Source organism: Burkholderia sp. PAMC 26561, from assembly GCF_001557535.2.
Taxonomy (GTDB): Bacteria; Pseudomonadota; Gammaproteobacteria; order Burkholderiales; family Burkholderiaceae; genus Caballeronia.
In genome coordinates, this window is sequence record NZ_CP014306.1 from 914,307 (window position 1) to 1,027,015 (window position 112,709).

Below are 112,709 nucleotides of genomic sequence, written 5' to 3' on the forward strand. Positions count from 1 at the left end.
ATGTCCATAGGCCGCCGATGCGTCGGCCTGCCACGAGACAATTTCAGGTGTTTCATAAGGATGATTCGACTCTATGAACCGCGCGAGTTCATCGCCGCGCGCCAGACTCGTCTTGAAGAGCATCTGAAGCTCGTCAGCCGCCTCGACCTTCCCGTTCCACCGATACCGCGACTTGACCATGCCCAGCTCGGTCACACAGGCTGCGAGCCGTGCGTCAATAACCTGTTGCGCCAGCACCGATGCGGCGTCACTGTCAGGTAGCGTCGTAAGAACGAGGACGACGGGCGTGTTCACGAAAAGCTCCAATGCAGTCGATATGGACGCAATCGTAGCACTGCAAGCCAACGGCCAACATTCAGCCGATCGGCCTGGCGGTGTGGCGCCCGAAAGCAGATCCACCGAGCGTAAAAAAAGCCAAGCAAGGCTTGGCTTTTTTGTCCAACAACCGCTCAAAAGCTTATTCGGCTTCTTGAACGTCGTCAGCTTCAGCGAGTTCCGGACGATCCATCAGCATGACCAGCGCCATCGGCGCGTTGTCGCCTTGACGGAAGCCGAACTTCAGGATGCTCAGGTAGCCACCCGGACGCGTTTCGTAACGCGGGCCGAGTACGTCGAACAGCTTTGCGACGGAATCACGATCGCGCAGGCGGTTGAACGCCAGACGACGATTTGCCAGCGACGGCTTCTTGCCGAGCGTGATCAGAGGCTCAACGACTTTACGGAGTTCTTTGGCTTTCGGCAGCGTCGTCTTGATGACTTCGTGCTCGATCAGCGAGTTCGACATATTACGGAGCATAGCCAGACGGTGGCTGCTCGTGCGGTTCAGTTTCCGCAAACCATGTTTATGGCGCATTTTGAATTTTCCAGATTAATCAAGTTTAGATCCAGCTCTTCTATTACGTCTCTTGAGCGCCTTTTTAGGCAGCTCACGAGCGCACGGGCCGGTCGTAGAAAAAGCAAGATGCGGATTTTAAAGGAAAATCCGCATCTTTGCCAGTCAAGCGTGCAGCTTGTACTTACTTGTCGAGACCAGCCGGCGGCCAGTTTTCGAGCTTCATACCCAGCGTCAAACCACGCGATGCCAAGACTTCCTTGATCTCGTTCAGCGACTTGCGACCGAGGTTAGGCGTCTTCAGCAATTCGTTTTCCGTGCGTTGGATCAAATCGCCGATGTAATAGATGTTCTCAGCCTTCAGGCAGTTCGCCGAACGAACCGTGAGTTCGAGATCATCGACCGGACGCAGCAGGATCGGATCGATCTGCGGCGCACGCGACGGTGCTTCTGCCGCTGCTTCCGTGCCTTCCAGAGCCGCGAACACCGACAACTGGTCAACCAGGATACGGGCTGACTGACGAATCGCTTCCTCGGGCGAAATCACGCCGTTGGTTTCGATGTTCATCACGAGCTTGTCGAGGTCGGTACGTTGCTCGACACGAGCGCTTTCAACAGCGTAGCTCACGCGCAGAACCGGCGAGAACGACGCGTCCAGCACGATGCGGCCAATAATCTTCGCCGAATCTTCGCCGTAGCGACGCACATTGCCCGGGACATAGCCGCGGCCCTTTTCAATCTTGATCTGAACGTCGAGCTTGCCGCCCTTCGAAAGATGCGCAATCACGTGACCCGGATTGATGACTTCGCAATCGTGAGCGAGTTCGATATCCCCGGCCGTAACAACACCTTCGCCGTCCTTGCGCAACGTAACCGTGACTTCGTCGCGGTTATGCAGCTTGAAAACGACGCCCTTCAAATTCAGCAGCAGGTTGACCACATCTTCTTGCACGCCGTCGAGCGTAGAATACTCATGCACGACGCCTGCAATCGTCACTTCGGTCGGCGCATAACCAATCATCGACGACAACAGCACGCGCCGAAGCGCGTTACCCAAGGTGTGACCATAGCCCCGTTCGAACGGCTCCATGACCACTTTCGCGTGGCTATCGCCAAGCGATTCGACTGCAATAATCTTGGGCTTCAACAAACTGGTTTGCATAGGTTTTCCTTTTCAATACCCTCGGCTCGTTACGCCGATAAGGCTGACCGGTGACAACCCGAAAATAAACAGCCGAGGCAACCCCTTGCCTTCCGCAATCAGGGTGCCCCGGCCGCTAATCCGATTAACGCGAATACAATTCGACGATCAGGCTTTCGTTGATATCGCCAGCAATGTCAGCGCGATCCGGCATGGCTTTGAACGTGCCTTCGAACTTCTTGGCATCGACCGTCACCCAGCTCGGCATTCCGCCTTGCTCAGCCAGGTTCAGCGCTTCCAGAATACGGACTTGCTTCTTCGACTGTTCGCGAACAGCAACCACGTCGCCTGCCTTAACTTGCATCGACGGAATGTTGTTCACTACACCGTTTACCGTGATCGACTTGTGGCCGACCAGCTGACGCGCTTCAGCGCGCGTTGAGCCAAAGCCCATGCGGTAGACGACGTTGTCCAGACGCGACTCGAGCAATTGCAGCAAGTTTTCGCCCGTCGGGCCCTTGCGGCGATCAGCTTCAGCGAAATAACGGCGGAATTGACGTTCAAGTACGCCGTAGATGCGCTTGACCTTTTGCTTTTCGCGCAACTGCGTACCGTAGTCAGACGTACGAGCGCCCGACGTACGACCATGCTGACCCGGCTTGCTGTCGAGCTTGCACTTGTCGGCGAGCGAACGGCGTGCGCTCTTCAGGAAAAGATCAGTACCTTCACGGCGGGACAACTTTGCTTTAGGACCGGTATAACGTGCCACTTTGCATCCTTAATAATTGATCACGCGAAATACGTTCGCGCTAGTTCGAACTCGATGGATCGAACGGTGGGCTTAGTCAGTATTCTTAACGCAGATTTCATAACGCAAGCAACCTGTCGACGCGCGAGCGTCAACAGGTCAAAGCGTTACGCGACGCCTTAGATACGACGACGCTTCGGCGGACGGCAACCGTTGTGCGGAACCGGTGTCACGTCGGAGATTGCGGTGATCTTGATGCCAAGACCATGCAGCGCACGCACCGCCGATTCACGGCCAGGACCGGGGCCCTTGATCCGCACTTCGAGGTTCTTCACGCCGTATTCCATCGCCACGCGGCCAGCCGATTCGGCTGCGACCTGAGCTGCAAACGGGGTCGATTTACGCGATCCCTTGAAGCCCTGGCCACCCGACGTAGCCCAGGCGAGTGCATTGCCCTGGCGATCGGTGATCGTGATGATGGTGTTGTTGAACGACGCGTGAACGTGAACTACGCCCTCGGCGACGTTCTTCTTGACCTTCTTGCGAACGCGTTGCGCCGCGGAGTTGTTCGAAGCCTTAGCCATTACGTTTTCCTGTAACTATATTCCGCTTACTTCTTCAGCGATTGCGCTGCACGACGCGGACCCTTGCGGGTACGGGCATTCGTACGTGTGCGCTGTCCACGCATGGGCAAGCCCTTGCGATGGCGAACGCCACGGTAGCAGCCCAAGTCCATCAGGCGCTTGATATTCATCGTCACTTCGCGACGCAGGTCGCCTTCTACGATGAACTTACCCACTTCTTCTCGCAGCTTTTCGAGGTCTGCGTCAGTGAGGTCTTTGACCTTCTTCGAAAACTCCACACCAGACGAGACGCAAATGTTGCGTGCGCGCGTGCGGCCTACACCGAAAATTGCCGTGAGGCCGATTTCAGTATGCTGGTGATTCGGGATGTTAACCCCTGCGATACGAGCCATTGTTTTTCCTCAAACAAAAAGCGCAAGCAAAAGCGCGGCGTTCAGCCTTGACGCTGTTTGTGGCGCGGATCAGAGCTGCAAATCACGCGCACAACGCCCTTGCGCTTGATGATCTTGCAATTGCGGCAAATGCGCTTAACCGATGCCATCACTTTCATGATATTACCCTTTTTTCAAATCACTTCGCCCGTAACACGATCCGTGTACGAGACAGATCGTAAGGGGTCAACTCAACCGTTACCTTGTCGCCCGGATCTGTATCCAGTGACGGCAGAGCTATCCTTCAACTCGTGCCGCCCCTGACCACGGTCCTTATCAGCGCATCGGGACGTTGCTGCCTTTGAAGTTCGCCTTCTTGAGCAGCGATTCATACTGTTGCGACATGACGTAAGACTGAACCTGCGCCATGAAATCCATCGTGACCACCACAATGATCAGCAGTGATGTTCCACCGAAGTAAAACGGTACGTTCCAACGCAGCACCAGGAACTCTGGCAGCAAGCAAACGAACACGATGTAGATCGCACCAGCCAGCGTCAAACGCGTCAGGATCCGATCGATATACCGCGCCGTCTGGTCGCCCGGACGAATCCCGGGAACGAATGCACCACTCTTCTTCAGGTTGTCGGCCGTTTCTCTGCTGTTGAACACCAGCGCGGTGTAGAAGAAGCAGAAGAAAACGATCGCCATCGCGTACAGCAACACGTACACCGGCTGGCCAGGCTTGAGCGCCTCGGCAACGTTGTGCAGCGTGTTCGCGAACCAGCCGGTCCGCGTACCTGAACTGAACCAGTTCAGGATAGTTGCCGGGAAGAGGATGATCGACGACGCGAAGATCGGCGGAATCACACCCGACATGTTCAACTTCAGCGGCAAATGCGAAGACTGACCGCCGTAAATCTTGTTTCCGACCTGACGCTTTGCGTAGTTCACCAGGATCTTGCGCTGGCCGCGTTCGATGAAAACCACCACGAACGTAACCGCCGCAATCAGCACGACGATGATGATCGCCGAGATGATACTCATGGAGCCAGTGCGAACCAGCTCAAAGAGACCACCGATTGCGTTCGGGAAACCCGCCGCAATACCGCCGAAAATGATGATCGAGATGCCGTTGCCCAGTCCGCGTTCCGTGATCTGCTCACCCAGCCACATCAGGAACATCGTGCCGGTCACCAACGTCACTACCGTCGTCAACCGGAACACCATGCCAGGATCGATAACGAGCCCAGCCTGATTTTCCAGCGCCACCGCAATACCAAACGCCTGGAACGTAGCCAGCACAACAGTGAAATAACGCGTGTACTGCGTGATCTTCCGTTGTCCTGCCTGCCCTTCTTTCTTCAGCGCTTCCATTTGCGGCGAAACGATCGAGAGCAGCTGCATGATGATCGACGCCGAGATGTACGGCATGATCCCAAGCGCGAAGATCGTGAACCTGGACAGTGCGCCACCCGAGAACATGTTGAACATGCCAAGGATGCCGCCTGACTGACTCTGGAAAAGCTTCGCCAGCTGATCCGGGTCGATACCCGGCACCGGAATATGCGCACCGATACGATAGACGATCAGCGCCAGCAGCAAGAACATTGCACGCCGACGCAAATCGCCGAACTTCGCAGCGCTTCGACCGGATTTTGCGAGACTCGGGCTATTAGCCAAGAACCTTCTCCGATGCTTTCGCTAACAACGACAACACGCGCACGTTACTCAGCGAACGAGCCGCCAGCGGCTTCGATCGCAGCACGAGCACCCTTCGTAGCGGTGAGGCCCTTAACCGTGATCTTGCGCGTCAGTTCGCCCGTCTTGATGATCTTTGCGCTCGTAATGAGCACGCCGAGCAGACCGGCTTGCTTCAAAGCCAACAAATCGACTTCGTCGACCGGCAGCTTCTCGATATCCGACAGGCGCACTTCACCAACGAACTCACGCGTCAGCGAGCTAAAGCCACGCTTCGGCAGACGACGTTGCAAAGGCATCTGGCCGCCTTCGAAGCCGACTTTATGAAAGCCGCCCGAACGCGATTTCTGACCCTTGTGACCACGACCTGCAGTCTTGCCGAGGCCGGAACCGATACCGCGACCGACGCGACGCTTTGCGTGCTTCGCGCCTTCTGCCGGCTTGAGGTTATTCAAATCCATATTCAACTCCTTGATCCCTGGTCAGCCGCTTAGCTGAGGACTTTGACAAGGTACGAGACCTTGTTGATCATCCCGCGCACTGCCGGCGTGTCCTGCAGTTCGCTGACCGAGTTGAGTCGGCGCAGGCCCAGACCACGCACCGTTGCACGATGCGTTTCGCGGGTCCCAATCAGGCTCTTCACGAGCTGAACCTTGACAGTTTTTTCAGACATGGTGACCACCTGGCTTAGCCCAAAATATCTTCGACGGACTTGCCGCGCTTCGCCGCGATGTCACCCGGCGTCGACTGCTTGCGCAGGCCGTCGAGTGTTGCACGAACGAGGTTGTACGGATTCGTCGAACCGTGGCTCTTCGCCACAACGTTTTGAACGCCCATCACGTCGAACACTGCGCGCATCGGGCCGCCGGCGATAACACCCGTACCGTCCTTGGCCGGAGCCAGGAGAACAGCGGATGCGCCATGCTTACCGTGCACTTCGTGTTGCAGCGTACCGTTCTTCAACGGCACCTTGAACATGTTGCGGCGTGCTTGTTCCATTGCCTTTTGAACAGCAACCGGAACTTCCTTCGCTTTGCCCTTGCCCATGCCGATGCGGCCATCGCCATCGCCAACCACGGTCAGTGCGGCAAAACCGAGAATCCGGCCGCCCTTCACAACCTTGGTCACGCGATTGACCGCGATCATTTTTTCACGGAGGCCGTCGTCGCGTTCTTCAGCCTTCACATTCGCTTGCATCTTTGCCATGACGAATTCTTCCCTTAGAACTTGAGTCCGGCTTCGCGTGCCGCATCAGCCAGCGCTTTCACGCGGCCGTGGTAACGGAAACCTGAACGGTCGAAGGCGACGGATTCGACGCCGGCAGCCTTGGCTTTTTCAGCAATACGCTTACCGACAGCGATCGCAGCGTTGACGTTGCCGCCCTTACCGGTCTTGTCGGCCAGTTCGGCACGCACTTCAGCTTCGAGCGTCGACGCGCTTGCCAGCACCTTGGTGCCGCATGCCGAGAACACTTGCGCATAGATATGCGTGTTCGTGCGATGCACAGCCAGACGTGCGACCTGCAGCTCAGCGATCTTGACGCGCGTCTGTTTAGCGCGGCGCAGGCGAGATTGAGTCTTATCCATGATTGCGCACCCTTACTTCTTCTTCGTTTCTTTGAGGATGACGACTTCGCCGAAGTAGCGCACGCCCTTGCCCTTGTAGGGCTCCGGCGGACGGTAACCGCGAACTTCCGCAGCGACCTGGCCAACTTTCTGCTTGTCGATCCCCTTGATCACGATTTCGGTTTGCGTCGGGGTTTCAACCTTGATGCCTTCCGGCATCGCGTGCACCACGGGGTGCGAGAAACCCAGCGACAGATTCAGCTTGTCGCCCTGCGCCTGCGCGCGATAACCAACGCCAACCAGCGTCAGCTTGCGCTCGAAACCCTTCGTAACGCCATTCACCATGTTCGCCACGAGGGCGCGCATCGTGCCCGACATCGCATTCGCTTCACGGCTTTCATCAGCCGGGGCGAAGTTGAGCGTGCCGTTGTCGTTTGCTACCGTAACAAGCGGGTTGGCCGCTTGCGTAATCGTACCCAGCGGGCCCTTCACGGTGATTGCTTCGCCGCTGAAGGCCACTTCCGCGCCTTGCGGCAGCGTAATCGGGCTTTTACCTACTCGAGACATGTTTCTTCTCCTTTTCGGCTTAAGCGACGTAGCAGAGGACTTCGCCGCCGACGCCGGTCTGGCGCGCCTTGCGGTCGGTCATCACACCCTGGGGCGTCGACACGATTGCAACGCCGAGACCGTTCATCACAACCGGAATGTCGTTACGACCGCGATACACACGCAGACCAGGCTTCGAGACGCGTTCAATGCGCTCGATAACCGGACGGCCGGCGTAGTACTTCAACGCGATATTCAATTCCGACTTCGCACCTTCAGACTTCACTGCGAAATCGTCGATATAACCTTCGTCCTTCAAAACCTGCGCAATCGCAACCTTGACTTTCGACGAGGGCATTGTCACCGACACTTTCTCAACCATCTGCGCATTGCGGATGCGAGTCAGCATATCGGCGATAGGATCACTCATGCTCATTTACGTATCTCCTATTACCAGCTCGCCTTGGTCAGGCCAGGGATTTCGCCGCGGAAAGCGATTTCGCGAATCTTGCTGCGTGCCAATCCGAATTTGCGGAACGTACCACGCGGACGACCCGTGATCGCGCAGCGGTTACGCTTGCGAGTGGGGTTCGAGTTGCGGGGCAGTTGCTGCAGTTCGAGACGAGCGGCATAACGCTCTTCGTCCGACTTGCTCGCGTCATCGATGACCGCCTTCAGCGCAGTACGCTTGGGAGCGTACTTTGCAGCAAGGCGTGCACGCTTCTTTTCACGTTCGATCAGTGCCAGTTTAGCCACGGTAACCTCAGTTTCTGAACGGGAACTTGAAGCTGGCGAGCAGTGCCTTCGCTTCATCGTCAGTCTTCGCGGTCGTCGTGATGCTGATGTTCAGCCCACGAAGCGCGTCGATCTTGTCGTAATCGATCTCGGGGAAAATGATCTGCTCTTTCACACCGATGTTGTAGTTGCCGCGACCGTCGAACGCACGACCCGATACACCGCGGAAGTCACGAACCCGGGGGAGCGCAACCGTCACGAAACGATCGAGAAATTCGTACATGGCCTGGCCGCGCAGCGTAACCATCGCGCCGATCGGGTAGCCCTGACGAATCTTGAAGCCAGCGATTGCCTTGCGTGCCTTCGTGATAACCGGCTTCTGGCCAGCAATCTTCGTCAGGTCGCCAACGGCGTTTTCGATGATCTTCTTGTCGGCGACGGCTTCGCCAAGACCCATGTTCAGGGTGATCTTGGTGATGCGCGGCACTTCCATGATGGACTTGTAGCCGAACTTCTCAACGAGGCCGGGTACAACCTTCTCTTTATAAAATTCTTGCAGACGTGCCATTTTTTACTCCGCGTCAGACGCTAAGCGTGGCACCGGTCGACTTCAAGAAGCGAACCTTCTTGTCGCCTTCGACCTTGATGCCCACACGTGACGCCTTGCCATTCGCGTCGACCAATGCGACGTTCGAAATATGCAGCGGCATCGTCTTGGCTTCTACGCCGCCCGTCGTACCCTTCATCGGGTTCGGCTTGACATGCTTCTTGACGAGATTGATACCCTCGACCGTCACACGTTCTTCGCCAACGGACAGCACGACGCCGCGCTTGCCTTTATCTTTGCCAGCGGTAACGATAACTTCGTCACCTTTGCGAATCTTATTCATCGCGACTCCTTACAGCACTTCCGGCGCGAGCGAAACGATCTTCATAAATCGTTCACTACGCAATTCACGCGTAACCGGTCCGAAAATACGCGTACCGATAGGCTCGAGCTTGGCATTCAAAAGTACGGCGGCATTACCGTCGAACTTGATCAGCGAGCCGTCCTGGCGGCGCACGCCCTTGGCCGTACGAACGACCACGGCGTTGTAGATTTCGCCCTTCTTCACGCGTCCGCGCGGCGTTGCTTCCTTGACGGTCACCTTGATGATGTCGCCAATGCTAGCGTAACGACGCTTCGAGCCGCCGAGCACCTTGATGCACATCACTTCACGTGCACCCGTGTTGTCGGCAACTTCAAGCCGAGTTTCGGTCTGAATCATGGTTTATCTTTCCCAACTTAATCCAGTTACGCCACCATGGCGCACCCGGTCAGTCTTGGTCCCGTCAGCCTGGTGGCTGCTTGGGTTAGAACAGGCAGCGAGGGCAGACGAAACCCGCCATCGCAATCCGGTGAATCTGTCAGCACAAGCTTGGCGCCTGCACCGGCTTCCCCCACCAACTTCGCCCGCGATGGGGCTCCCACAAAGAGGGAAGACCGAAATTATAACGCATAATTTCGGTCTGGCAAGCGAAAGTTACTGCGACACTTCTTTGTTGCGGTTTTGCTGCTTAGATGACGCGTGCTGCTTCCAGCAATTTCGACACAACCCAGGCTTTCGTCTTGGAAATCGGACGGGTCTCCTGGATTTCAACGAGATCACCTTCGTTGTACGTGTTCGCGTCGTCGTGAGCGTGGTACTTCTTCGACCGCACGACGTACTTGCCGTAGATCGGGTGCTTTACGCGATGCTCGACCAGCACGGTGACCGTCTTTTCCATCTTGTTGCTGACGACCTTGCCGACCAGCGTCCGCTTGAGCGAGGTTTTTACGCTATCGTTCATTTCTGGTTCGCCTTCTCAGTCAGGACGGTCCGCACACGAGCGATATCGCGACGAACCTTCTTCAATTGACTGTTGTTGGTCAATTGCTGGGTCGCGAGTTGCATGCGCAGGCCGAATTGCGCCTTCAGCAGGTCCGTCAGCTCTTGATTGAGAGCGGCCTGGTCTTTCTGGTGAAGTTCGGAAGCCTTCATCATTGCTCCTTAGGCGCCGAGCTGGCGTGAAACGAAGTACGTCTTCAGCGGCAGCTTTGCTGCAGCCAGACGGAACGCTTCACGTGCCAACTCTTCAGTAACACCGTCCATTTCATACAACATCTTGCCCGGTTGAATCTCTGCGACGTAGTACTCAGGGTTACCTTTACCGTTACCCATCCGTACTTCAGCCGGCTTTTGCGAAATCGGCTTGTCCGGGAAAATGCGGATCCAGATACGGCCGCCACGTTTAATGTGACGCGTCATTGCACGACGCGCCGCTTCGATTTGGCGCGCGGTCAAACGGCCGCGACCGATAGCTTTCAGACCATATTCACCGAACGACACTGCGTTGCCGCGCGTCGCCTTGCCGGTGTTACGACCCTTCTGCTCTTTGCGATACTTTCTGCGTTTCGGTTGCAGCATCGTTATTCTCCAGTCTTCCCGTCGCCGCCGGCACCGCCAGCACGACGGGGAGCGCCTGCGCCACGGCGCGCACCTGCGTTTGCCGGACCACCACCTTCACCGTCACGACGCGGACGGCGATCGCCACCCGGACGTGCGTTGCGGCGCGGACGCTTGTCTTCGGCTACTTCTTCGACCACCGGTGCGTCATTGCGGCCCAGCGTGTCGCCCTTGTAGACCCACACCTTGACGCCGATGATGCCGTAGGTCGTCTTCGCTTCCGAAGTTGCGTAGTCGATATCTGCGCGCAGCGTGTGAAGCGGAACGCGACCTTCGCGATACCACTCCGTACGAGCGATTTCGATACCGTTAAGACGGCCTGCGCTCATGATCTTGATGCCCTGGGCACCCAGACGCATGGCGTTTTGCATCGCACGCTTCATCGCGCGGCGGAACATGATCCGGCGCTCGAGTTGTTGCGTGATCGAATCAGCGATCAACTGTGCGTCGGTTTCCGGCTTGCGGATTTCTTCGATGTTGACGTGGACCGGAACACCCATGCGGCGTTGCAGTTCCGACTTCAACAGTTCGATATCCTCACCCTTCTTGCCGATCACAACGCCCGGACGCGAGCTGTAAATCGTGATACGTGCGTTCTTCGCCGGACGCTCGATGACCACCCGACCAACCGAAGCGTTCTTCAGCTTCTTCTTCAGGTATTCACGAACACCGATGTCTTCCTGCAGCATCGACGCGAAATTGGTGTTGTTCGCGTACCAACGCGACGCCCAATTTCGGCTGACAGCCAGACGGAAGCCTGTCGGATGAATTTTTTGTCCCATCGTATGGCTCCTTAATTCCCGACCGTCACAGTGATGTGACAGGATTGCTTCTCGATGCGGTTACCACGGCCTTTTGCGCGCGCGGTAAAACGCTTCAGGGAAGCGGCCTTGTCGACCATGATGCTCGTTACCTTGAGCTCGTCGATGTCGGCGCCTTCGTTGTGTTCCGCATTCGCGATCGCAGACAACACGACCTTCTTGACAATACCCGCCGCCTTCTTCGGCGAGAACGTCAGAACGTTCAGCGCCTTGTCGACCGGCAAACCACGGATCTGGTCAGCCACAAGACGCGTTTTCTGCGCCGAGATGCGGGCACCGCGATGAATAGCTTTTACTTCCATCTTGATAGCCCCTTATTTCTTGGCCTTCTTGTCGGCTGCATGACCCTTGAACGTACGGGTCAATGCGAACTCGCCAAGTTTGTGGCCGACCATGTTTTCCGAAACATAAACCGGGACGTGTTGACGGCCGTTATGAACGGCGATCGTCAGACCGATGAAGTCCGGCAGGATCGTCGAACGACGCGACCAGGTCTTGATCGGTTTCTTGTCACGCGCAGCTGCGGCAGCCTCAACCTTCTTCAGCAAATGAGCGTCGCAGAACGGACCTTTTTTAACAGAACGTGCCATTGCTTACTCCTTAGCGCTTGTGACGGCGCTGAACGATCATCGTCGTCGTGCGCTTGTTGCTGCGGGTGCGATAGCCCTTAGCCGGGGTTCCCCACGGGCTGACCGGATCGCGACCTGCTGCCGTCTTACCTTCACCACCACCGTGCGGGTGATCGACCGGGTTCATTGCAACGCCACGCACCGTCGGGCGGATACCGCGCCAGCGGTTAGCACCGGCCTTACCGATTTGACGGAGGCTGTGCTCTTCGTTGCCAACTTCACCAATCGTCGCGCGGCACTCGATGTGCACACGGCGAATTTCACCCGAACGCAGGCGAACCTGAGCGTACGTGCCTTCACGAGCCAGCAGCATTGCCGACGTACCAGCCGAACGCGCCATTTGCGCACCCTTGCCCGGCAGCATCTCGATGCAGTGAATCGTCGTACCGACCGGAATGTTGCGGATCGGCAGGGTGTTACCCGAGCGGATCGGCGCTTCCGAACCAGACATCAACGATTGACCCACCGTCGCACCCTTCGGAGCGATGATGTACTTGCGCTCGCCGTCTGCGTACAGAACCAGCGCGATGTTCGCGCTACGGTTCGGATCGTACTCAAGACGTTCGATCTTTGCCGGAATTCCGTCCTTGTTGCGACGGAAATCGACCATACGGTAGTGTTGCTTGTGACCGCCACCCTTGTGACGCGTCGTGATGCGACCGGAGTTGTTCCGGCCGGCGGTCACGGACTGTGCGTCGAGCAGCGCTGCATGCGGCTTGCCCTTGTACAGGTCCTTGTTGACCACCTTGACCATCGCGCGGCGACCCGGCGAAGTCGGCTTAACTTTTACGATTGCCATGATTACTTGGCCTCCGCTTCAAAGTTGATTTCCTGGCCGGGCTTCAGGCAGACATACGCCTTCTTCACGTCTTTGCGCTTGCCCATGAAGCGGCTAAAGCGCTTGGCTTTACCCTTCGTGACCAGCACGTTGACGGAATTGACTTCTACCTTGAACAGCAGCTCGACAGCAGCCTTCACTTCCTGCTTCGTGGCATCGGGCGCGACTTCGAACACAACTTGCTCGTTCTTGTCGGCCACCAGCGTCGCCTTTTCGGAGATCACCGGCGCGAGCAGGACCTGCATCAAACGATGATCGTTCTTGCGAATCTCGCTCATGACAGCAACTCCTCGATCTGGGCGACCGCAGCCTTCGTAATCAGGATCTTCTTGAAGTAGATCAACGAGAGCGGGTCGGCGTAACGCGGCTCGACAACGGCCACGTGGGCCAGATTGCGCGACGCGAGGTACAGGTTTTCGTCGACCGTGTCAGTGATGACCAGAACCGATTCCAGACCCATTGCCTTGAATTTTTCGGCCAGCAGCTTGGTCTTCGGCGCTTCGAGCGTGAGCTCGTCGACTACCGAGATACGGCCTTCACGGGCCAGCTGCGAGAAGATCGAGCAGAGACCTGCGCGATGCATCTTCTTGTTGACCTTGTGCGAAAAGTTCTCTTCCGGCGAATTCGGGAAGATACGGCCACCGCCGCGCCACAACGGGCTCGACGACATACCGGCACGAGCGCGGCCCGTACCCTTTTGGCGCCACGGCTTCTTGGTCGTGTGCTTGACTTGCTCACGATCCTTCTGCGCGCGGTTACCGCTACGTGCGTTGGCTTGATAGGCCGTGACGACCTGATGGATCAGCGCTTCGTTGTAATCGCGACCGAACACGACGTCCGATGCGTTCACACCCGTGCCTTCCTGACCATTGGCGTTCAGGAGCTTAAGTTCCATTATTTCGCTCCTTTCACAGCGCGCGTCTTGACTGCCGGCGTCACGAAAACCTTGCCGCCCTTGGCGCCAGGAACGGCGCCGCGAACCAGCAACAGATTGCGGTCAGCGTCAATGCGAGCGATCACGAGGTTTTGCACCGTAACCGTTTCGTCGCCCATGTGACCCGTCATGCGCTTACCCGGGAAAACACGACCCGGATCCTGCGCCATACCGATCGAACCAGGGACGTTGTGCGAACGCGAGTTACCGTGCGATGCGCGACCCGAAGCAAAGTTGTGACGCTTGATGGTACCGGCGTAGCCCTTACCGATCGACACGCCTTGCACGTCGACTTTCTGACCCACTTCGAAAATGTCCGTACCGATCACGGTACCGTTCGACAACTCGGCAGCCTTTGTGGAATCGATTTGGAATTCTTTGAGGACTTCACCAGCTTGTACGCCGGCTTTGGCAAGGTGACCTGCCAGCGGCTTCGTCACGCGCGATGCGCGGCGAGTACCGAATGCAACTTGAACGGCGATGTAACCATCCGTTTCTACAGACTTGATCTGCGTCACTCGGTTGTCCGACACGTCCAGTACGGTGACGGGAATCGAATCCCCTTCAGGCGTAAAGATACGGGTCATGCCAACCTTGCGACCTACGAGTCCAAGGCTCATCGTTTTCTCCATTCCCAACTGCGATTGGTCGGGGCTGATTTACAAAATGCCGGTCAATTCATGAGAATCGCACCGACTTTTTTGCGCAAATGCGCGAAAAGCCTTGGAGTATAACAAGGCTTTTCGTTTTCCGCAAGCAATCAAAGACTTAGCGCCACTCCTCGCGAGAGCGGCGCGGTGAAACTTATTGCAACTTGATTTCGACGTCGACGCCAGCCGGCAGGTCGAGCTTCATCAACGCGTCAACGGTCTTGTCCGTCGGGTCGACGATGTCCATCAGGCGCTGGTGCGTACGGATTTCAAGCTGATCGCGCGACGCCTTGTTGACGTGCGGCGAACGCAAAATGTCAAAACGCTGGATACGGGTCGGCAGCGGCACCGGGCCACGTACGATTGCGCCAGTCCGCTTGGCCGTATCGACAATTTCAGCTGCCGATTGATCGATCAGACGATAGTCGAAAGCCTTGAGGCGAATGCGGATTTTCTGGTTTGCCATGACAATTCCTTGAAAAGAGCGAGACGGTGTTGCACCGTCGATTTGGTAAAAGAGCAAGGAGCCGAGCACGCGTAAGGCACGTGCGCCCGGCCCCGGGCACGACTGCTAACTACAGCTTTTGAAGCAAGCTCAGGATTTTACTCGAGAACCTTGGCCACGACACCGGCGCCGACGGTACGACCGCCTTCACGGATAGCGAAGCGCAGACCTTCTTCCATGGCAATCGGAGCGATCAGCTTCACCGTGATCGACACGTTGTCGCCCGGCATGACCATTTCCTTGTCCTTCGGCAACTCGATCGAACCCGTCACGTCCGTGGTACGGAAGTAGAACTGCGGACGATAGTTGTTGAAGAACGGCGTGTGACGACCGCCTTCGTCCTTGCTCAGCACATACACTTCGGCCGTGAAGTGCGTGTGCGGCGTGATCGAACCCGGCTTGGCCAGCACTTGACCACGTTCCACGTCTTCACGCTTCGTGCCGCGCAACAGAATACCCACGTTGTCGCCCGCTTGACCTTGGTCCAGCAGCTTGCGGAACATTTCCACGCCCGTGCACGTCGTCTTCACCGTCGGCTTGATACCGATGATTTCGATTTCTTCGCCTACCTTCACGATACCGCGCTCGATACGACCCGTCACCACCGTGCCGCGACCCGAGATCGAGAACACGTCTTCCACCGGCATCAGGAACGTACCGTCAATTGCACGCTCCGGCGTCGGGATGTACGTGTCCAGCGCATCAGCCAGGTTCAAAATCGCCACTTCGCCCAGCTCGCCCGTGTCGCCTTCCAGCGCCAGCTTGGCCGAACCCTTGATGATCGGCGTGTCGTCGCCCGGGAAATCGTACTTCGACAGAAGCTCACGCACTTCCATTTCGACGAGTTCCAGCAACTCGGCGTCGTCCACCATGTCGCACTTGTTCAGGAACACGATGATGTACGGCACGCCAACCTGGCGAGCCAACAGGATGTGCTCACGCGTTTGCGGCATCGGGCCGTCTGCAGCCGAACACACCAGGATTGCGCCGTCCATCTGCGCTGCACCCGTAATCATGTTCTTCACATAGTCGGCGTGACCCGGGCAGTCAACGTGCGCATAGTGGCGCGCAGCCGTTTCGTACTCGACGTGTGCCGTGTTGATCGTGATACCACGTGCCTTCTCTTCCGGCGCCGCGTCGATCTGGTCATACGCCTTCGCTTCGCCGCCGAACTTCTTCGACAACACCGTTGCGATTGCTGCCGTCAGCGTGGTCTTGCCGTGGTCGACGTGACCAATCGTGCCTACGTTGACGTGCGGCTTGGTCCGTTCGAATTTACCTTTTGCCATGATTACCTTCTTTCAAATTTGTTAATCGGTTAAAGACTTTTGGCCTGCCGAATTACTTGGATTTAGCGTTGATGATCGCTTCGGAGACGTTACGCGGCGCTTCCGAATAATGCTTGAATTCCATCGTGTACGTAGCGCGACCTTGCGTCGCCGAACGCAGCGACGTCGAGTAGCCGAACATTTCCGACAGCGGGACTTCAGCGCGTACGATCTTGCCGCCGCCAATCATGTCTTCCATACCCTGGACGATACCGCGACGGCTCGACAGGTCGCCCATCACGTTGCCCATGTAGTCTTCCGGCGTTTCGACTTCCACGGCCATCATCGGCTCGAGGATAACCGGGTTTGCACGGCGCATTGCTTCCTTGAACGCCATCGAACCTGCCATGCGGAATGCATTTTCGTTCGAGTCAACGTCGTGGTACGAACCGAAGGTCAGGTGAACCTTCACGTCGACCACCGGGAAGCCAGCCAGCACGCCTGCTTTCAGCGTTTCCTGGATACCCTTGTCCACAGCCGGGATGTACTCGCGCGGAATCACACCGCCCTTGATCTCGTCCAGGAACTCATAGCCCTTGCCTTGCTCGTTCGGCTCAAGCGTAATGACAGCGTGGCCGTACTGACCGCGACCGCCCGACTGCTTGACGAACTTGCCGTCAACGTCTTCTGCCTTGCCGCGGATGGTTTCGCGATACGCAACTTGCGGCTTGCCGACGGTTGCTTCAACACCGAATTCACGCCGCATGCGGTCAACCAGAATTTCCAGGTGCAGCTCGCCCATACCCGAAATGATGGTCTGGCCCGACTCTTCGTCGGTTTGAACGCGGAACGACGGATCTTCCTGAGCCAGGCGGTTGAGCGCGAGGCCCATCTTTTCCTGGTCAGGCTTGGTCTTCGGTTCCACAGCCTGCGAAATCACCGGCTCCGGGAAAATCATGCGCTCGAGAACGATCGGATGCGCCGGATCGCACAGCGTATCGCCAGTGGTCGCGTCTTTCAAGCCAACCGCAGCAGCGATGTCGCCTGCATGCACTTCCTTGATTTCTTCGCGCTGGTTTGCGTGCATCAGCAGAATACGGCCAAGACGTTCCTTCTTGTCCTTGGTCGCGTTCAGCAGCGTGTCGCCCGACTTGGTCGTACCCGAATACACGCGGAAGAAGATCAACTGGCCGACAAACGGGTCGGTCATGATCTTGAACGCGAGTGCCGAGAACTTTTCGTCGTCAGCGGCGCGACGTTCAGCACGCTCACCATCTTCAAGTTCGCCCAGAACCGGCGGAATGTCGATCGGCGAAGGCAGGAAGTCGAGCACAGCGTCCAACATGCGCTGCACGCCCTTGTTCTTGAACGCGGTGCCGCACAACATAGGCTGGATTTCACAAGCAATCGTACGGTCGCGAAGACCCTTCACGATTTCCTCTTCGGACAGTTCGCCCGTTTCGAGGTACTTGTTCATCATTTCTTCGTTCGACTCAGCGGCGGCTTCGACCATCTTTTCGCGCCATTCGTCACACGTATCCTTGAGCTCTGCCGGGATTTCTTCGTACGAGAACTTGGTGCCCTGGGACGCTTCGTCCCAAATGATCGCCTTCATCTTGATCAGGTCAACAACGCCCGTGAACGTGTCTTCCGCGCCGATAGGCACGACGACCGGAACCGGGTTTGCCTTCAGACGCAGCTTGAGCTGGTCGTAGACCTTGAAGAAGTTCGCGCCGGTACGGTCCATCTTGTTGATGAACGCGAGACGGGGAACCTTGTACTTGTTGGCCTGGCGCCACACGGTTTCCGACTGGGGCTGAACGCCGCCCACAGCGCAATAAACCATGCACGCACCGTCGAGCACGCGCATGGAACGTTCAACTTCAATAGTGAAGTCGACGTGTCCCGGGGTGTCGATGATGTTGATGCGGTGCTCGGGGCGGTCGCCGGCCATGCCTTTCCAGAAGGCCGTCGTTGCTGCCGACGTAATGGTGATGCCGCGCTCCTGCTCCTGCTCCATCCAGTCCATCGTTGCTGCGCCGTCGTGAACTTCACCGATCTTGTGATTCACGCCTGTGTAAAACAGAATGCGTTCGGTCGTCGTCGTCTTGCCAGCATCGATGTGAGCGCTAATACCGATATTGCGGTAGCGCTCGATAGGTGTCTTGCGAGCCACTTTGAATCCTTAATTGGGTCGACGCAGCCGGCACATGCCGGTTACGCCCTAACACAAACGGGCGAGGCGCTTGGTAAGCGCACCCGCCCGGAGGTTTTCCGTTCGTCCCAGGTCGGGAGGCCTGAATTTCAGCCTTAGAAGCGGAAGTGCGAGAACGCCTTGTTGGCTTCTGCCATCCGGTGAACTTCGTCGCGCTTCTTCATCGCGCCGCCACGGCCTTCCGCGGCTTCCGAAAGCTCACCTGCGAGACGCAGGGCCATCGACTTCTCGCTGCGCTTTTTCGCAGCTTCGCGCAACCAACGCATCGCCAATGCCATACGACGCGACGGACGCACTTCCACTGGAACTTGATAGTTCGCACCACCAACGCGGCGGCTTTTCACTTCCACAACCGGCTTCACGTTGTTGAGCGCACCCGTGAACACCTCCAGCGGGTCCTTGCCACCCTTGGTCTGGATCTGTTCAAAAGCACCATAAACGATACGCTCGGCAACCGACTTCTTGCCCGACAGCATGATCACGTTCATGAACTTGGCTACATCTACGTTGCCGAATTTCGGATCCGGCAAAATGTCCCGCTTGGGGACTTCGCGACGACGCGGCATGATTCTTCCTTTGATTTTTCAGTTGGAGCCACTTCGGCTCCACGGTCACCAACTAACCCGATCTATCTATCGACTAACCAGCTTGGCCGGGTGACCACTTACTCGACAGCACCGGCACATCCGGCACCACCGCTTGAACGCCCTGTTACAGGCAACCTGTACTGCTCAACCGGCAAAAAACTTACTTGCCAGCCTTGGCGCGCTTCGCACCGTACTTCGAGCGAGCTTGCTTACGATCCTTGACGCCCTGGGTATCCAGCGAGCCGCGAACCATGTGGTAACGCACACCCGGCAAGTCTTTCACGCGGCCGCCGCGAATCAGCACTACCGAGTGTTCCTGCAGGTTGTGGCCTTCACCACCGATGTACGAAATGACTTCAAAACCGTTCGTCAGACGAACTTTTGCAACTTTACGAAGTGCCGAGTTCGGCTTCTTCGGCGTCGTCGTGTACACGCGAGTGCACACGCCGCGACGCTGCGGGCAGTCCTGCAAAGCCGGCGACTTGCTCTTCACTGTTTCTGAAGCGCGGCCTTTGCGAACCAATTGATTGATGGTTGGCATTGTCTATTCCTAAATTGATCAAAATCGGCGCTCCCGTTTCGGGCAAAGCAAAACGGACTGCGCGCCGAGCACTCCGGCTCCTGGTTTATGCGTGCGAGGAAATCCTCGTTAGCAGATCCAAGAACGAGAACCTAGCATCATAGTCTGAAATTCGTAATGCGGTCAATAGCTTGGGGGGCGGCAGGAGTAGCCGGCGCGCAAAAAGCTAGTCAGCGCCGACTACTTCGAGCAATTCGTCGCCAAACCGATCGAGCTTGCGCGCCCCGATACCGGGAATCTGCCGCAAATCCTCAATGGAATCCGGCTCGTTGCGCGCGATCTCCGCCAGCGTTGCGTCATGAAAAATGACATATGCCGGCACGCCGTCGCTTTTCGCCATGCTCGCGCGCCAGGCGCGCAGCCGCTCCCAACGAGCCTTGATGCGCGGCGACATGCCGGCGGTCGGATCGGCGCGCTCGCCCGTCCGGCTGGAAGACTGGCGGGTGCGCGTCGGCTTTACATATTTGCGCAGCGTAACGTTCTGCTCGCCCTTCAACACGGCTTTACTCGCCTCGGTGAGGACGAGGGCGCCGAAACCATCGTGGTCTACGGCGAGGTAGCCAAACGCGACCAACTGACGAAAAACAGCGCGCCATTCCTGTTCTGATAGCGCGGCGCCGAGTCCGAACGTAGAGAGTTTTTCGTGACCGCGCTGGAGCAACTTCTCCGAACGGCTGCCACGCAGGATATCGATCAGATGTCCTGCGCCAAAGTGAAACCCACTAGCCTTGTACGCCCGATACACACAGGACAGGGCCATCTGCGCCTCGCGCGTCGCGTTCCACGATTCGGGCGGCTCGAGGCACGTATCGCAGTTTCCGCAAGGCTGGCTGGCTTCGCCGAAATAGCCGAGCAAGCGCACGCGCCGGCATGACGCCGCTTCGCACAGTCCTAGCAGCGCGTCGAGCTTGCCGCCCTGCACGCGCTTGTGGGTATCGTCGGCGTCTGATTCGTCGATCATCTTGCGCTGCTGGACAACATCGCCAAGACCGTAGGCCATCCACGCATTCGCCGGCATGCCGTCGCGGCCAGCACGGCCGGTTTCCTGGTAATAGCCCTCCACGCTCTTTGGCAAATCCAGATGCGCGACGAAACGCACATCAGGTTTGTCGATACCCATGCCAAAAGCAATCGTCGCGCACATCACGATGCCTTCTTCGCGCTTGAACATTTCCTGGTGTCGCTGACGTGTTTCGTACTCCATGCCCGCGTGGTAAGGCAGCGCTCGTACGCCCTGGCTTTTCAGCCAGTCCGCGGTTTCTTCCACCTTTCGCCGCGACAGACAGTAGATCACGCCGGCGTCCGTGGTTTTGTCGGGATTGGTGTGCTCCGCGCGGATGAAATCGAGCAGCTGCGCACGCGCGTTGTCCTTCTCCACGATGCGGTATCGGATGTTCGGCCGGTCGAAGCTCGAGACGAAAATCCTTGCGTCATCCAGAGCGAGTCGATGCACGATTTCATCGCGCGTAATGGCGTCGGCAGTGGCCGTCAGTGCAATCCGGGGCACCGATGGAAAGCGCTCGTGCAGCACCGACAACTGAATGTATTCAGGGCGAAAATCGTGGCCCCATTGCGACACGCAATGCGCTTCGTCGATGGCAAACAAACCGATGCGCACGCTCTCGATCAATTCGAGAAAACGTGGCGTCATCAAACGTTCCGGCGCGACGTATAGCAGGTCGATCTCGCCGTTACGCAGGGCGCGCTCAGTAGCCGCGGCTTCAGCGCCGGTCAGCGTGGAGTTCAGGCAAGCAGCGCGCACGCCGACTTCGCTGAGAGCGGCAACCTGATCCTGCATCAACGCGATCAGCGGTGACACGACAATCCCCGCGCCGAATCCCGCCTCGCGCCTCAACAAAGCGGGTATCTGGTAACACAACGACTTCCCGCCGCCGGTTGGCATGAGCACGAGCGAATCCCCGCCGGCAGCCACATGCTCGACGATATCGCCTTGCTGCCCCCGGAATGCGGGATAGCCAAATACTTCCTTGAGAATTTCGAGCGAACGGGACATTGGGAAGACGGAATGCGTCGGAAGCGTGAGTAACCCGATTTTACCAACGCAGAGCGTGCTTAAACGGGCATCGGCTCAACGTTAGCCATTCGATAGAGCAAAAAAAAGCCGCCCGGTAAAAACCGGGCGGCTTCTTGTGCTAGCAGATCAGTCGTTGAAAATCAGGCCTGTTGCGGCCCGACCTCCAAAACTTATTCCGCCGGATGCTGCTGTTCAGCAGGTACAACCGGTGCTGCTTCGGGCGTACCGAACTCGAACGATTCTTCCGCTGCGATCTGGTCGAAACGTTGACGATCCGACAGCTCGCGGCTCTTGCGTGCCTTGTGGAACGCGAGACCCGTACCGGCCGGAATCAGACGGCCGACGATCACGTTTTCCTTCAGACCGCGCAGATCGTCGCGCTTGCCCATGATTGCGGCTTCGGTCAGCACGCGCGTCGTTTCCTGGAAGGAAGCGGCCGAGATGAACGAATCGGTCGAGAGCGATGCCTTCGTAATACCCAGCAGCACGTTCTCGTAGGTCGCGGGGATCTTGCCTTCCGCGGCCATCCGGTCGTTCTCGTCCAGCATGTCCGAACGCTCGACTTGTTCGCCCATGATGAAACGCGTATCGCCGTTGTCGACGATCTGCACACGACGCAACATCTGACGCACGATCACTTCGATGTGCTTGTCGTTGATCTTCACGCCCTGCAGACGGTACACGTCCTGCACTTCGTCCACGATGTAACGCGCCAGCGCCTCGATACCCTGCAAACGCAAGATGTCGTGCGGATCCGCCGGGCCGTCGACGATCATTTCGCCCTTGTTGACGACCTGACCATCATGCACCAGCACCTGCTTTTCCTTCGTGATCAGGAACTCATGCTGTTCCCCTTCCACGTCGGTAATGACGAGACGCTGCTTGCCCTTCGTGTCCTTACCGAACGACGTCGTACCCGTGACTTCCGCCAGAATGCCGGCGTCCTTCGGCGAGCGCGCTTCGAACAACTCGGCCACGCGCGGCAGACCACCGGTAATGTCACGCGTCTTCTGCGCTTCAACCGGGATACGTGCCAGCACTTCACCGACCTGCACTTGCTGACCATCCTTCACGGTGATCAGTGCGCCAACCTGGAAGCCGATCTGCACCGAATGCTCGGTGTTCGGGATCTTGACTTCTTCGCCTTGTGCATCGAGCAGCTTCACTTGCGGACGAACACTCTTCGACGCCTGCGAACCACGACGCTTCACGTCGATCACGACGAGCGTTGAAAGCCCCGTCACATCGTCGATCTGCTTGGCTACCGTCACGCCTTCTTCGACGTTTTCGAACTTCACCGTACCGCCCCACTCGGTGATGATCGGACGGGTCAACGGATCCCATTGAGCCAGTTGTGCACCGGCCTTGATCTGGACGCCGTCGAGTTGCAGCAGCGTTGCGCCGTACGGGATTTTGTGACGTTCACGCTCACGACCGAGGTCGTCGGCAATGATCGCCTCGCCCGAACGCGAGATGACGATCTGCTCGCCCTTCGCATTCGTGACGTAACGCATTGTTGCCGTGAAACGCACCGTACCGTTCGACTTCGCTTCCACCGACGAAGCGATCGCCGCACGCGACGCCGCGCCACCGATGTGGAACGTACGCATGGTCAACTGCGTGCCCGGCTCACCGATCGACTGCGCAGCGATCACACCAACCGCTTCGCCGACGTTCACGCGCGAGCCACGACCCAGGTCGCGGCCGTAGCACGAAGCGCACAGGCCGTAACGCGTTTCGCAGGTCAACGGTGTGCGCACGCGCACTTCGTCGATACCCAGGCGTTCGATTTCGTCGACCGCATCTTCGTCCAGCAACGAACCCGATTCAAACAGCGTTTCCTGCGTTTCCGGGTTGACGACGTCAGCCACCGCCACGCGACCCAGAATCCGGTCACGCAAGGCTTCGACGACTTCACCACCTTCAACCAGCGCCTTCATGGCCACGCCGTTCGTCGTGCCGCAATCGTCTTCGACCACGACCAGATCCTGCGTCACGTCAACGAGACGACGCGTCAGGTAACCCGAGTTCGCCGTCTTCAACGCCGTATCGGCCAGGCCTTTACGTGCACCGTGCGTCGAGATGAAGTACTGCAACACGTTCAGGCCTTCACGGAAGTTCGCCGTGATAGGCGTCTCGATGATCGAGCCGTCCGGCTTCGCCATCAGGCCACGCATACCGGCCAGCTGACGAATCTGAACTGCCGATCCACGCGCGCCCGAATCGGCCATCATGTAGATCGAGTTGAACGATTCCTGCTTCGTTTGATTACCGTCGCGGTCGACCACGGGTTCCGTAGCCAACTGCTCCATCATCGCCTTGCCGACCGCTTCCGACGTTGCCGACCAGATGTCGACCACGTTGTTGTAGCGCTCTTGCGAGGTGACGAGACCCGACATGTACTGACGGTCGTATTCCTTCACCTTCTTGGCTGCATCGCCGACGATCTGTTCTTTTTGCGGCGGCACGAGCATGTCGTCGACGCAAATCGAAATACCGGCGCGCGTAGCCAGACGGAAACCCATCTGCATCAACTGGTCGGCGAAGATCACCGTTTCGCGCAGACCGCACTTGCGGAATGCCGTGTTGATCAGGCGCGAAATTTCCTTCTTCTTCAGCGGACGGTTCAGCACCGAGAACGGCAGTCCTGGCGGCAGGATCTCCGACAGGATGGAACGGCCAACGGTGGTTGCGTACAGCGTGATCTTCGGCACGAACTTCGGTGCGCCTTCGCTTTGGTCCGGGTTGTGAATGTTTTCCGTAATCCGGACATTCACCCGCGACGCCAGCTCGACTTCCTTGTTTTCGTACGCGCGAATCGCTTCCGACACGCCGGTGAACGTCATGCCTTCGCCCTTGCCATTCACCGCTTCACGCGATGCGTAGTAAAGACCCAGCACGATATCCTGCGACGGCACGATCGACGGATCGCCGTTGGCCGGGAACAGGACGTTGTTCGACGCCAGCATCAGCGTGCGCGCTTCCATCTGCGCTTCCAGCGACAGCGGCACGTGAACGGCCATCTGGTCACCGTCGAAGTCGGCGTTGAACGCCGCGCAAACGAGCGGATGCAACTGGATAGCTTTGCCTTCGATCAGCACCGGCTCGAAAGCCTGAATGCCGAGACGGTGAAGCGTAGGCGCACGGTTCAGCATGACCGGATGTTCACGAATGACTTCTTCGAGAATGTCCCACACCACGGCTGTCTGGTTCTCGACTTCCTTCTTCGCGGCCTTGATGGTGGTAGCAACACCCATCACTTCCAGCTTGTTGAAGATGAAAGGCTTGAACAGTTCGAGCGCCATCAGCTTCGGCAATCCGCACTGATGCAGCTTGAGCGTCGGACCCACCACGATCACCGAACGGCCCGAATAGTCAACGCGCTTACCGAGCAAGTTCTGACGGAAACGACCGCCCTTACCCTTGATCATGTCAGCGAGCGACTTCAGCGGACGCTTGTTCGCGCCGGTCATTGCCTTACCGCGACGACCATTGTCGAGCAGTGAATCGACGGCTTCCTGCAGCATCCGCTTTTCGTTGCGGACGATGATCTCAGGCGCCTTCAATTCGAGCAGACGCTTCAACCGGTTGTTACGGTTGATCACGCGGCGATACAAGTCGTTCAGGTCCGACGTAGCGAAACGGCCGCCGTCGAGCGGCACGAGCGGACGCAGTTCCGGCGGCAGCACCGGCAGCACTTCCAGCACCATCCAGTCCGGCTTGATGCCCGAACGCTGGAATGCCTCGAGCACTTTCAGGCGCTTCGCGTACTTCTTGATCTTCGCTTCCGAACCCGTGTTCTTGAGTTCGGTGCGCAGCACTTCGACCTGTTCGTCGATGTTGATTGCGCGCAGCAGTTCACGCACGCCTTCCGCGCCCATCTCGGCACGGAATTCGTCGCCGTATTCTTCAACCTTGTTGTAGTAATCCTCTTCCGTCATGATCTGCCGCGCTTTCAGCGGCGTCATGCCCGGTTCGATCACCACGTACGCTTCGAAATACAGCACGCGTTCGATATCGCGCAGCGTCATGTCGAGCACCATGCCCAGACGCGACGGCAACGATTTCAAGAACCAGATGTGCGCAACCGGCGAGGCCAGTTCAATGTGGCCCATCCGTTCGCGACGCACCTTGGCGAGCGTCACTTCGACGCCGCACTTTTCGCAGATCACGCCACGGTGCTTCAGGCGCTTGTACTTGCCGCACAGGCACTCGTAGTCCTTGATCGGGCCAAAAATCTTGGCGCAGAACAGACCATCGCGTTCCGGCTTGAAGGTCCGGTAGTTGATGGTTTCAGGCTTCTTCACTTCGCCGAAGGACCACGAGCGAATCTTGTCCGGCGAGGCCAGACCGATCTTGATCGCGTCGAATACTTCAGGTTGTTGGACTTGCTTGAATAGATCGAGCAGAGCTTTCATTGCGTCTCTCCAGTAGTCCGATTAGTTCCGGTCCAGGTCGATGTCGATACCGAGCGACCGGATTTCCTTCACCAACACATTGAACGACTCAGGCATGCCGGCATCGATCACGTGGTCACCCTTGACCAGGTTCTCATACACCTTGGTACGACCCGCCACGTCATCCGACTTCACAGTCAGCATTTCTTGCAGCACGTACGAAGCGCCATATGCTTCGAGCGCCCACACTTCCATCTCACCGAAACGCTGGCCGCCGAACTGCGCCTTACCACCCAGCGGCTGCTGCGTGACGAGCGAGTACGGTCCGGTCGAACGGGCGTGCATCTTGTCGTCGACCAGGTGATGCAGTTTCAGGTAGTGCATGTAGCCCACCGTGACCGTCCGTTCGAACGGTTCACCCGTGCGGCCGTCGCTCAACTGCACCTGATTCTTCGACTTCGTCATGCCGAGCTGCTTCGCGATGTCGTCCGGGAACGCCAGATCCAGCGCACGTTCCATTTCGCCTTCCGTCGCGCCGTCGAACACCGGCGTTGCAAAAGGAACGCCTTCGCGCAGGTTCTTCGCCAATTCGACGATTTCGTCGTCGGTGAAGTTTTCCAGCTCTTCCTGGCGGCCCGACTCGTTGTAGATCTTCGTCAGGAACGCACGCAGTTCTTCGATCTTGGTCTGACGCTGCAGCATTTCACCGATACGCCATCCCAGACCCTTCGCGGCCCAGCCCAGATGCACTTCGAGAATCTGACCCACGTTCATCCGTGAAGGCACGCCCAGCGGGTTCAGCACGACGTCGGCCGGACGGCCATCGGCCATGTACGGCATGTCTTCGATCGGCACGATCTTCGACACCACACCCTTGTTACCGTGACGGCCGGCCATCTTGTCGCCCGGTTGCAGACGACGCTTGACAGCCAGGTACACCTTGACCATTTTCAGCACGCCCGGCGGCAGTTCGTCGCCTTGCGTCAGCTTCTTGCGCTTCTCTTCGAACGCCAGGTCGAACTGGTGACGTTTTTGTTCGATGGAATCCTTGATGGCTTCCAGTTGCGCAGCAGCTTCTTCGTCGGCCAGACGGATGTCGAACCAGTGGTAGTGATCGAGATCTTCCAGGTACGGCAGGTCGATCGCCGTGCCCTTCGCCAGCTTCTTCGGGCCGCCGTTTGCGATTTTGCCGTTGAGCATACGGGCGAGACGCGAGAAAGCGTCGCCTTCCACAATGCGCAACTGGTCGTTCAAGTCCAGGCGATAACGCTTCAGTTCGTCATCGATGATCTGTTGTGCACGCTTGTCACGCGTAATGCCTTCGCGCGTGAACACTTGCACGTCGATCACCGTTCCGCTCATGCCAGACGGCACGCGCAGCGACGTATCCTTCACGTCCGACGCCTTCTCACCGAAGATTGCGCGCAGCAGCTTTTCTTCCGGCGTCAGTTGGGTCTCGCCCTTCGGCGTGACCTTGCCGACCAGCACGTCGCCCGCTTCGACTTCAGCGCCGATGTACACAATGCCCGACTCATCGAGACGACCGAGTTGCACTTCAGCCAGGTTCGAGATGTCGCGCGTGATTTCTTCCGGTCCGAGCTTCGTGTCGCGTGCAACCACATTCAGTTCTTCGATGTGGATCGACGTGTAACGGTCTTCGGCAACGACCTTCTCCGAGATCAGGATCGAATCTTCGAAGTTGTAGCCGTTCCACGGCATGAACGCGACGAGCATGTTCTGGCCAAGCGCGAGCTCGCCCAGATCGGTCGATGCACCGTCAGCCACCACGTCGCCACGGCCAACCTTGTCGCCAACCTTTACGATCGGACGCTGGTTGATGTTCGTGTTCTGGTTCGAACGCGTGTACTTGATCAGGTTGTAGATGTCGACACCGACTTCGCCGGCAACTGCTTCGTCATCGTTCACGCGGATCACGATACGGCCGGCATCGACGTAATCCACGAGACCGCCGCGGAACGCCTGAACGGTCGTACCCGAGTCGACCGCCACCGTACGTTCGATACCCGTACCGACCACGGCCTTTTCAGGACGCAGGCAAGGAACCGCCTGCCGTTGCATGTTCGAGCCCATCAATGCGCGGTTCGCGTCATCGTGTTCAAGGAACGGAATCAGCGAAGCAGCCACCGACACGATCTGCGACGGCGCCACGTCCATGTACTGGATGCGGTCTGGCGTGACCATCAGCGTTTCGCCCGCTTCACGCGACGAAACCAGCTCGTCGGTCAGCGTGCCGCCTTCGCCCAGCGACGCGTTCGCCTGAGCGATCACGTAACGGCCTTCTTCGATTGCCGAGAGGTAATCGATCTGATCGGTCACCTTGCCGTCCACCACTTTCCGATACGGCGTCTCGAGGAAACCGTATTCGTTCAAGTGCGCGTACAGCGCGAGCGAGTTGATCAGGCCGATGTTCGGACCTTCCGGCGTTTCGATCGGGCACACGCGGCCGTAGTGAGTCGGGTGCACGTCGCGAACTTCAAAGCCTGCGCGTTCACGCGTCAAACCGCCCGGTCCAAGAGCCGATACACGGCGCTTGTGGGTAATTTCCGACAACGGGTTCGTCTGGTCCATAAACTGCGACAACTGCGACGAACCGAAGAACTCGCGAATGGCGGACGAGATCGGCTTCGAGTTGATCAGGTCGTGCGGCATCAGGTTTTCGCTTTCAGCCTGACCCAGACGTTCCTTCACAGCCCGCTCCACGCGCACGAGGCCCGCACGGAACTGGTTCTCAGCCAATTCACCGACGCAACGCACACGGCGATTGCCCAGGTGATCGATGTCATCGACTTCGCCCTTGCCGTTACGCAGCTCGACCAAAATCTTGATGGTCGCGAGGATGTCCTCATCCTGCAGCGTCATCGGGCCAACGATTTCGTCACGGCCCACGCGGCGATTGAACTTCATACGACCTACCTTCGACAGGTCGTACGCGTCTTCGCTATAGAACAGCCGGTTGAACAGCGCTTCGACGGCTTCTTCGGTCGGCGGTTCGCCCGGGCGCATCATGCGATAAATCGCAATACGCGCAGCCATGCGGTCGGCCGTTTCGTCGATACGCAGCGTCGACGAGATATACGGACCCTGATCCAGATCGTTCGTGTAGAGCGTCTGGATGTCCTTGACCTTCGACTCGCGCAGCTTTTCGAGAACGGTTTCGGTGATTTCGTCGTTTGCGTTCGCGATCACTTCGCCCGTCTCGCCGTCCACGACGTTCTTCGCCAGCACGCGGCCGAGCAAATAGTCTTCCGGCACCGAGATGAACTTCGTCTTTGCGGCTTCGAGGTCGCGAATGTGCTTGGCGTTGATCCGCTTGTCCTTCTGGACAATGACGTTGCCTTCGCGATCCTGGATGTCGAAACGCGCGACTTCGCCGCGCAGACGCTCCGGCACGAATTCCATTTGCGCGCCTTCGCCCATCAGCGCGAAGTTATCGAATACGAAGAAGTTCGCGAGGATCTGTTCCGGCGTCAGGCCGATAGCCTTCAGCAGGATCGTCACCGGCATTTTCCGGCGGCGGTCGACGCGGAAATACAGCACGTCCTTCGGGTCGAATTCGAAGTCGAGCCACGAACCACGGTAAGGGATGATACGAGCCGAGAACAGCAGCTTGCCCGAGCTGTGCGTCTTGCCCTTGTCGTGCTCGAAGAACACACCAGGCGAACGATGCAACTGGGACACGATCACGCGTTCCGTGCCGTTGATGACGAACGAACCGGTCGGCGTCATGAGCGGCATTTCGCCCATGTAGACTTCTTGCTCCTTCACTTCCTTGACGACCGGCTTGCTCGGCGATTCCTTGTCGAGCAGCACCAGGCGCACCTTGGCGCGCAAGGCGGAGCAGTACGTCAAACCACGCTGCTGACATTCCTTGATGTTGAATGCCGGCGGCGAGAGCATGTAGCTTACGAACTCGAGACGCGCAAACCCGTTGTGCGAAACGATTGGGAACACCGACGAAAACGCTGCTTGCAACCCTTCCGCTTTGCGCTGTGTTGCGCTGGTGGTCTCTTGCAGAAAGGTGCTGAATGATTCAAGCTGGGTAGCCAGCAGAAAGGGAACCTGGTGAACGATGGGGCGTTTCGCGAAACTCTTGCGAATACGCTTCTTCTCGGTGAAGGAATATTGCATACGATCTCCGAATCACTACGGGCGTTGCCGAGGCGGGATACCTCGATGACACGACCCGGTGTTCACCGACTGAGACTCGCCATACGTCCCGGGGAGGGACGACGAGCCTAGAAGCTTGGTGGTTGGCCGCTACCAACCGCTGGCTGACGGCAGCGGATGCCTATGTTTCCCGCTACCCGACCAAACTTGCCTTCTGCAGTCGCTTCAGAAGACAAAGAAAAGAATCGGCAAACCTTCCCAACCGATGATTTTCTTTGGCATCTACGTGGTCATAGTTACTGAAACCAACGACTTGAAACCTAGTCCCTACAAAGCAGAAAAAGGCCGGCGGTCATAGACCGCCAGCCTTAGCAAAGCGCAGCCGAACTTACTTGATTTCAGCCTTCGCGCCTGCTTCTTCCAGCTTCTTCTTCGCTTCTTCAGCAGCAGCCTTCGGTACCGATTCCTTAACAGGCTTCGGTGCACCGTCAACCAGGTCCTTCGCTTCCTTCAGGCCAAGACCCGTCAGTTCGCGAACAGCCTTAATCACCGACACCTTGTTCGCGCCGATTTCGACCAGGTTTACCGTGAACTCGGTTTGCTCTTCAGCAACTGCAGCGGCACCAGCAGGGCCAGCAACAGCTACGGCAGCAGCCGACACGCCAAACTTCTCTTCGAACGCCTTGACCAGCTCGTTCAGTTCCAGAACCGACATCGAGCTTACTGCTTCGAGGATGTCATCTTTTGCGATTGCCATTTGAAATACTCCTAAATTGAATTCGGATACAGCCAGCGATCTTGTAAGCCTAACCAGGCAACCAAGCGCGGTACGTTAAGCAGCAGCTTCCGGTTGCGCTTCAGCCGGAGCTTCTGCGCCGCCACCCTTCTTTTCGGCAAGCGCGGCCAAAGCGCGCGCGAAGCCGGCAACAGGAGCTTGCATGACGTACAACAACTTGGAGAGCAGTTCTTCGCGGCTCGGGATGTTGGCGAGTGCTTGCACAGCCGCCTTGTCCATCACGTTGCCTTCGTAGGAACCGGCCTTGATGATCAACTTGTCATTGGTTTTGCCGAAGTCGTGAACGACCTTGGCAGCAGCAATTGCATCTTCAGAGATGCCGTAGATCAGAGGACCGGTCATCTGCTCGGCCAGCGGAGCGAACGGCGTACCTTCCACGGCGCGACGCGCCAACGTGTTTTTCAACACGCGGAGATACACTTGTTGCTCGCGAGCCTTTGCGCGCAGCTTGGTCAGATCGCCAACCGCAATTCCACGATACTCAGCGAGCACCATCGTCTGAGCCTTCGCGACTTGCGCGGCGACTTCAGCGACAACTGCCTGCTTGTCTTCTTTGTTCAGTGGCACGGTTAAACCTCCAGATTCGATGCGCCAACTTAGCGCATCGCGTTCAACAACGGCGTCCGACCTGTCAGGAGTATTTCGACCGGCTAGTGCGTATCTCACGACACGCGACAACCGACTTCAACCACACCAAAACTGTTCCGGGTTCGCCATCTGCGTTGGCTTACATTAAGGTCACGCCTGATTGCTGCGCTTCCGCCAACGGTCTTTGACAACCGGTTGCCCGCCAGACCGCAGCTTGCAACCGCCCAAAGCCCTTAACACCGGTTCACGAATCAACGTGAACCGCTGCATGATTCTTTACTGCGAGAGCGTTGCGTGATCGACACGCACGCCGACACCCATGGTGCTCGACAATGCGATCTTGCGCAGATACACGCCCTTGCTGGTCGCCGGCTTGGCCTTTTGCAGAGCGTCCACCAGTGCCGACAAATTCTGACGCAACGACGCCGGCTCAAACGATGCACGGCCGATGGTTGCGTGGATGATCCCGCCTTTGTCAACGCGGAACTGAACCTGACCAGCCTTGGCGTTGCGAACTGCCTGGGCAACGTCAGCCGTTACCGTGCCGACCTTCGGGTTCGGCATCAGGCCGCGCGGGCCGAGGATCTGACCGAGCGTACCGACAACGCGCATCGTGTCCGGCGAAGCGATCACGACGTCGAAATTAAGGTTACCGGCCTTGACCTGTTCTGCCAGGTCTTCCATGCCGACCACTTCTGCACCAGCCGCACGAGCTTGCTCAGCCTTTTCGCCTTGCGCAAACACAGCAACGCGAACCGACTTGCCGGTACCGGCAGGCAACACGACGGAACCGCGAACCACCTGATCCGACTTCTTCGCATCGATGCCGAGTTGCACAGCCACGTCGATGGATTCATCGAACTTGGCGCTTGCGCACTCTTTTACAATCGACAGAGCGTCGTCGACCGGGTACAGCTTCATGCGGTCTACCTTGGTAGCCAGCGCTTGGAGACGCTTGGAAAGCTTAGCCATTTAAACGCCCTCCACGGTGATGCCCATCGAACGGGCGCTGCCTGCGATCGTACGAACCGCTGCATCCAGGTCTGCTGCCGTAAGGTCAGGCATCTTGGTCTTTGCGATTTCTTCAGCTTGCGCGCGCGTGATATTGCCGACCTTGTCGACGTGCGGCTTCGGCGAACCCTTCTGGATGGCCGCAGCCTTCTTGATCAGAACGGTAGCCGGCGGCGTCTTCATGATGAACGTGAAGCTCTTGTCCGCGAATGCCGTAATGACCACCGGCACGGGCAGACCCGGCTCCATCGCTTGAGTCTGCGCGTTGAACGCCTTGCAGAACTCCATGATGTTCAGGCCGCGCTGGCCCAGTGCCGGACCAACCGGCGGTGACGGATTGGCTTTACCTGCAGGAATCTGCAGTTTGATAAAGCCGATGATTTTCTTTGCCATGTTGAAAACCTCTGCAGAACGCGTTAGCGTTCGGTGAGTGATAACGCGCGTTCGCCAAAATGGCTACTGACGCTCCTCAACAGTCATATGCGGACTGTAAGCGCGAACCGCGCTACGAAGTTCACACTTCGAGCGCGGCGAACAACGGGTACTTGTTAAACCTTTTCTACCTGACCAAACTCAAGCTCTACCGGCGTTGAACGTCCGAAAATCGTCACCGATACGCGAACCCGCGACTTTTCGTAGTTCACTTCTTCGACGTTGCCGTTGAAGTCCGTGAACGGGCCTTCCTTGACCCGCACCATCTCGCCTACTTCAAACAGGGTCTTCGGGCGCGGCTTCTCCACGCCTTCCTGCATCTGCGACATGATCTTTTCCACTTCACGCGGAGAGATCGGGCTCGGGCGATTGCGCGCCCCGCCAACGAAACCTGTCACCTTGGCCGTGTTCTTTACCAAGTGCCACGTCTCGTCCGTCATTTCCATCTCGACGAGCACATAGCCCGGAAAGAAACGACGCTCAGTCACAGACTTGTGACCGCCCTTCACTTCCACGACTTCTTCGGTCGGGACGAGGATTTGACCAAACTGATCCTGCATGCCGGCGCGGTCGATACGCTCTTGAAGCGCACGTTGCACGCTCTTCTCCATGCCGGAGTAGGCGTGCACGACGTACCAACGTTTTCCGCCTGGTGATGCCTGTGCTTCGCTCATATCATCTCCAACCCAGAATTACCGAGAATATCACCCACTCGATCGACTTATCGCTAAGCCACAAGAAGATTGCCATGACAAGCACAAATGCAAAGACCACCAATGTGGTTTGCGTGGCTTCCTTACGCGTCGGCCACACCACCTTGCGGACTTCTTTGTACGAATCTTTGGCAAAGGCGATAAAACCTTTTCCCGGTGCGGAGAGAAGACCGACCGCGACACCCGCGATCAAGCCGACAGCCAGCGCGGCGCCGCGAACGTACCACTCCTGGCCACTGAGCCAGAAGAAACCTACGAACCCGGCCAAGACCAACAATACGCCCGCGGTCAACATCAACTTGTCGCCGGAAGTATTTACAGTTTCGACGGAAGGATTCGCCATAACACCTTAAACAGCGCCCGGAGACGCAAGATTGTGGCAGGGGCAGAGGGAATCGAACCCCCAACCTTCGGTTTTGGAGACCGACGCTCTGCCAGTTGAGCTATACCCCTAAACCAGTTGGGGTCAGCAATTTCGCTAACCCCGAAAACTACAGACTATCGAGCAATTTCTGGCGTTGCTCGACTTACTCGAGAACCTTGGCCACGACACCGGCGCCGACGGTACGACCGCCTTCACGGATAGCGAAGCGCAGACCTTCTTCCATGGCGATCGGAGCGATCAGCTTCACCGTGATCGACACGTTGTCGCCCGGCATGACCATTTCCTTGTCCTTCGGCAACTCGATCGAACCCGTCACGTCCGTGGTACGGAAGTAGAACTGCGGACGATAGTTGTTGAAGAACGGCGTGTGACGACCGCCTTCGTCCTTGCTCAGCACATACACTTCGGCCGTGAAGTGCGTGTGCGGCGTGATCGAACCCGGCTTGGCCAGCACTTGACCACGTTCCACGTCTTCACGCTTCGTGCCGCGCAACAGAATACCCACGTTGTCGCCCGCTTGACCTTGGTCCAGCAGCTTGCGGAACATTTCCACGCCCGTGCACGTCGTCTTCACCGTCGGCTTGATACCGATGATTTCGATTTCTTCGCCTACCTTCACGATACCGCGCTCGATACGACCCGTCACCACCGTGCCGCGACCCGAGATCGAGAACACGTCTTCCACCGGCATCAGGAACGTACCGTCAATTGCACGCTCCGGCGTCGGGATGTACGTGTCCAGCGCATCAGCCAGGTTCAAAATCGCCACTTCGCCCAGCTCGCCCGTGTCGCCTTCCAGCGCCAGCTTGGCCGAACCCTTGATGATCGGCGTGTCGTCGCCCGGGAAATCGTACTTCGACAGAAGCTCACGCACTTCCATTTCGACGAGTTCCAGCAACTCGGCGTCGTCCACCATGTCGCACTTGTTCAGGAACACGATGATGTACGGCACGCCAACCTGGCGAGCCAACAGGATGTGCTCACGCGTTTGCGGCATCGGGCCGTCTGCAGCCGAACACACCAGGATTGCGCCGTCCATCTGCGCTGCACCCGTAATCATGTTCTTCACATAGTCGGCGTGACCCGGGCAGTCAACGTGCGCATAGTGGCGCGCAGCCGTTTCGTACTCGACGTGTGCCGTGTTGATCGTGATACCACGTGCCTTCTCTTCCGGCGCCGCGTCGATCTGGTCATACGCCTTCGCTTCGCCGCCGAACTTCTTCGACAACACCGTTGCGATTGCTGCCGTCAGCGTGGTCTTGCCGTGGTCGACGTGACCAATCGTGCCTACGTTGACGTGCGGCTTGGTCCGTTCGAATTTACCTTTTGCCATTTTCGACTCCTAACAGGAATTTTTCCGTACCTTGCGCCGCGCGCAAACAGTGTGGACTATGTTGCTGGTGCCCATGAGCAGGATCGAACTGCTGACCTCTCCCTTACCAAGGGAGTGCTCTACCACTGAGCCACATGGGCGGACCTTGATGCTGGAGCGGGTGAAGGGAATCGAACCCTCGTCATAAGCTTGGAAGGCTTCTGCTCTACCATTGAGCTACACCCGCTTGGGTCTAACGATTCCCGACGCTTGCTACATGTTCTGGTGGAGGAGGTTGGATTCGAACCAACGTAGGCGTAAGCCAACAGATTTACAGTCTGCCCCCTTTAGCCACTCGGGCACCCCTCCGCAGAGAACTGACGATTATGAGGTTAGTCAGACACTTTGTCAAGCCATCAGCGCCTACCACATTTCGACGTCTCTCACTTATAAGTGATTTGTAAACGCAAAAACCCCACCTTGAAGGGGTGGGGTTTTAGCGACTGCGATGAGATGCAGAGGATGAGGAGCCTGACGATTACCTACTTTCACACGGGTATCCGCACTATCATTGGCGTGGAGTCGTTTCACGGTCCTGTTCGGGATGGGAAGGGGTGGTACCAACTCGCTATGGTCATCAGGCATTGAGGGGGTGTTCAGTCGCGGTGAAGCGGTGCGACTGAACCAATCTGGGGAAGAAGTAGTCGAGTGCATGTGTTGAGCACGCCTCGTTATTACGGGTGAAGCTTGGGGTTGTGTTTGCTACTACTTATATCAGGCACAACACTGATCTCAACCGATGCGTGTACTCAAGACCCCGCGCATGGCGCGGGATGGGGCATCCATACGTGCTTAAGCACTAACGGCTGCCGACACACACTGGTTATAGGATCAAGCCTTACGGGCAATTAGTATCAGTTAGCTTAATGCATTACTGCACTTCCACACCTGACCTATCAACGTCCTGGTCTAGAACGACCCTTCAAGGAGCTCGAAGCTCCAGGGATATCTCATCTCAAGGCGAGTTTCCCGCTTAGATGCTTTCAGCGGTTATCTCTTCCGAACATAGCTACCCGGCGATGCCACTGGCGTGACAACCGGTACACCAGAGGTTCGTCCACTCCGGTCCTCTCGTACTAGGAGCAGCCCCCTTCAAATATCCAACGCCCACGGCAGATAGGGACCAAACTGTCTCACGACGTTTTAAACCCAGCTCACGTACCTCTTTAAATGGCGAACAGCCATACCCTTGGGACCGGCTACAGCCCCAGGATGAGATGAGCCGACATCGAGGTGCCAAACACCGCCGTCGATATGAACTCTTGGGCGGTATCAGCCTGTTATCCCCAGAGTACCTTTTATCCGTTGAGCGATGGCCCTTCCATACAGAACCACCGGATCACTATGACCTGCTTTCGCACCTGCTCGACTTGTCGGTCTCGCAGTTAAGCACGCTTATGCCATTGCACTATCAGCACGATTTCCGACCGTACCTAGCGTACCTTCGTACTCCTCCGTTACACTTTGGGAGGAGACCGCCCCAGTCAAACTGCCTACCATGCACTGTCCCCGACCCGGATCACGGGCCAAGGTTAGAACCTCAAACAAACCAGGGTGGTATTTCAAGGACGGCTCCACCGAAACTAGCGTTCCGGTTTCATAGCCTCCCACCTATCCTACACAGATCGGTTCAAAGTCCAATGCAAAGCTACAGTAAAGGTTCATGGGGTCTTTCCGTCTAGCCGCGGGGAGATTGCATCATCACAAACACTTCAACTTCGCTGAGTCTCGGGAGGAGACAGTGTGGCCATCGTTACGCCATTCGTGCAGGTCGGAACTTACCCGACAAGGAATTTCGCTACCTTAGGACCGTTATAGTTACGGCCGCCGTTTACCGGGACTTCAATCAAGAGCTTGCACCCCATCATTTAATCTTCCGGCACCGGGCAGGCGTCACACCCTATACGTCCACTTTCGTGTTTGCAGAGTGCTGTGTTTTTATTAAACAGTCGCAGCCACCAGTTTATTGCAACCCCTTCACCCTTTGCGCGCAGGCGCATCAAGCTACAGGGGCGTACCTTATCCCGAAGTTACGGTACCAATTTGCCGAGTTCCTTCTCCCGAGTTCTCTCAAGCGCCTTAGAATACTCATCTCGCCCACCTGTGTCGGTTTGCGGTACGGTCTTGTTAAACTGAAGCTTAGAGGCTTTTCTTGGAACCACTTCCGATTGCTTCTTCACCTAAGTGAATGGCCTCGTACCCTTGAATTCCGCGCCCGGATTTGCCTAAGCGCCTTCTCCAATACAAGGACCGGGACTTCCAACACCCGGACAACCTTCCGCGATCCGTCCCCCCATCGCATTTAACAATGGTGCAGGAATATTAACCTGCTTCCCATCAGCTACGCATTTCTGCCTCGCCTTAGGGGCCGACTCACCCTACGCCGATGAACGTTGCGTAGGAAACCTTGGGCTTACGGCGAGGGGGCTTTTCACCCCCTTTATCGCTACTCATGTCAGCATTCGCACTTCCGATACCTCCAGCACACTTTTCAATGCACCTTCACAGGCTTACGGAACGCTCTCCTACCATGCGAGATAAATCTCGCATCCGCAGCTTCGGTATATTGCTTAGCCCCGTTACATCTTCCGCGCAGGACGACTCGATCAGTGAGCTATTACGCTTTCTTTAAAGGGTGGCTGCTTCTAAGCCAACCTCCTGACTGTTTTAGCCTTCCCACTTCGTTTCCCACTTAGCAATATTTGGGGACCTTAGCTGGCGGTCTGGGTTGTTTCCCTCTTGACACCGGACGTTAGCACCCGATGTCTGTCTCCCGTGATTGCACTCTTCGGTATTCGGAGTTTGCTATGGCGTAGTAATCCGCAATGGACCCCACAACCATGACAGTGCTCTACCCCCGAAGGTGATACACGAGGCACTACCTAAATAGTTTTCGGAGAGAACCAGCTATTTCCAAGTTTGTTTAGCCTTTCACCCCTATCCACAGCTCATCCCCTAATTTTTCAACATTAGTGGGTTCGGTCCTCCAGTACGTGTTACCGCACCTTCAACCTGGCCATGGATAGATCACTTGGTTTCGGGTCTACGCCCAGCAACTGAACGCCCTATTCGGACTCGCTTTCGCTACGCCTGCCTTAATCAGTTAAGCTTGCTACTGAACGTAAGTCGCTGACCCATTATACAAAAGGTACGCCGTCACCCCTTACGAGGCTCCGACTGTTTGTATGCATGCGGTTTCAGGATCTATTTCACTCCCCTCCCGGGGTTCTTTTCGCCTTTCCCTCACGGTACTGGTTCACTATCGGTCGATCACGAGTATTTAGCCTTGGAGGATGGTCCCCCCATCTTCAGACAGGATTTCACGTGTCCCGCCCTACTTGTCGTACACCTAGTTCCACACATCCGCTTTCGCCTACAGGGCTATCACCTGCTATGGCCACACTTTCCAGAGTGTTCGGCTAACGGTCGTGCTAAAGAGTACAGGCTGATCCCATTTCGCTCGCCACTACTTTGGGAATCTCGGTTGATTTCTTTTCCTGCGGTTACTTAGATGTTTCAGTTCACCGCGTTCGCTTCACGTAACCTATGTATTCAGTTACGGATGACCCAGAAGGGCCGGGTTTCCCCATTCGGACATCTACGGATCAAAGCTCGTTTGCCAGCTCCCCGTAGCTTTTCGCAGGCTACCGCGTCCTTCATCGCCTGTGATCGCCAAGGCATCCACCACATGCACTTGTTCGCTTGACCCTATAACGAGTGCGTCTCCGAGACCCCTCCCGACTCCGAACCGAAGTTCAGCTTCGAGGGAAACCTCTTTCACACCGCTATAGGTTGAGTATTCGTGTTGCGCCGTATTCCAAAGCAATCTCTCGATCACTTTTTCATACATTGATACAATCACAACCCTGATTCACCTACTCACACACCCATCTCTAAGTATGCTTTCGTGAATCTCTTTACTACTTCTTCCAGATTGTTAAAGAACGACAGCATCACCTGAAGCGCTATGCTCCACATGATTTTACTGACTGGCTCAATCGCCAATGCAAATCACGCTCGACCGGCATGGCTCGGTCTAAACGTGCTTGGCATTGATGATTGGTGGAGGATGACGGGATCGAACCGACGACCCCCTGCTTGCAAAGCAGGTGCTCTCCCAGCTGAGCTAATCCCCCAGATACCTTGATGCTTGAGGGTCTGCATTTATCTTCGTTCGTTCTTTCAAACGTTCAAGAGTAAATGGTGGGTCTGGTTGGATTCGAACCAACGACCCCCGCCTTATCAAGACGGTGCTCTAACCAACTGAGCTACAGACCCTTAGCCTGTCTTCTTACAGCCGATAAGCGTGAGCACTTTAGTGCTTCGTTCAGAAGCGTTGAGCTCGAGAAAGGAGGTGATCCAGCCGCACCTTCCGATACGGCTACCTTGTTACGACTTCACCCCAGTCATGAATCCTACCGTGGTGACCGTCCTCCTTGCGGTTAGACTAGCCACTTCTGGTAAAACCCACTCCCATGGTGTGACGGGCGGTGTGTACAAGACCCGGGAACGTATTCACCGCGGCATGCTGATCCGCGATTACTAGCGATTCCAGCTTCACGTAGTCGAGTTGCAGACTACGATCCGGACTACGATCGGTTTTCTGGGATTAGCTCCCCCTCACGGGTTGGCAGCCCTCTGTTCCGACCATTGTATGACGTGTGAAGCCCTACCCATAAGGGCCATGAGGACTTGACGTCATCCCCACCTTCCTCCGGTTTGTCACCGGCAGTCTCCTTAGAGTGCTCTTGCGTAGCAACTAAGGACAAGGGTTGCGCTCGTTGCGGGACTTAACCCAACATCTCACGACACGAGCTGACGACAGCCATGCAGCACCTGTGTATCGGTTCTCTTTCGAGCACCCCAGCCTTTCAGCCAGGTTCCGACCATGTCAAGGGTAGGTAAGGTTTTTCGCGTTGCATCGAATTAATCCACATCATCCACCGCTTGTGCGGGTCCCCGTCAATTCCTTTGAGTTTTAATCTTGCGACCGTACTCCCCAGGCGGTCAACTTCACGCGTTAGCTACGTTACTAAGTCAATGAAGACCCAACAACTAGTTGACATCGTTTAGGGCGTGGACTACCAGGGTATCTAATCCTGTTTGCTCCCCACGCTTTCGTGCATGAGCGTCAGTATTGGCCCAGGGGGCTGCCTTCGCCATCGGTATTCCTCCACATCTCTACGCATTTCACTGCTACACGTGGAATTCTACCCCCCTCTGCCATACTCTAGCTCGCCAGTCACAAATGCAGTTCCCAGGTTAAGCCCGGGGATTTCACATCTGTCTTAACGAACCGCCTGCGCACGCTTTACGCCCAGTAATTCCGATTAACGCTCGCACCCTACGTATTACCGCGGCTGCTGGCACGTAGTTAGCCGGTGCTTATTCTTCCGGTACCGTCATCCCCTCACAGTATTAGTGCAAAGGTTTTCTTTCCGGACAAAAGTGCTTTACAACCCGAAGGCCTTCTTCACACACGCGGCATTGCTGGATCAGGGTTTCCCCCATTGTCCAAAATTCCCCACTGCTGCCTCCCGTAGGAGTCTGGGCCGTGTCTCAGTCCCAGTGTGGCTGGTCGTCCTCTCAGACCAGCTACAGATCGTCGCCTTGGTAGGCCTTTACCCCACCAACTAGCTAATCTGCCATCGGCCGCCCCTATAGCGCGAGGTCTTGCGATCCCCCGCTTTCTTCCGTAGATCGTATGCGGTATTAATCCGGCTTTCGCCGGGCTATCCCCCACTACAGGACACGTTCCGATGTATTACTCACCCGTTCGCCACTCGCCACCAGGGTTGCCCCCGTGCTGCCGTTCGACTTGCATGTGTAAGGCATGCCGCCAGCGTTCAATCTGAGCCAGGATCAAACTCTTCAGTTCAATGCCTGTTACTGTTTTCTATTCTTCCGAATAGGTCGCTCACTCAACGTACTGACAAGTTCCTCCCATCTTTCCATCTCTGAAAAGACGCTCAAAACCTACCTTAATACTAGTGTGAGACTTGATACTTTCGCTTCACGGCAGCGCCCCGAAAGACACCACCACGCTCTAAAGCAAAACACCAAGCGCCCACACTTATCGGCTGTTAGTTTTTAAAGAACATTCACCAAAACCGCAGCATCCCATCCCTCAGAACACCACCGCTTTCGCGTCGCTGCGTTTGCAGCACAGAAACGAGATTATGTAGAATCTTTTTCCCCTTGTCAACAAGTTTGTGAGCGTTTTGCTTTCAAACTTACCGACTTTGGAGCCCGCCTGTTTCCTTGGCGGCCCTCGTTGCGAAACGAGGAGGCGAATAATAGGCGATACCGACAGGTCTGGCAAGAGCATCTTCAAATAATTTGAAAAGAAGCTTATTTGGCGCCGGCTGCGGACCTCGTAAGGCCCATTTCTTCGATAGGAACCGCCTCCGACATTGCGGCATATCCCGCGTCGCTCGGATGGATGTGGTCACCGCTGTCATAGCGGCGTTGCAGTTTGTCCGGGTGATCCGGGTCTCGCAGCGCGCGATCGAAGTCAACGACGCCATCGAACGCCCGGCTGGACCGGATGGAATTGTTCACTGCGGTGCGGATCGCCTCGCGTTCGGGCGGCAAGGCGGCCGGCGTAAGCGTCGCGCCATAGATCCTCACTCCGCGCTGGTGCGCCTGGGCAATAAGCCGCTGGTAGCCGCGCAGCAGCGAGTCGGCCGTGACGGGCGTGTGGGGATCGTCGCAATCGAGGCTGGCGTGCGGGGGCATCGAAGGGAAATTGATGTCGTTGATGCCGACCAGCACGATCACCGACCGGACGCCCGGCTGGCGCAAAGCATCGCGATCGAAGCGGCTCAGCACGGCGTCGCCGTAACATGGCGACGGGCTCAACAAGCGATTGCCGCTGATTCCTGCGTTGACCACCGCCGTTCCTTCAATTCCCTTTTGGGTGAGCCGGCGCGCGAGTGCGTCGGTCCATCGGCGATTGGCGTTAGGCGTGGAACGCATCCCGTCGGTGATGGAATCGCCAATGGCAACAAGGGTCTGCGCGGGGGCGGTATCGACGGCAACGCTCGTCAGCCACACGAATTGCGTAAAGCGCGTGCGGAAGGCGGAGGCGTCGGTATCGGCGGAATGGTTGCCGGGCGTCGAGATGTAGTTGACCTGGCTTGCCACCCGATGCCACGCAGCCAGTTTCTGACCTTCAGCCATATAGGTGCTCACCGCCAGCGGCTGGTAAGCAGCGATATTGAATGCCACAGGATCGCTGTCGACCTGGCCACCCGGCGCGATGGTCACGCCCGGCTTGCCGCCAAACGTGACGGAACGCGTCGTTCCCGCCCGCGTTCCTGCCGCGTTGCCCGCTACTGCGCGCGCGACCTGCGCACCATCGATAACGAGCGGCGCCGTGCCATACACATTGCTGAACCGCAGGCGAAGCTGCTTTCCATCGATGGCGGGATAGACGATCTGCCTGACCGTGCGCCCGCCGAATTCAGGTGCGCGATACAGCGCCGGCAACTCGGCGCGCTGCGGGATCTGCTGGAGCGCTGTGCTCCAGGCGCTGACCCAGTGTCCGGAGGGTGCGTCGTCGGCGAAGGCTGGCGTGGACGCGAGCAGGAAGGCAGAAAACGTCGCGGCGGCAACGGCGGAAAGGACGCGAAGGTTCATCGGGGAGCGGGAAATTTTCGGGAAAAACCGATTGTGCCCTACGCAGCAGACCGCACGCTTACAGCGGCGGTGGCGTCGTCACGCGCCTTCCAAATGGACGGAAAATCAGACCGTTTTGTGAAAAGCCCTCAGAATGTCGGCATTCCGCCTCGCGGTTCTTACTTTGTCCGGTACTTATTCAGCATGCATTCCAAAACCTCTTCCAGCACCAGCGCCGCATCCGCCCTCATTGAATGGGAGGAAAAAGGCGAAAGCCATTCGGCGCTCTGGCGCTCGGAAAGCGGGATCGCGCCGCCAAAACGCGTCGTCATAGGCGATGACCAGATGACCGCGGACTCGGCGTATCGGCTGGCTTGCGAAGGGACCGCGATCTTGTGGCGCGGCGATTTTCAAAACGCGCGGCAGTTGTTGCAGGCTGTGGCGCGACGTATCGAAACACGGCCCAAGAAGTCGGCGAAGGCGAAAGCCAAGCAACGCAGCGCCACGCCTGATGCGCCGGCTGAAGCGCCCGCGCCCGGCGAAGCGTTCAATCTGCATCGGCTTGCTCAGTCGCAGCGGGCCCGCACGCTCGGCATGTTCTTGCTGCCGCTCGACGCCGAGTACGCCATTACGTTGCGGCGTGCTCCGGTTGTGAAAGAGGCGTGCGAAGAGGCATACGGTCCGGCGGCGGGTGAGTCGGTCGTGTCGCTACGGGAAGTGCTCGGGCTGGTCGGCGCGCACGAGTGGCGCAAGAAGGGCGTGGACGTCGAGGCGCTGGGCGCGCGGATTCACCCGTATTACGGTGTGTTTTCGCCTGTGCGCGGCGAGTATGTGAAGCTGGTGGCGGATCAGCCGTTGCCATCGAAGGAACTGGCATTCGATATTGGCACGGGCACCGGCGTGCTGGCCGCGTTGCTGGCCCAGCGGGGCGTGAAGCGCGTGATCGCGACGGAAATCGATCCGCGCGCGCTCGCCTGCGCGCATGAGAACATCGATTTGCTCGGGTTTTCGCCGCAGGTCAAAGTGATCGAAGCTGATTTGTTTCCGGAAGGCCGCGCGCCGTTGATCGTCTGTAATCCGCCGTGGTTGCCGGCGCGGCCGAGCTCGGCTATCGAACATGCGATCTATGACCCGGAAAGCCGGATGTTGCGCGGTTTCCTCGACGGCCTTGCCGCGCATTTGACGCCTGGCGGCGAAGGCTGGCTGATCCTGTCGGATCTGGCCGAGCATCTGGGACTGCGTACGCGCGCCCAATTCCAGGAGTGGGTCGATCAAGCCGGGCTCAAGACCGATGGCCGGATGGACGTGCGACCGAACCACCCCCGCGCCGCCGATAAAACCGATCCGCTATACCAGGCGAGGTCGGCCGAAGTTACTTCGTTGTGGCGGCTCGTGCCAGCCTGATCAAAGCGCCGGGGCGCGGTTCCGGTTCAGATAAGCCAGCGCCCCTTCTCCGGCGACCACTCCGCTCGCGAGACAGCACGTCAGCAGATAACCACCGGTCGGCGCTTCCCAGTCCAGCATTTCGCCCGCACAGAAAACGCCGGGCAAGGCTGCGAGCATCAATTGCGAATCCAGCGATTCGAACCTCACCCCGCCGGCGCTGCTGATTGCTTCCGCTATGGGCCGCGGCCGCGTCACTGTCAACGGCAATGCCTTGATGCGTTGCGCAAGACGGGTGGCATCGGCGAAATCTTCGCGGGTCAGGCATTCGCGCAGCAATCCGGCCTTCGCGCCCATCAGCTTCAGGCGGCTCTGCAAATGGCTCGACATGGAACGTGCGCCGCGTGGGTGCGTGACTTCGTCGTGGACGCGTTCATGGGTCAGCGCCGGAACGAGGTCGAGCAGGAACGTGGCATGGCCCTCGGCCAGACGGTCGCGGATGCGCGCGGACAATGCGTAGATCAGACTGCCTTCAATGCCCGTCGATGTCAGCAAACATTCCCCCGCCCGCCAGTCCGCGCCACCGTCTTCACGCGGCAAACCAATGGCCACCGACTTGAGCGGCTCGCCCGCAAAGCGGCTGCTGAAATGCTCGCTCCAGTTGATATCGAATCCGCAATTCGATGGTTTGAACGGCGCAACCGATACATCCCGCGCTTCCAGATGCCCGATCCACGCGGCGTCCGATCCAAGCCGCGGCCAACTCGCACCACCCAGCGCGAGCACGACGGCATCGGCGTGAACCTCGCGATCGCCTTCCGGCGTTGCGAACCGGAGCGCGCATGGCGTGGCGTCGTCCCAGCCGATCCACTTGTGCCGCATATGGAAACGCACACCCGATCCACGTAGCCGATGCAACCACGCGCGCAGCATTGGCGCCGCTTTCATGTCGGTGGGAAAGACGCGTCCCGAGCTGCCGATAAACGTTTCCACTCCCAGATCGTGGACCCACGCGCGTAAGGCGGTGGCATCGAAACGGCGCAGCAGCGGTTCGATAAACGCCCGGCGCTCGCCGTACCTCGACAGGAAAGCTTCGGCAGGCTCGGAATGCGTGAGATTCATGCCGCCCTTTCCTGCCATGAGGAACTTGCGGCCGACCGATGGCATGGCGTCGTAGAGATCCACTTCGACACCGCCCGCCGCCAACGCTTCAGCCGCCATCAAGCCGGCAGGGCCGCCGCCGATAACGGCCACACGCGGGACAGGAGATTCGATCGATGACGGCATGCACGGAAAAGTTGGTGGAGATCAGCCCGTATTGTCGCATTCGCCGCGAACGCGACCGGTCCAGGCCAGCCATCTCAAAAAATATCTATTAGCCGACCGTCCGGTCGGTTTATAATTGCTCCACAACGACTTCCTACAGCGAGCGATCGTCATGTACACGCAATCCCTCGATATTCCCGGCAACGTCCAGTCCATCGACCCGGCGTCCACGTCTTCGGAACTCAGCCGTTTCGACGCCGTGATGGCGGCCGACGGCAAAATCGAACCGCAGGACTGGATGCCAGACGCGTACCGAAAGACGCTGGTTCGCCAGATTTCGCAGCACGCGCATTCGGAAATTGTCGGAATGCTGCCGGAAGGCAACTGGATTTCGCGGGCGCCGAGTCTGAAGCGCAAGGCCATCCTGCTCGCAAAAGTGCAGGACGAGGGTGGCCACGGCCTCTATTTATATAGCGCGGCGGAAACCATGGGTGTATCGCGCGATCAGCTCGTCGATGCCCTGCACGCCGGCAAGGCCAAGTATTCAAGCATCTTCAACTACCCCACGCCGACCTGGGCGGACGTCGGTGTAATCGGCTGGCTGGTCGACGGCGCCGCGATCATGAATCAGATTCCGCTGTGCCGCTGTACGTACGGGCCGTATGCGCGCGCCATGATCCGCATCTGCAAGGAAGAGTCGTTCCACCAGCGGCAAGGTTTCGACGCGCTGCTCTCCATGATGAAAGGCACGCAGGCCCAAAAGGACATGGTCCAGCAGGCGGTGGATCGCTGGTGGTGGCCCGTGCTGATGATGTTCGGCCCGAGCGACAAGGATTCCATTCATAGCGGCCAGTCGTTCAAGTGGGGCATCAAGCGGATATCGAACGATGATTTGCGGCAGAAATTCGTCGATGCAACCGTCGAGCAAGCCCGGATTCTCGGCGTCACGCTGCCCGATCCCGATCTGAAATGGAACGAGGAACGGCAAGCGCATGACTACGGCGTCATCGACTGGGACGAATTTTGGCGCGTCGTGAATGGCGACGGTCCGTGCAACAAGGAACGCCTCGCGACACGCGTAAAGGCGCATGACGACGGCGAGTGGGTTCGCGAAGCAGCCCTCGCCTATTCCGCCAAACAAGCCGCGCGTGCTCAAAAGCAAGCTGCATAGGAGCGACAAATGAACAACGAATGGCCGATCTGGGAAGTGTTCGTGCGCAGCAAGCAGGGACTCGATCACAAGCATTGCGGCAGTTTGCACGCGCCCGACGCGCCGGCTGCGCTGCGCATGGCGCGCGATGTCTACACGCGTCGCCAGGAAGGCGTGAGCATATGGGTAGTGCCATCGGCGGCGATCACGGCGTCCGATCCCGCCGATAAAGCCGAGTTCTTCGAACCTGCCGGCGACAAGATTTATCGTCACCCGACGTTCTTCGTGCTCCCCGACGAAATCAACCACATGTGATCGAAGGTTAGACATGACGACGCCCCAACATCTGTCCTACGTGCTGCGCCTCGCCGACAACGCGCTGATCCTTGGGCAACGCAATGGCGAATGGTGCGGACACGGCCCGGTGCTCGAGGAAGATATTGCGCTCGCCAACATCAGTCTCGATCTGATCGGCCAGGCGCGCCTGCTTTACTCGCATGCGGCCGCGCTCGAGACCGAGTTGCACGGCACGCAGAAAACCGAAGACGACTACGCATATTTCCGCAATGAGCGAGATTTCCGCAACTTTACGTTGAGCGAATTGCCGCACGCCGGACCGTTGTCGGGAACGACGCGCGCAGACCGTGATTACGCGGTGACGGTCGTGCGCAATTTCCTGTATTCCACGCTGATGTCGCATCTCTGGACGGCGCTGACCCGATCGAGCGACGCACAGCTTGCCGCAATCGCTTCCAAGTCGATCAAGGAAACGCGATATCACCTGAATCACGCGAGCGACTGGCTGCTGCGTTTCGGCGATGGCACCGAGGAATCGCATCGCCGGGCTCAGGCGGCGGTGGATTACCTGATGCCCTACACACGCGAATTCTTCAGCGTGGATGAGGTGGAAACGCGCATCGCCGATGCCGGTATCGGTCCGCTGACAGCCGATCTGGAAACCGCGTGGCGCGAAGATGTGGACGCAACGTTGGCCGAAGCCACGCTGCAAAAACCCGCCGACGTGCAGCACGTGACCACGGGCAAACTCGGCGAGCATTCCGAGCACATGGGTTATCTGTTGGCGGAATTGCAAAGCATCGCGCGCCAGCACCCGGGCGCGACGTGGTGAACGCCATGACAACCGCGGAAGACGTTGCGCTCGAACACGTATGGAACGTGCTCGAAGCCGTGCCCGATCCGGAAATTCCGGTGGTGTCCATACGCGAACTGGGTATCCTCCGCGATGTCCGCCGCGCCGCCGACGACACGCTGGAAATTGTCATCACGCCAACGTATTCCGGTTGCCCGGCGATGTACCAGATTGCGGAAGACATCGGCGCGGCGCTGAACGCGGCGGGTTTCGCGAAGCATCGGATAGAGACGGTTCTGGCGCCCGCATGGACCACCGACTGGATGACCGACGCTGCCCGCGAAAAGCTCAAGCAATACGGCATTGCCCCGCCCATGGGCAACTGCGGCTCGAACGAACACGCGCCGCAAGAACGGCCTTTGCGTTTCGTGCCGCGCATCGTCGATAAACCCGCCTGCCCGCGCTGCGGTTCAGTGCAGACAGAACGCCTTGCCCAATTCGGCTCGACGGCGTGCAAGGCGCTGTATCGATGCGTGGATTGCCGCGAACCGTTCGACTACTTCAAACCGTACTGAAACCGACCATGGCGACTCCGCAATTCCATTCGCTTCGCATCCGCGACGTTCGTCCCGAAACCGCGGACGCCGTTACCGTTTCCTTCGATGTCCCCGACACCCTGCGTGATGCGTTCCGCTTTACGCAAGGCCAGTTCGTCACGTTGAAAACGCATATCGACGGCGAGGAAACGCGGCGTTCGTATTCCATTTGCGTCGGCGTGACGGATTACGATCGCGATGGCGAATTGCGTATCGGTATTAAGCGCGTGCGCGGCGGCCGCTTCTCGAACTTCGCTTTCGACATGCTCAAGCCCGGTCACGAAATCGAAGTCATGACGCCCGATGGCCGCTTCTTCACCCATCTGAACGCCGATCACTTCAAGCATTACGTTGCGTTTTCGGGCGGTTCCGGCATCACACCGGTGCTTGCCATCATCAAGACGACGCTCGAGACGGAGCCCACCAGCCGCTTCACGCTGATCTATGGCAATCGCAGCGTCGACGCCATCATGTTCGCCGAGGAACTCGAAGACCTGAAGAACCGCTTCATGAGCCGGTTCTCGCTGTACCACGTTTTATCGGACGATTTGCAGGACGTCGAACTGTTCAACGGCGTGCTGAACCAGGAAAAATGCGCGGCGTTCCTCGAGGCGCTCGTTCCCGCCAGTGAAATCGATGAAGCGTTCATCTGCGGTCCCGGCCCGATGATGGACGCCGCCGAAGCCGCCCTGAAAGGCGCGGGCGTGCCGCCGAAGCAGGTTCACGTCGAGCGTTTCGGGACGCCTTTGCCGCAAGCCGGTGTTCCGCAAATCGAGATCACGGACAACACGCCGACGGCGGATCTGGAATTGGTCATCGATGGAAAAAGGCGCAAGTTGCGTCTGCCGTACCAGGGCGTGAGCGTACTGGATGTCGGGCTGAAGGCCGGCCTCGCGCTGCCTTACGCGTGCAAGGGTGGTGTCTGCTGTACGTGCCGCGCAAAAGTGCTGGAAGGCGAAGTGCGCATGGAGAAAAACTTCACATTGGAACAACATGAAATCGATGCCGGTTTCGTGCTGACGTGCCAGTGTCATCCGGTTTCGGATCGGGTAGTTGTGAGCTATGACGAACGTTGAGCGACCAGTTGGCGGATTGCACTGATTCAATTCGCTTACACTAGGGGCCGTCTGTTGTTAAGTTGCCGTCATGTCGATCACATCGATCGAGTCGGCTACACAGCAGCCGGCCTTCTTACGTTTGCGGTCACCGTTACTGATGAGCACCATTCACGTTACCAACGGCGACTATGCCGCCGAGATACTTCGCGAAGCGCTGAATGCAGTTTCACGCGATGAGCGCGTCATTCCCCTGAAGGACGATCTTGCGGTCGGCCATCTGAGGGGTATCGATGACAACCCGGAAACGCGTGCCCTCTTCTGGCAACAAGTGCTCGACGAGCACAAAGTCGATTTCATTTCGAAGCTCAAGGAACAAGATGCGCTGTTGCGCGAACTGGCCCAGGGCACGGGTCAAGTCGTGGTCTGGCACGGCCAGAGCGCGGGCGATCAGTTGATGCTGCGGCGCGTCGCCTATTTCCTGCGCAACGTGCCGCAACGCCTGAACGAAGCCAAACTGACCGCCGACGATCTACCCCTCATCACCGCCGACGACGGCAATCAGCGCCGTCGTGGCCGCGGCGACGGCATTACAGCGGTTGGCATGTTCACGGCAGCCGAACTCGGCGTCAAGCTGCCGACGGCCGCGCCCATCTCCGTGTTGCGCATCAGCCGGCTCGCGCTCGAATGGCAGGAAGTGAAGCAGATCAACAGCGAAACGCGGCGCTGGCGCGACAACACGTTTATCTCAGGCACGTATTCCGATATCGATGAAACCATCCTCCAGATCGCAAGCGCCGGCTGGATCGAGTCGCGCCGGCTCGCGGGCGAGGTGATGGGCGGAAGTTTCGGCTTCCTGGTCAGCGACTCGATCGCCCTTTGGCGATGCCGCGAACTCGTGGCTGCAGGCAAGCTGGAAATCCGCGGCGATCCCTCAAAAATTGCCGACGCAAGACTGCGCCGCGCCTCGCATTAGCCGCCGGACGGAGACAAGTCGCGCTCAAGCATTAGAATTCCGTTCGACCCAGCACTTCTCCGAGACTCAATGGCACGTACCAGAGCGCCCGACCACGACACACAACGCGAGCAGATTCTCGAACTCGCCGCCGCGAAATTCGCGCAGACGAGCTACCCGAGCACATCGATGGCCGATCTCGCCGCCGCCAGCGGCACGTCCAAGGCGCGGCTTTACCACTACTACGCGAGCAAGGAAGCCATCCTGTTCGACCTGCTCGACCGCTATACGAAGCGGCTGATGCTGATCATCGCGGAGGTGGAAGGCGCGAGCCAGCGGCGCGGGCTCACCGAGCGCGAGGCGTTTGCCGAGCTCATTCGCGCGTTTCTCGCGGAATACGAAACGTCGCATAGCCGGCACGTCGCTCTGCTCAACGACGTGAAGTACCTCGAAGATACGCGGCGTGAAATCGTGCTCGAACGCCAGCGCGGTATCGTCGCTGCGTTTGCGCGGCAACTGGCGCGTGCTTATCCGAAGCGGGCGACCAAGGAAAACCAGACGGCCTTGACCATGATGGTTTTCGGCATGATCAACTGGACATTCACGTGGCTCAAACCTGACGGCAAGCTGGGTTACGGGGAGTTTGCGGAACAGGTTGTCGATGTGATCGAACGGGGAATGAATGGCGATTCGTGAAATGCTGCACCGCAATATACGACATGGGCGCACGCACGTCCGTTTTCCGCAACAGCGTTTAAACAATTGATTTTAAAAGATTTTTATTCGTAATACTTGAAAGTTAGACATAATCCTCCACACCATCTTACGGGTTTTCCCTAGTACTAAAACGATGTTTCGGCTAAAATTCGTTTTGCGACGCACCATGTCGCTCGACGATTCAAGGAGCCACCATCGTGAACCTATCTTTCAACCGCCCCGCCGCATCGATCTTCGCATCTGCCGATCGCTCGCCGAGCGCCGCCGGTCGATCGCCCGTTCTCGTTCGTGAGCTGTCCTCCGCGGATCGCGAGCGCCTGATGATCCACTTTCTTGCCCTCGACGAAGACGACCGCCTTTTGCGCTTCGGCCAGATCGTGCCGGATCGTGTGATCGAGAACTATGTGACGAACATCGACTTTGCGCGCGATACGGTTTTTGGCGTATTCGATGAAGCGCTGAACGTGGTCGGCGTCGGGCATCTTGCCTATTTGCCGGCGGAAGGCGACAAGCGTACGGCTGAGTTCGGTGTATCGGTGCTGGAAAGCGCGCGGGGCCGTGGTGTCGGCAGCCGCTTGTTCGAGCGCGCCGCGATTCGCAGCCGCAACACACACGTTTCAATGCTCTACATGCATTGTTTGTCGCGCAACTCGACCATGATGCACATTGCGAAGAAGTCGGGCATGAAGATCGAGTACGCATACGGCGAAGCCGATGCTTATTTGTCGCTCACGCCTGCTGACCAGAGCAGCATCCTGACGGAAATGTTGCAGGAGCAGGCAGCGGTCTTTGATTACGCGATCAAGCGCCAGGCGCGCCGGGCATCGCAAATGTTTCAGGCGTTCATGCCTACTGCCGACGCGGCCTGAGTTCCGGCCATATCAGCAAGCATGCGCAAAAGCACGAAAGGCGGCGAAAGCCGCCTTTTTTGCGTCTGGAGCATCCGCGCAATCAACGGATAGGCAACGCCGTCGTTTCCTTGATGCGCTCGAGCGAGAAGCTGCTTTTCACATCGATCACCGATGGATGGTGCAGCAACTGGTCCTGCACAAAACGCGAGAAGTGCTCCATGTCTTCCACCTGGACGCGCAGCAGATAGTCGGTGTCGCCGGTCATTGCATCGCAGGCCACGACCTCCGGCCAGGTGAGCAAGGCGTCGCGGAATCGATCCGCATGCGTCGGCGGATTTTTCATTCCCGCCAAAGCGACCGATCCGCCACGCTTTTCCAGCCTCACGTTGACGTACGCAAGCAGCCCGAGTCCAAGCAGACGGGGCTCTAGTAGCGCGACATAACCTCTTATCACGCCCGCCTCTTCCAGCCGCCGGATACGGCGCAGGCAGGGACTCGGCGACAAGCTCACCTGGTCGGCGATGTCCTGATTCGACAAGCGGCCGTTGACCTGCAGAATTGCGAGGATTTTGCGGTCGATTGCGTCGAGTTCGATTCGCGCCATAGTCTGCCTCTTTTGCGCCGGTGGACGCCATAAACGTGCGTCATCGTAATGATGCGCGATTTGATTCGCAAGTATCCGCCACACGCATCTCGATAGACTTTGTCCTGTTAATCGCGATTTACGGAGACAAGGCATGCAACCAACGACCTGGGACAATCCCGTCGGCACGGATGGTTTCGAATTCATCGAATACACGGCGCCGGATCCGGTCGCGCTTGGGCGATTGTTCGAGCAAATGGGATTTACCGCGATCGCGCGGCATCGGCATAAGGACGTGACCTTGTACCGGCAAGGCGACATCAACTTCCTGATCAACGCCGAGCCCGATTCCTTCGCGCAACGCTTTACGCGTTTGCATGGACCGTCGATTTGCGCAATCGCGTTTCGCGTCGCCGATGCAGGCAAGGCTTACAAGCGCGCGCTCGATCTCGGCGCGTGGGGCTTCGACAATAAAACGGGCCCCATGGAGCTCAACATTCCCGCGATCAAGGGCGTCGGCGATTCGCTGATCTATTTCGTCGACCGGTGGCGTGGCAAGAACGGCGCGCAGGCGGGCAGCATCGGCGATATCAGCATTTACGACGTCGACTTCGAACCGATTCCGGGCGCCGATCAAAATCCCGCTGGCCATGGTTTGACGTACATCGACCATTTGACGCACAACGTGCATCGCGGACGCATGATCGAGTGGGCCGAATTCTACGAACGCCTGTTCAACTTCCGCGAGGCGCGGTACTTCGACATAGAAGGCAAGGTCACGGCCGTGAAGTCGAAAGCGATGAGCTCGCCGTGCGGCAAGATCCGCATCCCGATCAACGAGGAAGGATCGGACACGTCGGGACAGATCCAGGAATATCTCGATGCGTATCGTGGCGAGGGGATTCAGCACATCGCGCTCGGGACTGACAACATCTACGACACCGTCGACGCCCTGCGCAGCGCGGATATCGCGTTGCTGGACACCATTGATACGTATTACGAGCTTGTCGACCGGCGCGTGCCGAATCACGGCGAATCGGTGGGGGAGCTGAGAAAACGCAAGATCCTGATCGATGGGGTCAGCGACGAAATCCTGCTACAGATTTTCACGGAAAACCAGATTGGCCCGATCTTCTTCGAGATCATCCAGCGCAAGGGCAATCAGGGCTTCGGCGAAGGCAACTTCAAGGCGCTGTTCGAATCGATCGAACTCGATCAGATTCGACGCGGCGTGGTGAAGGACACAACAGCGAGCTGATGTGCGCGACTGAATAAAAGTGCCGGCGATCCTCACAGATCGCCGGCATTTGTTTGTTCGTTCGGGAAATTCAGGCTTCGTCTTTCTTTTTCGCAGCCGGGTTGTTCGAGACCTGTTCCACCCGAGCCGGCGCCATGCGCAGCGTGCCGGTCATCAAGGTTTCGGAACCGGCCGCAACGCCGACGCGGGGCACGTTTATCGCCAGGAATGCGGCGGAGACCATCAGGAAATTCTGGATATATCGTTGTTTCACTTCTTGCTCCTTCAACTGCGTGCATCGGTGTGTCCAATGACCGGGCGCGTTTCACATTGCGCATCGGTCACGGTATTTGAATACCGCCGCCACGAGCGGTTCCCGCGCATGATGAAAATCGGGCGTTTTTACACCTCGTAACACGCGAACGATCGTGTAATTTGTTTTCAGCGGGTTTTTACCAGTGCTGTCAGAAATGCAAAACAGGCACACTCAAAATCCCGGCTGCCGCGTCCACAAGACGCTAAAGCCACATGAGTTTTGGCGATCCCAAACGTTGGCGGAGAGAACCTACAATGAATGCCCCACTAGACGCGGAACAACAAGCGAAGCTTGAAGCCGCGCTCACCACCGTCACACTCGACGACAAATACACCCTCGAACGCGGCCGCGCTTACATGAGCGGGATTCAGGCGCTCGTCCGGTTGCCCATGCTGCAACAACAACGCGATCACGCCGCCGGCTTGAACACCGCCGGGTTTATTTCGGGGTATCGCGGTTCCCCGCTCGGCGCGCTCGATCAACATCTGTGGAAAGCGAAGAAACATCTCGCATCGCATGAGATCGTGTTCCAGCCCGGCGTGAACGAAGACCTCGCGGCGACCGCCGTCTGGGGCTCGCAGCAGGTCAACCTGTATCCCAGCGCCAAGTACGACGGCGTGTTCTCCATGTGGTACGGCAAGGGACCAGGCGTCGACAGAACCGGCGACGTGTTCAAGCATGGCAACTCGGCGGGTTCATCGGCGAAGGGTGGCGTGCTCGTGCTCGCCGGCGACGATCACGCCGCCAAATCCTCCACGCTCGCGCATCAGTCCGAACACATTTTCAAGGCGTGCGGATTGCCGGTGCTGTTTCCATCGAACGTGCAGGAATACCTGGACTTCGGCCTGCACGGCTGGGCAATGAGCCGGTACTCCGGCCTCTGGGTCGCGATGAAGTGCGTGACCGATGTGGTGGAATCGTCGGCATCGGTGGATATCGATCCGAATCGCGTCGAGATCGTGTTGCCGACCGATTTCGCGATGCCCGATGGCGGGCTCAACATCCGCTGGCCCGATCCGCCACTCGTGCAGGAAGCGCGGCTGCTCGACTACAAGTGGTATGCGGCGCTCGCCTACGTGCGCGCGAACAAGCTGGACCGGATCGAGATCGAATCGCCGAACGCGCGTTTCGGGATCATGACGGCGGGCAAGGCCTATCTGGATGTGCGCCAGGCGTTATCGGACCTCGGTCTCGACGATGAAACCTGCGCCCGCATCGGCGTGCGCTTGTACAAGGTCGGCTGCGTCTGGCCGCTCGAAGCGCAAGGCGCGCATGCCTTCGCTCACGGTCTGGAAGAGATCCTGGTCGTCGAAGAAAAGCGCCAGATCCTGGAATACGCGATCAAGGAAGAACTCTATAACTGGCCCGATGCGCAACGTCCGCGCGTCTTCGGCAAGTTCGACGAGAAAGACGGCGCCGGCGGCGAATGGTCCGTGCCGATGGGCAACTGGCTTCTGCCGGCGCATTACGAGCTGTCTCCGGCGATCATCGCAAAGGCGATTGCCACGCGGCTCGACAAGTTCGATCTGCCTGCCGAAGTGCGCGCGCGCATTGCGACGCGGATTGCGGTGATCGAAGCGAAGGAACGCGCCCTGGCCCGGCCGCGTGTTGAAGCGGAGCGCAAGCCGTGGTTCTGCTCGGGCTGTCCGCACAATACATCCACGAACGTGCCGGAAGGGTCCCGCGCGTTGGCGGGTATCGGCTGCCATTACATGACCGTCTGGATGGATCGCAGCACGAGCACGTTCAGCCAGATGGGCGGCGAAGGCGTGGCGTGGATCGGCCAAGCGCCCTTCACCAACGACAAACACGTGTTCGCCAATCTCGGCGACGGCACGTACTTCCACTCCGGCCTGCTGGCAATCCGCGCGGCGATCGCGTCGAAGACCAACATCACGTACAAGATCCTCTACAACGATGCCGTGGCGATGACCGGCGGCCAGCCGGTCGACGGCGTGCTTACCGTGCCGCAGATCACGCATCAGCTCGCGGCCGAAGGCGCGAAGAAAATCGTGATCGTCACCGATGAACCCGAAAAGTACGATGCGAACGTCGGCCTCGCGCCCGGCATCCAGATTTATCATCGCGAGAAACTGGATGAAGTCCAGCGCGAGCTGAGGGAAATCGGCGGCACGACAATTCTCATCTACGACCAGACGTGCGCCACGGAAAAACGCCGGCGCAGGAAACGCGGCGCTTATCCCGATCCGGCAAAGCGTGTCGTGATCAACGAAGCCGTCTGCGAAGGCTGCGGCGATTGCTCGGTCAAGTCGAATTGTTTATCGGTTGAACCGCTCGACACCGAATACGGCACAAAGCGCCAGATCAACCAGTCCACGTGCAACAAGGATTACTCGTGCGTGAACGGATTTTGCCCGAGCTTCGTCACGGTGGAAGGCGGCCAGTTGAAGAAGCCGAAGGTATCGAGCATTTCCGGCGATGGCATGCCGCCCGTGCCCATGCCAACGCTTCCTGATATAGACCGTCCTTATGGCGTGCTGGTCACGGGAGTAGGCGGAACGGGCGTCGTGACCATTGGCGCATTGCTTGGCATGGCGTCGCATCTCGAGCAAAAAGGCGTGACCGTGCTCGATGTCACCGGCCTCGCGCAAAAAGGCGGCGCGGTGATGAGCCATGTGCAGATCGCGAACCAGCCTGGCGATATTCACGCCACGCGCATCGCGATGGGCGAAGCGGATCTGGTGATCGGTTGCGATCCGATCGTCACCGCCAGCGACGAATGCGGCTCGCGCATGCAGCCCGGCCACACGCGGGTCGTCGTGAACAGCGCCGAAACGCCGACTGCCGACTTCATCAAGAACCCGAACTGGCGTTTCCCGGGCGCGAGCGCAGAAGCCGACATCCGCACGGCCGCGGGTGAGCACGTATCTCTCGTCGATGCAAACCGTTTTGCCGTAGCACTGCTCGGCGACGCCATCTACACGAACCCGTTCGTACTGGGTTTTGCATGGCAGCGCGGCTGGGTGCCGTTGCGGCACGAGTCGCTGGTTCGCGCGATCGAACTCAACGCTGTGCAGGTCGAGAAAAATCTCGCGGCGTTCGAATGGGGCCGTCACGCGGCGCATGATCTCGATGGTCTGCAACGACTGGTGAAAGGACAGAATCGGGGGGGTTCATCGGATGTACAAGGCAGCAGCAAGATCATCGCGCTGCATACGCCGAAGGCGTTGGACGCATTGATCGAAAAGCGCATCGGCTATCTTGCCGACTATCAAAACGAGGCGTACGCCGCGCGTTACGGCCGGCTTGTCGCGGAAGTCCGGGTTGCGGAAGCATCGCTTGGCGTACCCGACGGTCAGTACGCACTGACCGAAGCTGTCGCCAGGAACCTGCACAAGCTGATGGCGTACAAGGATGAGTACGAAGTCGCGCGTCTTTATGCTGATCCGGCGTTCGTGGAGCGGTTGAAGGGGAGTTTCGAAGGCGACTGGAAGATCAATTTCCATCTCGCGCCGCCGATGTTTTCGAAGAAGGACGCGCATGGCCATCTCATCAAGAAGCAATACGGCCCATGGGTTCTATCCGCGATGAAAGTCCTGGCGAAGATGAAGTTCTTGCGGGGCACATCGATGGATGTTTTCGGCAAGACCGAAGAACGGAAGATGGAGCGAGCGTTGATTTCGGAATATGAGGCGCTGATAAAGGAATTGCTCAGCGGCTTGACGCTCGATAAATTGCCGTTGGCGATAGAACTCGCAAGTCTGCCCGATTCCATGCGCGGTTACGGTCACGTGAAGGACAACAACGTGAACGCGGCGCGTCTGAAATGGAATGCCTTGCTGGCGCGGTGGCGTGCACCGGTCGGCAGTGAGACGCGGCAAGTGGCTTGAGCTTTTGCTTCAGTGCATAGCAAAACGCCCGATGAATTTTCATCGGGCGTTTTGTTGTTAAGGGTTTATCCATCGAGCTCTTACGCGACTCGTCGCGCGCCGTAATATCGTCGGGTCCAGTAGGCGCTTTTCATTGATTCAATGCGAATAAAAGCACCTTTTTTCGGCGCGTGAATGAACTGATCCTCGCCGACATAGATTCCAACGTGCGTTGCGGTACCGCGTGTTGTATTGAAGAACACGAGATCGCCGGGATGCAAATCCGTTTGCGCGATCGCCACGCCTTGACGACTGATCTGCGATGAAACTCGTGGCAATACAATCCCCGCCGCCTTCGCATAGACATAACGCACGAAACCGCTGCAATCGAGTCCCTGTGCCGGCGTATTGCCGCCCCACGAATAGGGGACGCCGATCATCGTCTCGGCCTTTTCGAGAACTACCGATAGCTTCGTGCTGGGCGCGGTTTCGGCAAAATCCCGTGCCTGCGCGGGATATTCCTGACTGCGTGCCGGATCATAAAGCAACGCGTCGCCATCGAGAGAACCGGGTTTGGTGACTTTGACAACTCCCATCGCTACATGACTTGTGCTCGCGAACCGCTGCGCTGGCGCCTGAGCCAGCGACTTTGCCGACGCATAGGCCGACTCTTGCGCGAATACGCTTGCCAATCCGGATGTCGACGCGGATACCGTGCCCGACGTCGCGGCAACTATCAGTCCACTTACCGCTGTCGCCACCATTCTGGCAGACCGTGTTTTCCGCTTTCCAGTGCTGATGCACGCGCCCGCGACGGGCCGATGTGCACCGTGAGACAGTGTGCCAATCATTTCAATTTCCCTCATCTCAACGACCACAATTGCAAGTCTGTTGCTTGCTTGGACTTGGTCGGAGGCGCCAGATGAATGCTGCGTTTCCGCTCGAACAGCTTGTAACCGACGCTCGTCTTTTCGCCCTTCACGTCACGATTGACGAAGACTTCGTTTAAAACCGTCTTATATTTCCTTTTCATTATCGATACGCATTCCTAATATATTGATTATTCAGATTACGGCGGATTCAACATATTTCGGAACTGAGTTGGCACCAATCGCCACTGAGTTCAACGCCTGCACTGAGGCATTCGCTCCGACCGCGACACCTGCTGTCGCTGCAGCAGTAGTGTTGGTGACGCTGGATTTGCTACCGATGGCTACAGACGATGGCGCCGCGCTTACCGTCCCCGAGATATTCACGGAGTCGGGCGACCCCGAGGTCTTGATTCCGGCATAGGGATTGAAGGAAAACGAGTTCGCCGACGTCTGAACCGAGCCGCCAGCAGGCGCGAAAAATACCGACGCGGTCGAACCAGCGTCAATCGAAGCAACCGGTACCTGCCCGGTCGTTCCGGCCGGAACTCCTGCGTTCCCCATCAAAATTGAGTTAGTCGCCGCGTTTGAAACACTGCCGCCGATGCTGATTGCGCCATCCGCCGAGCTCGCTGCAGTGTCGCCGATAGCAATCGCATCCTTGGTCTTGCTCGCTGCGGTCGCGCCTGAACCAATCGCAATGTCGGTCAAGTTCGTTGCAGTGGCCGGACTTGCATTGGACACCGATGTCCCCGCTCCAGCAGCAAACGCCCCACCCGCCATTCCCAACGCCACTGCCAACGCCACCGCCCGCGCCACCTTCCCGCCGCCCTTCCCGCGTCCGCGACACAATTCCGATGCTGCGACCCAAGCACCCAGAGCTTCGCTCCAAACCGATTTAAAGACCTTGTTCATGCTGAATACCTGCAAAGAGTTATGCGGAATGTGTCTGACGCGAAACGAACTCAAGAAATAATTCGCCGCAACAAACAGGTAAGTGAAACGATCCGCGACTCTACTCAGCACTCCTTGCCAACCAAATCAGATTTGTCCGAATAAGAAAGACGCCGTTGTATGTGCGACAACTTTCTTATCTCTTTAAAAAAATCCCTAAGCGTCCATGCCACGTTTGAGTTAGATATTTCTGGCGCGTGAAAAAAAAAGCGGTGACCGATCTATTCGGTCACCGCCTGTCCCCACCTGATCAAATCTCGTCACATAGTAATGGTGACGATCAAATCTACTTCATCACACCGCGTTGCCAGCCGCCTTCACCCGCGCATTCGCCGATGCCACCGCTGTCATGTTGATGATCCGCCGCACGGTCGCGGCAGGCGTGAGAATGTGCACTGGCTTGTCAGCGCCAAGCAGGAACGGACCGACTGTCACGCCTTCCCCGCTCACCATCTTGAGCAGGTTATAGGTGATGTTCGCGGCTTCCACGTTCGGCATGATCAACAGGTTCGCCTCACCGGCCAGTGTCGAGGCCGGCATCGCGGCTTTGCGTACCACCTCCGACAAGGCTGCATCGCCGTGCATTTCGCCATCGACTTCCAGATCCGGCGCACGTTCGGCGATCAGCTTGCGAGCCTCGGCCATGCGCTTCGATGAAGCCGTCGGCACGCTGCCGAAGTTCGAGTTCGACAACAACGCCACCTTCGGCGCGATCCCGAACTTCTCGATTTCGCGCGCCGCCAGAATGGTCATATCGGCGAGTTGCTCGGGCGTCGGGACCTCGTTGACATACGTGTCGCTGATAAAGAGATTGCGTCCCTGCAGCATCAGCAGGTTCATGGCGGCGAAGTTTTGTACGCCGTCAGCCTTGCCCAACACTTGCTCGATGAATTTGAGATGGTCGTGGTACGTGTCGATCATGCCGCAGATCATGCCGTCGGCATCGCCGAGACGAACCAGGATGGCGCCAATCAGCGTATTGAACTTGCGCAGCGCGGCCTTCGCGTTGTCGGGCGTCACGCCTTCGCGTGCAGCGATGTTGTGATACTCCTGCCAGCATTTCTGGTAACGCGGATCGTCTTCCGGATTCACGATCTCGAAATCGGTGCCGGGCTTGAGCTTCGAGCCCATCTTCTGCAGCCGCATCTCGACCACCGCCGGCCGCCCGATGATGATCGGCTTCGCGATCTTCTCCAGCAGCACGAATTGCGCGGCGCGCAGCACACGCTCGTCTTCACCTTCGGCAAACACGATTCGCGCGGGCGCCGACTTGGCCGCGGCGAACACCGGCCGCATCACCATGCCCGTACGATAAACCGTCGTGCCCAGCTCTTCGCGATACGCGTCCATATCGTGAATGGGACGCGTCGCCACGCCCGAGTCCATCGCGGCTTGCGCCACGGCCGGCGCGATCTTGATGATCAGGCGCGGATCGAACGGCTTCGGAATCAGGTAATCGGGCCCAAACTCGAGCGAATGGCCTTCGTACGCTTTGGCGACTTCATCGCCCTGATCGGTCTCTTGGGCGAGTTCTGCGATCGCGCGCACGCACGCGAGCTTCATCTCTTCAGTGATGGTGGTCGCGCCCACGTCCAGCGCACCGCGAAAGATGAACGGAAAGCACAACACGTTGTTCACCTGGTTCGGATAGTCCGAACGGCCCGTAGCGATGATCGCGTCCGGACGCACCTTCTTCGCTTCTTCCGGGCGGATCTCCGGCTCCGGATTGGCGAGCGCGAGGATCAGCGGCTGCGTGCCCATGACTTTGACCATTTCCGGCTTGAGCACGCCGGCGCTCGAGCAGCCGAGGAAAACGTCGGCTTGATCGATGGCGTCCGCGAGCGTGCGGTCCGTCGTGTTCGCGGCGTAGCGTTCCTTCGATGGATCCAGGTTGCCGCGTCCTTCGTAGATCACGCCCTTCGAGTCGCAGACGAGGATGTTCGACTTCTTGAGCCCGAGGTCGACGAGCAAATCGAGACACGCGATCGCCGCCGCGCCCGCGCCCGAACACACGAGCTTCACTTCGTCGAGCTTCTTGCCGACGACTTTCAGCCCGTTGAGAATCGCCGCCGATGCAATGATCGCCGTGCCGTGCTGGTCGTCGTGGAAAACGGGAATCTTCATGCGCTCGCGCAGCTTCTTCTCGATGTAGAAGCACTCCGGCGCTTTGATGTCTTCCAGGTTGATGCCGCCAAGCGTGGGCTCGAGCATGGCGATGGCATCGACGAGTTTGTCCGGATCGGTTTCGGCGAGCTCGATATCGAACACGTCGATGCCCGCAAACTTCTTGAAGAGGCAGCCCTTGCCTTCCATCACCGGCTTGGCGGCAAGCGGTCCGATGTTGCCGAGCCCCAGCACCGCCGTGCCATTGGTCACGACTCCGACCAGGTTGCCGCGTGAGGTGTACTTCTGGGCGTCGAGCGGTTCGTCGAAGATGGCCATGCAGGCAGCGGCCACGCCTGGCGAATACGCCAGCGACAGGTCGAGCTGGTTCGACAGGGGTTTGGTCGGCGTGACCGAGATCTTGCCAGGCTTCGGATACTGGTGATATGCGAGGGCGCTGAGCTTCAGTTGTTCGTCCATGATTGGCCTGAGACGTTTAGGAAAAGAGTTGGGGAAAGTAAATTTGTTTGTGAAGCGGCGCTGGCGCCGGCTTCGGGCTGCGCGAAGAATTCGTCGGGATTGCGCGTGGCGGGCACGCAGGGATAAGCACTGCGCGCCCGGACTGCGCTTAGCATTTTTCGGGGATAAATAGTGTACACCGCAAGATAATTTTGACGCGGAGCACCATTTTCGACATAAAGGCGCGCATAACTGACTAAACGCATTGCATCGATTGCACGGCGACCGAGTTGCATCGTCATGATCTGCAACTTATCGGCCGGGTAGTATCGACGGCAGGGATGCTCTCCACTCACGAACCCAAGGACTTGCCCATGACAGGCACTGACCGCCAGACCATCTCGGACACCACCGCAAAAATGCTGCTCGAGGTCGAGGCCGTGCATTTCAATGCGGCCAAGCCGTATATCTTCACATCGGGGTGGGCGAGTCCGGTTTATATCGATTGCAGGAAGCTGATCTCCTATCCCCGCGTGCGCCGCGGCCTGATGGAGATGGCCGAGACCACGCTCCTGCGTGACGTTGGCTACGAACAGATCGATGCAATCGCGGGCGGCGAGACCGCCGGCATTCCGTTTGCCGCGTGGTTATCGGACCGGTTGATGGTGCCGATGCAATACGTGCGCAAGAAGCCGAAGGGGTTCGGCCGCAATGCGCAGATCGAAGGTGTGTTGACGGAAGGCCAACGCGTGCTGCTGGTCGAGGACCTGACGACCGACAGCCGCAGCAAGATCAATTTCATCAACGCGCTGCGCACAGCGGGCGCGAAAGTGAACCATTGCTTTGTGCTGTTTCATTACAACATCTTTAAAGAAAGTGTTTCGGTTCTGAAAGACATCGACGTGGAATTGCACGCGCTTGCGACTTGGTGGGACGTATTACGGGTCGCCAAAGAGGCGGGTTATTTTGAGACAAAGACACTGGATGAAGTTGAACAATTTTTACACGCCCCGGCCGATTGGTCCGCGGCGCACGGCGGGGTAATGGCAACACCGAAATAATCCGTAATTTTTATACTGTCAATGAAATAAAAAATCCGCGCGTTTCATCAACGAGCGGATTTTCATTTCAACAAACTTAACAGTTAATCGATGTCTGCGCGAAATTCATCGTCGAGATTTCCATCGCCCACATACGCGGACAAATTCAATAAACCATTACTTTGGGCATATTGAAACAATTCCGAATCCCTTTCAATACCGAGTTTGCGCATGGCGGTATTCTTTTGCGTGCTGATTGTTTTGATGCTGCGCTTCAACTGCGCCGCAATTTCGGTAATCGTCATGCCCGAAACAAATAAGCGCACGACTTCCAGTTCACGCTTGGACAACACCACGTCGCGTTGCTGACCGCTCGCGGACAAGCCCATGCTGTCGAGGGCCACCCGCACCGAGGGGCCGATGTACTCTTGCCCGCGCATCACGTGCACGATCGCGAGACCAATGTGACTCAAATCGTCTGACTTGTTGATAACGGCCGTGACGCCCACTTCACGCAAGCGTTTGAGCAGCGCGGGATTTTCCAGCATGGTTAATACGACAATACGCACAGTCGGAAATTGTCGCCCGATATAACCCAGGAGCGGCATACCGTCACCGAACTGGCCACCCGGCATGGCGAGATCTGACACAACCACGTCGCACGGAGACTTTTGCAGAAGCTGAATCAATTCCGTGGATTGACGCGCCTGCCCGACCACCTCGATTTCGGGAAACTTCAGTAATGCCTGCGCAGCGCCAAACAGAATGACAGGATGGTCATCGGCGATAATGACTTTTATCCGTTGACCCATTATTTACCCCCCGCTCGTAAATGGATAAATCCCTTGCGCATTATAGGCAGTGTGCCCGCGTTCATTACATACCCCCTTCAGCCTGGAGATCGGAATCCCAGCGAAACCCGAGTCTACTGGTTGCCCCTTGCTGAGTTGTGTGCCGAACATTTGAAAAATTTTATCCTTCCCACGCAATGTTAAACTTGAATGCAGCATTAATCCTATTTCTGAGACAAAATACATCGTTACAAAGGGTGAAACGCCAGTTCTGGCCACGCCCGAGACAGGAGAACTCGCACCATGCGCTTGGGGACCGGGCTTGTGGTTTGTGCTGTGTACCGCGTCGCTGATTGCCGCGTTTTTCGTTTCCGAATCTCCCGCCGCTCACTGCTGCTTCCGTTTTTCTGCGCCGCGATGGTATCAAATGCGCCGCACGCAGTCGCCGAAGTTGTTGCGTCCGTTCCATTCACGTTGACAAGCAGCGACATCGTTGCAGATCAGCGAGCACCGCTCTCCCTTGTCTTCGACCAGAACGACTGCAAAGGCGGCAATCATTCCCCCCAGCTTTCCTGGCACAACGCGCCCGCCAACACCCAAAGCTTTGCGGTAACCATCTTCGATCCCGATGCCCCCGGGCGCGGCTGGTGGCACTGGGCTGTCGCCGGGATCCCGGCAAGCGTTGTCAAACTGCCGTCAAACGCAAGCGCCTCGGGCTTCCTGCGCAAGATCGGCGCGGTTGAATCGCGCAATGATTTCGACATCGACGGCTATGCGGGACCGTGTCCGCCGCAAGGCAAACCACACAGATACATCATCACCGTCTACGCGCTCAACAGCGCCGACTTGCGCCTTCGCCAGAGCAGCCCCTCGCTCATGTTCGAACACGAGATCCGCACAACGGCGCTGTCCAGCGCGCAGCTCGTGGTGACCTACGGACGGTGACCAAAACCCTCCGCAAGGTGCGCAAATCGGCCCGAAATTTGGCTTGCTAGACTGGGTCTTTCCGCTTAACCCGCGACGTTGAGTCGCAGAGAAGGAATGACATGCCGAAAATCGTCATCGTTTATCACAGTGGCTATGGTCACACGAAAAAAGCCGCCGAAGCCGTCCTCGCAGGTGCCACCGATGCAGGCGCCGACGCCAAACTGCTGGCCGTCGGCGATCTGGACGACGCCGGCTGGGCCGAGCTCGACGCCGCCGACGGCATCATCTTCGGCGCGCCGACCTACATGGGCGGCCCGTCCGCCGACTTCAAGAAATTTGCCGATGCCAGTTCCAAACCCTGGTTCGCGCAATCGTGGAAAGACAAGGTCGCCGCCGGCTTCACCAACTCGGCGACCATGAACGGCGACAAGCACTCGACCATCGCGTATTTCATCACGCTCGCCATGCAGCACAGCATGATCTGGGCGGGCACCGGCATGATGCCGTCGAATACGAAGGCGGCCACGCGCAACGACCTGAACTTCGTCGGTGGTTTTTCGGGCTTGCTCACGCAATCACCTGCCGATGCATCCCCGGACGAAGCACCCCCGCCCGGCGACCTTGAAACAGCAAAAGCATTCGGTGCGCGAATCGCGGCCGTCACAGCCCGCTGGACCGGAAAGTAGGCCAACCACACCCGCTCACGAAAGCAGCGGAAAATCGTCCCGCCGAATCGCGTCTAAACGGCATCGAATGATTTGCGGGACTGGCTGCGCCATCAGAAACGGTACGACACCGCCAGGAACGTGATCAGCGGATCAGCGTTCAGCTTGCCTTTGGTCGTGGCGAGTTCGGTGCCGTCGGCCGCCTTGATGATCAGCGATGACGTCGTCTTCAGCGGAATGTACGTGAGGGACGCAATCAAACCCCAGTGTTTGTCGAAGTTGTAGGTGGCGCCGACGTTGAATACCGGTTGCCACGACGACGAAGCCTTAGCGTCCACCGATGTCTGCCCCGGCTTGCCCGCAGCAGCCGCCAAAACAGCGCCGAGATTGTTCTGTGTCGAGTTGACGAAGCCGTTGGTGAGCTTGATGTTCGTGAAGAAGTTGTACGACACGCCAATACCCGCGAACGGCCGGAACGCCGACGTCGGTGAATTGAAGTAGTACTGGAATATCAGCGCCGGGCTCCACTGCCGCACGCTTTTCACGATCGGATTGGTTTGATCGAGATTCTGGTTGCCGAGCGCGCCCGCCGGACCCGGCGGCCGGATGGTGCCGTGACCATCGAGCTCGAATTCGGGCGGCACGCCGCCCACGAACGTCGTCGCAATATGGTCGGTGAAAAAGTGTGTGAAGACAAGGGCGAGGGTATCGGCGCTTTTTGTCGAAAGGCCCGTTCCCGACGACGTGAATTGCGACGGCAAGCGCAGCGGCGTGTTGATCGGCACGGGCGCCACGTGCGTGGTGAGTTCGCTGCTCGAATCCTGCGGCATGACGTGGAACCAGCCAAGTCCCACGACGTTATCGCCGGCGCTTTGCGCGTGCGCCGTCATTGAAGCGCAAGCCCAGGCGCACCCGATCACCGCTGCCAGTATCTTTCTCATATCGTCTCTCTTCGGTTACAGGCCGTCACGCGACACGCCGCTTCTATATAGAAGGAGGCGTGAAACGCGCTCAGCCCTTTTTGATGGGCTGCCGGACGGTCACTCGACAAATGAGCCGATGGTGAAATACGGAGTCGTCGGATCGCTCTGATCGAGGTAGCCGAACACGCCGCCGGAGAAGATGAACTTGCCGGTGGGTGTCGCGCCAGTCGATGCATTGACGACCGTCGACGTCACAAGACCCTGGATGGTCTGCGTGTAGTCGAGGTTCAACGCACGCGACAACGCAACTTGCGACGGCTGGAACGGATCGATGAGCGTGGCCTGCGTACCGGTGAGCGCTGTTGTACGGTAGTTGAACTGGTTATCCACGCCCACGTATTCGCCATCAACCGATCCCACCGCCACGTTCGTTTGCGGCGAGAGCATCGAGATACCGGATTCGTCGTCAGCGAAAGGCGGAATGCCTGTCGTGATCGTGGCGTTCGCCGTGCCCGTACGAACCAGAATCGGCACGTTCACGCCGCGCAACTTGCCGACGATCATGTAGCCCTTGCCAAGCGGGCCGGTCGCGAGCGTCGGTTTGCCTTGTCCAAGGAAGTTGTTCGTGACGAACGCGCCGCTGCCATCGGGCGATGGCGTGAAGTTCGACCCCGCCTGCTGGCATTTGCCTGCATTCACGCCGGTGTTGTCGCACTCTTGCCACGTGCCGTCGGCATTGATGGTGATCTTTGAATCGACGGCAAGACGCGCATAACTTTGCGATGGCACTTCGTGGTACCCAAGCTGGTTATACGATCCCGCGACATTGGCGAGATTCGTTTCCAGCGTCGAGAAGCCGATGAACGGGTAATACGGGAACGTGCGATCCGGCACGACGCCCTGCCCGAGAATGCCGCCGAACTGCAGCTCCTTGCCCGGAATCGTGCCGCCCGCCACACCCTCGCCCACGAAGATACGCGCGGGGCGCGTCGGGTCGAGCGTCGCGCCGTTCAACTGATACGCGCATTGATTCAGCTTTTGTGTCGGCAGGCCGGTTTCCATCGTGAGCGTGCCGCTTTGCGTGGTGCCGGCGCGCGTCGGGGAGACGGTGCCGGTCGTGGCGGGTATCGGCGATTCAATGTACGTCACTTGCCACGTGAGCTTGGTGGTGTCGAGCTGCAGCTTGACGAGTTCGCCGTCGCCACCGCCGCCGGTGAAGTTGGTCGTGTAATCAAGCGATGCCGGGCACAAACGGACGACCGGCGCCTGCGGCGCATCGCTGCCGCCCCCACACGCGCTCATCAGGAACGGCGCCGCGCCCGCGATTGATACAACTCCGCCAAGAGTTCTCCATTTCATGCTGCTGTCTCCATCCACATGGGTTCGTTCGTTGGCGGCCGACGCATGCCGGCCGCCGTGTTTTCCACTTATTTGCTCAGCAACGCGCCAATGCCGAAGTACGGGCTCGCGGGTGTATCGGCATTGACGGAGGTCGATGTCGGGCCGCCATTCACCGTGCTTCCCGCTATGAAGATCCCGTACAGGCCACCCGCCGATATCAGCGCGCCCTTGCCGCCGTTCTGGTCCTGCACGCCGATCAAGCCGGGCAACTGCTGCGCGTAACTCATGCCGAAGCCGGTCTCGGTGCTTTGCGTCGATGGATTGATGAACGAGCCGACCGGACCTTGCAGCAGCGCGGCCGTGTACTTGAAGTTCGAATCCGCGCCGACGTAGCCGCCATCGAACGCGCCTGATTGCAGCGCTGTGTTCGGGGCGAGCATGGCGATGCCGGATTCATCGTCGACTTGTGCTGCGTTCGTGTTCAGCGGCGTGAGCGGCGACGGCACGAAGACCTGGCCCGTGCGCACGACGATCGGAACGATCGCGCCGTTCACCTTGCCGATCACCATGTTCGCGTTGGCCACGGCCGGGAACGTGAGCGCGCCGACGAGCGGCAGCGTGGGTGTCGCGCGTTTGCCCTGCACTTGCGGCGCAACGGCGCTGGTGAAGTACGAACCGCCTGCATTCGCCGTCCACGCGCCGCCGGTCGTCTGGCAGGACGTGTTCGATGCCGGCACGGGCACGGTGCAGTTGCCGGCGGTATCGAAGGATTCCTGCGCCTGGGTGGTCGTGGTCGCGTAGTTATTCGATGGAACCAAGTGGTAAAGCAGCGCGTTATACGTGCCCTTGAGGTCCGCGACGTTCGTGCTCACCGACGCAAAGCCAAGGAACGGATAGAAGTCGAAATGCCGGTTCGGCACTGGGAACAATTGCGGGAAACCGGGGATGGCATGAACGCCGTCGGCGGTGAGCGTCGCGCCGTTGTACTGCACGGTCGCACCCGGAATGCCGCCGCCCGCCACGCCCTGGCCAATGAAGATCGTCGGCGGATTAGCCTGGTTGAATGCCGCGGCGGTCGTGTAAGTCGATCCATCCGACGCCTTGCCGCCGCCCGGCGTCAGCACGAACGCGCAACGTGTTTGATAGGCCGTCGGCAACGTTCCGGCCGGCGGATGAACCACCGCGCCTACGATGGTCGTGCCTTTGCGCGTTGGATTGACGGTGCCGGTGACGAGCGGTATGGGCGATTCGAGCCATTTGAGCGTGTACTTCATGTTCACGGCATCGATGTTCAGGCTCACGATCTCGCCGCTGCCCGCGCCGCCCAGATACGTGTTGGCGACAATATCCGCGTTGGCCGGGCACAAGGGCGCCGCGCCCGCGCCGACGCCCGGCGCACCCTGCGTGCCACAACTTGCGCCGGAACATTGCGGCGTGTTGATCGGACCCGGGTCGTCGGCCTTGCCTCCGCCGCACGCAATGAACAACGGGGCGGCCGCAAGTGCGAGCGCGAGTCCTTTCGAAATGGCATACGGCATACCGCTGTCTCCCTCATTTAGTTTTACGCTGTCATTTCGCGTTGACCTTCTTGTGGCGATCGGCTGAAAACGTCCAAAGCGGCAATTCAAACAACCGCTCTTCCGGAGCGCCTTGACTGGCAAGGCGCACGCGACGCATTGAAACAAAAATTCGTTTAGACCTTAGTCAGGAGAATTTCTGTTTAGCCGAAAAGCAAAACGAAGAAGCTTTGAGCGCGAAAACGCGTAATCATTGACGAACGAACGTTCGTAAATAAATTAGGAGATTCCCTATCGAGTAATTGGCGAGAAATGTGTGGACGTAAAGAAACCGGTTTCGCACGAGGGCAGAAACCGGCTTTTCCTGACGGATGCGCAGGGCGTTCAGCAGAGTTACATCAAGCGATCAGTCCCGCTGCTTCGTCGGCGCCGATTGCGAGATTCATGCACTGGATCGCCGCGCCCGATGCGCCCTTGCCCAGGTTGTCCAGACGAGCGACGGTGACAAAATGCTCGTCGTTGCCGAAGACGAAAAGGTCGACGCGGTTGGTGTCGTTGTTGGCCTGGACATCGAAGAAACCATCGTCGAGATTGCTGTCCGCATTGAACGGCAGCACGCGCACGAACGGTTCGTTGGCGTAATACTCGGCGAAGAGCGATTGCACATCTTGCGGCTTCGCGGCGCGCGTCAGTTGCTCCGGTGAGAAGTAAGTCGTGACCGCCAGGCCCTTCAAAAAGTTACCCACGATAGGCGTGAAAACCGGCGCACGCTTCAGCCCCGAGCGCACGGCCATTTCCGGCAGATGCTTGTGAGTCAGGCCCAGCGAATAGGGACGCGGGCTCATCAGCTTCGGATTTCCACCTGCCTCGAATTCCGCGATCATCTTCTTGCCACCGCCGCTGTAGCCCGTGATGGAATACGCGTGCGCAGCGAAATCGGCGGAAACGAGGCCGCTCGAAACCAGCGGTTTCATGGCGAGCAAAAACGCCGACGCGTGGCATCCCGGCACGGCAATGCGCTTCGCCGAGCGCAGGCGTTCGCGTTGGGCGGGCATCAGTTCGGGCAGGCCATACGCCCAGTCGTCCTGCGTGCGAAACGCCGTGCTGGCGTCGATCATCACCGTGCGATGGTTATCCGCATTCACCAGCGACACCGATTCGCGCGACGCCACGTCCGGCAAGCACAGGAACGTCACGTCCGACGCGTTGATCAGCCGGCGGCGCTCTTCCACGTCCTTGCGGCGCGCGTCATCGATACGCAGGATCTCGACGTCACGCCGCGCCGACAGATACTCGAAAATCTTCAGGCCGGTGGTGCCTTCCTGTCCGTCGACAAATACTTTGGTGGTCATCTTGATCTCGCTGGTTCGGTCGCGCGGCGGGCGTTGAATCCGGTCCTGCCGATGCGCGGTAAAAACGCCATTTTAATGCGCTTGCGCGTCAGCGCGATGGCATTGCGGGGGCCGCGCCAAAAACGCAGGCAAAAAAAAGCCCGCGCATGATTGGCGGGCTGAATCCATATCAGTAGAGACATGGAGGAGACAAGTCCACTGTACCGGAACCATTGGTGCAGCGCAACATCTCCTTCGCTATGTGTCTTACAGATACAACACTCAGGGCTGCGTCATCGACAGGATAAAACCCAACTGATCGATCGAAACCGGCTTGATCAGATGGACATCGAAGCCGGCTTCCTGCGTCATTTCATGATGTTGTGGCTGGCCCCAGCCGGTCAGCGCGACCAGCAGCATGGACGCGCCATCCGGCAAGGCGCGCAATGCGCGGGCGGCGGAAAGGCCGTCCATCGGCGACATGCCGAGGTCGAGGATCACCACTTCCGGCCCGAATTGCCGCGCTACATCCAGCGCCTGCATGCCGGAACACGCCTGCGCGACCTGATGGCCAAGGCCGGTCAGCAAGCTGGCGAGACAGCTCAGGGCGTCATCGTCGTCATCGGCTATGAGAACACGCTTGGTCATGACAGTCCCCTGTTTGCCTTATTTGCCCGATACCGCGAGCGACAACTTGCCCGAGCCAGCCGTCGTCGCCGTGATCTGCGTGCGTTGCCCGCGCTCGCCGATATAAAAATGCTGGCGTGCCGCCGAATTCTGATCGTGCGTGGCTTCCGGCAGGCACGACGCGATGTCCGGCGCGACCGCTTGCAACGCGTCCTTCGTCGAGCCTGAATCGGCTGCTTTGGTCCATGTACAAGTGAGCGTGCCGCCCTTCGCCGCGCATTGCGCGTCCTGGCCGTAAGGCTGGGCGACGGTATTGGCGTCGCCGGGTTGCACGGATGAGAATCCGCCCGGCGCGGCCGCGACAATACGCTTGAGCGCGCTGCAGGGCGCGGAGGTATCGTCGGCGAGGGCGAATGTGGGCATGTTCAGGCAAAGCACGCCAATGCCCGCCCATGCCACCATGAACATAAGACCCCGAAGAGTGCTTTTCATATGGTCGCTGTCCTGTCTCCGCATCATCTTTTTTTACGTTTGCAAGGGCTTGTCGCAGCCTGCGCGCGGCGTGTCCGTGTGTCTGTGCGCCACCGAATGCTTCCCGGTTCGATACCACCCGGAACCAGAAGGCGAACGGCGCGCCAAGTATACGGAACGTTGCCGCGCATTGTCGTTATTTATTGCGGATGCGACGGCCACCTGTTTTTATCGCTGAGCAAAAATCACACCTTCCTTCCTGCCCGCCGCGCAGCGACTTTGCCAAGCACCGCGAAGTCCTTGTCGCCGTCGCCGTGAGCAAGCGCCTCGATCAGGTTGTCGCGCACGAGGCTGCCCACCGGCAGCGTCACGTTGACCGCGTCGCCGGCGGCAAGCGCGAGACGGACGTCCTTCAAACCGAGGCGCGCCTTGAACAACGCGGGTTCGTAGCGGTTATCGGCAATCATGCGGCCGTAGCCCTGATAGACCGGACCCGGGAACAGCGTGTTGCTGATGACATCCAGGAACGTGTGCGGGTCGATGCCGTGCCCGGTCACCAGTGAAGCCGCTTCGGATGTCGTTTCTATAGCCGATGCCAGCATGAAGTTTGCCGCGAGTTTGAACACGTTCGCGTGCTGTGGCGTGGCGCCGACGCGCCAGGTCTTTTGTCCGATGACATCGAATACGGGCTGCACGCGGTTGATTGCATCATCGGCGCCGGCCGCGATGATATTCAGCTTTCCCGCCGCCGCCACGTCCGGCCGTCCGAGCACGGGCGCCGCGACATATGCCACGCCGTGATGCGCGTGCAGGGCAGCAAGTTCCTCGCAGAGCGCGACCGAGATCGTCGCCATGTTCGCGTGCACGATGCCTTTGGGCGCGCGCTTGAGCAGACCGCTGTCGATCAGGACGGCGCGCAACGCGGCGTCGTCGGCGAGCATGGAGAACACGGCGTCGCCCGCAAAAGCTTCTTCCGGCGACGCCACCACGGTCGCGCCTTCGTCGGCGAGCGGTCTGGTTGCATCGGGCGAACGGTTCCAGACGCGTACCGTGTGGCCTGCCTTCAGCGCGTTCAACGCCATCGCGCTGCCCATTCCGCCGATTCCAATAAAGCCGATATCCATGTCCTGCTCCTTTGTGATGTGCTTGCCAAAGCAAACGCGTCGAACCGATGCGATACTCGAAACCATGACGACTGCCACGTTCCGTTTTCATCGGGAGTTGAATGAGTTCCTGGCGCGAGCGCAGCGCGACCGGGTGTTTGCCTGCGGGTGTCCGGCGGCTTCGACCACGAAGCACATGATCGAAGCACTCGGCGTGCCCCATACGGAAGTTGCGCTGATTCTACGGAATGGCGCGCCGGTGCGCTTTGACGAGGCTGTCGAGGAAGGCGATTTCATCGATGTCCATCCGGTCGGCGCCGTGTCGCGTTCGCTCGATACCGCTCAGCTTCTGCGTGCGCCGTTGCGGCTCGATATGCTGCGGTTTATAGCCGATGCCCATCTTGGCGCGCTTGCGCAACGGCTTCGGCTCGCGGGTTTCGACACACGCTATGACAACCATTTCCCCGACGATGAAATCGAGCAGCTCGCGCTCGACGAACATCGCGTGGTGCTCACGCGCGATCGCGAATTGCTCAAGCGCCGCACGCTGGTCCACGGCTGTTACGTGCGTGCGCTGCAACCCGATGCGCAATGGCGCGAAGTTGCCGTGCGGCTTGGTCTTGCCCAACATGTGCGCCCTTTCCGGCTGTGCCTGATGTGCAACGCGCCGTTGCGCCGCGCAAGCGCCGACGAAGTCAGTGACCGCGTGCCCGACGGCGTGCTTGAGCGCCATACACGCTTTGTCACCTGCGATGTCTGCCGGCGGGTGTTCTGGGAAGGCTCGCACTGGAAGCGGATGCGGGCGCGCATCGAAGACCTGATGGACGGTGAAGCCGGCGCGCCGCCGGTTCCGGCCCCGGGCTAGCGAGCGAACGGGGCAAACCCGGGCAAACCCGGGACCTGCGTACAATACGCGCCTCGGCCTTTGTGTCTCCATTGCTTCAGGAAAAACGCGTGAAAAAATTCGACCTCGAAAAAAACAAGGCGCTCAAGCTCGCCAACGAACTGAAGCAAGGCAACGCGGCACGCTTCGGCGTTCCCCCTGAGCCGAAGCTCGACAAGCGTGAACAGCGTCGTCTGGATCAGGAAAAGGGATTGGTGCCGTTCGCGTGCAAGCTGGACAGCCATCTCGTCAAGCAGTTGCAGGAACACGCAACCCAGCACGAAGGCGGGATGAGCGAAGCGCTCGCCGATTTGCTGGTGAAGGCGGGACTGGAGCGCAAGGCTGCGAACTGATCAGCCATGTGTTGTCTGCAGAATGAAAAAAAGCCGTTCCGCTCGATGAGCGAACGGCTTTTTCTTCTTACGCCGGGGTCAGCTTTCCATCTATACGATGCTTCAGCCGAATCAGGCTCGCTTGTTATAAGCGTTGCACCATCCCTTCGATGCCACTTGCTTGCCCGCGAACATCGGACATGCAGCGTACGCGTCGGTCGCCTTCGCTTGATAGAACGAACAATTGCCGCAGTCCTGGCCGGCCGCGTAGCGCGGGAACTTGGACTTGTCGACGGTGGCGGCGTCTTCCTTGTAGCCGAGGCTCTTCGCCATGGGATCTGTTTCGGGCAGCTTGACCGGATCGGCGAAGGCCGTGCGCGAGACCGCCAGCGCCGATGCCATGCCAATGCTCGAGATCAGGAAAGTACGTCGGGTGGATTTCATTGATGTGCTCCGGGGTTCTGTGTATTGGGGGACGCCGTTCTTTTCGACGGCGATGTCCAAGAGCATAGCAACGGGGCGCGGCACGGAATCACTCAAATGGCGGAGATAAGAAACTCCGAAGGCGTCAAGAAACGCTCAGCATCCTCGCGACTTTCTCCGCGATCGCCAGGGAAGCCGTCAACCCCGGCGATTCGATACCGAACAGATTCACGAGCCCCGCCACGCCGTGCGCCGCGCGTCCCTGGATGATGAAATCGGCGGCGGGCTGGCCGGGCCCGGAAAGCTTCGGCCGGATTCCCGCATAAGCGGGTTGCAAGGCGTCATCGGGCAGATCGGGCCAATAGGCGCGAATGGCGGCGTAAAAGCCGGTGGCGCGCTGGGCATCGACGGAATAGTCGATCTTCTGGATCCACTCGACGTCCGGCCCGAACTTGGCCTGCCCGCCCATATCGATGGTGAGATGAACGCCAAGTCCGGCCTCGTTCGGCATCGGGTAGATCAGGCGGTCAAACGGCGTGCGTCCGCTCACGCTGAAGTAGTTTCCCTTCGCGAAGTAAAGCGGCGGCACATGGCGCGCATCCAGCCCGCGAATCCGCCGCGCAATGTCATTGGCGAACAGGCCGGCGCTGTTGATCACGCAATCGGCCTGGAATCGCAAAGGCGCATCGCCACCCGTCTCCACGATAAAACACCGGTCGCGCGCATCGATCTGCGTCACCGGCGTATGGAACGCCACGGTCGCACCATCGCGTTCGGCGTCGCCTTGAAGCGCGAGCATGAACTGATGGCTGTCGATAATCCCCGTCTGCGGCGAAAGCATCGCCTCCACGCAGTGAAGATGCGGTTCGAGCGCCATTGCGTCGGCGCCGCTCACGCGGACCAGATCCAGGACGCCGTTTTCCACGGCTTTCTGCTGGATTGCGGCGAGCTGCGGCAACTGGTTGCGCGCGGTCGCAACCAGCAATTTCCCGCAGCGGTTATACGGGACGCCATGCGCGTCGCAATACTCGTAGAGCATCGCGCGGCCTCGCACGCACAACTCGGCCTTCAGCGATCCGCGCGGGTAGTACAGCCCCGCATGGATCACTTCGCTGTTGCGCGAACTCGTGCCAATCCCGACCGCTTCGCCCGCTTCGAGCACGATCACCTCGCGGCCGCGCGCCGCCATCGCTCGCGCGACAGCAAGGCCGACCACACCTGCGCCAATCACCACACATTCGATCCTGTCCATCTCTTCATTCTAGGCGAGCCCGGGCTCGATGCGTTGTTGCTGCATTTGTTGCGAGAAACACAATTACCGATCGGGACTCGCCGAAACTCGTATCATTTTCCGAAACAATCAGCTCAATTTCAGGAAAGATGGCCGTTTTGCCAGAAATTTGACAGTTTCAGGCCATATTTCGACCACTTTTTGCAGATTTCAATAAATCCGCCTGATCAGAATCCGATCGCTTTCTTGTGGCTGCCGTTAGCCAGTTCAATGTCTTTTGCCTGGACTTCGTGCCGGTTGTCGATGCGCGCATTGCCGAAACCATTCAGCATCGCGCGCCGCATTTCACGGGGCGAGGCTTTCGTCAGCGCGTCGAGCGGTGCATCGCCGAGTGTTTCCGGGAAGCGCGCGCCCCAGGCGTGCGCGCTGCGGATCTCGTGATAGATCGATTGAGCGATACGGCGCGCGCCATCGCGATCCGGCGGCGCGATCTCGTACACATTCATGCGGTTGAGCAGCGGTTCGGGGATCGTGTTTGCCTGATTCGCCGTCGCGATCCACACCACGTTGCCCGCGTTGATCGGAATTTCGGCGAATTCATCGATAAAACTCTTCGCCGTATCGTGTTCCAGCAGCGCGTACAACGCGCCGAGCGGATCGTATTGGGCGTCGCCGGTGGCTTTGTCGATTTCGTCGACCGTCATGACCGGGTTTGCGTAGCTGCCGTTGACGAGCGCATCGAACACCTTGCCCGGCTTGGCGTTGCGCCATTGCGACGACGCGCCCGAAAGGATCCAGCCGGCGGTCAGGGAACTCATCGCGAGGTAATGGCACGACGTGCCGAGCAAACGAGCAAGCTGTTTCGCGAAATGCGTCTTGCCGATGCCAGGGTCGCCCAGCAACAGCATTGGCATCAGTTCGAGCCTGTCCTCGGTTTCGAGACACAACGCGATTTGCTTGCGGATATCGTTCAACGGTTCCGCGAAATTCGGCAGATCCGCCACCAGATCGTCGATGGACGGCATCCGGTTCGGCTTCACGCAAAAGCGCAGATTGCCGGCTTTGAGCATTTTTTCGTAGGTTGAGCGCAGGGCTTCGCTGCCGCCTTCGCTCAGGTCGTTCAATGCGGTTTCGACTTCGTCCAGGTCGTAGACCTTGCTGAACGATGCCACGGCGAGTTCCTGTCTGACAACGGCGGTGCTCATTGCTTTTCCCCGTTTTGATGGTCGGCAAATTCAGTTTATCGGCCATAAAACGGCACGCAAGCGAGCACTCGCGGGGGTTTGCTGCCAATCGGGGTTATTGCGACAGCGTCAAGCAGATGAGGCGTTCCGCTTGTATGATCGTCGGGTTGAGCGGGTGCGAAACGTGCGTCAGCAGACGCCACGCTGGTTCCAGCAATGGCGGCCCACGTTTCAGTTTGTAATTGGCGCCATTGGCCGCAAGTATCTTTTGCGCGCCGAACGCCCAGGCAGTACGCATGTCGAAAAACAGCTACCCGGATCGAACGAACGGGCGAGACGCCCGGAACAGAAAGGGATCAGGAGAAAAGCTCATATGTTGAAACACCAAACGGCCGCGTTGTTTTTTTGCGCTGCAGTCGCAGCACCTTTCAGCGCTCTCGCGCAAAACGCGCCGCCGCAGTCGGTGAAGTGGGAATTGCAGGTCTTGCAGGACGGCCAGCAGATCGACAGCTTTACGGGCACGACCGCCGTCGGGCAGGCCCGTACCGACACCCATCACCATGTAGTCAAGAACAATGTAGGTTGCGCAGACAAACCGGCAGGCGATATCGACCTGCAACGCACACTGACGCTTTCGCCCGTCCACGCCAACGCCGACGACATCACGCTTCAGATCGATGCCCAGGAAACCCTGCAGGACAGCTCGGCGCCCGTGACCGTCGCGGGCTGCAAGCTGCCGCCGCAGCCGCGTCAGGTCAACGCCGCGCACCCCGGACTCGTGCTGAAGCCGGGCGAATGGGCAACGTGGCAAATCGTCGATAAAAACCCGACGCTCACCTACAAAGTCCGCGCAACGCTCGCAACGGCTGCGCAGTAAGGGCAACACACTGATCGCATGCGAAATCCAGAACATATCAATTCCGGCATTCCTTCCACTCGCGAAATCCCCGACTTCGTGGCCGTGAGCTGGAACTTGCACAAGGGCCGCTCGCCGCTCGGTCTCCAGGCATGGAGCGCGATGCAGCGCTGGGTGCAATCCACCCGGGCCGATGCTTATTTCCTGCAAGAAGCCATGGCGCGCCGGATGCCGCAACCCGTGCTGGCGGCGAGCTTCGGCAATCCGCTCGACGCTCCCGCCAACGACCTCTGGCATTGCCAGGCGACCGAAATCGCGACTTCGCTCGATTTGCAGATCGCGCTCGGGCAGAACGTGTTCAAGCCATCGTGGCGGCACGGCAACGCGATTCTTTCGCCGCATCCGCTGGATCTGGGCGGACGCTGGGATATCTCGGCGCACCGGTTCGAGCGGCGCGGTTTGCTGGTCGCGCGCGCCACATTCGCCGGACGTTCGGTCACGCTGCTGTGCGCGCATCTGGCGCTGACGCGCGCCGCGCGATTGCGGCAGATGAACTGGATCGCGTTGTGGATCCAGAAAGAAGCGCCCGAAGGGCCGCTGGTCCTGGCCGGCGATTTCAACGATTGGCGCAACGATTCAGTGCCGCTTTTTGCCGAACTCGGCATGAGCGAAGTGGCGACCATGCTCGGGGAATCGGGGCGCACCTACCCGGCCTTTTCACCGGCGCTCGCGCTCGACAAGATGTTCGTTCGCGGCATGAAACCGGTCGAATGGATCACGCCGACGCAAGACACCGCGTGGCTGTCCGATCACCTGCCATATATGGCGAAGCTGCGAGTGGAGTGAGGCTTTTTTAAGCCCGCGAGAATTTATCGATGATCACGGTTTCTATTGCCGTGAACGACACGGGTTTGACCAGATGATGGTCGAAACCGGCGTCATGCGCCTTCTGACGGTCGCTGTCGGCGCCGTAACCCGTCAGGGCAATCAGCAACGCTGACTTCGTCACGTCGCGCGTGCGCAGGTCGCGCGCCACCTCAAAGCCGTTCATTCCCGGCAAGCCGATATCCAGGATCACGACTTCGGGCGCGAATTCATCGACCATTGCGAGGGCGCTCGGGCCGTCGTGCATCACGCGAACTTCGTGGCCCAGCGTTTCGAGCAGCATGGACATGGCTTCGGCTGCATCGACGCTATCGTCGACGAGCAACACCCGGCGGGGAAGTCCAGAGTCGCCCAGTGCCCCGTCGGTGATGTTCATGATGCCTTTCCCCTCAATTTTAAGATTCTCGAATGTTCTAGCACGCCCAATGAATCGAGCGCGCGGATAATTTCGAGATGATACCGGGAAAGTGGGTCAGCGCTGATGTGTGCCGGAGTATGGTCGCCATCCAAAACTCGCCTGAACGCGTTCTCCGGGTTGCAGGACGCCGCCGCCGATGTCCTCCTGCGGCACGTCCAGATTCAGGAAATCCACCGTATTCGATACCGGTTCCACGCACAGCAAATCCGGGTGCGCGGCGGGCGCGTACAGGACCATGTGGGCGAACATGGCGTCGGCGGTGAGAGTGACACTGCGGTTTTCGTCCGGCCACGCGATCGTCGCGGACCTCGACCAGCTGGCAAAATTGTTATCGAGGTCGAAGGCATCGGCGGCCATTCCTTCGTTCGATGCCAGCATTCCCGCGCTTTCATGCGCGCCCAGAAACGTGGGCAGGAGGTCCGGCGTTGCGTGCCACATTGCGCGGACGCCGGTGTGGATGCGCGTCGAGGGCGTGCGTGGATAGTACGGGTGGTGGCCCATACCGAAGGGCATGGGTTTATCGGCGAGATTGTGGATGGATAGCGTGACCAGCAATTCCCCGGCGTCGGTGAGTTCGATGCGCTGCGTTGCTTCGTACCGATACGGCCAGTGATGCGCCGATCCATCGCCCGGCTCGTGCGCAAGACTCAGCTCAACCGCATTTGCCGTTGTCCCGACCACGCACCACGGCCGGCGCCACGCGTGACCATGCAACGCGTGATCGAAGGCGTTGCCATCGCGCGAAAGATCCACGGTCTCGCCATTGAAGACAAACCGCGCGTCGCGCAGACGGTTGCAATACGGCAGCAGCGGAAAGCTCGCCATGCCAAGCGGATTGCGCGCGGCAAGCGCTTCGGGCGACGCGGGCCTCAGCCAATGCAGTCGCTCGCCCTGGTCGGTCAGGTCATAAAACGCAGCAATCGCCCCGCCGATATGCGGCGCGATCGACGCCCGCCTGTTTCCGGCGCGAAGCTCGATCAGCGCCGGATCATCTGCCATCTGCACGGCCCGGTCGGCGTTCAATATGCGAACCGCTGGTAGCTTTCGTCGAAGCTGCGCGGCGTCCGGTCGACTTGCGGGTTGTATCGGAGCAATCGTTTTGCGCGCGGCGGAAGCGATTCGAATGTCGAACGCGGCACTTGAACCTGAACCTCCGGCCGGAAATACCACGAACGGCTATAGCCGATAACGACCATCGGCCGAGGGTTATCGGTGAAATTGGGTGTCCCCCGATGCACACCGCGCACATCGCGAATCATCACGTCGCCCAGTTTCATGGGCACGCGTTCGGAAGGGAATTTGCCGTCGGCCAGGCCGGCGAGCGCATCTTCCCGCGATATCCGGTGCGTCCCGCGTGTCGTTTCCAGCGAACCGTTCTGGTCATCGACGTCGACGAGCGGGAAATTGACCGCCAGTTGAAACGACGGCGTTTCAGGGACGCCATCGAACAATGGCGGCGTGTCACGGTGCCAGTCCTGGAAGTCGGAACCGCGCACGGGGGTATCGGTGGCGAGCTGGCACATCACCGGGTCCGGACCTGCGATACGTTCGACAATGCCAAGTACGTCGTCATCGCAAAAAATGGCGGGGTCGGCAAACTCGCCTTCGAACGGCAGCGTCACGTAATATCGGCCCGGGCCGCGATTGCCACTGCCGCCTTTTTCGCGAGCCTCGTCAACGTGCGGCGTGAACAGCGGCTCGAATGCCGCGCGCCATGCATCGAGCGTTGCGCGCGGAAAGTGGTCGGGCAACAGCACAAAACCGTCGCGCTCGAAATCTTCCGCAAGCGCATTGCGAGCGCGCTCGTCGTAGCGGGCCATCGTCGTCTCCTTGAATTGCGCCACGTCGTACGGCGCGGTCGGCGCGCGTGAGTTCACCTCTGGCCACTCAAGCGCACGCCCCAAGAATCGCACGACCGGCATCATATCGTCAATATTATTAGTAATAACACTTAGACACCTTCGATTCCATCAAATGCCAAGCGTACCAATGGTTTCGGAGCGTTGCTCGCAGGAAATATTAATGCTACCGTCTGCGACATCCAAAGACCGCTTCATCGCGTCTTATTGCATCGAACAAGCCGTTTTTTCGCGGCCCGGAAAATGAAAAAATCCACGCAACGCCGCCCGACGATGACGGACATCGCGAAGCTGACAGGCGTCTCGCAATCGACCGTCTCACTCGTGCTGAACAACGCAACGAGCGCGAAGTTCTCCGACGCCACGCGTAACAAGGTGCTAAAGGCAGCGCAGGATCTCGGCTACCGCATGACGACCCGAGAACCGCTGGACGCCACGGTCCCAGCGGAAGAAAAAAACCTGATTGTTTATCTCGCCGACGAAATCTCGACGAGCCCGCATCCTGTCGTGAATATCGACGGCGCACGCGATACGGCGTTCGCAAACGGCCGCATGCTCGCGGTGTATTCAACGCATGGCAACGCGGAAATCGAGCAGCAAGTCCTCGATGCCACGCTGACGAATCCGAACGTGCTCGGCGTGATCTACGCGACGGTGTACACGCGTAAAGTGAGCTTGCCGGCGGCGCTGTCGAAGGTCCCGACCGTGCTCCTGAACTGCTACACAAGCGATACAGAGCTTTCCTCGGTCGTTCCGGCCGAGGTCGCGGGCGGCCATGTCGCAACCGACTATTTGCTGAATGCGGGGCACCGAAGGATCGGTTATGTGAATGGCGAACCGTGGCAGGACGCGGCGCGCGACCGGCTGAAGGGGTACCGGATGGCACTGTCCACGGCGGACTTGCCGTTCGCACCGGAACTCGTCCGCGAAGGCGACTGGAGTTCCGGTGCAGGCTTCGAACAGACGCTTTCGCTGATGCGCGAACCGAACCCGCCGACCGCAATTTTTTGCGCGAACGACCTGATGGCGCTGGGTGCTATCGAGGCGCTCAAGCAACTCGGATTACGCGTTCCGGAAGACGTTTCCATACTTGGCTACGACGACCAGGAAATTGCACGGCACACCCATCCGCCGCTTTCCACGGTCGTCTTGCCCAACTACGAACTCGGCCGATGGGCGGTCGAAACGCTGCTGCAGGAAGAGCACAACCGCGCCGCTGGCGCACCGGTCCGCCGGCGTGTCGTGAAGCTGGACGGACCGCTGGTGGAGCGCGCGTCGGTAAGGGTATTCACCGAAGCAAAACAGCCCGCAATTAATAATATTAGCGATTGACCAATAATAAAATGCGGTGGAATAATCGTCGCACTTCGACTTTTTGAGACGGAGCGAGCAAGACGCAAAAAGAACACGACACAGCAGGACCGACGTACTTAAAAAAGCAAGACCATCCATACCGGAGGAAGACATGCTGTCGCTTGAAAACTTGAAAACATGCAAGACCCCGTTCCGCGTGCTCGCCACGTCCGTGCTCGCGCTGTCGATGGCGGCGGCATTCGGCATTGCACACGCTGACGACTCTCCCCTGCCGAAGCTGGCGACTAAAAAACCGCTGCGCGTCGGTTTTGCGCAGACCGAAAGCAACAACCCGTGGCGTCTCGCCGAAACCAAGAGCTTCAAGGACGTGGCTGCAAAGTGCGGCTGGCAGATGGTCATGACCGATGCCAACAGCTCGGCATCGAAACAGGTCGCCGATATCCAGAGCATGATCGCGCAGCACGTCGATCTGATCGTGTTCCCGCCGCGTGAAGAAAAGCCGCTTGCGCCTATCGTGCTGCAGGCCAAGAAAGCGGGCATTCCCGTGATCCTGGTCGACCGCGACGTGGATCAGTCGGTGGCGAAGGCGGGCCGCGACTACATCACGTTCATTGGTTCGGACTTCATCAACCAGGGGCAACGCGCCGCCGACTGGCTCGTGAAGGCGACGGGCGGCAAGGGCAAGATCATCGAACTGGAAGGATCGACGGGCGCGTCCGCTGCGAACGATCGCAAGAAAGGTTTCGATGACGTGATCGCGAAGAATCCGGGTCTGCAGATCATCGCGTCGCAAAGCGGCGATTTTGCCCGCGACAAGGGCCGCCAGGTCATGGAAACGCTGCTTCAGGCGCATCCCGACGTGACTGCCGTGTACGCGCACAACGACGAGATGGCCCTCGGTGCAATCGCGGCCATCAAGGCGGCCGGCAAGCAGCCAGGCAAGGACATCACGATCGTGACCATCGACGGAACGAAGGGCGGCATGGACGCAATCGCGGCCGGCGAACTCGGTGCGAGCGTGCAGTCGAGCCCGTTCTTCGGCCCCCTTGCGTGCGACGTGGCGCAGAAGTTCGCGAAGGGCGAAACCATCCCGCCGTGGGTGAAAGTCTCCGACCGCTTCTACGACAAGAGCAATGTCGCGCAGAGCATGCAGTACGGCTACTGAGCGGCTTCTGAGCGGCCGGTGATCGGCCAAGCAGTCCGCTGTAAAGAGCAACGAAGGTGTTCGAAGCGGCGCGCCCGGTCTTTCGCCGGCCGTCGCTTCTTTTGTATCCGGCGAACATTCCGTTCGCCCGAGGAGACGCATTCGATGAACACGCCAACTCAATCGCCGCTGCTGGAGATGCAGGACATCGATATCAGCTTCGGCGGCGTGGCCGCGTTGCGGCACGCGCGACTGTCGGTACGCGCGGGAGAAGTGCATGCGCTGATCGGGCAGAACGGCGCGGGCAAATCGACGCTCATCAAGATCCTGACCGGCGCGTATCGGCGCACAGGCGGAACGATCCGTTTCGATGGCCGCGAAGCCGATTTCCGTACGCCCAAAGAGGCACGCGAAGCCGGTATCAGCACGATTTATCAGGAGATCAACCTGGTTCCGTTCCGCTCGATTGCCGAGAATATCTTTCTCGGCCGCGAGCCGCGGCGCCTTGGTTTGATCGACTGGAAGACGATTCATCGGCGCGCGCAGGAATTGCTCGATTCGTTCGGCTTGCAGATCGATGTCAGCAAACCCGTGCGCGAATTCTCCACCGCCATTCAGCAGATGGTGGCGCTCGCGCGAGCGGTATCGTCGGAAGCGAAGATGGTCATCATGGACGAATCCACGTCCTCACTCGATGAACGCGAGGTCGAACTTTTATTCAGCGTCGTGCGGCGTTTGCGCGACGATGGCCGCGCGGTGATCTTCGTCTCGCACCGGCTCGACGAGTTGTACGCACTGTGCGACCGCGTGACCGTCATGCGCGATGGCCAGACCGTCGCCGAAAGCCCCATGGCCGCGCTCGACAAACTGCAACTCGTGACCACGATGCTCGGCCGCACGCTCGCCGCCGTGGTGCAGGAGGACAGTGCCGTGAAGGAAGCGAACCTGGCCAAACGCGGCACGACGGCGATCAGCGCAAAGAACATTGGCGCGGGCGCGAAGGTGACGGACGTTTCGCTCGATGTCCACGCGGGCGAAGCCGTAGGTCTCGCCGGCTTGCTCGGCTCGGGTCGCACGGAGACCATGCGGCTGATGTTCGGCGCGGATCCGGCCGAGCGCGGGTCGCTTTCCATCGATGGAAAACCGGTGAATTTCAAGTCGCCGCAAGATGCGATTGCGCGCGGCATCGCTTATCTGACGGAGGATCGCAAAGGCGATGGGATCGTGCCGGAGCTGTCCGTGCGCGACAACCTCACGCTCGTTTGCCTGCGCACGCTCACCAAACACGGCGTGGTCGATGTCGCCAAGCAACGCGCGATTGTGGACAGGTTTATCGAATCGCTGGGGATCAAATTGCGCTCGCCGGATCAGCCGATTCGCGAGTTGTCGGGCGGTAACCAGCAGAAGGTGTTGCTCGCACGTTGGCTCGCCACGAATCCCTCGTTGCTCCTGCTCGATGAACCCACGCGCGGCATTGACGTAGGCGCCAAGGCCGATGTCGCAAAGATCATTCGCGAGTTGCGCGACTCGGGGCTGGCAGTGTTGCTGTCGGCGTCGGAGCTGGAGGAACTCACGGCGGTGGCCGATCGCGCGGTCGTGATCCGCGATGGCAAGACCGTCGCCGAACTCGACGGCGCACGCATGAGCGAGGCGTCGATCATGGACGCCATCGCCTACGGATCAGGTGAAGAGTCGGCGCTGGCGGAAGCCGTCGATGCCAAAGAAGGTCAGCCATGAACCAGAAAACTCAACCGGCAACGGTCGCGCCGCCCGTGGGACAAAACGCGCCGGGCGCAGCGAAGAAAAAATACCGCATCACGATCCAGCGCGAGATCGCCGTCCTTCTCGCGATGGTCGTGTTCAACCTGTTCTTCACGCAACACTTCTGGTCGCTGCAGACGTTCAACGTCAACCTGACGCAAGTGGTGACGATCGTCATTGTCGGCATCGGGATGACGCTGGTCGTGGCGACCGGGGGTATCGATTTATCGGTCGGCGCTTCGATGGCGATCGCCGGATCGCTCGCGCCGATGATCTTCATGAACATCGCCGGGCCGTTCGGCATTGCGCTGGCGTTTGTCTTGCCCGTGCTGGCTGCCGCGCTGTGCGGCGTGTTCAACGGCTTCCTCGTGACGAGGCTCTCTGTGCAGCCGATTGTCGCGACGCTGGTGCTGTTCATCGCGGGGCGCGGCATCGCGCAGGTTTTCACCGACGGCAGCCTGCAAGCCTTCAACAATCCCGCGTTCCAGTGGATCGCGTTGGGCCGCGTCGCGGGCGTGCCAGCCCAAGTGTTCCTGATGCTTCTGCTGGTCGCCATATTTGCGTGGATCGTGCGCAAGACCCTGTTCGGTCAGTATTTGCTCGTGACCGGCGGCAATGAACAAGCGGCCTATTTGAGCGGCATTCCCACCACGCGCGTGAAGATGCTCGCGTACACGTTGTGCGCGGCGCTGGCTGGGCTGGCAGGCCTTATCTCGATCTCGGTCAATTCATCTTCCGATGCCAACGTGATCGGCCTTGGTTCCGAGCTGGATGCCATCGCCGCCGTTGCCGTCGGCGGCACGGCGTTGACGGGCGGGAAGGCGTATATCGTCGGGACGCTGATTGGCGCGCTGATCATCCAGTTGCTTCGATACACCCTGCTCGCTCACGGGATTCCCGACGCGGCCGCGCTGGTCGTGAAGGCGGGCATCATCATCGCCGCGGTTTATGTGCAACGGCGCCAGCGCTAGGGGCATCGATATGAAAAAGAACCTTCCCATCCTGTTGGCACTGGCCGCGCTGCTTGTGTTCGGCGTGACCCGCTACGACCACTTTGCATCGGCCTACAACATCACCTCCTTCTGGCGATACAACTCGATGTTCTCGTTGATATCGGTGGGCATGGCGTTTGTGATCATCACGGGCGGCATCGATTTGTCGGTGGGCGCGGTGGCGGCGTTCGCGAGCGTGGTCGCGGCATTGGCAAGTTCGCATGGCGGCGTGGCCGCCGTGCTGGCCGGCGCGGGCGCGGGGCTGGCGGTCGGCGTGTTGAACGGCCTCGTGATCACGCACATGCGGATCCTGCCGTTCATCGTGACGCTCGCAACAAGCCTCGGCGCGCACGGCATGGCGCTGTTGCTGGGCCATAACGATGCGGTATCGATTGCCGCGGCCGCCGATTCCAGTTTCGCCAACTTCGGCCAGGGCGACTTGTTCGGCTTGCCGATACCGGGAATCGTCGCCGCCGTGGCTGCGGTTTTAGGCTGGCTTGCGCTGAGAAGCACGCGCTTCGGACGACACGCGCTGGCGATTGGCGGCAGCGAAGAAGCATCGCGGCTGATGGGTTTGAACGTCGACCGGACGCTGGTCGCCGTCTACGCGTTGAGCGGGTTGCTTGCCGGTTTGGCCGGTGCGATCCTCGCCGCGCAGTTCGGCGCGGGGCAGCCCAATGAAGGTATCGGCTGGGAGTTGTTCGCGATATCGGCGGTGGTGCTCGGCGGGACCTTGCTGACCGGCGGACAGGGATCGATTGCGATGACCATCGCCGGCGTTGCCTTGCTCGGGCTCGTGTTCAATCTGCTCAACTTCGAGAATGGTCTCGGCTTCATCAGCTTGTCGGCGTATTGGCAATCGGTGATACGCGGCGTGTTCCTGCTGCTGGTGATCGTGCTTCAGGCCAGGGTGCTGAAGAAACGTGTGACGGTGACGAAGCTCACGCATTGAGATGATTGCGCAAGCTCCGGGTTGGACAATCTGCTAACTTACGATGTCCGACCCCGCCACGAAGCGCCGCCATGTTCGACCTTTTCGACGACATCCCGAAGCCGGACATCGACTGGCTGCCTGAGTGGCTGGACGCGGCGACGGCTTCGGACACTTTGGCCGCGCTGCTCGATGAAGTCACGTGGCAGCAGGACATCATAAACACGCCCGGCGGAAAAAAGCCCTTTCCGCGCCTCACCGCGTGGCAGGGCGACCCCGGCGCGCTCTATGTTTACTCAGGCATTCGCAACGTTCCGAAACCGTGGACACCGACGGTTTTATCGTTGAAAGAGAAAGCCGAAGCAATCGCCAATACCGCTTTCAACAGCGTGTTACTCAATCGCTACCGGACCGGTCAGGACAGCATGGGCTGGCACGCCGATAAAGAACGTGAACTCGGCCCCGAGCCGGTGATCGCATCGGTAAGTCTCGGCACCACGCGGACCTTCGAGTTCCGCCACACGAAGACACGCCAGGTGCATCCGCTGCAACTCACGCATGGCAGCCTGCTGATCATGCGGGGACGTACGCAACTGGCCTGGGCGCATCGTGTGCCGAAAGAACCCGAAGCGCGCGGCGAACGCGTCAACCTCACCTTCCGCTACGTCGACGCGACAGCAAGTGCGCGTTCATGATCTTCCTAAGCTAACGCTTCGCCACGAAATCAATCTCCACGAGTGCATCGCGCGCCAATCCCGTCACGCCGATGCACGTCCGCGCCGGCAACGGCTTTGGCTCGAAATAGCTTTTGTAGACGGTGTTCATCGCCGGGTAATCGCGTTTGAATTCGGTCAGGAAAATCCGCACATTGACCACGTTATCCAACGATAACCCCACGCCCTCCAGCACGAGAATCAGGTTATCCATCACCCGGCGCGTCTGCGCTTCGACGCCTTCGGGCAAGGGCTTCGAATCATCGTCGGGATCGGTCGGCATCTGGCCGGTGAGGAACACCCAGCCATCGGCTTCCGCTGCGTGGGAAAAAGGCGCGACCGGCGTGGGGGCGGCATCGACCATCGTAAAGGTGGGTAAGCTCATTGTGTCTCCTTGAAAAAGCACAGCCCGTTACCGTAACGGATCAAAATTCAAGTCGCTTCGCAAGAAGCATTCACAATGCAGGCGTGACCATTTAATCGCAGGCCCGCAATGCTCCCTCTCCCCGTTCTCACCGATGTCGTAATCCGCATGTTCTGGGCGCTTGCGATAGGTTGCATCATCGGCGTGGATCGCGATCTGCACGGCAAACCTACGGGCATGAAGACGCTCGGGCTCGTGTCGCTCGGCGCTTGCCTCACGACCATGGCCGCGATGGGCTTTGCCACGCAAAGTGCAACGATGAGCACCGACGTTTCGCGTGCGATCCAAGGGATTGTTACCGGCATCGGCTTTCTGGGCGCGGGCGTGATCGTGCAAACGCCGGGGCAATACCGGATTCGCGGGCTGACCACGGCGGCATCGATATGGGTGACGGCGGCGGTAGGTATCGTCTGCGGGCTGGGGGTGTGGAGCGTTGCGCTGATCGCAACCGTGATGTTGATCGTGTTGCTGGTCGTTGGACGGAAGGTCGAAAAGGCACTGCACAGACAATGGATAAAAAAGCCGCCTGCCGAACGTGCAGCAAGCTCAGATCTGGAGGACCTCGGTTGACCATCGAACCATACAAAAGCATTACGAATCAACGGCATGCGGCTTGCTTAAGGCAAGCACTAACAGGACGATCCCCCATGCCCAAGAAAAAATCCCCCGCCCTTCCCGGCATCAATGATCGTCAGCCGCTGCTCAACGCGCGCCGCAACATGAAGATGGCCGAATCCGCGCACGCCTACGTGCGCGGCAACACGAGCAAGTTCTATGAATGGCTCGACGGCATAGAAGGTCACACGCTTCCCGAAGGTCCGGCCATCTGGATCTGCGGCGATTGCCATACCGGCAATCTCGGGCCGGTTGCCAACACCGATGGCGAGGTCGAGATCCAGATTCGCGATCTCGACCAGACTGTGATAGGCAATCCGGCGCATGACATCGTGCGGCTGGGGTTATCGCTGGCGACGGCTGCGCGGGGTTCCGACCTGCCCGGCGTCACGACTGCACGCATGATCGAAGCGCTCTCGGAAGGCTACGAACACGCGTTCGATGCCACCACCAAGGATCGCCCGATCAAGAACACGAAGCCCGAAGCCGTGCGCGTGATGATGAAGGAAGCTGTGCGGCGAACGTGGCAGCAACTGGCGGTTGAACGTATCGACGATACGGAGCCGAGCATTCCCCTCGGCAAGCGTTTCTGGCCGCTCGATAAAAAAGAGCGCAGCGAGATAGAAGCCCTGTTCGAGCGCCGCGAGATCGCCGACATTGCGACGGCCCTGCGCAAGAACGCCGATGAAGAAAACGTCTCCGTCATCGATGCCGCGTATTGGGTCAAAGGCTGCAGCTCGCTCGGACGCTTGCGGTATGCGGTATTGCTGGACGTCGATGGTGGCGTGGTGGAAGGCGACGACCTTTGTCTTATCGATATCAAGGAAGGGCTGAAGGCCGCCGCGCCGCGTTACCCCGGTCAGGACATGCCGCGCGATAACGGCGAGCGGATCGTCGAGGGCGCGAGGCATTTGACGCCGGCGCTGGGTGAGCGCATGCGTTCGGCGCGTTTGAATGATCGATCGGTGGTGATTCGTGAATTGTTGCCGCAGGACATGAAGCTTACCGTCGAACAGCTCACGCAAGAGGAAGCGATGAAAGCGGCGCGTTTCCTCGCGATGGTGGTCGGCAAAGCGCACGCGCGGCAGATGGACAAGTCGGGGCGGCGCGCGTGGTTATCCGAGTTGCGCCGGGCGCGGAGCAAGTCGCTGGATGCGCCGTCGTGGCTTTGGAGTAGCATCGTGGCGCTGGTGAGCAGTCACGAAGCGGGGTATCTGGAACATTGCCGACGGTATGCGTTGACGCCGGCTTTGTAACGCCACAACGAAAAAGGCCACTCGGTGTGATCGAGCGGCCTTTTGAATTTTAGTACCCGTGGCGATCATGCCAACGATGCTCACGCCACTCATGATGCCGCCACTCACGGCGACGCCATTCGCGTTCACGCCAGCCATCGTCACGATAACCGCCGTAGCCGCCATACCCGACCACCACAGGCGGAGGCGGCGCCACGTACACAGGAGCCTGCTGCGCGTAATACCCCGGCACGCCGATTCCAACATCCACATTGACATGCGCTGAAGCCGCCGCCGATGCCATCAGTACGCCCAACCCCAGTACTGCACCCAGTATCTTCTTGTTCATCTAGTCTCTCCGCGCACTTGTCGTGCTCTTGGTGTATGCAGCCAAGTGTAGGAGCGACGTCTTGATACAGGTGCTACCGGAATGCGATAAAAGTAACCGAGCGTATCTTGAAATTAGAACCCGGCCGCCAAACCATCCCTCCGGCTATCGCTCGCAGCCACATAACCACGCTCGGGATCGTTGCGATCCAGCTTCCAGATGTACTGGCCCGAACCGAAGTCCATATAAGGATCATCGACCGATTTGATCGTGTGGCCGTACCCTTGCAGCGCCTTCACCGTATTAACGTCGAGCGTCGCTTCGACATCCACCGTGAAATCGCGATTGACCTTCCAGCGCGGTGCATCGCAGGCGGCTTGAGGCTGTTGGCCGTAATCGAGCATTCGCACGATGGACTGCAGATGCCCCTGCGGCTGCATGTCGCCGCCCATCACGCCAAAGCTCATCACCGCTTCTTCCGTGCCGTTCACCTTTTGCGTGAGGAACGCCGGAATGATGGTGTGGAACGGACGCTTGCCGCCTTCCACCACGTTCGCGGATTTCGGGTCCATCGAAAAACCGAAGCCACGATTCTGCATGGCGATACCCGTGTCCGGTACGACCACGCCCGAACCAAAACCCATGTAGTTCGACTGGATGAAACTCACCATCATGCCGCGCGCGTCCGCCACCGACATATAGATGGTCCCGCCCGCCGGCGGCATGCCGAAGTCGAAATGCCTGGCCTTGTTCGAATCGATGAGCTTCGCGCGCTCGGTGAGATATGCGTCGTCGAGCATTTGCTCGGGCGTGACGTCCATGGAGCGCGGATCGGCGACGTACTGGTAGACATCGGCGAAAGCAAGCTTCATGGCTTCGATCTGCAAATGCTGCGACTCGATTTTATCGACGGTCAGCGCCTTCACGTCGAACTTGTCGAGAATGCCGAGCGCGATCAGCGCCGCGATGCCCTGCCCGTTCGGCGGAATTTCATGCACGGTATATCCGCGATAATCCTTCGAGATCGGCTCGACCCAATCCGCCTTGTAATTGCGCAGATCGTCGGCGGTCATTGCGCCGCCGCCCTGCTTCGCGAACGCCGCGATCTTTTCGGCGATCTCGCCTTCGTAGAACGCGCGCGGACCTTTCTCGGCAATGGTGCGCAGCGTCTTCGCGTGCCCCGGATAACGCATCAGTTCGCTGATTTCAGGCGCGCGGCCGCGTGGCATGAACGTCTCGGCGAAACCGGGATAGTCCTTCAACTCGGGAATGGCGGCCGCCCATTTATAAGCAACGATGCTTGCCACCGCGTGACCACGCTCGGCAATTTCGATAGCCGGTTCCATCAGATCGGCGAACGGCAGCGTGCCGAATTTCGCGTGCAGCGCTTCCCATCCCGCGATCACGCCCGGCACTGTCGCTGCGTCCCAACCACGCTTCGGATTATTCGCGATGCCGTTCTGCTCGCCATACTTGTTCTTGAAGTAATCGACGTTCCACGCCGCCGGCGATACACCCGACGCATTCAGCCCGTGCAGTTTCTTGCCGTCCCAGACGAGCGCGAACGCGTCGCCGCCCAGACCGCACGATACTGGCTCGACCAGCGTGATCGCTGCTGCGGCGGCGATGGCGGCGTCGACCGCATTGCCGCCCTTCCACAACATGCGCAAGCCCGCTTGCGCAGCAAGCGGATGCGAAGTGGACACGATATTGCGCGCGAACACCGGCAAGCGCGGTGTCGGATAGGGGTTCTGCCAGTTAAAGCGGGTCATGGGAAACTCGTCTCTTTGATTAGTGAAAATGTTGGGGTTCGACAGTGTTCAAAGCTCGCGCGGATCGAGCGCGTCGCGCAGTCCGTCGCCGAGAAGATTGAAGCCGAGGACCGCGAGAAAGATCGCAATGCCCGGGAAAATCGACATCCAGGGCGCCTGGCTCACGAAGTCCTTCGCGGTGTTCAGCATCGATCCCCACGAAGGCGCCGGCGGCAATTGCCCAAGCCCCAGGAACGACAGGCTGGCTTCGGCAATGATCGCCATGGCGACGGTGAGACTCGCCTGCACGATGATCGGCGGCAGGACGTTCGGCAAGATGTATCGGACGATGATGCGGAAATGCCCGAGCCCGATTGCACGCGCGCCTTCCACATAATCCTCCGCTTTGACGCTGATTGCCTGGCCACGTGTCAGGCGCACGAAGCGCGGCATGGCCGAGACACCAATGGCGATCATCGCGTTGGTGAGGCTTGGGCCAAGGAACGCCGCCAGCGCAATGGCGAGGATCAGGAACGGGATGGACAGCAGGGCATCGGTAAAGCGGGAGATGACGCCATCGACGAACCGGCCGAAGTAGCCCGCGAGCAATCCCAGCGGCACGCCGATCACAACGGCGATTCCCACCGATACCACGCCCGCCAGCAACGAAGCCCGCGCGCCCCAGAGCAAACGCGTGAGGACGTCGCGGCCGAGTTCGTCGGTTCCGAACCAGTGACTCGCCGAGGGTGCCTGCCGAACTGTCATGAAACTCGCCTGAATGGGATCGTAGGGCGAGAGCCACGGCGCGAACACCGCAACGAGAATCACGAGCAGCACGATCGCCGCGCCCGCAACGGCCGCGCGATTGCGCATGAAGCGGCCGAGCGCGCGGTTGCGCTTACGCGGCAAGGCAGTTTCCACGATAGTCGCCATCAGCTTCTCCTCAAGCGCGGATTGAGGAGGATGTAAAGAACATCCGCGAACAGATTCACCACGATAAACCCGACCGCCGTGACCAGCACCACGCCCTGGACCACGGCGTAATCACGATTGAAAACTGCATCGACAACCAGCTTGCCGAAGCCCGGAATGGTGAATACTTGCTCGGTCAGCACGGCGCCCGCGAGCAACTCGCCGAACAGCAACGCAAGCACCGTGACGATGGGAATCAACGCGTTGCGAAAGCCGTGCTTCACGACCACCGTGCCTTTCAACAACCCCTTCGCACGCGCCGTACGAATGTAATCGCTGCGCAAGACGCTGAGCATTGCGCTGCGCGTATGCCGCATCAACTGCGCGCCGAGCGCCGCGCCGAGCACGAACGCGGGCATCAACATGGTCTTGATGCTCAGCCAGAAGTCCTCGACAGGCGACACGTATCCCGACGACGGCAACAACTGCCATTTCACCGACACCACAAAAATCAAAATGATCCCGAGCCAGAAATTCGGTATCGACATGCCGGTGAGCGCGAGAATATTCGCGCCGTAGTCGAGCGCCTTGCCCTTGTTCGCCGCCGATAAAACCCCGAGCGGAATGCCGATCCCGATTGCGATGATCATCGCCATGACGGCGAGTTGCAGCGTCACCGGCAACTTCTGCGCGATGAGCTTTGTCACGGGAACATCGGTACGCAACGACGCGCCCAGATCACCATGAAAGATGTCCCGTACCCAAAGCGCGTATTGCACGGGCACGGGTTCATCGAGGTGATACTTGAGGCGCAACGTTGCGATGACTTGCGGATTCTGGTCTTCGCCGGCCATCGCCAGAACCGGATCGCCGGGAAGCATTTTTTGCAGGCCGAAGATCATCATCGACACCAGGATCAGTGTCGGGATCGCGACGAGCGCACGGTTGGCGATGATTCGCAACATGAACGGTTTATCCCTTGATGCTTACGCCGCGCAGACGAATCAAGCCGTCAGGGTAAGGCGTGAAGCCCTGCACCTTCCTCGACATTGCGTACGGCCACGGCTGTGCGTAGAGATAGATGATCGGATCTTCGTCGGCCAGGATCTTTTGCGCGGCATCGTAGGCCGTCTTGCGATCGGCGACGGTCGACTTCACGCGGGCATCGTCGAGCAGCTTGTCGACGTCGGGATTGCAATAACGCCCGTAGTTCAGATTGCCCTTGCAGGTCACGAACTGATGCAGGTTGCCATCCGGGTCCGTGCGGCCCGACCAGCCGAGATAGAGCAATTCGAAGTCGCCCTTGGTCGATGCGTTGAGCGCCGCGGCGTAATCGGTCGGACGCAATTTCAGGTTGATGCCGGCCTCGGACAACATGGCTTGCAGCATCTGCGCCATCTGGTTCGATACCGTGTTATTGCCGAACGTCAGCTCCACGTCGAGCTTCTCGAAACCCGCCGCCTTGAGCAACGCTTTCGCCTCCGGGATATCACGTCTGGTGGTCTTCAGCGATGCATCGAAGTACGGGCTGTTCTTCGGGATCGCCTGATTGATCGGCGCGAAGATGCCGCCGCCGATGACCTGATTGATCGCATCGCGGTCGATTGCCAATTCGAACGCCTCGCGCACACGCTTGTCCTTGAACGCCTTCGGGGCACGCGCGCCGTTCGATACGTTGAACGTAAGGTCGTAGAAGCCTAAGCCGCTCATCGAAATGAAGTTGAGGTTCTTGTCGCTTTTCACCGATGCCACGTCGGAAGGTGCAAGACGTTCGAGCATATCGAGCGAACCGGAACGCAGGTTCGCAAGACGCACGGTGCTGTCCGGAATCGGCTGGAAGATGACCTTCTGGATCGGGTATTTGTCGGCGTCCCAGTAGCCCGCGAATTTCTCGAGCACGACGCGGTCGTTCTGCACGCGCTGCACGAACTTGTACGGGCCCGAGCAGACCGGATGCGTGGACACGCCGGCGTCGTCGGTCAGCGTCTTCGGCGCGAGCATCATGCCGGCGCGATCGGTGAGCGTGGCGAGCAGCGCGGCGTCAGGCGCTTTCAAAACGATGGCGACGGTGTTTGCATCGACAACATCCACATGATCGATCGATGCCAGCTCGCTTTTGCGATTGCTCGCCGGCATGGAGCGCGAACGGTCGAGGTTCGCCTTCACGGCGGCGGCGTTGAACGGTTCGTCGTCGTGGAACTTGACGCCCTGCCGCAACTTGAACGTGAGTGTCTTGTTGTCGGCGCTCATGCTCCACGAGGTGGCGAGCATCGGCACGATCTTCAGATCCGGGCCAATATCCACCAGCGAATTGCACAGCGAACTGAACACGATCCGGTCGACCACCTGGCTGCTTCGCGCCGGATCGAGCGTGCCGATATCGTCCTGCAGACCAATACGAATAGTCGAGCTTGTCTGAGCCATCGCAGCACTCGTGCTTGCCGCAAGCGTCGCGGCCAAAAGAAGTTTGCGCATCTGGAATTCCCCGTTTTTATCGTGTATTCGAATGTTCTTTGAGCGCGCCATCTACAGCCGTCTGACGCTGCCGATACACCGCGAGCCGCTCGGTCAGCTTCGGACTCACGATGGAAACAAGCGGCGCGCCACCGCCCGCGTTCTGGATCTCGCGCCAGAAGTGGCAGGCCACGCGATGCCCGTCCGGCCGAGTTTCGTTGACCGGCTGTTCGTCGGCGCAACGTGCTTTTGCATGCGGGCAGCGCGGATGAAAACGGCAACCGGAAGGCGGAGAAGTCGGGCTCGGCAAGTCACCCGTGAGCGATGCCTTGCTACGGCGCTGACGCGGACTGCTCGCCGGGATCGCCTGCAATAATGCTTGTGTGTAGGGGTGCAAGGGTTGATCGAAGAGATCGTCGACGTCCGCCATCTCCACGATCTCACCCAGATACATCACCGCGACGCGGTCGCTCATATGGCGGATCACCGCGAGATCGTGCGCGATCATGATCAGCGTGAGGCCGAGTTCCTGCTTCAGCGACTCGAGCAGGTTGATCACTTGCGCCTGCACGGAGACGTCGAGCGCGGACACGGGTTCGTCGCCCACGATCAATTTCGGCTCGCCAGCGAGCGCGCGAGCAATGCCAATCCGCTGGCGCTGGCCGCCCGAAAATTCATGCGGATAGCGCTCGGCATAACCCGGTTGCAGACCGACCGTACGCAGCAACTCGGCGACGCGTTCCTGCAGCGCCGCGCTTTTCGCGAGGCCATGCAACGCAATCGGCTCGCCGATGATCTGGCCCACCGTCATGCCCGGATTCAGCGATGCAAACGGGTCCTGGAAGATGATCTGCATCTCGCGGCGCAGACGCCGCATTGGCTCGGTGCCAAGATGCGTGATGTCCTTGCCCTGATACATCACGCGTCCTTCGGTGCTGTCTATCAGGCGCAGCAACAGGCGCCCGAGCGTCGACTTTCCGCAACCCGATTCACCGACGATGGCAAACGTCTCGCCCTGCTGCACGGAAAACGAGACGCCGTTCACGGCGTAGACGGTCGGCGCGCGCGTGAACATGCTGCGCGTGCCGCCAAAGTGTTTGGTGAGTTCCTGCGCTTCGATGATCGGCGGGTTCATGCGGCGGCCTCGTCATACAAGGCGACGGTCTCGACCGGCGCGACCCAGCACGCCACGCGATGCGAACCGTCGATCGTCTTGTCGGGCGGCGCCTGATCGATACACCGCTGCTCCACAAACGGACAGCGCGGCGCGAAGCGGCACCCCTTCGGCATCTGTTCGGGCGACGGCACCGAGCCGCGAATCGTCGCCAACGCCCCTTCGCGTTTTCCCACCGATGGAATCGCGCCCATCAAACCGATCGTGTACGGATGCTGCGGGTCATCGAAGATCTCATCCACCGATCCGTACTCCACGATCCGCCCCGCGTACATCACGGCGACGTGGTCCGCGACTTCCGCGACCACGCCGAGGTCGTGCGTGATCAGGACCATCGCCGTGCCGGTTTCGGCCTGCAGGTTGCGCACCAGCAAGAGAACCTGCGCCTGGATGGTGACGTCGAGTGCGGTCGTGGGTTCATCGGCGATCAGCAGCTGCGGGCGATTGGCGAGCGCCATCGCGATCATCACCCGCTGACGCATGCCGCCCGAGAGTTCGTGCGGATACGCGTCGAGCCGTTTTTCAGGCGCGGGAATACGCACGAGGCGCAGCATTTCCAGCGCTTCCTTGCGCGCCGCCGCACCCTTCAATCCACGATGCCGCTGCACGCACTCCGCAATCTGATGCCCGATGGTGAACGCCGGATTGAGCGATGTCATCGGCTCCTGGAAGATCATGGACATGCGGTTGCCGCGGATATCGGCGAGTTCGCGTTCGGTGAGCTTGAAAAGATCGCGGCCGTCGAACAGCGCTTTTCCCGCGACGATATTCGCCGGCGGGCTCGGCAGCAAACCCATCATGGCCAGCGACGTGACGCTTTTCCCGCAACCCGATTCCCCGACGATGCACAGCGTCTCGCCCGCGTTCACCGAGAACGACACGTCTTCAACGAGATTCGGCACATTCACAGCGCGCGAGAATTTCAGCGAGAAACCGCTGACTTCGAGTACGGGAGTTTCCGTGGGCTGATTGAGAGGCGGCTGATTCGACGTCGACAAATTTCAATACTCCGCTGCACGACAAAAGGGATGCTCTTCACCAAACTTTCATCATCATTATGTCGGGCGCGATGCATCAGGAAATATTAAACTTTCTTTTCGACACTTAAAATTAACTTGAGTAACGCCGATGCCCACTATCCGGATGCTGAAGACCTTTCGCGCGGTCGCTCGGACTGGCTCTTTTGCCGCCGCCGCCGACAAGGTGGCGCTCACGCAAGCGGCTGTCAGCCTGCAGATGCGCGGTCTGGAACACGCGCTCGGGCGGCAGCTCTTCGATCGCAGCGCGAGGCAGGTCGTGCTCAGCCGCCAGGGCCGCGAAATCCGATCGAAGGTCGAGCAGATCCTCGATCTGCTCGACGAACTTGAAGCCACACCCGCGGATTCCATGCAGGGACCGGTCGCGATTGGCGCGGTGGTATCGGTGATCGGCGCATTGTCCTTGGGCGTGGCGCAACTCAAGACCGCGCACCCGGGGCTCGATGTGAGGTTGTTATCGGCGCGGTCGGACGAACTCACGGTGATGGTCGAGCAAGGTGAAGTCGATATCGCCGCCGTGGTGGCGCGGCCCGACCAGACGCTGCCCGACACGCTGAAATGGACGCCGCTTTACACGGAGAGGCTGATGCTGATCGTCAGCCGCGAAATCACCGATACCGATCCGCAGCGCATCCTGGCGTCGAACGGGTTCTTGCGGTTCGACCGGCGCGTGCGCACCGGCGTGGTCGTGGATCAGGCGCTTACGGCGCTCGGGCTGGAGGTGAAGGAGTATCTGGAGCTGAACTCCATCGAAACGATCGCGGCGCTGGTCAGGAAGAACGTTGGGGTGACGGTATTGCCGGAGCTGCATCGCGCGGGGTGGCAGGCGGACCCGTCGCTGCGGTTGATTCCAATTGCGCACCCGCCGATCCTGCGTACTGTCGGAATGATCGAGAGGGCGTCGTACGGCCGCAGCGGGATAACGGCGGCGATTATCGAGACGCTCCACGGCTAGATTTGTAGGCGTATCCCGTCATCTCATTATTCGTCTATCCCGAAAACTGATTTGCGCCTATCGAATACAATAAACCGATAGTAAGGGTATACACTGCATTTCATCGACGCAGTGAGCAGAACCAACCAGCCACTGCGCCCCTTACAACGAAATATCGGAGCGCATCATGAAAAAGAACCTTATCGCCACGTTGTTGATCGCCACTTCCGCAGCCTTGGCTGCACCCGCATTCGCAAGCAGCGGCTACGGCCCGGCACCGTCGTATAACCCGACGGTCGGCGCACCCGCCTCGCAGCGCGGCCAAAGCGCACAAACCGTTGCCGCTGAAAACGCACAATCGGCTGCTGATGCCAAGTCGTACGGTGGCGTGCAGGACACGCAATCGCAATCGGGCAGCCGAGTTCGTGCGAACCCTACGCAGTCGCTGTACTCGCATAACTAAGCTCGATGAAATTGCGTGATATCGCGATCGTCAGCGTGACCCACATCCGCGACTAACGCAAAACGTAGGAAGCGGTAACGCCGATGCCGGATGGACTACAAGTTCATCCGGCGTCGGCTTTTTCATTGCAGGAAAAGATTGGGTAAGGCGTGCACGGCGCCGCGAGCGTGGCTTAATGTTGCCTTAAGGATCGCCGCTTACAGTAACCACATAACCCCCTGTTGTACCCCTCTTAGGCCGCCTAGCGGCCTTCTTTTTTGAGTCCGCAAAAAATGAAAACGCTTTGGCGATTGTGCGTGGTGGCGGGTTGTCTTATCGGCGGCGTGGGTGTTGCGGTCGGGCTCTTCTCGCTGATCCTGCACATTGCCTGAGCGTCACGCGTCTCTCATCTGCGCGTTCATGTTGAACGCCAGTTTCGTTGGTTGCCATTCCCTGGTCGTTGCATTCGGCAGCGGCTTCTGAAAACTTCCCATCAGCGCGTTCCATTCGGTCACTCGCGGATGAGCATCGGGACCGGCGACGAGTTTGCCGAAGCTGAAATCCGGCTCCGTTTCAATCAGCATCACAAGCCGCGTGTCGCGCCGCCAGATCGTCATATCGACAATCCCGGACGCCTTCAACGCGTCCAGCACTTCGGGCCAGACAGCTTCGTGATAAGCATCGTATTGCGCGATGACCGCAGGGTCATCGCGCAGATCGAGCATCAGGCAATGGCGTGTAATGGACGCGCTCATCTTCAGGCGGCCGCGCGGGCATCCACACGAACATGCGTGCGTTGCGTCCCCTGAATGGCGTCCCAATCCCAATCGATACCAATGCCCGGCTCCATCGGCGCAACCGCGTAGCCGTGTTCGATCCGAACCTGCTTGCCCGTCAACGAATCTAGTTGCGGAATATATTCAAGCCACGTGGCGTTCGGCACCGCCGCGCACAAGCTCACGTGCAACTCCATCAGGAAATGCGGACAGATCGACACGTTCATGGTTTCCGCGAGATGCGCCACTTTGAGCCACGGCGTGATCCCGCCGATGCGCGCCACGTCCGCCTGCACGATCGAGCAGGCATCCGCTTTCAGATAGTCGCCGAACTGCCCCGGGTGATACATCGATTCGCCAACCGCAATCGGCGTTGAACTTGCCGCGTTCAGACGCTGATGCGCGGCGATGTATTCAGCGGGCATCGGTTCTTCGAGCCACGCAAGACGCAGCGGCTCGAAAGCATTCGCGCGACGGATGGCTTCGGACAGCGTGAAACCCTGGTTGGCATCGACCATGATTTCGAAATCATCGCCCATTGCTTCGCGCACGGCGGTCAGCCGGCGCATGTCCTCGGCCAGATGCGGCCGGCCGACCTTGATCTTCGCGCCGTGAAAACCGGCGTCGCGTGCCTGGAGGGTCTGATCGACGAGTTCCTTCGCCGATAAATGCAGCCAGCCGCCCTCGGTCGAATACGTGCGGGTGCGCGGTTTCGCGCCGCCCGCCGCGATCCACAACGGCACGTTCGCCACGCGCGTATTGCGGTCCCACAGCGCGGTGTCGATAGCGGCGAGCGCCAGGCTCGTAATCGCGCCGACGGCCGTTGCGTGCGTATGAAAAAACAGGTCACGCCAGATTGCTTCGTATTCCGATGGATTTCTTCCGATGAGTTTCGGCACGAGATGGTCGTGCAGCAACGCGACGATCGACGACCCGCCCGTGCCGATGGTGTATGTATATCCCGTGCCCGTGCTGCCATCGCTGCAATGGATCGTGACGAGCACGGTTTCCTGGACCACGAACGACTGGATCGCGTCCGTGCGTTTGACCTTGGGTTGAAGATCGACCTGACGAATGTCGACGGTATCGATAGTTGCCATTTCTTGTTTCCTCTAAAGCCTGGGTTCAACCGATTCGGTCAGCCTTTGACGCCGCCGAGCGTCAGCCCCGCGATCAAATGTTTCTGCACAATGAAGGTCAGCACGATTGCCGGAATGATGATGATCACCGCCATCGCGCACATGCCGGCCCAATCGACCGAAAATTGCGCGGTGAAATCCATGAGCCCGACTGGAAGCGTTTTTGTATCGGGGCTTCGGCATAACTGCGTGGCGAGCGCGAACTCGTTCCAGCTCGTGAGAAACGCAAAAATCCCCGCCGATGCAATGCCGCTTTTTGCGAGCGGCAACTCGATGCGCCAGAAGGCTTGCCAGCGATTGCACCCGTCGATTTGCGCTGCTTGCGACAGCTCGATCGGCACTTCACGAAAGAAGCCGTCGATAAGCCAGATGGTGAACGGCACGTTCATCGCGAGATAAACCACGATCACGCCAATGCGTGTGTCGAGCAGACCTGTCCATGCCCATAGCATGAAGATAGGCAACGACAACGCAATGCCCGGAATGGCGCGTGTCAGCATGAGCGTGACGAACATGACCTTCTTGTGCTTGAAGTCGAAACGCGCGAACGCATAGCCGCCGAGTACACCGACGGCGAGCGCTGCGACCGTGCTCACGCACGAAATGATCACGGAATTGACAAAGTACTGGCTGATGGGCAGCGACGCCATTTGTCCGTAACCAAACATGCTCTTGAAGTTATCGAGCGTGTAGCTCGAACCCGCGAACGGCGACTGATTGGAAAGAATCGCCACGTTCGATCTGAATGCATTAAGCACCACCCAAAGCCCCGGCAGACAGATGACGGCCATGACGATGAACACGCCAAACCACATTGCCGACTTGCGCATGAATGCGCCCTTGATTGCCATATCGCTCATAGTGTCAGGCAGGCCCCATGTGTTTGCGCGCACCGCTCAGCTTGCGGAAAAAGTACAGCGTGAAGAGGATCGACACGAGCACCGATACATACGCAATCGCGTTTGCGTAACCCATGCGTGAATCGTCGTAAGCAATTCGGCCGACCATCGTCCAGAGCAACTCGGTGCGTCCGCCTGGGCCGCCGTTGGTCATGATGCGAACGATGTCGTAAGCGCGGCCGACATCGAGTGAACGAATCGTCATCGATATATAAATGAACGGCATCAGGTAAGGCAGCGTCACATAGCGGAAGGTCTGCCATGACGTGCAGCCATCCACCTTCGATGCTTCTATGGGGTCCTTCGGCAACGCCATCAAACCCGCGAGCAGGATCACGGCGAAGATCGGCGTGGAGTTCCAGACCTCCGCCGCAATCAAAGATGCAAGCGCCGAGTTTGCATCGACCAGGAAAGGGAATGCCGACTTAGCGCCAAACAACGTCTGCATGAGGTTGTTCACAATGCCCGTGCTGTCGTTGAGCATGAACTTGAACTGGAAGCCAACTAGCACGGGCGAAAACATCATCGGAAACATCATCACCGTGCGCAACGCGCGCTGCCCTTTCGTCACTTGATTGAGCAACAGCGCAACGCCGAGACCGAGCACGAGTTCCAGATTCAACGCGACGGTGAGGAACAAGATGGTGCGTCCGAACGCGGCCCAGAAGTCCCCGTTCGCAAACGCGCGTTCGTAGTTGCGCCAGCCAATCCAGTGCGACAGCGTGTCGGGATCGGTCAGGCGATACGCCGTGAAGCTCGTATAAAACGAGAACAGCAGCGGCAGCACGACCACCAGTCCGACCGCGAGGAACGCGGGCAGAAGCAGCTTGATCGGCAGCGGAATGCGCCAGCGCGGTGTTGCCAGAGCGGGTTCGCCGCCGATCGAATAAGGCGTGTTGGATTGCATCGAAAGCCTGATGATGTTTGGTCGAGCGTTACTGGTCCGCCGCGTCCTGCATGATGTCGGCGACTTTCTTCGCGGCTTTGTCGAGCGCTTGCTGCGAGGTTTCATCGCCGATGATCGCCTTCTGCAATTCCGGCCACAATGCGTTGGAAATTTCGTTCCATTGCGCAATGCGCGGCGGCGTGAACGAGTCTTCCTTCGCGGCCTGGCTGAACGTCGCCACCGCGTCCGCCATGAAGTGATCGTCCTTGGCCTTGAACTCCTGCACGATGGCCTGCTGCGCATCCACGCGCGAAGGAATGGAGCCGAGCCGCGCCTCCACGAGTTGCGAATCCTTGCTCGTCAGGAACTGGATAAAACTCGCTGCAACATCAGGCCGCGCACACACTTTGGTGATCGAAAAGCTGTGCGAGCCGGACCACCCTGGGCGCTTGTTCGCAGCACCCAATGGCGCACGGACCACGCCCACATTTCCGGCGAGCTTCGACGTCTTCGGGTCGTTATAGAACGATGCGAATCCCGGCCAGTCGAGATCGAGCGCGACCTTGCCCGATGCAAAGTTGTTACCGAGATCGTCCCAGACGTAGCTCGGAACGCCCTTCGGAACCACGCCGGTTTTGTACAGGTTCACGAACCAGTCGAGGGTCTTCACGCCAGCCGGCGAGTTGAATGTCGGCTTCATTTTTGCATCGAATAGCTGACCGCCGTTGGCAACCAGCAATGAATAGAACGTGCCTGTCAGCGCTTCGTCCTTACCCGGGAATTGCGTGCCATAGAAGTTAGGCGCCTTGGTGAAGAAGGTCGCTTGCTGCGTGAACTCGGCAAAGTTTTTTGGCGGCGCCAGGTCCTGCCCGAACTTCTTCTTGTATGCATCGCGATTGGCGGGATCGGCGTATGCAGTCTTGTTGTAGTAAAGCGCTTCAATGTCCGTCGATCGCGGGATCTGTACGAGCTGGCCCTTGACTTCGGACTGCTTCAGCAACGCGGGCGCAAACGCCGAAAGATAGGTTGCCGGGAACAGGCCCTTGAGGTCACGAAAGATGGGATATTGCGCGGAGAAGTTCGTATGATTCGACGACACGCAATAGTCGATATGTTGCGAAGCGATGTCCTGCTTCAATTCACGATCCAGCTCGAAGTGACTCTTGCGCGAGATGATCTCCACCTTCGCGCCGGTCTCTTTTTCCCACAACGGAATGCGCGTATAAAGCGCTTCGTATTGCACGCCGCCGATCAGCTTCACGCGTAGCGTATAGCCTTTGTATTCGTTATCGGCGCGTGCTCCGGTCGTGGCGACCAGTCCCGCCAAAGCCAGCATGGATACGGCGATCTTCACTGCGGTTTTCATTGAATCCTGGCGCACGATGCGTCTCCTTTGTTATATGTCTTCGCTCGGTTCTCAACGCAGCCTGCGGCTGGTGTCGGTATCGAAGATCAGGGTGTTGTCGAGTTCTGCGGCCAGCCGGACGTTCTGTGCGGGCTTGAGCGGCAGGCGTCCGTTCACGATCACGCAGCAACGTTGTCCCGCGACGGTGCCGAACAATTCAGTCGATGCACCCGTCGGTTCCACCACGTCCACATTGAATGGAAGGCCGCCGGCATCCGCCACCAGAAGATGCTCGGGACGCACGCCGACCGTCACGTCCTGTCCATCGCGAGCGTTGACGACCGGCACTTGCAACGAGAAATCACCGAAACGTACGCGCGCTCCGCCGCCTTGCAGTTCGTATTTGCCTTTGAAGAAGTTCATGGAAGGCGACCCGATGAAACTCGCCACGAACAGGTTGTCCGGGTCATCGTAGAGTTCGAGCGGCGCGCCGATCTGCTCGATCACGCCGCCATTCAACACCACGATGCGATCCGCCATGGTCATTGCCTCGATCTGGTCGTGCGTCACGTAGACCGTCGTTGCGCGCAGACGTTGATGCAGCGCCTTGATCTCCGCGCGCATTTGCACGCGCAGCTTGGCGTCGAGATTGGACAGGGGTTCATCGAAGAGAAACACCTTCGGGTCGCGGACGATTGCGCGCCCCATTGCCACCCGTTGACGCTGGCCGCCCGACAAATGCCGCGGATAACGGCCGAGCAAGTCCTGAAGCCCAAGAATGGTCGCGGCCTGATTGGCGCGCGCCGCGATTTCATCGGGCTTCAGATCACGCAACTTCAGCGCAAACGTGAGGTTCTCCAGCACGCTCATATGCGGATACAGCGCGTAGTTCTGGAACACCATCGCAATGTCGCGATCCTTCGGCGGCAGGTCGTTGACCACGCGTCCGTCAATAAGAATCCGGCCCTGCGTCACGCCTTCCAGTCCGGCGAGCGCGCGCAGCAATGTCGACTTGCCGCAACCGCTTGGTCCTACGAGCACGAGGAACTCGCCGTCCTTGACCGTCAGGTCGATCTGCTTCAACACCTGCACGGCGCCGAACGATTTCTGCACCTGCTTGAATGCCACTTCAGCCATCAGCGTTACCTCGTTTGTCGACCGGCGTCAGCATGTCCGCGCATCTCGCAGACTCGTTTTCCACCGATGCAAATCATTTTAAAGATAAAACGGTCTTTCATAGATGAATTTACGTCGGTGTTTTCCCGAGGATCGCATGCGCGCGTTTTCGGCCGGAGATGCCGCTTTTCCCGGTCTACAATCACGCCACGCAGGTACGCACAACTTTGGAGGGATCTTGGACAACACGCGATATTCGGCGCCGGCGCTCGAGAAGGGGCTGGACATCATCGAATTGCTGGCGGGTCATCCGGAGGGGTTGTCGCTGGCGGATCTCGGCAAGACGCTCGGGCGCACTACAGCGGAAATCTTTCGCATGGTCGTGACGCTGGAAGCGCGCGGATATCTCCTCGCGATAGGCGATCGATACGTGTTGTCGCTCTTGCTTTTCCAGCTCGCGCATAGACATCAGCCGGTTCGATCGCTCGTGACTACCGCGCTGCCCTTGATGACGCAACTCGCCAACGACGTGCGGCAGTCGTTCCATCTATGCGTGTATCAGGACGGCCGCGTGTTGATTGTCGCGGGCGTGGAAAGCCCGGAACGTTTTGGATTTTCGTTGAAGGTGGGCACGTTGATCGGCATGACCGATACCGCTTCGGGTCAGGTCCTCATGGCGTTCCAGGAGGAGCTTGAAAGAAAGCGCATGTTGAAGCTCCACGTTCCGGTAGACGGTGAACTTCCCGTCGATGCAAAGCAGCTCGCCGCCGATCTCGCGCGAATCCGCGAACGCGGACACGCTCGCATGCCGAGCCGGCAAGTCAGGGGCGTGAAGAATCTCGCCTACCCGGTGTTCGGACGAACCGGTCACGCCATTGCCACGTTGACGACGCCGTTTATAGAACGGATCGATAATGCGCCCGTACCCGCCATGAACGAAGTCGGCGAACGGATGAAAGCCGCAGCGCAAACGCTGACCGAATTGATGGGATTGAATGTGTATTGGGAACCGGGCGCGAGCGGCAGTTGAAATGTGCATTGCGTGCTTGAGCTTTCATGAGCAGCGCCGCCGACGACAGGACGTCTCGCCACGTCCAGCCGCCGGCACACGCCACCTCTCCCCTCGGATTTGCTGCTCCCCGATACTCCGATGCTTTCCTGAGCTGATGTCAGTTTGTCCCCGTCGCATCGTTGACTGTATTTAGCCACGCGCGTGCAGTTGGCGCATCCCCACATATGTATGGATAGGAATGGAGCCAGCCATGACAACCCGCCTTCCCGAGTTCGATCCAGCCCTCGCGACCGACGAGCAAAAAGCCGTGCTCGATGAAATCCTTTCCGGTCCTCGCGGCAATCTCAATGGTCCGTTTCTCGGCTGGATCCATAGTCCGGAGCTGGCGCAGCACGCTCAACGCCTCGGCGCGTTCTGCCGATACAAAACGGGCTTGCCGCTTCGGCTTTCAGAGCTTGCCATTCTGGTTACCGCGGCGCGCTGGCAGTCTCAGGCAGAGTGGTACATTCATTATCCGATCGCGCTCGAAGCGGGTCTTCCGGCCGCGATCGCCGATGCCATCCACGACAACCGGCCGCCCGTTTTCGAAGACGCGGACGACGCCCTGATCTTCGATTTCGCCACGCAGCTCTTCGAAACAAAGCGCGTCACGGACACGACCTTCGATCAGGCGGTGGCGCGCTTCGGGCACGTAACCGTGATCAACCTCGTCGGCTTGCTCGGCTACTACGCGCTCGTTGCAATGACGCTGAACACCTTCGGCATGCGCGCGCAAGGACAAACCACGTTGCCGTTTCCCGAGTAACTCAAATACTCAAGACCGCACCATCGACGAATCCATCTCACCGAACTCAAGCGGCAATGGTTCGACGGGATAGCCGCGCCGGACCCATTCGTCGAGCCCGCCGTACAACGCCCGGACATTCACAAAACCCTTCGCGCGCAAGCGGCGGCAGACTCTGCGGGCGGTGACATCGTTGGAATGGGAACAGTACACAACAATCGCGCTTGCCCGAAGCGATCTGTCGATGGTTCCGGGCGAGTCCGGATCGAGCAATCTCGCGCCCGGAATCCGCACGCTCTGCTCGTCGCGATCGGCGTGCTTGCGTGCATCGATGATCAAGGGCGGCGAAGCCGATTTCATCATGCCATCCAGCTTGCGCGCCGTAACGACTCTGCGGCGCAGCCAACGCCTGATGCGCCAGCGCAGCACGAACCGATAGATCAAGTAGAGAAGCGCCGCCGCTGCGAGGACGTCGAGAATAGACGCGCCGTATGGCCGCAACACCATCAGCAGCATGGCAAGTTGCTGCTCGAAAAGCGCGCCGCCCAGCAACCAGAATGAAGCCCATACGATCGTGCCGACCGCATCCCATGCAACGAACCTGACCGGCGAAATCACGGTCGTGCCCATCAGCGGCGGTGTAATGAGCGCGAGTCCCGGAACGAACTTCGCCACGGCGACGATAGCAATGCCAAAGCGCTCGAACAGGCTGCGTGTGGTGCGGATGCTTGCATCGACGGAAAGCGAGCGGCGCGCGAAAAAATCCGTGAGACGCGCGCCGTAGATCCGCCCCGCCGAGAACCACGCGAAATCGCCGATCAACGCCGCCACCACGGCCGCGAGCAACACGTGCGAAAACGCGAGAAGACCGGCCGCGATCGCAGAACCCGCAAACAGAAGCACCGGGATGATCGGCAATGGCACGCCAAGCCGCGTCACGAGCACGTTGACGAAGACCACGGCGCTGCCCCAGGTGGTGATCGCCGACGGTGGAATCTGAATCAAGTGGCCGTCTCCCGAAACCCTTCATTACGCGATACGCGCGTCGCAACCGGCGCGTTCAATGTCCTTCCGATGCAACCAGCGTGACCGGAATGCCACCGCAACCGGCGCTTCTCGCGACCTCCAGGTCGTGCCACGGCGATGTATCGTTGTGGGTTGCAATCATCGACGCAAGGCCTTTGTCCGGTCGCAAGACATTGAACGGCCACGTGGGACGCACGAGCCGCTCGTGAACCAGCGCACCGAGCCAGATGGGCGTGGGCGACTGGCCTCCATGATGCTCGACCACAAAGTTCGTCGGCCAGAAGCGCAGGACGTCGCGCTCGTCCGCGCTCAGGTGCGCACGCGTGAAGACGAGCGCCGACGGTTCGCCGTTGTTCAGACGCGGCAGCACGGGCAACTCGGTCGCCGTGGCAGTGGGCGACACCAGAGACAACACGCTGCGGGCTGTTAGATGCGTGCCTTCCGTCCATCCTCGATCCTTCAGTTGCGCGCTGATTTGCGCGGCCGTTGCGCTCCATTGAATGGTGATCGGTTCTCGCCGGTCGCCATCCATGCTGGATCGATAGCAAGAAAAGGTCCGCCATACGGTATCGGTCCATTGCATCGCCGTTACCTTCGTCGGCGCCGGCGCCGATTCGTGCGCCGTCGCCTGAATGCTCGCACCGGATTGCAACACGACGCTTACGCCGACCAGCGTCAAAACGATGATAGGCATCGCCGGACGCGCGGGCGGTTTCGCCGGATACCGCCACACGGCGGTCAGCGCGATCAGGAAGACCCATGTCGCCGCCAATGCGGCGCCACCGACGGCATCGGAGAACGTAAAGTTGCCGAAGTAAACGCCCGCGAACGCGACTGAAAACAAGATGGCGACGGTTGCCATCGCGGTGAGGATTCTCGCGACCATCCCCACCCGGCGCGCGATCAGGAACGCGAGGAATCCATAAATGACGACGCTCGCCGCAACGTGATTGCTTGGAAATGCGCGCAGCCCGGACGCGATTTCGCCCGGCAGCGGATGCAAGGTCGTGATCTGGATTGCGAGGATCAGCAATTGTGAAAAGGCAACGGCGGTCAGCCAGTACGCCATGGTGCGCCATCGACGCTCGAGCGCCATCCACACGACCACGAGCACGGTAAGCGCGCCGAGCGTCGGAACGCTGCCAAGCGTCGCGAACACGGCAAGGACGGCATCGCCCCATGACGACCGGAAGGCCTGGAGGAACCGGTACACCGATACGTCGACCTGAACCAGCGGATCGCCGTGCGACACGTCGTGCAGCGTGGAAAAAAATACGCTCGCCGACACCAGCAACAACACGGAGATGACAGCAATAAGCGCCGCGGCCTGATGCTTCGGATCGAGCACGCCGAGCACCACGCGTCCTGCGAAACCCCGGTCATGGCGACGCGCCCAGTCGAGCACGTTGCGCCGCGAAGTGTCGGTCCAGGCGCGCGCATGAGACACGAGCAGCGTGGTGAGCTTGAGTGTGAGCCAGGTCACCGCGACCGCGATCGCGAGCAGGACGACGAGCCTGAACGATACGGCGCCCGCAAGTTCTATCGATGCCCCGAAGACAACGCCAGGCAGGATATGCAAAGGCGCCCATATCAGCGCGGAGAGAATGTTGATTGCGAGAAAGCGGGTCGAGGGCATGCCTAGCATGCCGGCGACCACGGGCACGACCGCACGCAATGGCGCGATGAACCGTGCAAAGATCACGCTCTTGGCGCCATGCTTTTCGAAGTAGCGCTTGCCAGCCGCCAGCATGCCGGGATGCGTTCGAAACGGCCGCAATTGCGCGATGCTGTTCTTGTAGCGGCATCCGAACCAGTAACTGGCGGCGTCGCCGGCAACCGCGCCCGCGATGGCGCATGCGAAGACCCAGCCAAGATTGAGCACGCCGGTGCCAACCAGTGCGCCGGCCACGAACATTGCCGTGCTGCCGGGTATGAATGTGCCGATGAACGCTATCGATTCAAAAAATGACGCGAGCACGACGACCGTCAGCGCCCACCCCGGGTGGCCGGCCAGGACATGCAGCAACTTGAAATAGGCATGCTCCATCTTGCGTCTCCGGACCCTGCGCTTTTGTCGGATTCTAAGGCTGTTTAGGTTGGCGGGAGAGGGGTATCGATCTGGTCATCCATACCCGGTAACTCTGACTTTAAAGCGTCTCTTTGCCGTGCTATCAAGCAAAAATGTCTGCGCATGGAATGCTCATTGCTCAAGAGAAACATCACACAAGCAAAATGCTGCTCCTGTAACATAAATGCACGATTATCCCGTTACGGTTAACTGAATGGAAAATAAATCATTGGAAGAACGCCTTCGTCTGCAGGCTTATCATCTGTGGGAAGCAGATGGCCGTCCACATGGACGCTCCGACGAGTATTGGCAACGAGCGCGCGAACTCCTTGAACGCGAGACATCGGCGGATAGCGCAAGTGGTGCGCCTGCCAAGAAGACTACGCGGACCAAATTGAACGCGGCGCCTGTTAATACGGATCACGTCGACGCGCCGAAAGCCAAACCCAAAGCGGCAAGCAAACCGGTCGCCAAGAAAGCCGCAAAGCCCAAGGCCGCGGATGCAGCTGAGAAGAAACCAAAGGCTGTAGCCGAAGCGCCGGCCAAGCCGGCCAAGAAGGCCGCGGTAAAACCGAAAACCGCCACCGACGCAAAGCCTTCCGGGAAGGCGGCGCCGAAGCCAGCAGCTAAAGCGACAAAGGCAGCCGCTAAAGCTCCGAAGAAATAAAAAACAACACTTGAGCCGCGATGTTTTATCGGCGAATGGCAGCGCGTTTTGCGCTGCGTTTCATGGAGCAATCATGCGTAAGGTTTTAGCCGCAGTTTTATTGATCGCGGCCGCAAGTGCGATCGTGCCAACAGAGGCAAGTGCACGGCCGCATCAGGAATGCCGGCGCGTCTGGGTTCATGGTCATTATGTGCGGCGCTGCCGTCCAATTCCGCCGCCGCGGCATCACCATCACCGGCCGCCGCCGCGTCACCGTCCGCCGGCGCATAGGTACTAAGCCGTTTCCAGCGATCCGCGTTCAGCGGGTCGCTGCTGTCTTGCCATCTATGAATCCAAAGAATCAAGTGCTCACAGCGCGCAACTAACCTTGTCTTCAGTATCTGCAAATAAACGCAACGAATCCGCAGATACATTGGCAATTAAAATCAAGACAGTTTGAGTCTCTTCCGCAATGAGTAAGCGCGTGGCATAGTGCGGAAAATGACTTCTTAAGGAACCCAAAATGCCTACCCTTGAACAGATTCAGGCCAAGCTGAAAAAACTCAAAGCGCAAGAGGAGACGTTAATTACAAAGCGCAATCAAACGGTCCTCAACGATATCCGCAAGCTCATGGACAAACACGGTCTGACGACCGCTGACATAGAAGCCCACGCTTCATCGCCTGCGAAACGCCGTGGACGTCCGGCGGGATCGACGGCAAAACCCAAGGCAACGCGATCCGTCAAAGTGAAATCCGCAAGCAATGGCACGCTGCCCGCGAAGTATCGTGATCCCAAGACTGGCGCTACGTGGAGCGGATGGGCGCGGCCGCCCGCCTGGATCAAGGACGTAAAGGACCGGACGAAGTATTTGATTGATGGCAGTGCTGGAAACGGCACGGAAGGCTAACCGGCGGACAAAAGCTTCCAGAATCTGGTCAAAAGCTTCTGACGCACGGGAGCGGCAGTATTGAATAATAAAAGCCGCTCAAGTTGACCCGTCTTTACCGATGCCCACCACCACCGCCTCCGTGCCCACCGCCGCCCCCATGCGCGCCACCGGACCATTGGCCACCGTGGCCGCCATATCCGCCGCCGTGCCCATGGCCACCCCAGTAACCGCCATGACCACGGTCGTAATGACCGCCGCCCCATCCGCCGCCGATATAAACGCTGCTATATGCAGGCGCGTAGCCGTAATAACCAGGCGCGGCGTAGCCTGGACCGTAAGGCTGGCCATATCCGTAACCCGGCGCGACAACGCAGCCGCCGAGCGAAGCCAGACAAAGTGCTAATGCAATTGACTTGAGCATGTGATCGTCTCCCGTACTTATTAAATAGGAACCGAATACCGTTGCTTAGTTCAAGCGCAATTGTGTCCTTGGATTACGATACCGAGCCGGTTGCCGGGGAATGA

The 112,709-nt window shown here is 59.0% G+C and carries 114 protein-coding genes, 6 tRNA genes, 3 rRNA genes and 2 pseudogenes (1 of these 125 only partly in view); 32 read left to right on the forward strand and 93 right to left on the reverse strand.

What is annotated here, in order from left to right; translation table 11 throughout:
* The 54 genes and pseudogenes from cutA to AXG89_RS04540 all read right to left on the reverse strand — a co-directional run.
* Positions 1–294, reverse strand: partial view of a divalent-cation tolerance protein CutA gene (gene cutA, locus AXG89_RS04275; protein ID WP_062000999.1) — the 5' portion only. 39 nt of this gene lie to the left of the window's left edge; the window shows 294 of its 333 coding nt (coding positions 1–294); it begins with the start codon at positions 292–294; its stop codon lies beyond the left edge, outside the window.
* Positions 295–457: 163 nt separating this feature from the next.
* Complete coding sequence (gene rplQ, locus AXG89_RS04280) at positions 458–853, reverse strand: 50S ribosomal protein L17 (RefSeq protein WP_056355441.1); 396 nt, start codon at positions 851–853, stop codon at positions 458–460.
* 163 nt (positions 854–1,016) lie between these two features.
* Positions 1,017–1,994 (reverse strand): DNA-directed RNA polymerase subunit alpha, encoded by a 978-nt coding sequence (locus tag AXG89_RS04285; protein WP_062000482.1) that lies wholly within the window; start codon positions 1,992–1,994, stop codon positions 1,017–1,019.
* Between the two features lie 124 nt (positions 1,995–2,118).
* Complete coding sequence (gene rpsD / locus AXG89_RS04290; RefSeq protein WP_062000483.1) at positions 2,119–2,742, reverse strand: 30S ribosomal protein S4; 624 nt, start codon at positions 2,740–2,742, stop codon at positions 2,119–2,121.
* A gap of 158 nt (positions 2,743–2,900) precedes the next feature.
* Positions 2,901–3,305: a 30S ribosomal protein S11 gene (gene rpsK, locus AXG89_RS04295; protein ID WP_006052224.1), complete on the reverse strand. Its 405-nt coding sequence runs from the start codon at positions 3,303–3,305 to the stop codon at positions 2,901–2,903.
* Positions 3,306–3,331: 26 nt separating this feature from the next.
* Positions 3,332–3,697, reverse strand: a complete 366-nt coding sequence (rpsM, locus tag AXG89_RS04300) for a 30S ribosomal protein S13 (protein WP_062000484.1) — start codon at positions 3,695–3,697, stop codon at positions 3,332–3,334.
* Between the two features lie 41 nt (positions 3,698–3,738).
* Positions 3,739–3,855 carry a 50S ribosomal protein L36 gene (rpmJ, locus tag AXG89_RS04305; protein WP_004199844.1) on the reverse strand — a complete coding sequence of 39 codons (117 nt, stop codon included), beginning with the start codon at positions 3,853–3,855 and terminating at the stop codon, positions 3,739–3,741.
* A gap of 20 nt (positions 3,856–3,875) precedes the next feature.
* Positions 3,876–3,950, reverse strand: a pseudogene (gene infA / locus AXG89_RS42965) (translation initiation factor IF-1); the annotation flags it as partial.
* A gap of 62 nt (positions 3,951–4,012) precedes the next feature.
* The gene (gene secY / locus AXG89_RS04315; protein ID WP_062000485.1) at positions 4,013–5,359 is read right to left on the reverse strand and encodes a preprotein translocase subunit SecY; all 1,347 of its coding nucleotides are present in this window, start codon (positions 5,357–5,359) and stop codon (positions 4,013–4,015) included.
* Positions 5,360–5,403: 44 nt separating this feature from the next.
* The gene (rplO, locus tag AXG89_RS04320; protein WP_062000486.1) at positions 5,404–5,838 is read right to left on the reverse strand and encodes a 50S ribosomal protein L15; all 435 of its coding nucleotides are present in this window, start codon (positions 5,836–5,838) and stop codon (positions 5,404–5,406) included.
* A gap of 29 nt (positions 5,839–5,867) precedes the next feature.
* Positions 5,868–6,050 carry a 50S ribosomal protein L30 gene (rpmD, locus tag AXG89_RS04325; RefSeq protein ID WP_056355429.1) on the reverse strand — a complete coding sequence of 61 codons (183 nt, stop codon included), beginning with the start codon at positions 6,048–6,050 and terminating at the stop codon, positions 5,868–5,870.
* A 14-nt stretch (positions 6,051–6,064) separates the two neighbouring features.
* Positions 6,065–6,583, reverse strand: a complete 519-nt coding sequence (gene rpsE / locus AXG89_RS04330; protein ID WP_031361566.1) for a 30S ribosomal protein S5 — start codon at positions 6,581–6,583, stop codon at positions 6,065–6,067.
* 14 nt (positions 6,584–6,597) lie between these two features.
* Complete coding sequence (gene rplR / locus AXG89_RS04335) at positions 6,598–6,963, reverse strand: 50S ribosomal protein L18 (RefSeq protein ID WP_056355425.1); 366 nt, start codon at positions 6,961–6,963, stop codon at positions 6,598–6,600.
* Between the two features lie 12 nt (positions 6,964–6,975).
* Positions 6,976–7,509 (reverse strand): 50S ribosomal protein L6, encoded by a 534-nt coding sequence (rplF, locus tag AXG89_RS04340; RefSeq protein WP_062000487.1) that lies wholly within the window; start codon positions 7,507–7,509, stop codon positions 6,976–6,978.
* A gap of 19 nt (positions 7,510–7,528) precedes the next feature.
* Positions 7,529–7,924, reverse strand: coding sequence for a 30S ribosomal protein S8 (gene rpsH / locus AXG89_RS04345; protein ID WP_031361569.1), 396 nt, complete (start codon positions 7,922–7,924; stop codon positions 7,529–7,531).
* 14 nt (positions 7,925–7,938) lie between these two features.
* Complete coding sequence (gene rpsN, locus AXG89_RS04350; protein WP_031361570.1) at positions 7,939–8,244, reverse strand: 30S ribosomal protein S14; 306 nt, start codon at positions 8,242–8,244, stop codon at positions 7,939–7,941.
* Positions 8,245–8,251: 7 nt separating this feature from the next.
* On the reverse strand, positions 8,252–8,791 hold the full coding sequence (rplE, locus tag AXG89_RS04355; protein ID WP_035933066.1) for a 50S ribosomal protein L5: 540 nt from the start codon (positions 8,789–8,791) through the stop codon (positions 8,252–8,254).
* 13 nt (positions 8,792–8,804) lie between these two features.
* A complete protein-coding gene (rplX, locus tag AXG89_RS04360; RefSeq protein WP_056355419.1) occupies positions 8,805–9,113 on the reverse strand; it encodes a 50S ribosomal protein L24 in 309 nt (102 codons plus the stop codon).
* A 9-nt stretch (positions 9,114–9,122) separates the two neighbouring features.
* Positions 9,123–9,491 (reverse strand): 50S ribosomal protein L14, encoded by a 369-nt coding sequence (gene rplN, locus AXG89_RS04365; RefSeq protein WP_006052212.1) that lies wholly within the window; start codon positions 9,489–9,491, stop codon positions 9,123–9,125.
* Positions 9,492–9,780: 289 nt separating this feature from the next.
* Positions 9,781–10,053 carry a 30S ribosomal protein S17 gene (gene rpsQ / locus AXG89_RS04370; protein WP_056355415.1) on the reverse strand — a complete coding sequence of 91 codons (273 nt, stop codon included), beginning with the start codon at positions 10,051–10,053 and terminating at the stop codon, positions 9,781–9,783.
* Positions 10,050–10,244 carry a 50S ribosomal protein L29 gene (gene rpmC / locus AXG89_RS04375; protein ID WP_047845339.1) on the reverse strand — a complete coding sequence of 65 codons (195 nt, stop codon included), beginning with the start codon at positions 10,242–10,244 and terminating at the stop codon, positions 10,050–10,052. Before rpmC ends, rpsQ begins: the two co-directional genes overlap by 4 nt.
* 9 nt (positions 10,245–10,253) lie before the next feature.
* Positions 10,254–10,670: a 50S ribosomal protein L16 gene (gene rplP, locus AXG89_RS04380; protein ID WP_031361576.1), complete on the reverse strand. Its 417-nt coding sequence runs from the start codon at positions 10,668–10,670 to the stop codon at positions 10,254–10,256.
* A 2-nt stretch (positions 10,671–10,672) separates the two neighbouring features.
* Positions 10,673–11,491 carry a 30S ribosomal protein S3 gene (rpsC, locus tag AXG89_RS04385; RefSeq protein WP_056355412.1) on the reverse strand — a complete coding sequence of 273 codons (819 nt, stop codon included), beginning with the start codon at positions 11,489–11,491 and terminating at the stop codon, positions 10,673–10,675.
* 11 nt (positions 11,492–11,502) lie between these two features.
* Positions 11,503–11,832 carry a 50S ribosomal protein L22 gene (gene rplV, locus AXG89_RS04390; protein ID WP_031361578.1) on the reverse strand — a complete coding sequence of 110 codons (330 nt, stop codon included), beginning with the start codon at positions 11,830–11,832 and terminating at the stop codon, positions 11,503–11,505.
* A gap of 12 nt (positions 11,833–11,844) precedes the next feature.
* Entirely contained in the window at positions 11,845–12,120 is a 276-nt protein-coding gene (gene rpsS, locus AXG89_RS04395; protein ID WP_031361579.1) for a 30S ribosomal protein S19, read from the reverse strand.
* Between the two features lie 10 nt (positions 12,121–12,130).
* Positions 12,131–12,958 carry a 50S ribosomal protein L2 gene (gene rplB / locus AXG89_RS04400; protein WP_062000488.1) on the reverse strand — a complete coding sequence of 276 codons (828 nt, stop codon included), beginning with the start codon at positions 12,956–12,958 and terminating at the stop codon, positions 12,131–12,133.
* Positions 12,959–12,960: 2 nt separating this feature from the next.
* Positions 12,961–13,275, reverse strand: a complete 315-nt coding sequence (gene rplW / locus AXG89_RS04405) for a 50S ribosomal protein L23 (RefSeq protein ID WP_062168153.1) — start codon at positions 13,273–13,275, stop codon at positions 12,961–12,963.
* Positions 13,272–13,892: a 50S ribosomal protein L4 gene (gene rplD, locus AXG89_RS04410; RefSeq protein WP_056355407.1), complete on the reverse strand. Its 621-nt coding sequence runs from the start codon at positions 13,890–13,892 to the stop codon at positions 13,272–13,274. The genes rplW and rplD overlap by 4 nt, the downstream gene beginning before the upstream one ends.
* Complete coding sequence (gene rplC, locus AXG89_RS04415) at positions 13,892–14,551, reverse strand: 50S ribosomal protein L3 (protein ID WP_056355628.1); 660 nt, start codon at positions 14,549–14,551, stop codon at positions 13,892–13,894. The genes rplD and rplC overlap by 1 nt, the downstream gene beginning before the upstream one ends.
* Before the next feature lie 184 nt (positions 14,552–14,735).
* Positions 14,736–15,047: a 30S ribosomal protein S10 gene (rpsJ, locus tag AXG89_RS04420; protein ID WP_056355405.1), complete on the reverse strand. Its 312-nt coding sequence runs from the start codon at positions 15,045–15,047 to the stop codon at positions 14,736–14,738.
* A 137-nt stretch (positions 15,048–15,184) separates the two neighbouring features.
* Positions 15,185–16,375 carry an elongation factor Tu gene (tuf, locus tag AXG89_RS04425; RefSeq protein ID WP_062000489.1) on the reverse strand — a complete coding sequence of 397 codons (1,191 nt, stop codon included), beginning with the start codon at positions 16,373–16,375 and terminating at the stop codon, positions 15,185–15,187.
* A 52-nt stretch (positions 16,376–16,427) separates the two neighbouring features.
* The gene (fusA, locus tag AXG89_RS04430) at positions 16,428–18,530 is read right to left on the reverse strand and encodes an elongation factor G (RefSeq protein WP_062000490.1); all 2,103 of its coding nucleotides are present in this window, start codon (positions 18,528–18,530) and stop codon (positions 16,428–16,430) included.
* Between the two features lie 134 nt (positions 18,531–18,664).
* A complete protein-coding gene (rpsG, locus tag AXG89_RS04435) occupies positions 18,665–19,135 on the reverse strand; it encodes a 30S ribosomal protein S7 (RefSeq protein WP_031361587.1) in 471 nt (156 codons plus the stop codon).
* Positions 19,136–19,316: 181 nt separating this feature from the next.
* Entirely contained in the window at positions 19,317–19,697 is a 381-nt protein-coding gene (rpsL, locus tag AXG89_RS04440; RefSeq protein WP_035935550.1) for a 30S ribosomal protein S12, read from the reverse strand.
* 205 nt (positions 19,698–19,902) lie between these two features.
* On the reverse strand, positions 19,903–21,750 hold the full coding sequence (gene recQ, locus AXG89_RS04445) for a DNA helicase RecQ (RefSeq protein ID WP_062168155.1): 1,848 nt from the start codon (positions 21,748–21,750) through the stop codon (positions 19,903–19,905).
* Between the two features lie 191 nt (positions 21,751–21,941).
* On the reverse strand, positions 21,942–26,189 hold the full coding sequence (rpoC, locus tag AXG89_RS04450) for a DNA-directed RNA polymerase subunit beta' (protein ID WP_062000494.1): 4,248 nt from the start codon (positions 26,187–26,189) through the stop codon (positions 21,942–21,944).
* A 21-nt stretch (positions 26,190–26,210) separates the two neighbouring features.
* Positions 26,211–30,317: a DNA-directed RNA polymerase subunit beta gene (gene rpoB / locus AXG89_RS04455; protein ID WP_062000495.1), complete on the reverse strand. Its 4,107-nt coding sequence runs from the start codon at positions 30,315–30,317 to the stop codon at positions 26,211–26,213.
* 367 nt (positions 30,318–30,684) lie between these two features.
* Positions 30,685–31,053: a 50S ribosomal protein L7/L12 gene (gene rplL, locus AXG89_RS04460; protein ID WP_062000496.1), complete on the reverse strand. Its 369-nt coding sequence runs from the start codon at positions 31,051–31,053 to the stop codon at positions 30,685–30,687.
* A gap of 75 nt (positions 31,054–31,128) precedes the next feature.
* Positions 31,129–31,659 (reverse strand): 50S ribosomal protein L10, encoded by a 531-nt coding sequence (rplJ, locus tag AXG89_RS04465; protein WP_062000497.1) that lies wholly within the window; start codon positions 31,657–31,659, stop codon positions 31,129–31,131.
* 297 nt (positions 31,660–31,956) lie between these two features.
* Positions 31,957–32,652, reverse strand: a complete 696-nt coding sequence (gene rplA, locus AXG89_RS04470; protein ID WP_062000498.1) for a 50S ribosomal protein L1 — start codon at positions 32,650–32,652, stop codon at positions 31,957–31,959.
* The gene (gene rplK, locus AXG89_RS04475) at positions 32,653–33,084 is read right to left on the reverse strand and encodes a 50S ribosomal protein L11 (protein ID WP_056355388.1); all 432 of its coding nucleotides are present in this window, start codon (positions 33,082–33,084) and stop codon (positions 32,653–32,655) included.
* A gap of 155 nt (positions 33,085–33,239) precedes the next feature.
* Positions 33,240–33,797: a transcription termination/antitermination protein NusG gene (gene nusG / locus AXG89_RS04480; protein WP_062000499.1), complete on the reverse strand. Its 558-nt coding sequence runs from the start codon at positions 33,795–33,797 to the stop codon at positions 33,240–33,242.
* A gap of 1 nt (position 33,798) precedes the next feature.
* Positions 33,799–34,179 (reverse strand): preprotein translocase subunit SecE, encoded by a 381-nt coding sequence (gene secE, locus AXG89_RS04485; RefSeq protein WP_056355385.1) that lies wholly within the window; start codon positions 34,177–34,179, stop codon positions 33,799–33,801.
* A gap of 34 nt (positions 34,180–34,213) precedes the next feature.
* Positions 34,214–34,289: transfer RNA gene (locus tag AXG89_RS04490), tRNA-Trp, on the reverse strand.
* Between the two features lie 74 nt (positions 34,290–34,363).
* Complete coding sequence (gene tuf, locus AXG89_RS04495) at positions 34,364–35,554, reverse strand: elongation factor Tu (RefSeq protein WP_062000489.1); 1,191 nt, start codon at positions 35,552–35,554, stop codon at positions 34,364–34,366.
* Between the two features lie 65 nt (positions 35,555–35,619).
* Positions 35,620–35,694, reverse strand: a tRNA-Thr gene (locus tag AXG89_RS04500).
* Between the two features lie 12 nt (positions 35,695–35,706).
* A tRNA-Gly gene (locus AXG89_RS04505) sits at positions 35,707–35,780 on the reverse strand.
* Positions 35,781–35,816: 36 nt separating this feature from the next.
* Positions 35,817–35,902: transfer RNA gene (locus AXG89_RS04510), tRNA-Tyr, on the reverse strand.
* Positions 35,903–36,062: 160 nt separating this feature from the next.
* Positions 36,063–36,175: ribosomal RNA gene (gene rrf, locus AXG89_RS04515) — 5S ribosomal RNA — on the reverse strand.
* Positions 36,176–36,420: 245 nt separating this feature from the next.
* Positions 36,421–39,301, reverse strand: a 23S ribosomal RNA gene (locus AXG89_RS04520).
* Positions 39,302–39,653: 352 nt separating this feature from the next.
* Positions 39,654–39,729 (reverse strand) — tRNA-Ala (locus tag AXG89_RS04525).
* A gap of 65 nt (positions 39,730–39,794) precedes the next feature.
* Positions 39,795–39,871 (reverse strand) — tRNA-Ile (locus AXG89_RS04530).
* A 69-nt stretch (positions 39,872–39,940) separates the two neighbouring features.
* Positions 39,941–41,471, reverse strand: a 16S ribosomal RNA gene (locus AXG89_RS04535).
* The 16S, 23S and 5S rRNA genes sit together here with 5 tRNA genes alongside, the layout of an rRNA operon.
* Before the next feature lie 473 nt (positions 41,472–41,944).
* Positions 41,945–43,234, reverse strand: coding sequence for an SGNH/GDSL hydrolase family protein (locus tag AXG89_RS04540; protein ID WP_062168157.1), 1,290 nt, complete (start codon positions 43,232–43,234; stop codon positions 41,945–41,947).
* A 183-nt stretch (positions 43,235–43,417) separates the two neighbouring features.
* On the opposite strand from AXG89_RS04540, the gene AXG89_RS04545 reads away from it, so the two are divergent.
* Positions 43,418–44,617: a 50S ribosomal protein L11 methyltransferase gene (locus tag AXG89_RS04545; protein WP_062170272.1), complete on the forward strand. Its 1,200-nt coding sequence runs from the start codon at positions 43,418–43,420 to the stop codon at positions 44,615–44,617.
* Here AXG89_RS04545 and AXG89_RS04550 read toward each other — a convergent pair whose 3' ends face one another.
* Positions 44,618–45,883 carry a TIGR03862 family flavoprotein gene (locus AXG89_RS04550; protein WP_062168159.1) on the reverse strand — a complete coding sequence of 422 codons (1,266 nt, stop codon included), beginning with the start codon at positions 45,881–45,883 and terminating at the stop codon, positions 44,618–44,620. It lies immediately after the preceding gene.
* 151 nt (positions 45,884–46,034) lie between these two features.
* Between AXG89_RS04550 and paaA the strand changes: the two genes are divergently transcribed.
* The 8 genes from paaA to AXG89_RS04590 all read left to right on the forward strand — a co-directional run bounded on the left by paaA (position 46,035) and on the right by AXG89_RS04590 (position 52,294).
* Complete coding sequence (paaA, locus tag AXG89_RS04555; RefSeq protein WP_062168161.1) at positions 46,035–47,033, forward strand: 1,2-phenylacetyl-CoA epoxidase subunit PaaA; 999 nt, start codon at positions 46,035–46,037, stop codon at positions 47,031–47,033.
* Between the two features lie 9 nt (positions 47,034–47,042).
* Complete coding sequence (gene paaB / locus AXG89_RS04560) at positions 47,043–47,327, forward strand: 1,2-phenylacetyl-CoA epoxidase subunit PaaB (protein ID WP_056364669.1); 285 nt, start codon at positions 47,043–47,045, stop codon at positions 47,325–47,327.
* Between the two features lie 13 nt (positions 47,328–47,340).
* Positions 47,341–48,141, forward strand: a complete 801-nt coding sequence (gene paaC / locus AXG89_RS04565) for a 1,2-phenylacetyl-CoA epoxidase subunit PaaC (RefSeq protein WP_062000505.1) — start codon at positions 47,341–47,343, stop codon at positions 48,139–48,141.
* Positions 48,142–48,146: 5 nt separating this feature from the next.
* On the forward strand, positions 48,147–48,677 hold the full coding sequence (gene paaD / locus AXG89_RS04570; protein WP_062170273.1) for a 1,2-phenylacetyl-CoA epoxidase subunit PaaD: 531 nt from the start codon (positions 48,147–48,149) through the stop codon (positions 48,675–48,677).
* An 8-nt stretch (positions 48,678–48,685) separates the two neighbouring features.
* A complete protein-coding gene (gene paaE / locus AXG89_RS04575) occupies positions 48,686–49,774 on the forward strand; it encodes a 1,2-phenylacetyl-CoA epoxidase subunit PaaE (RefSeq protein ID WP_062168163.1) in 1,089 nt (362 codons plus the stop codon).
* 139 nt (positions 49,775–49,913) lie between these two features.
* A complete protein-coding gene (locus AXG89_RS04580; RefSeq protein WP_062170275.1) occupies positions 49,914–50,729 on the forward strand; it encodes a DUF1835 domain-containing protein in 816 nt (271 codons plus the stop codon).
* A gap of 69 nt (positions 50,730–50,798) precedes the next feature.
* Positions 50,799–51,404 (forward strand): TetR/AcrR family transcriptional regulator, encoded by a 606-nt coding sequence (locus tag AXG89_RS04585; RefSeq protein ID WP_062168165.1) that lies wholly within the window; start codon positions 50,799–50,801, stop codon positions 51,402–51,404.
* Positions 51,405–51,655: 251 nt separating this feature from the next.
* Entirely contained in the window at positions 51,656–52,294 is a 639-nt protein-coding gene (locus AXG89_RS04590) for a GNAT family N-acetyltransferase (protein WP_062170277.1), read from the forward strand.
* 82 nt (positions 52,295–52,376) lie between these two features.
* Here AXG89_RS04590 and AXG89_RS04595 read toward each other — a convergent pair whose 3' ends face one another.
* Complete coding sequence (locus tag AXG89_RS04595; protein WP_062168166.1) at positions 52,377–52,880, reverse strand: Lrp/AsnC family transcriptional regulator; 504 nt, start codon at positions 52,878–52,880, stop codon at positions 52,377–52,379.
* A gap of 133 nt (positions 52,881–53,013) precedes the next feature.
* Here AXG89_RS04595 and hppD point away from each other — a divergent pair, with 133 nt between their 5' ends.
* The gene (hppD, locus tag AXG89_RS04600) at positions 53,014–54,117 is read left to right on the forward strand and encodes a 4-hydroxyphenylpyruvate dioxygenase (RefSeq protein ID WP_062168168.1); all 1,104 of its coding nucleotides are present in this window, start codon (positions 53,014–53,016) and stop codon (positions 54,115–54,117) included.
* Between the two features lie 70 nt (positions 54,118–54,187).
* On the opposite strand, the gene AXG89_RS04605 is transcribed toward hppD, so the two are convergent.
* Positions 54,188–54,370 (reverse strand): hypothetical protein, encoded by a 183-nt coding sequence (locus tag AXG89_RS04605; protein WP_062168169.1) that lies wholly within the window; start codon positions 54,368–54,370, stop codon positions 54,188–54,190.
* A gap of 296 nt (positions 54,371–54,666) precedes the next feature.
* Between AXG89_RS04605 and AXG89_RS04610 the strand changes: the two genes are divergently transcribed.
* Positions 54,667–58,263 (forward strand): indolepyruvate ferredoxin oxidoreductase family protein, encoded by a 3,597-nt coding sequence (locus tag AXG89_RS04610; RefSeq protein ID WP_062168171.1) that lies wholly within the window; start codon positions 54,667–54,669, stop codon positions 58,261–58,263.
* A gap of 80 nt (positions 58,264–58,343) precedes the next feature.
* Here AXG89_RS04610 and AXG89_RS04615 read toward each other — a convergent pair whose 3' ends face one another.
* The 4 genes from AXG89_RS04615 to AXG89_RS41975 all read right to left on the reverse strand — a co-directional run bounded on the left by AXG89_RS04615 (position 58,344) and on the right by AXG89_RS41975 (position 62,929).
* Positions 58,344–59,093 carry a C40 family peptidase gene (locus AXG89_RS04615; protein ID WP_162916004.1) on the reverse strand — a complete coding sequence of 250 codons (750 nt, stop codon included), beginning with the start codon at positions 59,091–59,093 and terminating at the stop codon, positions 58,344–58,346.
* 213 nt (positions 59,094–59,306) lie between these two features.
* Positions 59,307–60,026 carry an ESPR-type extended signal peptide-containing protein gene (locus AXG89_RS04620; RefSeq protein ID WP_162916005.1) on the reverse strand — a complete coding sequence of 240 codons (720 nt, stop codon included), beginning with the start codon at positions 60,024–60,026 and terminating at the stop codon, positions 59,307–59,309.
* Between the two features lie 333 nt (positions 60,027–60,359).
* Positions 60,360–62,648, reverse strand: coding sequence for an NADP-dependent malic enzyme (locus AXG89_RS04625; protein ID WP_062168186.1), 2,289 nt, complete (start codon positions 62,646–62,648; stop codon positions 60,360–60,362).
* Entirely contained in the window at positions 62,633–62,929 is a 297-nt protein-coding gene (locus AXG89_RS41975; protein WP_143325502.1) for a hypothetical protein, read from the reverse strand. The genes AXG89_RS04625 and AXG89_RS41975 overlap by 16 nt, the downstream gene beginning before the upstream one ends.
* 72 nt (positions 62,930–63,001) lie before the next feature.
* Here AXG89_RS41975 and AXG89_RS04630 point away from each other — a divergent pair, with 72 nt between their 5' ends.
* On the forward strand, positions 63,002–63,688 hold the full coding sequence (locus AXG89_RS04630) for an orotate phosphoribosyltransferase (protein ID WP_062168188.1): 687 nt from the start codon (positions 63,002–63,004) through the stop codon (positions 63,686–63,688).
* 83 nt (positions 63,689–63,771) lie between these two features.
* Here AXG89_RS04630 and AXG89_RS04635 read toward each other — a convergent pair whose 3' ends face one another.
* On the reverse strand, positions 63,772–64,479 hold the full coding sequence (locus AXG89_RS04635; RefSeq protein WP_062000515.1) for a response regulator: 708 nt from the start codon (positions 64,477–64,479) through the stop codon (positions 63,772–63,774).
* 396 nt (positions 64,480–64,875) lie between these two features.
* On the opposite strand from AXG89_RS04635, the gene AXG89_RS04640 reads away from it, so the two are divergent.
* Both AXG89_RS04640 and AXG89_RS04645 read left to right on the forward strand, forming a co-directional pair.
* Positions 64,876–65,403 carry a YbhB/YbcL family Raf kinase inhibitor-like protein gene (locus AXG89_RS04640; RefSeq protein ID WP_082771447.1) on the forward strand — a complete coding sequence of 176 codons (528 nt, stop codon included), beginning with the start codon at positions 64,876–64,878 and terminating at the stop codon, positions 65,401–65,403.
* 101 nt (positions 65,404–65,504) lie between these two features.
* Positions 65,505–66,071 (forward strand): flavodoxin family protein, encoded by a 567-nt coding sequence (locus tag AXG89_RS04645; protein WP_062000516.1) that lies wholly within the window; start codon positions 65,505–65,507, stop codon positions 66,069–66,071.
* Between the two features lie 92 nt (positions 66,072–66,163).
* Here AXG89_RS04645 and AXG89_RS04650 read toward each other — a convergent pair whose 3' ends face one another.
* From AXG89_RS04650 to AXG89_RS04680, 7 genes are all read right to left on the reverse strand, one after another.
* Positions 66,164–66,991, reverse strand: coding sequence for an OmpW/AlkL family protein (locus AXG89_RS04650; protein ID WP_062168189.1), 828 nt, complete (start codon positions 66,989–66,991; stop codon positions 66,164–66,166).
* 99 nt (positions 66,992–67,090) lie between these two features.
* Positions 67,091–68,332 (reverse strand): DUF2957 domain-containing protein, encoded by a 1,242-nt coding sequence (locus AXG89_RS04655; RefSeq protein ID WP_062168191.1) that lies wholly within the window; start codon positions 68,330–68,332, stop codon positions 67,091–67,093.
* A 68-nt stretch (positions 68,333–68,400) separates the two neighbouring features.
* Positions 68,401–69,852, reverse strand: coding sequence for a DUF2957 domain-containing protein (locus AXG89_RS04660; RefSeq protein WP_062168193.1), 1,452 nt, complete (start codon positions 69,850–69,852; stop codon positions 68,401–68,403).
* A 377-nt stretch (positions 69,853–70,229) separates the two neighbouring features.
* Positions 70,230–71,183 carry an N-acetyl-gamma-glutamyl-phosphate reductase gene (gene argC, locus AXG89_RS04665; protein ID WP_062168195.1) on the reverse strand — a complete coding sequence of 318 codons (954 nt, stop codon included), beginning with the start codon at positions 71,181–71,183 and terminating at the stop codon, positions 70,230–70,232.
* Positions 71,184–71,444: 261 nt separating this feature from the next.
* Positions 71,445–71,810: a response regulator gene (locus AXG89_RS04670; protein WP_062000520.1), complete on the reverse strand. Its 366-nt coding sequence runs from the start codon at positions 71,808–71,810 to the stop codon at positions 71,445–71,447.
* 18 nt (positions 71,811–71,828) lie between these two features.
* Positions 71,829–72,257: a hypothetical protein gene (locus AXG89_RS04675; protein ID WP_119024622.1), complete on the reverse strand. Its 429-nt coding sequence runs from the start codon at positions 72,255–72,257 to the stop codon at positions 71,829–71,831.
* Positions 72,258–72,505: 248 nt separating this feature from the next.
* Positions 72,506–73,384: an NAD(P)-dependent oxidoreductase gene (locus tag AXG89_RS04680; protein ID WP_062170281.1), complete on the reverse strand. Its 879-nt coding sequence runs from the start codon at positions 73,382–73,384 to the stop codon at positions 72,506–72,508.
* Between the two features lie 64 nt (positions 73,385–73,448).
* On the opposite strand from AXG89_RS04680, the gene AXG89_RS04685 reads away from it, so the two are divergent.
* A complete protein-coding gene (locus tag AXG89_RS04685) occupies positions 73,449–74,228 on the forward strand; it encodes a Mut7-C RNAse domain-containing protein (protein WP_062168197.1) in 780 nt (259 codons plus the stop codon).
* 89 nt (positions 74,229–74,317) lie between these two features.
* Positions 74,318–74,599, forward strand: a complete 282-nt coding sequence (locus tag AXG89_RS04690; protein WP_062001009.1) for a hypothetical protein — start codon at positions 74,318–74,320, stop codon at positions 74,597–74,599.
* Positions 74,600–74,710: 111 nt separating this feature from the next.
* On the opposite strand, the gene AXG89_RS04695 is transcribed toward AXG89_RS04690, so the two are convergent.
* The 3 genes from AXG89_RS04695 to AXG89_RS04705 form a co-directional block, all read right to left on the reverse strand.
* Entirely contained in the window at positions 74,711–75,022 is a 312-nt protein-coding gene (locus AXG89_RS04695) for a high-potential iron-sulfur protein (protein ID WP_062001010.1), read from the reverse strand.
* 124 nt (positions 75,023–75,146) lie between these two features.
* Complete coding sequence (locus AXG89_RS04700; protein ID WP_062168199.1) at positions 75,147–76,253, reverse strand: NAD(P)/FAD-dependent oxidoreductase; 1,107 nt, start codon at positions 76,251–76,253, stop codon at positions 75,147–75,149.
* 206 nt (positions 76,254–76,459) lie between these two features.
* Complete coding sequence (locus AXG89_RS04705; RefSeq protein WP_062168201.1) at positions 76,460–77,437, reverse strand: AAA family ATPase; 978 nt, start codon at positions 77,435–77,437, stop codon at positions 76,460–76,462.
* A 352-nt stretch (positions 77,438–77,789) separates the two neighbouring features.
* Between AXG89_RS04705 and AXG89_RS04715 the strand changes: the two genes are divergently transcribed.
* On the forward strand, positions 77,790–78,293 hold the full coding sequence (locus AXG89_RS04715) for a hypothetical protein (protein ID WP_062168205.1): 504 nt from the start codon (positions 77,790–77,792) through the stop codon (positions 78,291–78,293).
* Between the two features lie 18 nt (positions 78,294–78,311).
* Positions 78,312–79,118: an endonuclease/exonuclease/phosphatase family protein gene (locus AXG89_RS04720; RefSeq protein ID WP_062000526.1), complete on the forward strand. Its 807-nt coding sequence runs from the start codon at positions 78,312–78,314 to the stop codon at positions 79,116–79,118.
* Between the two features lie 7 nt (positions 79,119–79,125).
* Here AXG89_RS04720 and AXG89_RS04725 read toward each other — a convergent pair whose 3' ends face one another.
* The 3 genes from AXG89_RS04725 to AXG89_RS04735 all read right to left on the reverse strand — a co-directional run bounded on the left by AXG89_RS04725 (position 79,126) and on the right by AXG89_RS04735 (position 81,452).
* Positions 79,126–79,533 carry a response regulator gene (locus AXG89_RS04725; protein WP_062168206.1) on the reverse strand — a complete coding sequence of 136 codons (408 nt, stop codon included), beginning with the start codon at positions 79,531–79,533 and terminating at the stop codon, positions 79,126–79,128.
* A 96-nt stretch (positions 79,534–79,629) separates the two neighbouring features.
* Positions 79,630–80,574, reverse strand: coding sequence for an aldose 1-epimerase (locus AXG89_RS04730; RefSeq protein WP_062168208.1), 945 nt, complete (start codon positions 80,572–80,574; stop codon positions 79,630–79,632).
* A gap of 20 nt (positions 80,575–80,594) precedes the next feature.
* Entirely contained in the window at positions 80,595–81,452 is an 858-nt protein-coding gene (locus AXG89_RS04735; RefSeq protein WP_231941282.1) for a phytanoyl-CoA dioxygenase family protein, read from the reverse strand.
* A 255-nt stretch (positions 81,453–81,707) separates the two neighbouring features.
* On the opposite strand from AXG89_RS04735, the gene AXG89_RS04740 reads away from it, so the two are divergent.
* The 6 genes from AXG89_RS04740 (at position 81,708) to AXG89_RS04765 (ending at position 88,271) form a co-directional block, all read left to right on the forward strand.
* Positions 81,708–82,766, forward strand: coding sequence for a LacI family DNA-binding transcriptional regulator (locus AXG89_RS04740; protein ID WP_062170282.1), 1,059 nt, complete (start codon positions 81,708–81,710; stop codon positions 82,764–82,766).
* 133 nt (positions 82,767–82,899) lie between these two features.
* Entirely contained in the window at positions 82,900–83,913 is a 1,014-nt protein-coding gene (locus tag AXG89_RS04745) for an ABC transporter substrate-binding protein (protein ID WP_062000529.1), read from the forward strand.
* Positions 83,914–84,057: 144 nt separating this feature from the next.
* Entirely contained in the window at positions 84,058–85,629 is a 1,572-nt protein-coding gene (locus AXG89_RS04750; protein WP_062168211.1) for a sugar ABC transporter ATP-binding protein, read from the forward strand.
* Entirely contained in the window at positions 85,626–86,624 is a 999-nt protein-coding gene (locus AXG89_RS04755; protein WP_062168213.1) for an ABC transporter permease, read from the forward strand. The genes AXG89_RS04750 and AXG89_RS04755 overlap by 4 nt, the downstream gene beginning before the upstream one ends.
* A 10-nt stretch (positions 86,625–86,634) precedes the next feature.
* On the forward strand, positions 86,635–87,597 hold the full coding sequence (locus tag AXG89_RS04760) for an ABC transporter permease (RefSeq protein ID WP_062170283.1): 963 nt from the start codon (positions 86,635–86,637) through the stop codon (positions 87,595–87,597).
* Positions 87,598–87,668: 71 nt separating this feature from the next.
* Positions 87,669–88,271, forward strand: coding sequence for an alpha-ketoglutarate-dependent dioxygenase AlkB family protein (locus tag AXG89_RS04765; RefSeq protein WP_062168215.1), 603 nt, complete (start codon positions 87,669–87,671; stop codon positions 88,269–88,271).
* Between the two features lie 10 nt (positions 88,272–88,281).
* Here the strand turns inward: AXG89_RS04765 and AXG89_RS04770 are convergent, their stop codons facing one another.
* Positions 88,282–88,674 carry a RidA family protein gene (locus tag AXG89_RS04770; protein ID WP_062168217.1) on the reverse strand — a complete coding sequence of 131 codons (393 nt, stop codon included), beginning with the start codon at positions 88,672–88,674 and terminating at the stop codon, positions 88,282–88,284.
* A gap of 108 nt (positions 88,675–88,782) precedes the next feature.
* On the opposite strand from AXG89_RS04770, the gene AXG89_RS04775 reads away from it, so the two are divergent.
* Positions 88,783–89,283 carry an MgtC/SapB family protein gene (locus AXG89_RS04775; RefSeq protein WP_062000534.1) on the forward strand — a complete coding sequence of 167 codons (501 nt, stop codon included), beginning with the start codon at positions 88,783–88,785 and terminating at the stop codon, positions 89,281–89,283.
* Positions 89,284–89,360: 77 nt separating this feature from the next.
* Positions 89,361–90,584: a DUF2252 domain-containing protein gene (locus tag AXG89_RS04780; RefSeq protein WP_062168218.1), complete on the forward strand. Its 1,224-nt coding sequence runs from the start codon at positions 89,361–89,363 to the stop codon at positions 90,582–90,584.
* A gap of 49 nt (positions 90,585–90,633) precedes the next feature.
* Here AXG89_RS04780 and AXG89_RS04785 read toward each other — a convergent pair whose 3' ends face one another.
* The 7 genes from AXG89_RS04785 to AXG89_RS04815 all read right to left on the reverse strand — a co-directional run bounded on the left by AXG89_RS04785 (position 90,634) and on the right by AXG89_RS04815 (position 98,180).
* Entirely contained in the window at positions 90,634–90,912 is a 279-nt protein-coding gene (locus AXG89_RS04785; protein WP_062000536.1) for a hypothetical protein, read from the reverse strand.
* Between the two features lie 113 nt (positions 90,913–91,025).
* A complete protein-coding gene (gene ggt / locus AXG89_RS04790; protein WP_062168220.1) occupies positions 91,026–92,663 on the reverse strand; it encodes a gamma-glutamyltransferase in 1,638 nt (545 codons plus the stop codon).
* A 48-nt stretch (positions 92,664–92,711) separates the two neighbouring features.
* Positions 92,712–93,575 carry an ABC transporter permease gene (locus tag AXG89_RS04795; RefSeq protein WP_062000538.1) on the reverse strand — a complete coding sequence of 288 codons (864 nt, stop codon included), beginning with the start codon at positions 93,573–93,575 and terminating at the stop codon, positions 92,712–92,714.
* The gene (locus AXG89_RS04800; RefSeq protein WP_062168222.1) at positions 93,575–94,519 is read right to left on the reverse strand and encodes an ABC transporter permease; all 945 of its coding nucleotides are present in this window, start codon (positions 94,517–94,519) and stop codon (positions 93,575–93,577) included. Before AXG89_RS04800 ends, AXG89_RS04795 begins: the two co-directional genes overlap by 1 nt.
* 7 nt (positions 94,520–94,526) lie before the next feature.
* A complete protein-coding gene (locus AXG89_RS04805; RefSeq protein ID WP_062168224.1) occupies positions 94,527–96,029 on the reverse strand; it encodes an ABC transporter substrate-binding protein in 1,503 nt (500 codons plus the stop codon).
* A gap of 16 nt (positions 96,030–96,045) precedes the next feature.
* Positions 96,046–97,143: an ABC transporter ATP-binding protein gene (locus AXG89_RS04810; RefSeq protein ID WP_062168226.1), complete on the reverse strand. Its 1,098-nt coding sequence runs from the start codon at positions 97,141–97,143 to the stop codon at positions 96,046–96,048.
* Positions 97,140–98,180, reverse strand: coding sequence for an ABC transporter ATP-binding protein (locus tag AXG89_RS04815; protein WP_062168228.1), 1,041 nt, complete (start codon positions 98,178–98,180; stop codon positions 97,140–97,142). The genes AXG89_RS04810 and AXG89_RS04815 overlap by 4 nt, the downstream gene beginning before the upstream one ends.
* A 130-nt stretch (positions 98,181–98,310) precedes the next feature.
* Here AXG89_RS04815 and AXG89_RS04820 point away from each other — a divergent pair, with 130 nt between their 5' ends.
* Both AXG89_RS04820 and AXG89_RS04825 read left to right on the forward strand, forming a co-directional pair.
* Positions 98,311–99,174: a LysR substrate-binding domain-containing protein gene (locus AXG89_RS04820; RefSeq protein ID WP_062168229.1), complete on the forward strand. Its 864-nt coding sequence runs from the start codon at positions 98,311–98,313 to the stop codon at positions 99,172–99,174.
* A gap of 166 nt (positions 99,175–99,340) precedes the next feature.
* Positions 99,341–99,616 (forward strand): hypothetical protein, encoded by a 276-nt coding sequence (locus tag AXG89_RS04825; protein WP_062000544.1) that lies wholly within the window; start codon positions 99,341–99,343, stop codon positions 99,614–99,616.
* Positions 99,617–99,990: 374 nt separating this feature from the next.
* On the opposite strand, the gene AXG89_RS04830 is transcribed toward AXG89_RS04825, so the two are convergent.
* From AXG89_RS04830 to AXG89_RS04855, 6 genes are read right to left on the reverse strand one after another with little or no spacing between them, the layout of a single operon-like run.
* Complete coding sequence (locus tag AXG89_RS04830) at positions 99,991–100,350, reverse strand: L-rhamnose mutarotase (protein WP_062168231.1); 360 nt, start codon at positions 100,348–100,350, stop codon at positions 99,991–99,993.
* A gap of 2 nt (positions 100,351–100,352) precedes the next feature.
* Positions 100,353–101,471 carry a mandelate racemase/muconate lactonizing enzyme family protein gene (locus AXG89_RS04835; protein WP_062168233.1) on the reverse strand — a complete coding sequence of 373 codons (1,119 nt, stop codon included), beginning with the start codon at positions 101,469–101,471 and terminating at the stop codon, positions 100,353–100,355.
* A 38-nt stretch (positions 101,472–101,509) separates the two neighbouring features.
* A complete protein-coding gene (locus AXG89_RS04840; protein ID WP_372237031.1) occupies positions 101,510–102,361 on the reverse strand; it encodes a carbohydrate ABC transporter permease in 852 nt (283 codons plus the stop codon).
* A gap of 13 nt (positions 102,362–102,374) precedes the next feature.
* Positions 102,375–103,316: a carbohydrate ABC transporter permease gene (locus tag AXG89_RS04845; RefSeq protein WP_062000547.1), complete on the reverse strand. Its 942-nt coding sequence runs from the start codon at positions 103,314–103,316 to the stop codon at positions 102,375–102,377.
* A gap of 28 nt (positions 103,317–103,344) precedes the next feature.
* On the reverse strand, positions 103,345–104,676 hold the full coding sequence (locus tag AXG89_RS04850) for an ABC transporter substrate-binding protein (protein WP_086386343.1): 1,332 nt from the start codon (positions 104,674–104,676) through the stop codon (positions 103,345–103,347).
* Positions 104,677–104,712: 36 nt separating this feature from the next.
* The gene (locus AXG89_RS04855) at positions 104,713–105,777 is read right to left on the reverse strand and encodes an ABC transporter ATP-binding protein (protein ID WP_062168239.1); all 1,065 of its coding nucleotides are present in this window, start codon (positions 105,775–105,777) and stop codon (positions 104,713–104,715) included.
* A 217-nt stretch (positions 105,778–105,994) separates the two neighbouring features.
* Between AXG89_RS04855 and AXG89_RS04860 the strand changes: the two genes are divergently transcribed.
* Together AXG89_RS04860 and AXG89_RS04865 are read left to right on the forward strand one after the other, a co-directional pair.
* Positions 105,995–106,786 carry an IclR family transcriptional regulator gene (locus tag AXG89_RS04860; protein WP_062170285.1) on the forward strand — a complete coding sequence of 264 codons (792 nt, stop codon included), beginning with the start codon at positions 105,995–105,997 and terminating at the stop codon, positions 106,784–106,786.
* 232 nt (positions 106,787–107,018) lie between these two features.
* Positions 107,019–107,573, forward strand: a complete 555-nt coding sequence (locus AXG89_RS04865) for a carboxymuconolactone decarboxylase family protein (protein WP_062168241.1) — start codon at positions 107,019–107,021, stop codon at positions 107,571–107,573.
* 9 nt (positions 107,574–107,582) lie between these two features.
* On the opposite strand, the gene AXG89_RS04870 is transcribed toward AXG89_RS04865, so the two are convergent.
* Both AXG89_RS04870 and AXG89_RS04875 read right to left on the reverse strand, forming a co-directional pair.
* Entirely contained in the window at positions 107,583–108,557 is a 975-nt protein-coding gene (locus tag AXG89_RS04870) for a VTT domain-containing protein (RefSeq protein ID WP_062168243.1), read from the reverse strand.
* Positions 108,558–108,612: 55 nt separating this feature from the next.
* The gene (locus tag AXG89_RS04875) at positions 108,613–110,625 is read right to left on the reverse strand and encodes a bifunctional DedA family/phosphatase PAP2 family protein (protein ID WP_062168245.1); all 2,013 of its coding nucleotides are present in this window, start codon (positions 110,623–110,625) and stop codon (positions 108,613–108,615) included.
* 235 nt (positions 110,626–110,860) lie between these two features.
* Here AXG89_RS04875 and AXG89_RS41980 point away from each other — a divergent pair.
* A pseudogene (locus tag AXG89_RS41980) lies at positions 110,861–110,932 on the forward strand (DUF2934 domain-containing protein); the annotation flags it as partial.
* 134 nt (positions 110,933–111,066) lie between these two features.
* Here AXG89_RS41980 and AXG89_RS41985 read toward each other — a convergent pair.
* On the reverse strand, positions 111,067–111,384 hold the full coding sequence (locus tag AXG89_RS41985) for a hypothetical protein (RefSeq protein WP_205583073.1): 318 nt from the start codon (positions 111,382–111,384) through the stop codon (positions 111,067–111,069).
* Positions 111,385–111,815: 431 nt separating this feature from the next.
* Between AXG89_RS41985 and AXG89_RS04890 the strand changes: the two genes are divergently transcribed.
* Positions 111,816–112,202: an H-NS histone family protein gene (locus AXG89_RS04890; RefSeq protein ID WP_062168251.1), complete on the forward strand. Its 387-nt coding sequence runs from the start codon at positions 111,816–111,818 to the stop codon at positions 112,200–112,202.
* A gap of 94 nt (positions 112,203–112,296) precedes the next feature.
* Here the strand turns inward: AXG89_RS04890 and AXG89_RS04895 are convergent, their stop codons facing one another.
* On the reverse strand, positions 112,297–112,605 hold the full coding sequence (locus tag AXG89_RS04895) for a hypothetical protein (protein WP_075357273.1): 309 nt from the start codon (positions 112,603–112,605) through the stop codon (positions 112,297–112,299).
* Positions 112,606–112,709 lie beyond the last annotated feature (104 nt).

What these genes read in the sequence shown, in the direction of transcription:
- paaC (WP_062000505.1), top strand. Translation starts at nt 47,341, where the DNA reads ATGACGACGCCCCAACATCTGTCCTACGTGCTGCGCCTCGCCGACAAC.
- rpsC (WP_056355412.1), bottom strand. Translation starts at nt 11,491, where the DNA reads ATGGGACAAAAAATTCATCCGACAGGCTTCCGTCTGGCTGTCAGCCGA.
- rpsL (WP_035935550.1), bottom strand. Translation starts at nt 19,697, where the DNA reads ATGCCAACCATCAATCAATTGGTTCGCAAAGGCCGCGCTTCAGAAACA.
- tuf (WP_062000489.1), bottom strand. Translation starts at nt 16,375, where the DNA reads ATGGCAAAAGGTAAATTCGAACGGACCAAGCCGCACGTCAACGTAGGC.
- AXG89_RS04840 (WP_372237031.1), bottom strand. Translation starts at nt 102,361, where the DNA reads ATGGCAATCAAGGGCGCATTCATGCGCAAGTCGGCAATGTGGTTTGGC.
- AXG89_RS04725 (WP_062168206.1), bottom strand. Translation starts at nt 79,533, where the DNA reads ATGAACATCACCGACGGGGCACTGGGCGACTCTGGACTTCCCCGCCGG.
- AXG89_RS04745 (WP_062000529.1), top strand. Translation starts at nt 82,900, where the DNA reads ATGCTGTCGCTTGAAAACTTGAAAACATGCAAGACCCCGTTCCGCGTG.
- AXG89_RS04800 (WP_062168222.1), bottom strand. Translation starts at nt 94,519, where the DNA reads ATGTTGCGAATCATCGCCAACCGTGCGCTCGTCGCGATCCCGACACTG.
- AXG89_RS04895 (WP_075357273.1), bottom strand. Translation starts at nt 112,605, where the DNA reads ATGCTCAAGTCAATTGCATTAGCACTTTGTCTGGCTTCGCTCGGCGGC.
- rplC (WP_056355628.1), bottom strand. Translation starts at nt 14,551, where the DNA reads ATGAGCCTTGGACTCGTAGGTCGCAAGGTTGGCATGACCCGTATCTTT.
- AXG89_RS04610 (WP_062168171.1), top strand. Translation starts at nt 54,667, where the DNA reads ATGAATGCCCCACTAGACGCGGAACAACAAGCGAAGCTTGAAGCCGCG.
- AXG89_RS04675 (WP_119024622.1), bottom strand. Translation starts at nt 72,257, where the DNA reads ATGTTCATGGTGGCATGGGCGGGCATTGGCGTGCTTTGCCTGAACATG.
- rpsG (WP_031361587.1), bottom strand. Translation starts at nt 19,135, where the DNA reads ATGCCGCGTCGTCGCGAAGTCCCCAAGCGGGACATTTTGCCGGATCCG.
- ggt (WP_062168220.1), bottom strand. Translation starts at nt 92,663, where the DNA reads ATGACCCGCTTTAACTGGCAGAACCCCTATCCGACACCGCGCTTGCCG.
- AXG89_RS04635 (WP_062000515.1), bottom strand. Translation starts at nt 64,479, where the DNA reads ATGGGTCAACGGATAAAAGTCATTATCGCCGATGACCATCCTGTCATT.
- AXG89_RS04585 (WP_062168165.1), top strand. Translation starts at nt 50,799, where the DNA reads ATGGCACGTACCAGAGCGCCCGACCACGACACACAACGCGAGCAGATT.
- AXG89_RS04285 (WP_062000482.1), bottom strand. Translation starts at nt 1,994, where the DNA reads ATGCAAACCAGTTTGTTGAAGCCCAAGATTATTGCAGTCGAATCGCTT.
- rplP (WP_031361576.1), bottom strand. Translation starts at nt 10,670, where the DNA reads ATGCTGCAACCGAAACGCAGAAAGTATCGCAAAGAGCAGAAGGGTCGT.
- rpsK (WP_006052224.1), bottom strand. Translation starts at nt 3,305, where the DNA reads ATGGCTAAGGCTTCGAACAACTCCGCGGCGCAACGCGTTCGCAAGAAG.
- AXG89_RS04615 (WP_162916004.1), bottom strand. Translation starts at nt 59,093, where the DNA reads ATGATTGGCACACTGTCTCACGGTGCACATCGGCCCGTCGCGGGCGCG.
- AXG89_RS04770 (WP_062168217.1), bottom strand. Translation starts at nt 88,674, where the DNA reads ATGAGCTTACCCACCTTTACGATGGTCGATGCCGCCCCCACGCCGGTC.
- rpoC (WP_062000494.1), bottom strand. Translation starts at nt 26,189, where the DNA reads ATGAAAGCTCTGCTCGATCTATTCAAGCAAGTCCAACAACCTGAAGTA.
- AXG89_RS04580 (WP_062170275.1), top strand. Translation starts at nt 49,914, where the DNA reads ATGAGCACCATTCACGTTACCAACGGCGACTATGCCGCCGAGATACTT.
- AXG89_RS04595 (WP_062168166.1), bottom strand. Translation starts at nt 52,880, where the DNA reads ATGGCGCGAATCGAACTCGACGCAATCGACCGCAAAATCCTCGCAATT.
- nusG (WP_062000499.1), bottom strand. Translation starts at nt 33,797, where the DNA reads ATGAGCGAAGCACAGGCATCACCAGGCGGAAAACGTTGGTACGTCGTG.
- rpsJ (WP_056355405.1), bottom strand. Translation starts at nt 15,047, where the DNA reads ATGGCAAACCAGAAAATCCGCATTCGCCTCAAGGCTTTCGACTATCGT.
- rplW (WP_062168153.1), bottom strand. Translation starts at nt 13,275, where the DNA reads ATGAGCGAGATTCGCAAGAACGATCATCGTTTGATGCAGGTCCTGCTC.
- rplF (WP_062000487.1), bottom strand. Translation starts at nt 7,509, where the DNA reads ATGTCTCGAGTAGGTAAAAGCCCGATTACGCTGCCGCAAGGCGCGGAA.
- AXG89_RS04835 (WP_062168233.1), bottom strand. Translation starts at nt 101,471, where the DNA reads ATGGCAACTATCGATACCGTCGACATTCGTCAGGTCGATCTTCAACCC.
- AXG89_RS04670 (WP_062000520.1), bottom strand. Translation starts at nt 71,810, where the DNA reads ATGACCAAGCGTGTTCTCATAGCCGATGACGACGATGACGCCCTGAGC.
- AXG89_RS04640 (WP_082771447.1), top strand. Translation starts at nt 64,876, where the DNA reads ATGGTATCAAATGCGCCGCACGCAGTCGCCGAAGTTGTTGCGTCCGTT.
- AXG89_RS04740 (WP_062170282.1), top strand. Translation starts at nt 81,708, where the DNA reads ATGACGGACATCGCGAAGCTGACAGGCGTCTCGCAATCGACCGTCTCA.
- AXG89_RS04805 (WP_062168224.1), bottom strand. Translation starts at nt 96,029, where the DNA reads ATGCGCAAACTTCTTTTGGCCGCGACGCTTGCGGCAAGCACGAGTGCT.
- AXG89_RS04545 (WP_062170272.1), top strand. Translation starts at nt 43,418, where the DNA reads ATGCATTCCAAAACCTCTTCCAGCACCAGCGCCGCATCCGCCCTCATT.
- AXG89_RS04875 (WP_062168245.1), bottom strand. Translation starts at nt 110,625, where the DNA reads ATGGAGCATGCCTATTTCAAGTTGCTGCATGTCCTGGCCGGCCACCCG.
- AXG89_RS04620 (WP_162916005.1), bottom strand. Translation starts at nt 60,026, where the DNA reads ATGAACAAGGTCTTTAAATCGGTTTGGAGCGAAGCTCTGGGTGCTTGG.
- rpoB (WP_062000495.1), bottom strand. Translation starts at nt 30,317, where the DNA reads ATGCAATATTCCTTCACCGAGAAGAAGCGTATTCGCAAGAGTTTCGCG.
- rplQ (WP_056355441.1), bottom strand. Translation starts at nt 853, where the DNA reads ATGCGCCATAAACATGGTTTGCGGAAACTGAACCGCACGAGCAGCCAC.
- AXG89_RS04630 (WP_062168188.1), top strand. Translation starts at nt 63,002, where the DNA reads ATGACAGGCACTGACCGCCAGACCATCTCGGACACCACCGCAAAAATG.
- rpmD (WP_056355429.1), bottom strand. Translation starts at nt 6,050, where the DNA reads ATGTCTGAAAAAACTGTCAAGGTTCAGCTCGTGAAGAGCCTGATTGGG.
- AXG89_RS04845 (WP_062000547.1), bottom strand. Translation starts at nt 103,316, where the DNA reads ATGCAATCCAACACGCCTTATTCGATCGGCGGCGAACCCGCTCTGGCA.
- rplB (WP_062000488.1), bottom strand. Translation starts at nt 12,958, where the DNA reads ATGGCAATCGTAAAAGTTAAGCCGACTTCGCCGGGTCGCCGCGCGATG.
- AXG89_RS04810 (WP_062168226.1), bottom strand. Translation starts at nt 97,143, where the DNA reads ATGAACCCGCCGATCATCGAAGCGCAGGAACTCACCAAACACTTTGGC.
- rpsS (WP_031361579.1), bottom strand. Translation starts at nt 12,120, where the DNA reads ATGGCACGTTCTGTTAAAAAAGGTCCGTTCTGCGACGCTCATTTGCTG.
- rpmC (WP_047845339.1), bottom strand. Translation starts at nt 10,244, where the DNA reads ATGAAGGCTTCCGAACTTCACCAGAAAGACCAGGCCGCTCTCAATCAA.
- AXG89_RS04685 (WP_062168197.1), top strand. Translation starts at nt 73,449, where the DNA reads ATGACGACTGCCACGTTCCGTTTTCATCGGGAGTTGAATGAGTTCCTG.
- hppD (WP_062168168.1), top strand. Translation starts at nt 53,014, where the DNA reads ATGCAACCAACGACCTGGGACAATCCCGTCGGCACGGATGGTTTCGAA.
- rplV (WP_031361578.1), bottom strand. Translation starts at nt 11,832, where the DNA reads ATGGAAGTAAAAGCTATTCATCGCGGTGCCCGCATCTCGGCGCAGAAA.
- AXG89_RS04795 (WP_062000538.1), bottom strand. Translation starts at nt 93,575, where the DNA reads ATGGCGACTATCGTGGAAACTGCCTTGCCGCGTAAGCGCAACCGCGCG.
- AXG89_RS04550 (WP_062168159.1), bottom strand. Translation starts at nt 45,883, where the DNA reads ATGCCGTCATCGATCGAATCTCCTGTCCCGCGTGTGGCCGTTATCGGC.
- AXG89_RS04540 (WP_062168157.1), bottom strand. Translation starts at nt 43,234, where the DNA reads ATGAACCTTCGCGTCCTTTCCGCCGTTGCCGCCGCGACGTTTTCTGCC.
- rpsM (WP_062000484.1), bottom strand. Translation starts at nt 3,697, where the DNA reads ATGGCTCGTATCGCAGGGGTTAACATCCCGAATCACCAGCATACTGAA.
- rplD (WP_056355407.1), bottom strand. Translation starts at nt 13,892, where the DNA reads ATGGAACTTAAGCTCCTGAACGCCAATGGTCAGGAAGGCACGGGTGTG.
- rpsQ (WP_056355415.1), bottom strand. Translation starts at nt 10,053, where the DNA reads ATGAACGATAGCGTAAAAACCTCGCTCAAGCGGACGCTGGTCGGCAAG.
- AXG89_RS04625 (WP_062168186.1), bottom strand. Translation starts at nt 62,648, where the DNA reads ATGGACGAACAACTGAAGCTCAGCGCCCTCGCATATCACCAGTATCCG.
- rplO (WP_062000486.1), bottom strand. Translation starts at nt 5,838, where the DNA reads ATGGATTTGAATAACCTCAAGCCGGCAGAAGGCGCGAAGCACGCAAAG.
- rplN (WP_006052212.1), bottom strand. Translation starts at nt 9,491, where the DNA reads ATGATTCAGACCGAAACTCGGCTTGAAGTTGCCGACAACACGGGTGCA.
- AXG89_RS04760 (WP_062170283.1), top strand. Translation starts at nt 86,635, where the DNA reads ATGAAAAAGAACCTTCCCATCCTGTTGGCACTGGCCGCGCTGCTTGTG.
- AXG89_RS04855 (WP_062168239.1), bottom strand. Translation starts at nt 105,777, where the DNA reads ATGGCTGAAGTGGCATTCAAGCAGGTGCAGAAATCGTTCGGCGCCGTG.
- rpsH (WP_031361569.1), bottom strand. Translation starts at nt 7,924, where the DNA reads ATGAGCATGAGTGATCCTATCGCCGATATGCTGACTCGCATCCGCAAT.
- AXG89_RS04660 (WP_062168193.1), bottom strand. Translation starts at nt 69,852, where the DNA reads ATGCCGTATGCCATTTCGAAAGGACTCGCGCTCGCACTTGCGGCCGCC.
- tuf (WP_062000489.1), bottom strand. Translation starts at nt 35,554, where the DNA reads ATGGCAAAAGGTAAATTCGAACGGACCAAGCCGCACGTCAACGTAGGC.
- AXG89_RS04715 (WP_062168205.1), top strand. Translation starts at nt 77,790, where the DNA reads ATGTTGAAACACCAAACGGCCGCGTTGTTTTTTTGCGCTGCAGTCGCA.
- AXG89_RS04775 (WP_062000534.1), top strand. Translation starts at nt 88,783, where the DNA reads ATGCTCCCTCTCCCCGTTCTCACCGATGTCGTAATCCGCATGTTCTGG.
- AXG89_RS04700 (WP_062168199.1), bottom strand. Translation starts at nt 76,253, where the DNA reads ATGGACAGGATCGAATGTGTGGTGATTGGCGCAGGTGTGGTCGGCCTT.
- AXG89_RS04655 (WP_062168191.1), bottom strand. Translation starts at nt 68,332, where the DNA reads ATGAAATGGAGAACTCTTGGCGGAGTTGTATCAATCGCGGGCGCGGCG.
- paaD (WP_062170273.1), top strand. Translation starts at nt 48,147, where the DNA reads ATGACAACCGCGGAAGACGTTGCGCTCGAACACGTATGGAACGTGCTC.
- rplX (WP_056355419.1), bottom strand. Translation starts at nt 9,113, where the DNA reads ATGAATAAGATTCGCAAAGGTGACGAAGTTATCGTTACCGCTGGCAAA.
- AXG89_RS04695 (WP_062001010.1), bottom strand. Translation starts at nt 75,022, where the DNA reads ATGAAATCCACCCGACGTACTTTCCTGATCTCGAGCATTGGCATGGCA.
- rpsE (WP_031361566.1), bottom strand. Translation starts at nt 6,583, where the DNA reads ATGGCAAAGATGCAAGCGAATGTGAAGGCTGAAGAACGCGACGACGGC.
- argC (WP_062168195.1), bottom strand. Translation starts at nt 71,183, where the DNA reads ATGACCACCAAAGTATTTGTCGACGGACAGGAAGGCACCACCGGCCTG.
- AXG89_RS04680 (WP_062170281.1), bottom strand. Translation starts at nt 73,384, where the DNA reads ATGGATATCGGCTTTATTGGAATCGGCGGAATGGGCAGCGCGATGGCG.
- AXG89_RS04705 (WP_062168201.1), bottom strand. Translation starts at nt 77,437, where the DNA reads ATGAGCACCGCCGTTGTCAGACAGGAACTCGCCGTGGCATCGTTCAGC.
- paaE (WP_062168163.1), top strand. Translation starts at nt 48,686, where the DNA reads ATGGCGACTCCGCAATTCCATTCGCTTCGCATCCGCGACGTTCGTCCC.
- AXG89_RS04830 (WP_062168231.1), bottom strand. Translation starts at nt 100,350, where the DNA reads ATGAGCGCGTCCATTACACGCCATTGCCTGATGCTCGATCTGCGCGAT.
- rplR (WP_056355425.1), bottom strand. Translation starts at nt 6,963, where the DNA reads ATGGATAAGACTCAATCTCGCCTGCGCCGCGCTAAACAGACGCGCGTC.
- AXG89_RS04820 (WP_062168229.1), top strand. Translation starts at nt 98,311, where the DNA reads ATGCCCACTATCCGGATGCTGAAGACCTTTCGCGCGGTCGCTCGGACT.
- AXG89_RS04865 (WP_062168241.1), top strand. Translation starts at nt 107,019, where the DNA reads ATGACAACCCGCCTTCCCGAGTTCGATCCAGCCCTCGCGACCGACGAG.
- AXG89_RS04730 (WP_062168208.1), bottom strand. Translation starts at nt 80,574, where the DNA reads ATGGCAGATGATCCGGCGCTGATCGAGCTTCGCGCCGGAAACAGGCGG.
- rplL (WP_062000496.1), bottom strand. Translation starts at nt 31,053, where the DNA reads ATGGCAATCGCAAAAGATGACATCCTCGAAGCAGTAAGCTCGATGTCG.
- AXG89_RS04720 (WP_062000526.1), top strand. Translation starts at nt 78,312, where the DNA reads ATGCGAAATCCAGAACATATCAATTCCGGCATTCCTTCCACTCGCGAA.
- rpmJ (WP_004199844.1), bottom strand. Translation starts at nt 3,855, where the DNA reads ATGAAAGTGATGGCATCGGTTAAGCGCATTTGCCGCAATTGCAAGATC.
- AXG89_RS04750 (WP_062168211.1), top strand. Translation starts at nt 84,058, where the DNA reads ATGAACACGCCAACTCAATCGCCGCTGCTGGAGATGCAGGACATCGAT.
- AXG89_RS04650 (WP_062168189.1), bottom strand. Translation starts at nt 66,991, where the DNA reads ATGAGAAAGATACTGGCAGCGGTGATCGGGTGCGCCTGGGCTTGCGCT.
- rplA (WP_062000498.1), bottom strand. Translation starts at nt 32,652, where the DNA reads ATGGCTAAGCTTTCCAAGCGTCTCCAAGCGCTGGCTACCAAGGTAGAC.
- AXG89_RS04755 (WP_062168213.1), top strand. Translation starts at nt 85,626, where the DNA reads ATGAACCAGAAAACTCAACCGGCAACGGTCGCGCCGCCCGTGGGACAA.
- AXG89_RS04765 (WP_062168215.1), top strand. Translation starts at nt 87,669, where the DNA reads ATGTTCGACCTTTTCGACGACATCCCGAAGCCGGACATCGACTGGCTG.
- AXG89_RS41975 (WP_143325502.1), bottom strand. Translation starts at nt 62,929, where the DNA reads ATGACGATGCAACTCGGTCGCCGTGCAATCGATGCAATGCGTTTAGTC.
- AXG89_RS04890 (WP_062168251.1), top strand. Translation starts at nt 111,816, where the DNA reads ATGCCTACCCTTGAACAGATTCAGGCCAAGCTGAAAAAACTCAAAGCG.
- secE (WP_056355385.1), bottom strand. Translation starts at nt 34,179, where the DNA reads ATGGCGAATCCTTCCGTCGAAACTGTAAATACTTCCGGCGACAAGTTG.
- AXG89_RS04645 (WP_062000516.1), top strand. Translation starts at nt 65,505, where the DNA reads ATGCCGAAAATCGTCATCGTTTATCACAGTGGCTATGGTCACACGAAA.
- rplK (WP_056355388.1), bottom strand. Translation starts at nt 33,084, where the DNA reads ATGGCAAAGAAAATCATCGGCTTTATCAAACTGCAGATTCCTGCAGGT.
- paaB (WP_056364669.1), top strand. Translation starts at nt 47,043, where the DNA reads ATGAACAACGAATGGCCGATCTGGGAAGTGTTCGTGCGCAGCAAGCAG.
- rplE (WP_035933066.1), bottom strand. Translation starts at nt 8,791, where the DNA reads ATGGCACGTCTGCAAGAATTTTATAAAGAGAAGGTTGTACCCGGCCTC.
- paaA (WP_062168161.1), top strand. Translation starts at nt 46,035, where the DNA reads ATGTACACGCAATCCCTCGATATTCCCGGCAACGTCCAGTCCATCGAC.
- AXG89_RS04825 (WP_062000544.1), top strand. Translation starts at nt 99,341, where the DNA reads ATGAAAAAGAACCTTATCGCCACGTTGTTGATCGCCACTTCCGCAGCC.
- recQ (WP_062168155.1), bottom strand. Translation starts at nt 21,750, where the DNA reads ATGTCCCGTTCGCTCGAAATTCTCAAGGAAGTATTTGGCTATCCCGCA.
- AXG89_RS04780 (WP_062168218.1), top strand. Translation starts at nt 89,361, where the DNA reads ATGCCCAAGAAAAAATCCCCCGCCCTTCCCGGCATCAATGATCGTCAG.
- AXG89_RS04785 (WP_062000536.1), bottom strand. Translation starts at nt 90,912, where the DNA reads ATGAACAAGAAGATACTGGGTGCAGTACTGGGGTTGGGCGTACTGATG.